Consider the following 115,343-nt stretch of genomic DNA (forward strand, 5'->3'; position numbering starts at 1 on the left):
TGGGGCGACGTTGCCGGGGATGTCGAGGGATTGGGTGTACATCGGCAGCGATCCAGGGAGGGTGGCAGGTTGACGCAGTATAAATTAACCGTCCGGTCGGTCAATCAAATTTGTCTTTTGTCAAAAAAAATGGATAGTGCAGTGAAAACCCTTGGGCGGCAGGCAGCGAGCAGCGGGACGATCCGTCACCCAACGCTGTGGATGCGACGCCTCTTACGCCTTCGGAGTGTCAGGGAGGCCTGAAAAAATCCCCCGGTTTGGCAAAATTTGCCAAGACTGATAGACTGATTTGCATGGGCACAATGAACATTTCCCTCCCCGATTCGCTGAAGGAATACGTCGACGAGCAGGTCGGCCAGGGCGGCTACGGCACGAGCAGCGAATACGTCCGCGAACTGATCCGTAAGGACCAGGATCGCAAGCGCCTGCGCGGACTTATCCTGCAGGGGGCGGCGTCGGGCCTCGCGGATCCAGTCGATTCCAAATACTTCGAATCGCTGCGCGTTCGCGTGCGCACCTCGCGCAAATGACGGCAAAGCCCGTCATACCGACGAGGCTGGCCACGCGGGACGTGGAAGACGAGCTGACCTACTACCTCGTGGACGAAGGCTCGGAACAGGCAGCGCTCGGATTCATCGCCGAAATCGAGCGGGCGTACGCCCATCTCTCTAGAAACCCGAACATTGGATCCTCTCGTTATGCGTACGAGTTGGACATACCAGGCTTGCGATCCTGGCCACTTGACCGCTATCCGCATGTGATCTTCTACGTCGAGCGCACGGATCACGTCGAAGTCTGGCGCGTGCTTGACGGTAAACGCGATATCCCGTCGTGGCTCTTGAACGACGACAGCGAGATTCAATGACGCGTTCTGACCGGTCATGCCGTGCGAAGACACGTCTTTCGGCCGGATCCTTTTCTCTATTGACGACGCACGCGATCGTCCTGCCGGGTGCCATAACCGTTCCTTGAGTCGCAGAAGCTCTCGCGTCGTCACTGTCACCCGTTTTTCTTTATCCAGGCTACAGCTTTTATTCAGTTAGGATCGCGAAAGACATACGCGCCGTGCACCGATGTTGGGCAAACATCGTTGCGGGTCTTCCGGGTTAGATGAACCGAACCGGGAAGACCCGTGCTTCGGGTGACCGATCTAGTGGCCGCTGTCAGGGTTGCACTTCGACTCATGGCCGCACGTAGCCCATCCTGAGCGGGCTATCCCGCTTGCACTGGCGCTTCCGGACACACCTCCATACCCGGATGTATCTGAAGGGTTTCCAATAGAGGCCGATTGGCTATTTTGTTGTCCTGAGGCGTCCTGGGCCTGCGCTCCGTCAACTAAAGCGAGAGCGCCAAAAAGCGCCACCGTGCATACGAGAAACGTCGTCTTCATGACATTACTCCTTCATCAATATGAAATCAGGTGCCATCTTGTAAAAACGCTTTGATGTGGGCATAAGCGAAGCGACCGGCACACGACGGTCAGTCGCTGCCGGCGATTTCGCCCGCTGCTGGAACCCGGTTGCGGGTCTGGCTTTCTACCGGGTGTAGAGAACAGCTAACGCGGCAAGTCCGCGGTTGGCGTTCGAGGTGACAGGGGCATCTGAAGAACGCCGATGGGCCGGATGAACCCGATGCGCAAGATAGAGTGCACGCTATAACGATAGACCGTTTTTCAAAAAAAGATACTGCGCATTTTTGAATGTAATGTTCAACGCTTCCGCTTTTCTGGATAACTAGTAGAACAGAATGATAGTGAATATCTTAGCGGAAACCATCTCAGAACTTTTGGCGATAAAGACCGATTTTTATACGTTCGTAGTTTTGCAACTTGTCTTCCCTACGTTGTTGCATTACCGCCAACAACCTTGCGTTGATTGCCTGCGCAAAGCGGATTCTCCGCTTGTCCAAATGCGTGCCCAGGCCGCAGCGTCGCGACCGTGGCCGACCCGAACTTATTGCCGAACACACGCCAACCGGCCACCTGCGATGCCCGAAGTAAGTATCCATGGCACTGGTCAACGATCAAAGGGGTCGTGCCACATCCGTTGCGAGGATAGTACGCAGCGGGCGCCGGTATATCGTTGATCACCTTGCGGTAGCCGTCCCACGACGCGAAGCCGACAGGGCGGCCCGCGCGGGGCAGCGCCATGAAGAAGGTGGCACAATTGATTCCGCCGGCACGGATCGCGCATGCGGGCGGCAACATTGAATGCGTCCCGCCGCAATCCTCTTCCGCCGTGGCAGCCATCCAGTCCCCGAGGAAATACCATGCCGCTCGCTACAGCCTCTGCCCGACTTGCCATTGATGCACCCAACTACCTAGTCGCCATCGACGCTGGCCGCCATGTGCTGGCTGGCGACGAAGGGCCGCGCGAAGGCGGTCAGGATCGCGGCCCTGCCCCATTCGAATTCGTGCTCGCGGGTCTCGCGGCGTGCACGTCCGCGACGCTGCGCATGTATATGCAGCGCAAGGGATGGCCCGACGGCGCCATCGATGTGACGGCCTCCCTGCACGCCGACCATGATGGCAACCAGTACATCCGCCGCACCGTAACTGTCGATGCGCCGCTCGAAAACATGCAACGGGCTCGACTCGCAGAGATCTGCGAGAAGACGCCAGTCACGCTCTTCATCAAGCGTGGCACGCGCATCGACACCACGATGGTGGAACGGTGAACGTACCCGCCCGGGCCGCGTGGGTGTTGCGTATTTTCGAGAAAGTGCAATTCGAATCACATAGCCTTGTCGCGTCGGCGTGTCTCCGATCAAAACAGCAGGAATGAAAATCAGAGCTTGATAGCCCGTGAGGAACACTGTTGGTCAAGCGGGAGGGAGAACGCGCAAGAAGCGAAGGATTGCCTCAAGTGGGCGACGTAGGGGGCCAGGATTTTCCCCTCCCTGAAAAGGTGCTGACATGCGCATGGTGCCGCGATTCCGACAATACCCGCTGCAGCGCCCCTTCCCCTCGTCGGCATTGATAACCTTTGAACATCAATGCTTCAGAAAATTGCACTTCTCGTTTTGCGCATCCTGCGCAAACATCGATCCTCAAGACGTTCATAACAGAGAACGCATCGGAGACAGGCGCGAAGCGCAGAACCGCGTTTCGCCTCATCCCAGTGCAAGCCCGGTCACGGGTGCCGCCTACGGTCGCCGACGCGCATCTCGCCTGCCCCACCTCGCTACGTGAATCCCCTGCCGCCGCTTTCGAGCGTCCACGGCAGCGGTGCTTCTCGCGCCTGCCGCAGCGAGCTGACTGAATACCCAGTACCCGCTTCATTCGTCATTACCTTCAAATTCAGGAGACACTTCACATGCAGATCACCGGAATGTTGCACGGCGCGCGCCTGTTGCAATTCGTCGGCTTTCCGTCCAGCGAAGTGCTGGGCCCGGGCGCCAGCGAAGAAGAGATCAAGTCGCTCATCGACCGACACGGTCAGATATTCATCAAACCGGTGTTCAAGGGCGGCGTGGGGAAGAAAGGCAAGGCCGGCCTGCTCGGCCGCGCGACTGATCTCAAGACGGCGCTCGCGGAAAAAGAACGGCTGTACTTTGCCGAGCACGTTGTAGGTCATATGAGGGCCAAGGCGAACGGCGTGACATTCGAAGCGGGTGTACCCGCCAAACACGAAGTCTACTTTTCGATCACCGATTCCACGCGTTTTCGCGCTCCCACCATGACGCTGTCGCACATGGGCGGAATGGACATCGAGGAGGTCGATCCAAAGCATGTCGCGATGGTGCCGTTCGATGCGCTGACAGGACTGAAGGCGTTCGTCGTCGCGAATGCGCTGAGCGAGATCGGCGCGCCGCGTGAAATCATCTCGCCACTCGTGCAGCAGTTGCCGAAGCTCTGGGAGTTATTCCACGATTTCGGCATGACGACGCTCGAACTCAACCCGATCCGCATGCGCGAAGACAAAAAGGGCCGCCTCACGCCCGTGGCGTGCGACTTCAAGTGCGGATTCGATCGCGACGATCCGCGTTTCTCGCGGCTCGGTCTCCCGCCCCATCTTTTCGCCGCCGACTACTCGGATTTCGAGCAGGAGATCAATCAGCTTCGCACGCACCAGGGACAAAGCGATGTCTACGTGATCAACGATAAAGGAACCATCCTTGCGCCCACCTTCGGCGGCGGCGCGAACTCGCTCGTCACGGAAATGCTGGGCGACGCGGCCATCATCTCGTCGGATTTCGGCGGCAATCCTCCGTACGAGAAGATGAAGGAAGTGGCGCGCATCTGCTTCCGACACTGGCTCAAGCAATCCAACGTGCTGTTCATCATCGGCGGCAAGTCGAACAACACCGACATCTACGAGACACTGCGCGCGATGGCCGATGCGCTACGCGAGCACTTCAGCGAGCACGGCCCGACGCCGCTCTACGTCGTCCTCGGCCGCGGCGGTCCGAACCTCGTGCGCGGCATGGCCGCACTGCGCGACACCTGCGATTCGCTAGGCCTGCCTTATCGCCTCTTTGGCTTCGACTCCGACATCAGCGAAGTGATCCAGTACGCGCGCAAGGCCGATACGTGGATGCAATCGGGCGGCCGTGCGCAGGTCGCGGCGCGCATCGGCGCGCGCGAGGCTCAAACGCAAACCGCATCGGTTTGAGGAGATCGGACATGTACAAGCAAGGCAACAGTCGTTTTAAATACTTCGTTGGAATTCAGTCGCTGGCAGATATCGCCACGCGCGAAGATCGCGTCTGCGTGCTCAATATTCTCGGCGGCGAGTCGTCGGACGTGACGCCAGTGAGTCACGCTTTCTCGGGTGCGAACGTCGTATTCGGCACCGCGCCCGGCAAAGGCGGACAGATGCTCGCGACGCCCGCAGGCGAGATTCCGGTCTTCAATAACGTGCGGGACGGTCTCGAAGCCGGCCATCGCTTCAACTGCGGCGTCGTGTACCTGCCGCCTTCGGCCGCGCGCGACGGCGTAGCCGAACTGATTCGCGTGAATCCGGATCTGCGCAAAATCTTCATCATCACGGAGAAGATCGCCGTGCACGACGCTCGCGAGATCCGGGCGATGGGGCAGCAGGCGGGCATCGACATCTTCGGCGCAAACGGGCTGGGCGTCGCGGACTCGTGGCAGCGCGTGCGAATCGGCGGCGCGCTCGGCGGTGACGATCCGGGCGCGACACTGCGTCAGGGATCGATCGCAATCTTCTCGAACTCCGGTGGTTTCAGCACCACGATCGCGCAGTACCTGCGCATGAGCGGCTGGGGCACATCCACGGTCATTTCCAGCGGCAAGGATGTCTACATCCACTATGCCGCCCCGGAATTCGCCTTCGCCCTCGCCAACGACGCCCGCAGCAAGGCGGCCGTGCTGTATTGCGAGCCCGGCGGATACTACGAGGCCGACGCGGACTTCAGGAAACCCGTGGTCGCGTGCGTCGTGGGCCGCTGGAAGAGCCGTCTCACGCGCGCAGTGGGACATGCGGGCGCGATGGCCGGCGGCGCCGACGATGCGCTCGCGAAGGAACGCTGGTTCATGGAGAAGTTCGGCGTCGAACGGCTCTTCACGCCCGAAGATCCATGCTGCTCGGCGAAGGGCGCGGTGGTGACGAATATCGCCCATATTCCCGCCGCGCTCACGGCGGTGATGCGCGCAAACGCAACGATGCCGGACTTCGAGCCCGAAGGCAGTCTCGCGCTCAAGCCGTGGTTCGGCTCCGATCAGGGACTCGCGTTGCCCGAGGAACTCGCACTTCCAGTCGTGAAAGCTGTTGCACCGTACGATGAGCAAGTCGCGCGGGTGAATGACCAGATCGGCGCGATCCCGCCGCGGCAGCCGTTGAAAGACGCCTCGGGCGCCTCGCAGATGGACGCGAAAACACAGGTCAGCAGTCTGCACGGCGTATCGATGCTTGAAGCAGCGAAGCATTCCTTCGAAGAGAACGTGTGCCTTGCGTTGTTGCACGAGTTCGGCGGCGCAAACGACGAGCAACTCGTTGACGTTGCAATCGGCGCGGCGGTGAACCTGTACGGCACACCTGAACTGGCGGCCGCGCAAGCGGCGCGCGAGGCGGGCAATGCGCCAAACACGGTGCTCGCCGCCGCAGCGGCGATCGTCGGGCCGAATCGCCAGCGCGCGGCGCGCGAGGCGGCCAGGCTGATGATCGACCGCTTCGCGGCAGCGAAACTTGTGGACGCGTTCGATCGCGAGTTCGACATCGACGCGATCGGCACCGAAGGGAGCGCGGCACTCTTTTCCGAGCAACCTGACCTGCAAGCGGAGGCCATTCTCGCCGGGCTCGCGACACGCGGCGTGAGTTCGGTATTCGTGCGGTGGCTCGCCAACGGCCCGGGCCATCCGCGCGCGGACGCCGTGCTCGCGGCGATCACGACGACACTTGCCTGGGGCCCGCTCATGCGCAAGCGCATCTCGCGTTTGACGGCGGAGGGCCTGCCCTGGTGGATGAAGCTCTTCGGTACGCTGATCGGCGCCTCGGCGGACGCGTCGCACCACCGTCCTGGCAGTTTCTGCGACTTTTCCACGGAGGAGTTACTCGGCGAGCGCTCGCTGACGGAAGTGGCATTCGCGGCGCTGCTCGGCCTGAAGCCGTCCGCCGACGACCTGTTCGCATTCAGGACACTGACCGGATTGCTGCTCACGAACGGACCGGGTGCGATCTCGGCGCAAGGCGCGAAGGGCGCGGTGTCCGCCGACGGTCCCGAGTCCCCCGAACGGGTCCAGTTGAACAAGGCGCTGACGGGCTTTCTCACGCACTCGGGCTATACGCATGGCGGCAACGGCTACGAAGGTATCGCGTTCCTCAACGAGGCATTTCGCGGCAGCGGCCTCAGCGATCCCGCCGACGCGCAACACGGCGTCGACCTCGAAGCACTCGCGCGCCGCGCCGTCGAGCACTATGCGCAGTACAAGGCGCGTCAAAAGCAGGCGGGAAGCCTCGACATCGCCAAGCTGCCGGGCGTAAATCATCCGGTCTTCAAGGACAAGCCCGTGAATCACGATCCGCGCGAAGTGTTCATCTCCGAGCTTTATGAGGCACGCGGCGAGTACAACGCGTTTCATGCGTACTACCGTGCGCTGGTGCAGGCATTGTTCGATGCGGGCGTGTCGCGTACCGTCTACTGCGTCAACGTCGATGCCGTGATCGCCGCGCTGCTGCTGAAGATGCTGTGGCAGCCGCTCCAGCGCGGGGAGTTCAGCGAGTCGGATCTCGAAACCGCCGCGTTCACGATCTTCCTTTACCCGCGCATGCTCGGGTGCGCGGCGGAAATCGACGATCATCTGAACCGCGGACGCAATATGGACACGCGCACGCCTGCCTCCCAGTGTCGTTTCGTTGCCTGATCGCTGAAATCCGAGGGCTCGGCCGGGCGCTACAGGCACAGGTAGCACCGGCGCAGCCGGGCGAAACGTCGACTGATTACTGGAGAACATCAATCGTTCAGGACACCTGTACGAGCGCCCTGCTGTCGAGCCGTGCGCATCGAACGCAGCACGATCCCGACCCCAACCACCCGGTCTTTAACGTCGAATTGGCGCATCAAGGCGATCGCCTGAAGTAATGCTGCGCCAACGCAACCCAATACCGGACGCCGGCCGAAATGATGTCGTCGTTGAAATCGTATTCTGGGTGATGCAGTGCCGGCGCGGTCGTGCCGTCCCGCGCATTGCCGATCAGCACGTAAGCGCCCGGCCGCTCCTCCAGCATGAAGCCGAAGTCTTCGGACGTCATGTTCGGCGGCACCTCGCGGTACAGGCGTTTATCTCCGAACGTGTCGCGAATCACCGCTTCGCACAGCGCCGTCTCGGCCGGCGTGTTGACCGTCGCCGGGTAGTACTGAAAAAACTCCACGTCGACCCGCGCGCCATGAGCCGTGGCCAGCCCCTCGCACGCAAGCTGGACGTCGTGCTGCAGCTTCTGCTGCAATCCGGACGACAGCGTGCGTATCGTGCCGCGCAGCTCGGCAGTGTCCGGAATGACGTTGTCCGTCGTACCCGCATGGAACATACAGACGGAAATGACGGCGGGATCGACGGGATCCTTGTGTCGCGCGGCGATGGTCTGACATTGCAGCACCATCGCGCACGCGAGCGGGACCGGATCGATGCCCAGATGCGGCTGCGCCGCATGCGCGCCCTTGCCCGTTACCGTAATCCTGAAGCGGCAGCCAGCGGCCATGATCGGGCCGGTACGCAGCCCGAAATGCCCGGCGGGCAAGCCGGGCCAGTTGTGCATGCCAAACACCGCTTCGGTGGGATATTGCTCGAACAGCCCGTCGTCGATCATCTTGCGCGCGCCCGCACCGCCCTCTTCTCCGGGCTGAAACACGAAATGCACGTTGCCTGGCAATTGCGGCAGTTCCTTCAGGATGCGCGCGGCGCCGAGCAACATCACGGTATGGCCGTCATGCCCGCACGCGTGCATGATCCCGTGCGTGCACGATGCGTGCGCGAAGTCGTTGGCTTCGTGGATGGGTAACGCGTCGAGATCGGCGCGCAGCACGATGCCGCGGCCCGGATCCGCACCGCGCAGGCTCGCGACGACACCCGTGCCGCCCAGCCCGCGCGACACCGAATAGCCGAGCGCTTCGAGCTCGCGAGCGACGACGCCGGCCGTTCTGTGCTCCTCGAAGCGCAGTTCGGGATGCGCATGCAGATCGCGGCGCAATCCGGCCCAGTGCGCTTGATGCGCGCTCAGCGACGTTTCGGAAACGACGGAGTGTTCCAATTTCGGCACCTTCGGAAAGTAGATGGCTTCTATTCTCTACTGCCGGCGCATTTGCGCGCAGCGGCCGCGTCAGCCGTAGTACCCGACGATCGACTTGACCTCCATGTAGTCCTCCATCCCTTCGATCCCGTACTCGCGGCCGTTGCCCGATTGCTTGTATCCGCCGAACGGTGCCTGCGGATCCCACGCCGGATAGTTCAGATGCACCTGCCCCGACCGGATGCGCGCGGCCACCGCGCGCGCGCGTTCCATGTCCGTGCCCTGCACATGCGCGCCGAGCCCGTAGACCGTGTCGTTCGCGATCGCGACCGCTTCGTCAACGGTGTCGTAAGGCAGGATCGCAAGGACCGGACCGAAGATCTCCTGCTGCGCGATCGCCATGTCGGTGCGCACGTCGGAGAAAATCGTCGGCCGCGCATAAAAACCCTTGTCGAAGCCCGCAGGCCGCCCCGGTCCACCGGCGATCAACCTGGCGCGTTCGTCGAGGCCGGCGTCGATCATCTGCGCGACCCGCCCGAACTGCGCGCGATTGGCGAGCGGCCCATGCGTCGTTGCTTCGGCGAAAGGGTCACCGACGATGAGCCGCTGCGCCGCCGCGATGGCCCGTTCCTCGACCGCGCCGAGCACGTTGCGCGGCACGATCATGCGGGTCGGCGCGCTGCACGACTGCCCCATGTTCCGGAACGCGGCGGCCACGCCCGGCGCAATAGCCCGCTCCAGGTCCGCATCCGGCAGGACGATGTTCGGCGACTTGCCGCCGAGCTCCTGCGCGACGCGCTTGACCGTCGGCGCAGCCGCCTGGGCAACCAGCACGCCCGCCCGCGTCGATCCGGTGATCGACACCATGTCGACCTCAGGGTGCGCCGAAAGCGCGGCACCTACCTCCGCACCGCTGCCGCTCACAAGGTTGAACACGCCGGCAGGCACACCCGCATCGGCGATCACTTCCGTGAACAGCAGCGCGCAGAGCGGCGCCAGCTCGCTCGGTTTGAGCACCACCGTACAGCCGGCGGCGAGCGCCGGCCCGACCTTCGCGGTGATTTGATAGATCGGCCAGTTCCATGGCGTGATCAGCGCGCACACGCCGATCGGCTCGCGCGCGATCGCGGTCGTCCCCCGCCGCGTGACGAACGAGTAGCTCGCGAGGTTGTCGCGCGCAACCCGGATATGTTCGGCTGCGAGCGGCACGTGCGCGGCACGCGCATAGCCGATGGGCGCGCCCATCTCCATGGCGAGCGCGGTGGCGAACAGTTCCGCACGCTCGAGGATCAACGCATGAACGCGGTCGAGCAGCGCGGCGCGCGCTTGCGGGGATGTAGCCGACCACCGCTCGAACGCCCGGCGCGCGGCACGTGCGGCGCGGTCGGCGTCGCGTGCGCTGCCGAGCGGGATTTCGCACAACGTGTCCTCGGTGGAAGGGCACACGACCGCGAACCGGTCGCCGCCGTCGGGCACGCTCCAATCGCCATCGATGAAGAACCGGTCCAGCCTTCCGGCTTGCTTCAGGTGAGTCACGGGAGAAATCATTGCAGGGTGTCCTTGAGTCGGTAGCACGCTCCGACGAACGAAAGAAACGGATTTCCGAAGTGACCGGGAATCGCCGGCCGGTCGAAGCCCCTCCACGAATTGAGATCGGCGCGCCCGTCCATGATTTCCGCCATCGGCGCGCCCATCAGCGCCGCCATGCGCGTGCCGTGGCTCACGAATGGCTCGGACGTATCAAGCGACCAGGAACCGGATTGCATGACCAACTCCAAAGCTGGCGGACCGGTGCGAGCGCACTCGATCCGCCTCGTCCCGAGGCCGACACCGTCTTCGCGCGACGGCCCCGCTCTAGAAATCGGCAACCTTTCCCCACGAGGAATCGTTGAACCGGGCCGGCTCATACGGCACTGGATCGACCAGCGGCTGCGCGCCGGTCGCGAGATCCGCGATGAGGTGCCCGGCGCCCGGTCCTATCCCGAAGCCGTGGCCCGAAAAGCCCGCAGCGAGGATCAGCCCCGGCACGCCTGGCACTTCGCCGATGCCCGGCACGCCGTCCGGCGTGCTGTCCACGAACCCGGCCCATGCGTGCGTGATCTTTGCGCCGCGAAGTTCGGGCAGGAGTTCGACGGCGCGCCGGTACGTTTCGTTGACCGTCCGCATGTCGGGCTTCGGATCCAGGATGCGTACCGCCTCCATCGGCGTGGGCGCATCGAGGCGCCAGCGCTTCAGCGATTCATGGCCGCCGCGCACCCCTTCGAGGCCGCCCGGCAGAAGATTGCGCCAGCGCTTTGCGAACATCGGCACGAATTGCGGCGCAAAGCGCAGGAACTGCTGCGTCGGGTCCACGCGCGCGCGGCCGCTGATCGCCAGGGCGTAGCGTCCGTCGCTGCGGCGCGTAACGGAAACGCCGGACGTGTACATCGCATCGGGCAGCGGATGCTCGACGGGCGAAACGCTCAGGATCGACTGACGGATCGAGGCCTGCGGAAAGCGGATGCCGAGCTGCCGGCAGAACGACGACGCCCATGCGCCGCCGGCGAGCACGACCGTCCTGGTCTTGATGACGCCGGCCTCCGTGACGACGCCGCTGACACGCCCGCCCTCGAGTTCGATGCCGCGCGCTGCGCAGTGCTGATGGACACTGCCGCCGAGCTTCATCAGTGCGGTGGCCACCGCGGGTGCGGCCTTCCCCGGGTCCGCCGTGCCGTCGCTCGGCGAGAATACGCCGCCCTTCCATTGCCGCCCGGTCGCGTGCCCACGCTCGGTGGCCTGCTTGCTGTCGAGCATGTACGTCGTCACGCCCGCGGTCTTCGCAAATTCCCCCCAGCTGGCCCAGCGGGACAGCTCGGCGTCGTCATTGCTCAGATACAACAGCCCGCAGCGATGAAAGCCCGTGTCTTCGCCGGATTCGGCCGCGAATCGCTCCCACAGATCGATGCTCTTGCTCGCCATCGGCAATTCGCGCTCGTCGCGGTTCTGCTGCCGGCACCAGCCCCAGTTGCGGCTAGACTGTTCGGCGCCGATTCGCCCCTTCTCGACGAGCGCGACCGACACGCCGCGCCGGGCGAGGTAATAGGCGGCAAAGACGCCGATGATGCCGCCGCCGATCACGACGACATCGGCCGAAGCGGGCGGCGTGGCCAGCGTTTCGATATGGTGCAGCGGAGGGGACATGTTCAGTCTCGCTCGGTGGAGGCATTGACGTTCTGCACGACGTAGAACTTCGCCACGCGTTCACTGCTTTCCCAACCGATCGATGCACCCCGCGGCACGAACAGCGCGTCACCGGCACCGAGCGACAGTACGCTGCCATCGGGCGCGGCGAATCGTACGGCGCCGTCCAGCAGGAGCATGAACTCGTTCACGCGATGCGGGCGGACGATCCGGTGATAGGGCGACGAATCCCACGTGCCCGCGCAGTACGCGGCGCCGTCGTCGACGAACACGTTGTCGCTGCGGCATTGCGGCGCCGGGCCGAGCAGCACCTCCGCCGGCAGCGTTGCGGACGGTTTGAAGTCAGCGTCGGCATGTAGCGCAAAGAGGCCGCGCTTCGTCGGTGTCGCGCACGCGGCCGCGCAGAACATCAGCAGCACCCGCGATTGCGCGGCGATACGAAGCGCGGTGCCGCCGCCGATGACGGCGCCTTGCCGCGGGCCGAGCACCAGCGGCGCGGCGCCGGCCGCCTCGAGCGTCAGCTCACCTTCGACGACGATGATCGTTTCAATGTGCGGAAAGCTCGGCACGTCGAGCTCGCCGACGAAGCCGATACGCCCCGCGGCCATCGCGTCGGGCCCTTCCCATGCAATCTCCCGGTGTTGCGCGAACGGATCGCCCTCGCCGAACGCATGCTTGCGGAAGGCGGTTGAAGAAGGTGCGCCGTCGGCACGGTGCAACACGAAAGCTGCCGTCATTTTTGCTCCTGTGCAGTGCGTGGCGGTTTGACTGAAACCGCCGCGCGATATCGGAAATCGTCGTTCGCCGGCTCTCCTGCCGGAAACCTTCAGGTCTACATAACATCCGTGCTTGTTGTTACGCCGCGTGACACGTCTCTTCGCGGCCTTCTGCGCACGTGCGCGTTTGCGACGTGCGCGTTTGCGACATGCGCGTTTGCGACATGCGCGTTTGCGACGTGCGCGTTTGCGACGTGCGCGTGGGCGACATTGCCGTCGGCGACATGCACGCCGTCGCGCGCCCTTCCCGCGCTACCACATAGTCGCGCGGCGTGATCCCGAGCACTCGCCGGAAATGTCGGCACAGATGGCTCTGATCGAAGAAGCCGACCTCGGTCGCGACGACCGACGGCGCGAGACCGGCGCACAACAGGTCCTGCGCACGCCGTACCCGCACGAGGCACAGATACCTGTGCGGCGACAACCCGGTTTCGCCGCGAAAGCGCGCAGTGAAACGCGACACGCTCAAGCCGGCTACCGAAGCGAGTGTGTCGAGGTTCAGCGGCTGCGCGAACGATGCGTCGATCGTGCGCAGCACATCGCCGATCGCCGGCGATACGGGCCGCGCGAGACCAGGCGAGCCAGCGAATTGCACTGTCATATCGAATCCTCCCCGGCGCTCGTTTCAGTGCAGGAAATCCTGCATCCGGTAGTAGGCGCCGACGAACGGCAGGAACCACGCGTGGCCGAAATGGCCGGGCATCGCGGGCCAGTCCAGCTCGCGCCACGGATTCGACGCGGCCGCGCCATACAGCACATCTGCCATCACGCGGCCCATGTGCACGGACATCTGCACGCCGTGGCCGCTGTAGCCCATCGAGTAGTAGAGCCCGTCGTGCTGGCCCGCGCGCGGAAGGCGGTCGGCGGTGATGTCGACCAGCCCACCCCAGCAGTAATCGAGCCGCACGTTGGCCAGTTCCGGAAAATAGCCGGCCATCCCGGCACGCAGGATCTCGCCGCTTCTCGCGTCGGAGCGCGGGCTCGACATCGCGAAGCGCGCGCGGCCGCCAAACAGCAGCCGGTTGTCGTGCGTCACCCGGAAGTAGTTGCCGATCTGGCGGGAGGTCACGTACGCGCGGCGGTTCGGGAACAGCCGGTTCAGCTGCGCATCGGGCAGCGGCTCGGTGACGACGATGAAACTGCCGACCGGCGCGATGCGTCGCCGGAACCACGCGAACGGTCCGTGCTGCGATGCGCCGGTCGCGACCAGCACGCGGTCGGCGACGATCGTGCCGCGCGTGCAGGCGACCGTATGGCGCTCGCCGTCGAGCCGTTCGAGCTTCGTGACGGCTGCGTGCTCGAAGATTCGTGCGCCCGAGCGCACGGCTGCCTGCGCCAGGCCAACGCCGAATTTGCCCATGTGCATCTGCGCGCCGTTGCTCTGCAACAGCCCGCCGTAGAAGCCGTCCGAATCGACTTCATCGCGGATCCGCGATGGCTCGATCAGTTCGATGTCCGAATCGACGTCCCGTCGCAACAGGTCGAACGTCTTCGCGAGTCCTGCGAAATGCTGCGGCTTCGCGGCGAGCTTCAGCTTGCCCGCACGCCGGAAGTCGCAATCGATCGCATGCTCCGCGACGATCGTCTCGACGCTCTTCACTGCGCTCTCGTACGCGCGATAGAACTGCTTCGCCGGCGCGGCGCCGATTCGGGCGACCAGCGACGCGTAGTCCTGCGCGACGCCGGTGTTGCACTGGCCGCCGTTGCGGCCCGACGCTTCGCCTGCGATCTGCGCGGCCTCGAGCAGGACCACCGATGCGCCGCGCTGTGCGAGCGCGAGCGCCGCCGACAATCCGGTGAAGCCGCCGCCGATCACGACCACGTCCGCACGCCCTTCGACGGGCCCTTCGCTGCCGGCGCGAAACGCCGGGCGGGTATCCAGCCAGTATGATTCCAGTTTCATCGAATCCTTTTCGAGCGTTCGTGCGACGACCATCGGCGACCGTCCATTGCAAACCATTTAATCACCATCAAAAAACGCAGTTGCCGCGCATTCGCGCGCGCAGCGCGCAGAAATCGCCGTTTTGCGCGATCGCCGCAGCAGACTATGCGGAACGCCGGCTGCCGCGGCACGCGCGATGAAAAGCGGCGTATCGCCCACTACGGATGCACCGGCTGCACCGGCGCGATGCCAACCTGAAGCGGCTCGGCCTGGAAGCGCGTGAGATCTTCCTCGCTTCGATGGCACAGCACCTTCGCACCGTTCTCGAGCGTGCGCAGCGCCGGTGCCGTCCGGTTGCAGACGCCGTCCACCCGCATCGCGCAGCGCGGCAAGAACGAACACAGCTCGGTGTCATCGGCGCTCGCGCCGATAGGCACCAGCGGCCGGTGGCAACGCTCGCCGGCATCATCGAGCCAGCCCGCGCGCAGCTCGGGCGCGGACGACACGAGCAGGTGCGAATACGGGTGGTAAGGCGGCGCGCACAGCGCGTCGCGGCTGCCGGTTTCGACGCGGCGGCCGGCGTACAGCACGACGATGTCGTCGCTGATCGCGCGCACCTTCGCAATGTCATGCGTGATGAACACGTACGACACGCCGAGCTTCGCCTGCAGCTCGCGCAGCAGATCCATGATCGCGGCTCCGACCACGGTGTCGAGCGCCGATGTGACCTCGTCGCACAGGATCAGGTCGGGCTCGGCCGCGAGCGCGCGCGCGAGGTTCACGCGCTGCTTCTGCCCGCCCGACAGCTCGCCGGTGCGCCGCGCGGCGACCGCCTGTGGCAGGCGCACGAGTTCGAGCAGCTGAGCGACGCGCTGCCGCGCACGCGCGCCCCTGATCCCGTGATAGAACGCGAGCGGCCGCGCCAGTGTGCGCTCGACCGTATGCACCGGATTGAGCGCGGTATCGGCATTCTGGAATACGATCTGCACGCGGCGGTGCTGCTCCTTCGTGCGCTTGCCGATGTCGAGCGCGAGCGGTTCGCCGTCGAGCAGGATCCGCCCGCCCGTCGCCGGCACGAGCCCCGCGATCACCTTCGCGAGCGTCGTCTTGCCGGAGCCCGACTCGCCGATCACGCCGACCGTCTGTCCGCGCCCGATGCGCAGGTCCACTTCGTGCAGGATCACCTTCGCGGGCCAGCCGTTCGCGGCGCGGCTGCCATAGCCGGCGATCACGCCGCGCACATCGAGCAGCGGGCCCGGTGCCGCGGGCGCAGGTTTCTCGTCGCGTTGCGCATCGCCCGGCGTGACCGCCGCGATCAGGCTCTGCGTGTAGGGGTGCGTCGGCGCATGCAGGATCTGTTCCGTAGCGCCGGTCTCGCGGATCACGCCGTCGCTCAGCACCACGATCCGGTCGGCCATTTGCGCGACCACGGCCAGGTCATGCGACACGTACACCGCGCTCATCCCGCAGCGCCGGATCACGTTCTTGAACGCCTGCAGCACGTCGATCTGCGTGGTCACATCGAGCGCGGTGGTCGGTTCGTCGAGGATCACGAGCTCCGGGTCGGTGATCAGCGCCATCGCGGCCATTAGCCGCTGCAGTTGTCCGCCCGACACCTGGTGCGGATAACGCTTGCCGATCGTCTCCGGCTCGGGCAGCGCGAGCGCGCGAAACAGCTCGACCGCCTTCGCCTGCGCATCGCGCTTCGTCAGGGTCCGGTGGATCAACGCGCTCTCGATCACCTGGTCGAGGATCGTGCGCGACGGGTTGAACGCGGCGGCCGCGCTCTGCGCGATGTACGCAACCTTGCGGCCGCGCAGCGCGGCCAGCGCCTGTGCCGGCAGCCTGCAGACGTCGATGCCGCCGAGCTTCACCGAGCCGCCGGCGATCCGGCAGCCGGCACGCGCATGGCCCATCAGCGACAGCGCGATCGTTGTCTTGCCGGAGCCCGACTCGCCGATCAGCGCTAGCACCTCGCCGCATCCGACGTCGAAGTCGACGTCGTGGACGATCGTCGTTTCCGCGCCGCCCGGACGGCCGCCGACCACGCGCAGTCCGCGCACTTCGACGAGCGGAGTCGATTGATCTCGCATCAGTGTTCTCCCGCGGCCACGGCCGCGCCCTTGCGGCGGCCGCGATGCGGCAGGCCGTCGATCAGGAGGTTGACCCCCACCGTCAGGATCGCGATCGCGACCGCTGGCATGATCGCGACGGCCGAACCGCCGCCGAGGCTGGCGATGTTCTCGCGCACGAGAGAGCCGAGGTCCGCATACGGCGGCTGTACGCCGAGCCCGAGAAAGCTCAGGCCGCTCAGCAGCAGCACGACGAACGTGAAGCGTAGCCCGGTATCGGCGAGCATCGGGTGGATCATGTTCGGCAGCATCTCGACGCACGCGATGTACAGCGCGCTCTCGCCGCGAGCCCGCGCGACCTGTACGAATTCGAGCGTGCTGATGTTGACCGCCAGCGCGCGCGCGATCCGGTACGAGCCCGGCATGTAGCTGACCGCGGCAGTGAGGACCAGGAGCGGCAGCGACGAGCCGAACGCGGCGACGAACATCAGCGCGAACATCTTCGACGGAATTGACGTGAGCGCGTCGAGCAGTCGGCTCATCGTCTCGTCGACCGCGCGGCCCGACACGGTCGCGAGCAACCCGAGCGTCGTGCCGGTCAGCGCGGCGAGCAGCACCGCCGCGAGCGCGAGCAGCACGGTGAGCCGCGTGCCGTACAGGATCCGGCTCAGCATGTCGCGGCCGAGGAAGTCGGAGCCGAACGGCAGCTTCGCGCTGAACGGCGCGAACACGTCCGACGTGACGATCTCGCCGACGTCGTGCGGCGCGAGCAGCGGCGAGAACGCCGCGATGAACAGCATCAGGCCGACCATCGACAGCCCGACGCGGCCGCCGGCCGTCAGTTTCATGCGCGGCGCGCGGCGCCTGGGCGGCTGGTCGGGGGAAGGTGCGGCAGGCGGCAAGCCGCCCCGCGGCGGGCGGGGCTCGCTTGGCGGCTGCAGCGTGCTGCTGCGTTGAACGGATTCGCTCGGGTGCATGGTCGGCATCTCGGTAGGAGGACGAAACACTCAGCTGCGCAGTCGCGGGTTCGACACGATCGAGCACAGATCGGCGAACAGCACGAGCGTCAGGTAAGCGACACAGAAGATCAGCGTGCAGGCCTGAACCAGCGGGAAGTCACGGTTGCCAACGGCATCGACCATCAGGCTGGCGAGGCCGGGATAATTGAAGATCGTCTCGACGACGATCACGCCGCCGAGCAGATACGACAGGCTCAATGCGATCGCATTCGCGATCGGACCGATCGCGTTAGGCAGCGCATGACGCAGCACGACTCGCGCGGGGCTCGCCCCCTTGAGCACGGCCATTTCGACATACGACGCGCTCAGCTGCTCGATCACTGCGGCGCGCGTCATCCGCGCCATTTGCGCGATCACGACCGCGCACAGCGTCAGCACAGGCATCGCATAGGCTCGCAGGAAATCGTGCACGCTGCCGATCGGGCCGCTGTACGACAGCGCGGACAACCACCGCAGCTTCACGGCGAACACGAGCACCGCGACCGTCGCGATCAGGAATTCCGGCGTCGCGACGAGAGACAGCGTGCCGAGGCTGATCACGCGATCGACCGCCGATTCGCGCTTGACTGCGGCGACGATGCCGAGCAGCAGCGCGATCGGCACCGACACGGCGGTCGTGATTGCCGCGAGCGTGAGCGACTTCGGCAGGCGTGTGCCGATCATCTCCGACACCGGCATATCGCCGGACAGCGAACGGCCGAAATCGCCGTGCAGCAGCCCCGCGAGCCAGTGCAGGTAGCGCACGTGCGCCGGCTGGTCGAGGCCGAACTGCTGGCGCAGCGCGGCGATCGTCTCCGGCGTCGCCGACTGGCCCAGCGCGGCCTGCGCGGCGTCCCCCGGCAGCAGGTTCGTGATCGTGAAGATGATGGCGGACACGATCAGCAGCGTCAGTACGGTCACCGCGATGCGCCGGCCGATCAGCGCGACGAGGATTCGGTTCATGAAGCAGGACTCCCGAAAAAGCCGCGCGCGGCGGCGGCAAGCGACGGCGTCAGGCGTTCCACCACACGTACTCGGCGAACATGCCGCCCATCATCGGACCGGTCGGAATCGAACCGAGGCCCCCGAGCCGCTTGTCGTACCCGTCGAGGAAACTGATGAACGCGGGGATCCCGACCCGGCCGTGCTGCGCCACGATCGTCTGCATCTCGCCGTACATCTGCTTGCGTTTCGCATCGTCGGTCTCGGAGCGCGCGGCGAGCAGCAACTGGTCGAAGTTCGCGTTGTTCCAGCCCGACTCGTTCCACGGCGCGTCCGACTTGAAGAACTGCGTGAACAGCACGTCGGCACTCGAGCGCGGATTGATGTTGCCGAAGCCGAGCGGATGCTTCATCCAGTGGTTCGACCAGTAGCCGTCGGCCGACACGCGGTTCACCTGCAGGTTCAGGCCGATTTTCTGGCCGGCCTGCTGCAGCAGCACGGCCATCTCGATCGATCCGTTCGCGTCGGACGTCGCATAGATCGGCGGCAGCGTGGAACCCAGCGCGCCGGCCTTCTGGAACAGGAACTTCGCCTTGTCCGGGTCGTGCGGCCGCTGCGGCAGCGACGCGTTGAAGTAGCGATGCCCCGGCGGAATCGGCTGGTCATTGCCGATCACCGCATAGCCGCGGAACACCGCCGAGCGGATCTGTTCGCGATCGAACAGGTACTTCATCCCTTCGACGAAATCGGGGTTCGCGGTAATCGGGTTTTCGCTACGCACGATCAGATCGGTATACAGGCCCGACTTGGTTTCCTTCAGCGCATAGCCCGGCGCGGATCCGACCTGCTGAGTCGAGCGCGGATCGATCGCGTTGATCAGGTGCACGTCGCCCGAAAGCAGCGCGTTGAGCCGCGCTGCGCTGTCGCTGATGCCGATCAGCTCGATCTCGTCGAGATACGGCATGCCCGGCTTGAAGTAGCTGTCGTTGCGCACGCCGGCCGTCGACACGCCCGGCTTGAACGTCTTCAGCTTGTACGGGCCGCAGCCGATGCCGGTCGAGAAGTCGGTCGTGCCGTCCTTGACGATCACGAACTGCGGCGTCGCGAGGATCACCGGCAGGTCCGCGTTCGCGCTGGCGAGCGTGAGCGTGACTTCGTCAGGGCCGCTCGCCTTCGCGTCCACGAACTGGTCGGCGAGCGTCTTGACCTTGGACGCGGTGGTCGGGTTCTTGTGGCGCATCAGTGAAAACACCACGTCGGCCGGTCCGACGGGTTTCCCGTCGTGGAACGTGACGCCCTTGCGCAGCTTGATGACCCACGTCTTCGCGTCTGTCGTGTGCAGCGACTCGGCAAGATTCATCTGCGGCGTCAGGCTCTGATCGAGCTGCGTGAGGCCGCTATAGAACATGAAGAAGCGGATGTAGTCCGCGCCCGTCGAGCCCTTGGCCGGGTCCAGCGTATCGGCCGTCGAACTGGTATCGTTCGCGACCCGGATCTTGCCGCCGCGCTGCGGCGCGGGCGCGGCGAAGGCAGTCCGGGGGTTCACCAGCAGTCCGCCGGCGCCGGCGGCCATCATGCCGCTCGCCGCCATGACCCGCATCATGTCGCGGCGCGTGAAGCCACCGTTGCCGCCGCCGTTGTCGATATCGTCGCTCATCCGAACTGCTCCTGACTGTGGTAAGTGGATCGTGGAGTCCAGCGTAGTTCTTCAACCCCGCCGCGCCCGCTTGCTGGTGGCGGGTGCGACGTCGTGCGCATGCAACTCATTTAAGCACCGCCAAAATGCGGTTTGTCGCGATTCGGGCCGCCCTCACGATACGAATCGACCGTTTTGAGCCACCCGCGCAGCATTGTTTGCTGCGTGCGCGCCCGTATCGCCGTTTGCCGGACGCAGAATGACGGCCGCCGCCTGTTAACCGTTCGGTACAGAATTAAGCGCGGGCGCCGCTTACAGCCCGAGCTGCGTTGCGAGATGGCCGATGTCCGACACTTCGTAATAGTTGTAGAAAGGCGTGCCCGGCTCGTGGCCGCGATTGACGAACGCCTTGTGCTTGATGCCGAGATCCTCGGCCGTCATCAGGTCGTAGCGCAGGCTCGACGACACGTGCAGCACGTCCTCGGGCTTGCAGCCGAGCTTGTCGAACATGTACTCGAAGCCTTGCATGCGCGGCTTGTACGACTGCGCCTGCTGAGCGGTGAACACCGCATGGAACGGCGCGCCGAGCTTGTCGACGTTGCTCATGATCTGGTCGTCCATTGCGTTCGACAGGATCACGAGCTTGTACTTGCTGGCGAGCCGCGACAGGCCGGCCGGCACGTCCGGATGCGGACCCCAGGTCGGCACTGCCAGATAGAAGCGCTCGGCTTCGGCTTCGTCGAACTTCACGCCTACCCTCGCGCAGGTGCGCCGGATCGCATTGACGACGACGTCGCGAAACGGCTTCCACGCGCCGAGCACCTCGTCGAGCCGATAGGCGGCGAACGCTCGCACGAACTGTTCGAGCGCGACCGGCGACAGCCTGTCCGCGTAGACCTCGCGCGCCATCTCGCCCATTCGGAAGTGGATCAGCGTGCCGTAGCAGTCGAACGTGATGTACTTCGGTTCAAATTGAATCATGGTGAGGTCCTGTCGGTGTGAAGCCCCGGCAGGGCCGGGGACGGGCTGGGTTCAACGAAATTGAATCAGGGCAAAAAGTCGTTCGCGCATCGTTCGGCGCGGTTCCAAACGCATAATCGTCGCGTATTGCACGCAGCGAGCAGCACGATCTGCGGCGCGTCCGGGCGAAGCGCCGCCGTGGCCTTCGCGGGCGTGGCGTGCGGCATCCAGCGGTGCGACATGGCGACGAACGACGACGCCACCGTGCTTCCATCGTAGTGGCATGCGCGCAGCAGAAGCTGCGGGATCGATGCGCCGCAATGGCACGAAACACGCGTTCGTTGGCACCGGGCGCGCCGGATTGCGTTGATTTCGCACGCGCCGCCACTGCCGCGGTGAAACAGGCGAATCGTCCTATCCGGGCCGCACCGGCGCTGGCAGAGTGAGGACGTCAAATCTACCGCTTTGGAGTCCGGCGTGGCCGACCTCAATCCTTCCCGCACGCTTATCTATCGCCCGTTCGCCGAAACCGACCTGCCCGCCGCGCATCGACTCTCGCAAGCGGTCAAGTGGCCGCACCGGCTCGACGACTGGCGCTTTGTGTTGCAGCTCGGCAGCGGCTTCGTCGCCGAGGACGAATCCGGCGTCGTCGGCACCGCGCTCGGCTGGCCCTTCGGCGACGCGCACGCGGCGCTCGGCATGGTGATCGTGTCGCCCGAGCATCAGGGCCGCGGCATCGGCCGCGAACTGTTCTCGCGCGTTCTCGACAGCCTCGGCACGCGCACGATATTCCTGCATGCGACGCCGTCCGGAGAACCGCTCTACGCGAAGTTCGGCTTCAAAGCGACCGGCACGATCGATCAGCACCAGGGCGCGGCGTTCCAGCCGCCGCTGATCTCGCTGCCGCCGGGCGAGCGCCTGCGCCCGCTCGGGATCAACGACGGCCCGCGCCTGGCCGAACTCGCATCGCGCGCGGCCGGCTACGAGCGCGGCGCGGTGATCGACGCGCTGCTCGACTTCGCGAACGGGATCGCGCTCGATCGCGATGGCGAACTGCTCGGCTTCGCGCTCTTTCGCCGTTTCGGCCGCGGACATGTGATCGGCCCGGTGATCGCGCCGGACGCGCTGCGCGCGCAGGCGCTCATCAGCCACTGGCTCGCGCTGCACGAGGGCATGTTCCTCCGTCTCGACGTGCCGGGCGACAGCGGGCTGTCGGACTGGCTGCAGGGGCTCGGCCTGCCGCGCGTCGATACCGTCGTCGCAATGGCACGCGGCGCGGTGCCCGCACGCGAACCGGCGCTGCGCGCGTTCGGGATCGTCAACCAGGCGCTCGGCTGAGCAGTACGGGATGAGTTTCCTGTACAAATCCGATCCGGTACGCGGCGCCCAATGGGCTCAGCGCTTCGCGCAAAAGGCGCCCGACCTCGCATTCCGCATCTGGCCCGACATCGGCGATCCCAAGGCCGTCCGCTATCTCGCCGCATGGCAGCCGCCGGACGACCCGGTCGCACTGCTGCCGAACCTCGAGGTCGTGTTCTCGGTGGGCGCCGGCATCGACCAGTTCGACCTGTCGAGCGTGCCCGCACATATCCCCGTCGTGCGGATGATCGAGCCGGGCATCGTCGAAGGCATGGTCGAATACGTGACACAGGCGGTGCTGACGATCCACCGCGACCTGTTCGACTACGCGGCGCAACAGCGCGCGCAGGTGTGGCGCGAGAAGCCGGTGCGCGCGGCCGCGTCGCGCCGCGTCGGCGTGCTCGGCATCGGCACACTGGGGCAGGCCGTGCTCGACATGCTGCGCCGCTTCGGTTTTCCGTGCGCCGGCTGGAGCCGCACCCCGCGCACGCTCGACGGCGTCGACTGCTACGCGGGCGACGCCGCGCTCGATGCGTTCCTCGCCCGCACCGACATCCTGATCTGCCTGCTGCCGCTCACCGGGAGCACGCGCGGGCTGCTCGGCGCGCGCGTGTTCGACGCGCTGCCGGCCGGCGCATCGCTCGTGCAGGTCGGGCGCGGCCCGCAGCTCGACGCGGCCGCGCTGCTCGCGGCGCTCGACAGCGGCCGGCTAGACAGTGCGATCCTCGACGTGACCGAACCGGAGCCGCTTCCGGCAGGCCACCCGTTCTGGACGCATCCGCGCATCCGGATCACGCCGCACATTGCCAGCGCAACGCGGCCCGGCACCGCGGTGGACGCCGTGCTCGCAAACATCGCGCGCCATCGCGCAGGACAGCCGATGATCGGCGTGGTCGACCGCGCCCGCGGCTACTGACTCGCGCCCCGCCCAGCGAAACGCGCAGCAGAAAATGCGGAAGCGTCCCGTGCAAACGCCGTGTTCATACGTTTCAGGCCGCAAATTGAAGGCGCATGCGGATTTCTCGCCCGGTAGCATGAACTCACCGCTGACAACCGACCAGAGTCCCGCCCCGCCATGAACCAAGCTGAGCTGATCGAAGCCGATCGTCAACACCTGATCCACCCCGTCGTCAACTATCGCGCGCACGAGTCGCGCGGCGTCACCGTCCTCGATTCCGCGGAAGGCGTGTTCTTGCGCGACGCCGACGGCCATACGCTGCTCGACGCATTCTCGGGCCTGTGGTGCGTCAACGTCGGCTACGGCCGCGACAGCATCGTCAAGGCCGCCGCCGACCAGATGGCGAAGCTGCCGTACGCGACCGGCTATTTTCATTTCGGCTCGCAACCCGCGATCGAGCTGGCCGACCGGCTCGCGTCGCTCGCGCCGCCGTCGCTGAACCGCGTGTACTTCACGCTCGGCGGCTCGGATGCGATCGACTCCGCCGTGCGTTTCATCACGCACTACTTCAACGCGACCGGCCGCCCGTCGAAGAAGCAGATGATCGCGCTCGAACGCGGGTATCACGGTTCATCGTCGATCGGTGCCGGCCTCACCGCGCTGCCGGCGTTTCACCGCCACTTCGACCTGCCGCGCGCGGACCAGCACCATATTGCGTCGCCCTACCCGTACCGCCACCCGCTCGGCGACGATCCGCAGGCGCTGATCGCCGCGTCGGTCGCCGCACTCGAGGCCAAGGTCTCGGAACTCGGCGCGGACAACGTCGCGGCATTCTTCTGCGAGCCCGTGCAGGGCTCCGGCGGCGTGATCGTGCCGCCGGCCGGCTGGCTGCGTGCGATGCGCGACGCGTGCCGGCGCCTCGGCATCCTGTTCGTCGCCGACGAGGTGATCACCGGCTTCGGCCGCACCGGGCCGGTGTTCGCGTGCGAGGCCGAACGGGTCGACCCGGACCTGATGACCGTCGCGAAGGGGCTGACCGCCGGCTACGCGCCGATGGGCGCAGTGCTGATGTCCGACGAAATCTACGAAGGCATTGCGGGCAGCCGGTCGGAGTCGGCCGTGGTCGGACACGGCTACACGTATTCCGCTCATCCGGTCAGCGCGGCGATCGGCCTCGAGGTGCTGAAGCTCTATCACGAAGGCGGCGTGCTCGCGAACGGCCAGGCGATGGCGCCGCGCTTTGCCGCGGGGCTCGACGCGCTGCGCGCCCATCCGCTCGTCGGCGATGCGCGTTCCATCGGCCTTCTCGGCGCGCTCGAACTGGTGGCCGACAAGGCGCGCAAGACGCGCTTCGACCCGGCGCTCGACTTGTCCGACAAGATTGCCGCAGCAGCGTACGCGAACGGCGTGGTGTTCCGCGCATTCAGCGACGGCGTGCTCGGTTTCGCGCCGGCACTGAGCTTCACCGCGGGCGAGTTCGACCTGCTGTTCGAACGCGTGCGCAAGACGCTCGACGACGTGCTGGCCGATGCGGCCGTGCAGCGCGCGCTGGACGTCGCGCAAACGCAGCCAGCATGAGCCCGGTAAGGGAAGCCCGGCTTGTGGCGGCCATCGTTCGACTCTAAAGTAACCAGACATTCCATTTTCGCCTTTTCACGTGAACATTACGGACAGCAAGCTGGATCGCATCGACCTGCGCATCCTCTCCCAGTTGCAAAAACGCGGCCGCATGACCAACGTCGAGCTGGCCGATGCGGTCGGGCTGTCGCCCAGTCCGTGCCTGATCCGGGTGAAGCGGCTCGAGAAGGCCGGCTACATCGGCGGCTACGGCGCGCACATCCAGCTCGAGAAACTCGGCGACGTGCAGGTCGTGTTCACCGAGGTCACGCTGGCCGACCACCGTCGCGAGGACTTCGACCGTTTCGTCGCGGCGATCCGCAACGTCGACGAGATTGTCGAGTGCCACCTCGCGAGCGGTGGCTACGACTATCTGCTGAAGTTCATCACACGCAGCGTGAGCCATTACCAGACGATCGTCGAAGGGCTGCTCGAGCAGAACATCGGCATCGAGAAGTATTTCAGTTACGTGATCATCAAGTCGCCGTTCGTCAAACGGCACTATCCACTCGAATCGCTGTTCGGCGAACGCCACTGACGGTCGGTGTGCGCCCCTGCAACGCGGCAGCCCGCTGTCCGCGCGCGGGGAGTCGCGCGCCCGCACCGCCGGGGGCGTCGCTGGATCGCTTCATCCAGGGACCTGCCATGCCGCTTACACTGACCCGAACCGAACTCCTGCGCTCCACCAACCTGATCGACGGCACGTGGCGCGACGCGCTCGACGGCGCTCGCTTCGACGTCACCGATCCGGCGACGCTCGAGACCGTCGCCCATGCCCCTGATAGCGGCGCGGCCGACGCGCGCGCCGCGACCGACGCGGCCGCACGTGCGCTGCCAGCATGGCGCGCGACGCCCGCTCGCGAACGGGCCGCGATCCTGCGTGCGTGGCACGCTTCGATCGTCGCGCACACCGACGATCTCGCGAAGCTGATGTCGCGCGAACAGGGCAAGCCGCTCGCCGAGGCGCGCGGCGAAGTCGCCTACGGTGCATCGTATGTGCTGTGGTTCGCGGAAGAAGCAACGCGCACGTACGGCGACATCATTGCGCAGCAGCAGCGGGGCAAGCGGCTGAGCGCGGTCAAGGAGCCGATCGGCATCGTCGCCGCGATCACGCCGTGGAATTTCCCGCTCGCGATGATCGCGCGCAAGATCGCGCCCGCGCTCGCGGTTGGCTGCACGGTGGTCGCGAAGCCTGCGGAGGACACGCCGCTGACCGCGCTCGCGCTCGCGTTCCTTGCGCAGGAAGCCGGCGTGCCGCCCGGTGTGCTGAACATGATCGCCGCGTCGCGCGAGCGCGGCATCGACGCGGTAGCCGACTGGCTCGCCGACGGCCGCGTGCGCAAGATCACGTTCACCGGATCGACGCCCGTCGGCAAGCTGCTCGCGCGTGAGTCGGCCGCGACGCTGAAGAAGCTCTCGCTCGAGCTCGGCGGCAATGCGCCGTTCATCGTGTTCGACGACGCCGAGCTCGATGCCGCGGTCGACGGATTGATGGCGGCCAAGTTCCGCAACGGCGGCCAGACCTGCGTGTCGCCCAATCGCGTGTACGTGCAGGCCGGCATCTACGATGCGTTCGCCGAGAAGCTCGCCGCGCGTGTGGCAGAGCTGAAGGTTGCGCCCGCGACCGATCCGGCCGCGCAGATCGGCCCGATGATCAACGCACGCGCGGTCGACAAGATCGCGCGCCATGTCAGCGACGCCATCGAGCGCGGCGCACGCGTGCTCACGGGCGGCAAGCGTCTGCCCGAACTCGGGCCGAACTACTACGCGCCGACGGTGCTCGCCGACGCCACCGCCGACATGCAGCTCACCTGTGAGGAAACTTTCGGTCCGGTCGCCGCGCTGTTTCCGTTCGACACCGAGGACCAGGCCGTCAACGCCGCGAACGACACGCCGTTCGGGCTCGCTGCGTATTTCTACACGCAGGACTTAAGGCGGATCGCACGCGTGTCGGCGCGGCTCGAAACGGGCATCGTCGGGATCAACGAGGGTGCGCTCGCGAGCGAGGCCGCGCCGTTTGGCGGCGTGAAGGAATCGGGCTACGGCCGCGAAGGCTCGCGCTACGGCCTCGACGATTACTTGTCGATCAAGTACCTGTGCCAGGGCGGACTCGACTGAGTCGCGCCGCCGCGAACGGGGCGCCGCCGTCGGGCACGCTCCATTCACCATCGATGACGAACCGGTCCGGAGTTCCTGCTTGCATCCGGTGAGTAATGGGAGAAGTCATTGCAGGGTGTCCTTGAGCCGGTACCACGCTCCGACGAACGGCAGAAACCACGGCTTTCCGAAGTGACCGGGAATCGCCGGCCAGTCGAAGCCTTTCCACGGATTGAGATCGGCGCGTCCGTCCATGATCTCCGCCATCAGCGTGCCCATCAGCGTCGCCATGTGCGTGCCGGGGCCGCTGTAGCCCATCGAGTAATACACGCCGTCGCGCTCGCCCGCGCGCGGCAGCCGGTTGGCCGTCATGTCGACCATCCCGCCCCAGCAATAGTCGATGCGCACCCCGGCCAGTTCGGGAAACACGGCGGCCATCTGCTGCCGGAGGATCAACCCGCTCTTTTCATCCGAACGCGGATTCGACGTCGCGAATCGCGCCCGCCCGCCGAACAGCATCCGGTTGTCGGGCGTCACGCGAAAGAAATTGACGAAGTTCTTCGTGTCAGTGACCATCCGGCGAGTCGGCAGCAACCGGTCGAGCAGCTCGCGTGGCAACGGCTCGGTGACAATGATGAACGCGCCAACCGGCACGATCCTGCGGCGAATCCAGCCGAACGGCCCCACCTGCGAGATGCCGCTTGCGAGCAGCACCTGACGCGCACGGATCTCGCCGAGCGGCGTTTGCGCCGCGTATGTGCCGCCCGCTTGCCGCTTCAAGCCGAGAACCGGCGCATGCTCGATAAAGTGCGCGCCGCGCGCTTGGGCAGCGTTCGCGAGTCCACGCACATAGCGGCCAACGTGCATCCCGGCACTCTTCCTGAAGATCAACCCGCCTTGACAGCGGTCCGAGCCGATCTCGTCACGAAGCTCTGCCGCTGTCACGAGGCACGTATCAGGGTCCACGCTCGCGGCAAGCAACGCGTGACTGCGCGCGAGCTTATCGAAATGCTCGGGCTTCGCCGCGAGCTTGAGCTTTCCGCTGCGAACGAAATCACAATCGATCGACTCCTCCCTGACCAGCCGCTCGACCGTGTCGACACCCGCGTCGAACGCGAGATACAGCCGGTTGGCCAGTTCCGTGCCGATGCGCTGCGACAGCGACGCGTAATCCTGCGCGAAGCCGTTGTTGCACATGCCGCCATTGCGGCCCGACGCCGCCTGCCCCACGGTCCCTGCTTCGCAGACGATCACGCGCGCGCCTTTCCTGGCCAGCGCCAATGCGGCCGCCGAGCCCGTGATTCCGCCGCCCACTACCACCACGTCGCAACTTCCGCCAGGCAGCTCCGACGAGCGGCTCACGAATGGCGCGCACGTATCAAGCCAGTAGGAACCGAAATGCATGACAAACTCCAGAGCTGGCGGACTGGTGCCTGGCACAGCATGATCTGTTATCCGAAATGTTGGAGTAGCACCGCAAGCGCAACCGCTCGGGCTATACGACTGCAACCGCCTCGATCTCGATCTTCAGACCGAAGTGCAGTGCCGGAACCGGCACGACGGCGCGAGCAGGTTTCGCATCGCCGGCCCAGCGCGCGTAGATCTCGTTGAAACTCGCCCAATGCCCGACATCGACGATATAGACGCGGACCTGGGTCAGTTTCTTGATGTCGCTGCCTGCACCGACAAGCGCGGAAGACAGATTTGCCAATACCTGCCTGGCCTGCGCTTCAAAAGAGCTATCCGTGAGTTTTCGGCCGGTCGCGTCGATCGGGAGTTGACCCGATACAAAAACGAGGCCATTTGCAATTGAAACGTGACTGTAGTGGCCGCCCGGCGTTGCCAGCCCAGCGGGGTTCATCGTTCGAGGGTACTGCGTACCGTGTTGATACTTATCCATGAAGGCCACTTTAAAGAATGAACCGGCTGGCCGCTGCGCCAGTCCTCCTGCCGCGTGGATCGACCGACCGGGGTTGCCAGCTGATGCGACGTACTATAGAAATAAATATCTTCGTCGTGTTTAATATCTGATGAATCCGTCGTTAGCGAGTTCTTAATGCTTCAACTGGAAGACATGCAGCTGCTCCGTGCGCTTGGCGTATCAAAGTCGCTTGCGGCAGCCGCCAGGTTACTGGATCTTACGCCGCCCGCGGTTACGGTACGTCTTCAGCGCATTGAAGAACGCATCGGGGTGAGCCTTGCCACACGCGCAGCCCGAGGCATTTCTCTCACTGACGAAGGCCACCGCCTCGTTCAGGAAGCAATCGAAATCCTGGAGCGGATCGAGTCCATTGCGTCCCGCGTCTCGGGAGAGGCAAGCGGTGTGAGCGGCCATTTGCGCGTCGTAGCACCGTTCGGGTTCGGCAGGGAATATGTCGCGCCGCTCGTCCGGGACCTGCATCGCTCGCATCCCAATCTGGGGATTTCGCTCGTTTTGTTCGAAAGTCCGCTCGCTGCCGCGTCGGGCGCCGACGTGGTCATTTCAATCGGCCACATCAAAGGATCCTCCTGGGTAGGACATTACCTGGCCCCGAACGAGCGCTTCCTCTGCGCGAGCCCCGCCTTTGCGGATAGCCTGTCACAGCTCAAGCATCCGTCCGAACTCACCCGGCACGCGTACCTGACGCTACGAGAAAACGATGAAGACGTGACGCGTCTGCGTTTCAGTCAATACGACGCTAAGGGCAAACGCGTAAGCCAGGCCGTAACGGTTCGGCTAAACAGCACTTTGTCTTCGAACGACGGCACCGTGGTGAGGGACTGGGCGGTTGACGGCCTCGGAGTTGTCGCGCGATCCGAATGGGATTGTGCCCGGCTGATCACCGAGGGAAAGCTGAAGCGCGTGTTGCCGGCATGGCGCCTTGAACCCGCACCGGTAATAGCGCTGACGCCCACGCGTCAGGGCTTGACCATCCGTCAGCGCGTGTTTCTGGAAGCCGCGAAGCAAGCCTTCGACCCAGTGCCCTGGCGGAACTGACGCAGCATTGAACGTTGCTTAAAGGTGGATTTATCGGTCATTAAGCACAAGTTCGCAGCGAACTCCTATAGTGGCTTTTCTTCACGCGCGAGGTCGGCATCGAACACCGATCGCGCGAATAATCGTCAGGAGCCACAGATGAACCTGGAGTCATTGAACACCCCCGCGGCGTTGATCGATGTCGTGCGCATGCACCGCAACATCGAACGGATGCAGCGACGCATGAATGCGCTCGGCGTGAAATTCAGGCCGCACGTCAAGACAACAAAATGCGAGCAGGTGGTCAAGGCGCAAATGGATGCTGGCGCACAAGGTATCACCGTGTCCACGCTCAAGGAAGCCGAACAGTTCCTGGCACGCGGCATCCGCGACATCGTATACGCTGTGGGCATGGCCCCGACGAAACTCCCGCAGGCACTGGCGCTGCGCCGGCAAGGCTGCGACCTGAAGATCGTTGCCGATAGCGTCGTATGCGCCGAAGCCATCGTTGCATTCGGGCGGGAACACAATGAACGGTTCGACGTGTGGATCGAGATCGACGTGGATGGCCATCGCTCGGGCATTGCGCCCGAAGATGACACACTTCTCGCAGTCGCCGCCACGCTTTCCAACGGCGGGATGCATCTCGGCGGCGTCCTGGCCCATGCGGGTTCCAGCTATGACTACGACACGCACGAGGATCTCGTCCGCATCGCCGAACAGGAACGTGCGGGCTGTGTGCGCGCCGCCGAGCGCATTCGCGCGGCCGGCCTGCAGTGTGACGTCGTCAGCATCGGATCGACGCCGACAGCGCTAGCCGCCGAACACCTGGAAGGCGTGACGGAAGTTCGCGCAGGCGTCTACGTGATGTTCGATCTCGTCATGCATAACGTGGGCGTCAACAACACGTCCGAGATTGCATTGAGCGTATTGACTACGGTCATCGGCCACCAACGCGAGAAAGGCTGGGCCATCGTCGATGCGGGCTGGATGGCTATGAGCCGCGACCGGGGTACCCACCGCCAGAAGCGCGATTTTGGCTACGGCCTCGTCTGCCTCGAAAACGGGGAGGTGCGAGGCGACTATCTGATGAGCGGCGCGAACCAGGAGCACGGCATAGTGTCCCGGTCAGGAACGCCCGATCATGAGATCGAGCAGCGCTTCCCAATCGGGACACGCCTGCGCATCCTGCCCAACCACGCGTGTGCCACCGGCGCGCAGCATCCCGCCTATCACGCCGTCGGTCCCGACGGAAGAGTCGAAACCTGGCCACGCTTTTATGGCTGGTAAGACGAACGGTGGCGCGTGATTCAACGGCATGTTCACTGTCCTCGATGAGCCTGAATCATCCCTTCGCCGAGCCGCACTCGCCAGCGGTGCTATTGCTGTGCCAGGTCGAATATCCGGCTCATCGCTATCCACTTCTGTCCGGACGGCGTCCACGGTGTGGGCGCCTGAAACTGCCACATCAACGTTTCCCACCGCTGGACCACGGGGTTATTTTTAGCAGCGGTCGCCATCCTGCCAGCGTCATATATTCTGTCGTCTGTTTCCATCACCATGAGCAATCGGGTTCCCAGACGGTAAATCTCCATGTCCACAACGCCATGGCCTCGTATGTGCTGGATCACTTCAGGCCAAACCTGGCGGTGAAGTTCTTCATAACGGGCAATAAGCTCAGGATCTTCTTTCAGATCCAGCGCGAAGCAGTAACGCACGATCACTCCTGTTTAAAATGCCGCAGTCATCCAGCTGGGATCACGCCTTGCATGGCCTGTCTCGGCATGGCGTTCCCTGCATGCTGTCAAATGAATCTTCATCCCTCTCCATCGGCATCGCTAACTGTCAGCGCCCCGGGGCGTCGCGCGTTACATGATCGCCCCCCGCAGCCAGGGAACGAACTCGCGATCACCGATTCCGTTTTCCTCGCTGCACGTTCGCCTTCCCGATGCAACTTCCAGAATGAACCGGAACAATTGCATCCCTGCTTCCTCGACGCTCAGACGACCGTCGACGATGTCACCGCTGTTGAAGTCCATGTCCGAGCGCATTCGCTCGAACAGGTCCGTGGTGGTTGCAATCTTGATGGTGGGAGCCGGCCTGGAACCGAAGACTGAGCCGCGTCCAGTCGTAAAGCAGATCAGGTTGGCCCCTCCCGCGATCTGCCCCGTTGCGGACACCGGGTCGTAGCCCGGCGTGTCCATGAACACGAGGCCGCTTTCAGATACCGGCTCAGCGTAGTCGTAGACCGCATTCAGTGCGGTGCCGCCTGCTTTCGAGACTGCTCCCAGTGACTTTTCAAGGATCGTTGTAATGCCACCTGCCTTGTTGCCGGGCGACGGATTGTTGTTCATTTCGCCGCCATTTTCCGCCGCGTAGCGTTCCCACCAGCGCAACTTCCCGAGCAGACGCTCGGCGACGTCATCCGACGCTGCCCGTGCCGTCAGCAGATGCTCTGCTCCGTAAATCTCCGGCGTCTCCGACAGGATTGCGGTGCCGCCATTACGTGCGATCAGGTCGACCGCCACACCGAGCGCGGGATTGGCGGTGATTCCCGAATACCCGTCCGAACCGCCGCACTGCAGCCCGATTTTCAGCCGCGCCACAGGTACTGTTGTGCGCACGGCCCGATCTGCCATTTCGAGCAGGTCGTGTACGACCTTTACTCCACGCGTCACCGCCTCGCGCACACCGCCTGCGTCCTGGATGACGAGCGTTCGGATCGACCCTTCGTGGCGCGCTCGCAACGATGCCGCGAGATCTTCGACCTGATTGACCTCGCAACCCAGTCCGACGAACAGCACGGCCGCAAAATTGGGATTGCGCGCATAACCGGCCAGTGTCCGACGCAATATCGCAATTCCGTCGCCGGAAGCGGACATCCCGCATCCGCTCTGGTGCGTAATCGCGACAACACCGTCCACGTTCTTGAAGGCCTCCATGGGTGCGCCCTTGAACGCATCCGCTATCGCATGGCAAACACTGGCCGAGCAGTTCACGCTCGCGATAACGCCGATGTAATTGCGCGTTCCGACCTGACCGTCCGGCCGCACGAATCCCTCAAACGTGTCGAAAGGGCCCATCTCCGCAGCACGAAGCGCCGTTTCGTGGCCCGACTGCCCGCTCTCGTGACGTTCAGGCATGCCGACGTTGTGTACGTGAACGTGCTCGCCCGCAGCGATGTCGCATAGCGCAACCCCGATCGTCTGCCGATACTTTGTCACCGACGCGCCGCAGGCGATGTTCCGTATGGCCACCTTGTGACCGGCAGGCACAGGCGTCAAGACGTGAACCTGTTGCCCATTCGCATCGATCTGCGTGCCTGCATCCAGCGCACGAAGCGCAACGGCAACGTTGTCTTCACGGTGAAGCACCAGAACTGTCTCCACGTTCATGATTCACGCCTCCCTTCTGCAGCGTCCAGGCGGTTCTGCGCGGCCAGCATGCTTCGCAGGCGCGGCTGTGTAGAAGTAAGCGATAACGAGTCCGCGAGTTCGATCAACGGCTTGACTCGCCGTCTGATCTTTTCTTCGTGATTGGTCGCAATGTCCGCGATACGATGCGCCAGCCAGGGATTGAGCAGACGGTCGCGCACACTTTCGATGTAGCGCTCCGCGGCAGTGCGCAGGCCCATTGCGTCGAACACCGGCAAGACCTCCTCGTGCCAGATTCCCTCGATACCGTCCCGAAGTCGGGGATCGCTCATCGCCACCAGCACCGTTTCGTTCGACGGGCGGCGCTCGTTGATCCACTGATCCGCGAGCCAGCTGTGGCCGAGATTGAGAAAGAAAAGCTTCAGACGCTCATGGGTACGCAGGTCGTCCGTCACCACAATCTGCTCGTGCACACACGGCAACTCCATGCCCGTACGCCGCTCGATGGCCCATAGCGCATACGGTTCCGCGATCGCGCCGACCGGCTCGATCGGCTCGGACACGATCCGGTCGACCAGTGAGTTCACCCACACGCAGCTATGCTCCAGATACCCGATAAACGTCGCCGGCATTGCCCATTGCCGTGCCACGCCGAGCACGATATCGCGAAGCGTGTTGCCATTGTTTTCGACAAGCTCGCACGGAAAGATCGACACACCCTCATCGGGACGCACCTGCCAACGTGCATGCAGGAGAACCAGCAGCTTCACCGGAAAGCTGTGCGGCACCTGTTCGTCGCCGACAAGCATGTCCGCCGAATCCCGGTCGTCAAGCCGGTAACCGGCATCGCCCGTGTTCGAGACAATGACCCGCACCTGCTCGATCATGACACGACGAATGTGTGCCCAGTCGAGATCGGCGATCCACCCCTTCTGGACGGCGTGGCAATCGACGACGCGATCGACCGCCACACTGCCTTCCCTGCCCCGAATGCGGACCGGATAACTGCGTGAATGCGCAAGCGCTGAAATACGCGCTCGACTCGACGGATTGCCCGTGGTCTGCACAACGCCGATTCCGCCAATCGCGTCGCCGCGCTCAAGGGCCTGCGATACGAAAAAGGCGACATGGGCCAGTAGAAACCGGCTGGTGCCGAACTGAAGAATGGGTGTGCTCATGCCGCCTGTCCTGATTGCTTCGCAGTGCAATTCAACATTCGACCAACGCCTTGACAACGGTCTGCCCCGGTTCCAGCAATCGAGGAAATGCGTCGGGCACTTCGTCAAGCCGCATGCGGTGCGTATTCAACGCCTGGTCAGGAATGCGGCCCGCGCGCATCGCCTCCAGCACGGTTTCGAAGTCGGCGGCGGTAGCGTTGCGGCTGGCAAGCAACGTGGTCTCGCGCTTATGAAATTCCGGATCGGAGAATGTCACCTGACCCGGCACGATCGAGATGAGGGTGTATTTGCCGCCATGCGCGACGAAGGCAAAGCCACGGTTCATCGCGTCGATGTTGCCGGTCGCGTCAAACACCGCATCGAAGAACTCGCCATCCGTGAGCGATGCGAGTTGCGCCACGTCGTCCGGGCCCACCGCGACCGCCGCATCGACGCCCAGCTGCGACTTGCAGAATTCGAGGCGGTCCGCGCGTGTGTCCAGACAAACGACCGTGGCACCGCGCAGCCTGGCAAAGATCATCGCAGCCATGCCAATCGGGCCAGCCCCGACCACGAGTACCCGTTGGCCGCGCGACACATCGGCACGCCGCACGGCATGTGCGCCGATGGCAAGAAATTCGAGCATGGCCGCCTGATCGAGCGACACGCCTTGCGCCTTGTGCACGAACTGCGCAGGCACGCTGAGATACTCGGTCAGTGCGCCATCGCGATGCACACCCAGCACCTGAATGTTGACGCAGCAGTTCGTCTTGCCTTGACGGCATGCGACGCAGTGTCCGCACGACAGATAGGGCATGACGTACACGCCGTCGCCCGCCACGAGCCCCGAGTCAGGGTCCGCCTCGACGACCACTGCGGACAGTTCATGACCCATCACGCGCGGGTATTGGAGGTACGGTTGATTGCCGGTAAAAATATGCAGATCGGTACCGCAAATCCCGACACGGCTGACCCGCATCAGTACTTCGCCATCACCCCGCGCGGGTAAATCGCGCTCCTCGGCGCGCAGCACCCCGGGCGATTCGCAAATCACGCTAAGCATGTTGATGTCCTCTCGATCAGGTCAGGTATGGTGGCTCGGTGTGCACGATAGATCGCATCCAGGTCGCGTGGAGGCCAGTGACAGTAGTCGTGCTGGTGTGCGTCGACGCGCGGCGTCATTGACGACTCCCGGGGACGGGCGCATCTGGGGCAATCAGTCCTTCCTGGCCAAGCGCGCCCCAGAAGTCCGCCGGCACGGGTTGTTCGAGCCACGTGATGTTCTGCTGCAACTGGGAAACGCTACGCGCCCCGATCACGCAGGAAACGACAGCGTCATGCGCGAATGGAAACTGCAGCGCCGCTGCAGGAAGTGGAACGTCGAAGCGCTCACATAGCGCGGAAAGGCGACGCACCTTTGCGACGACTTCGGCGGGCGCTTCCGAATAGTTGAACTTGCCGTTGCCAGCGAGTATGCCGGAATTGAATACCCCGCCCACGACGACACCTGTGCCAACGCGGGCGCAGCGATCGAGCAGCGGCTCCAGCGCACCCTGTTCGAGCAGGGTGTACCGGCCGGCCAGCAGAATGACGTCGAGCGGCGCTTCGTTCAATGCATCAACGGCGACTTCCCACTCGTTGACGCCAAGACCAACGGCGCGGACTTCGCCGCCTGCGCGTAGCGCTTCGAGCGCACGAAACCCACCGCCGGCCGTAAGCTGCCTCCAGTAGTGCGTATGTCGATCACCGTGAGTCAGGCTGCCGATGTCATGGACATACAGGATATCGATTTGCGCGAGGCCGAGCCGTTGCTGGCTGTCTTCGTACGAGCGCATGATGCCCTCGTAGCTGTAGTCAAACACGGGGCGAAACGGCAACGGTTCGGCCCAGCCATCCTCACCGGGCTGGACACCGACATCGGGGCGCATCAAACGCCCTACTTTCGTGCTCAACCTGAAAGCGTTGCGCTGACGCGCCGCGAGTGCCTGCCCGACGCGCCGCTCGGAGAGCGTATAGCCGTAATACGGCGCGGTATCGAAATAGCGCAGGCCTGCGGACCAGGCGGCGTCGACCAATGCGCACGCATCCGTGGCCGACATGGCACGGTAGAGCCCGCCAAGCTGGGAGCAGCCAAGGCCAAGCCGCGTCAGTTCGAGGCCACTGCGCGCCAAGGCGCGTTTGTCGGAAGCGTTCATAAACCGGGAGGCAGGTGTCAGTGAAATACCGTGGAAGCTCCCTGCGACGAGCCAAATGGCTTCGTCGCAGATCGGCCATCATCAGTAGAGGACGTTCTTCGCTTCCTGGGAGTCGAGGTTCGGTTTGTCGACCATGACGACACCGGTATCGACCAGCTTCGCAACGGGCTTGTGTTCGATGACGCCGACCACCGTCTGGATTCCCTTGTTGCCCATCTGCCACGAACCCTGAACGGCGATCGCCTGGATGGTGCCGTCGCGAACGAAGCCTTGCAGATCTTCATTGCCATCGAAGCCGACCGCCACCAGCTTGCCCGCCTTGCCTGCCTGCTTGAGCGCGCGTCCCATGCCGACCGCGGTCGGTTCGTTCGCGCCGAAGATGCCCTTCAGATCCGGATTCGCGGACAGCACATCGGTCGTCTGGTTCAGCGCAGTCGCCATCTGCGACTGCGAGTAGTAAGGTCCGACGATCTGCAGCTTCGAATGGGCCGCGATGTATTTGCGGAAGCCGCCTACCCGGCCAATTTCCGATCCCGCGCCGGGCACGTACGACATGACTGCAATTTTGCCCGTCTGTCCTACGCGATCGATCAATGCCTTGGCGCAGAGTTCGCCCGCCTTCTCGTTGTCGGTCGAGAGGAACGATTGATAGTACGGTTTGCCCGAGTCCGAAATGGCCGAGTCGATCAGCACCACCGGGATATGTGCTTCCCAGGCTTTCTTGATGGCAGGCACGAGAGCGTCGGGATCGGAAGGCGCCAGCACGATACCTGCCACGTGCCGGTTGACCGCGTTCTCGACCATGTTCACCTCGTCGGCGATGTCCGACTCGGCGGCCGGCCCCTGGAAGGTCATCGTATAGCCCTTCGTTTCCGCAACCGCCGCGTTCGCGCCCTTCTGCACGTTCTGCCAGTAGTTCGAGTTGACCGTCTTGACGATCACGGCGATCTCGCCGCCTGCAGCATAGGCGCCGGTACTGAACGCTGCACACAACATCGCCGATAACGTCAGTAAGGAAAGCTTTCGCATGTCTCGCTCCTCTCTTGTGGTTGAACTTCGTGTGGTGGTTGAACTACGAGTGATTACCGCTTGCGATTTCGCAACTGGTCGATCCAGACAGTGCCGAGAATGACGACGCCGATGATGATCTGCTGGATGAAACTCGATACGCCGTTCATGTTGAGTCCGTTGCGCAGGACACCGATGACGAACGACCCGATTGCCGTTCCCGAGATCGTCCCCACACCGCCCATCAGCGAAGTGCCGCCGATGACCGAACTGGCAATCGCGTCGAGCTCGTACATGACACCCTCGTTGGGTTGCCCGGTGACGAGTCGGGACATCAACACACAGCCCGTCACTCCGGCCATGGCACCGGAGAGGACGTACGTGAAAAGCGTCACGCCCTGAACGTTCACGCCGGAAAGCCGCGCCGCTTCCGCGTTCGAGCCCACCGCGTAGATGTGGCGGCCAAGCGAGGTCTTTGACAGCAACACGGAGACCGCGACGAACACGACGATCATGATGACGACCGGAAACGGAATACCTGGAAACGTCGTGTCCGGAAATCCGTCCGCGCCAATATGGGAGACGCGAAACAGCGCCCCGTTTCCGAGTGCTCCAAATGCGTCGCCGAGATCCGAAACCGGGCGGGCGCCGGTGATCTGCAGCGCCAGCCCCCGCGCAACGAGCATCATGCCCAATGTCGCAATGAACGGCGGCAGTCTCATACGCGTCACGCAGATTCCGTTTACCGTCCCGCACAGCGCGCCGACCAGCACGCCGCAGAGCATCGCGACCGGCACGGGCGCGCCACCCTTTGTCAGGAGTGCTGCGGAAACTCCCGCGAGTGCAAGAACGGAGCCGACCGAGAGGTCGATGCCGCCGGTTATGATGACGCACGTAGCCGCAACGCCCAGGTAGGCGATGGACGTCACCTGCAGGCAGACGGTCATCAGGTTGCCTACCGAGAAGAATGCCGAACTCGTCACAGAAAATGCCGCCAGGAGCACGACCAGGCTGCCCAATGCTGCAAACTTCTGGATAAGGTCGCGCCGCCGTTGCTGGGCGGTCTGCCTTGCGGCCTGAGTCGATTCGGATGTCATTTCAAGCATGGGCGCGCCCCGAAGCGTAGTGCATGATTTCCTCCTGACTGGTATGTGCGGTTTCGAGAACCGCAGTCATGCGACCCTCATGGAAGACGGCAATCCGATCCGTCATGCCGAGCAGTTCAGGCAACTCGGAACTGATCAGCACGACCCCGACGCCGTCTGCGGCAAGCCGGTCCATCAACCCGTAAATGGCGAACTTCGCGCCAACGTCGATACCGCGGGTCGGCTCGTCGAAAAACAGGATCTTTGAGCCACGATAGAGCCACTTGCCGATCACGACCTTTTGCTGGTTGCCGCCCGAAAGATTGCGCACGATCTGATTGACCGACGGCGTCCGGATCGCCAGCTCCTTGACGTATCGTTCGGCGATCTGGTGCTCCTCCCGAAAGCGCAGGAAGCCCGTGCGTGACGCAATGGCGCGCACGTTTGCCAGCGTGATGTTGGCGGCAACCGGCATCATCAGCGCCAGGCCCTCCTTCTTCCGGTCTTCGGACAGATAGGCGAGACCGTGCCGGATGGCCTCTCGCGGTGAGCGGATGCTCACCGGCCGACCATGAAGCGTGATCGTTCCGCTATCGAGCTTGTCAGCGCCGAAGATTGCGCGCGCAACCTCCGTGCGACCCGCGCCTATGAGGCCTGCAAATCCGAGAATCTCGCCTCTGCGCAGCTCGAAAGAGACCGGGCCGAACACACCGTTGCGGCGCAGATCCTTCACACTCAGGAGCACCTCTTCGGCAGGAGACGATTGCCTCGCCGGATAGGCGTCCTCGAGCGAGCGGCCGACCATGCGCGCAACGATATCGTTGACGCTCAGCGCAGAGAAGTCATCGGTCGAGATGTGGCGGCCATCGCGCAGAACCGTCACGCGGTCGACAATGTGCGCCATCTCGTCGAGCCGATGCGAAATGTAGAGAATCGCCACGCCCGCTGCTCGTAGTTCCTTGATGATCCTGAATAGCTGGACCGTTTCCGATTCAGTGAGGGACGACGTCGGCTCGTCCATGATCAGCACCTGAGCGTCGAGCGAAAGCGCCTTGGCGATTTCGACCATCTGCTGCTGCGCGATCGAGAGCGTCCCGACCAGCGTCGTGGGCGCCACATCCAGCCCGATGCGTGCCAGACAACGCGTTGCATCCGCGTTGAGCCTGCGTGTGTCGACGAAGGGTCCGCGCTTGGGCTCGCGCGCCAGATAGAGGTTTTCCGCCACGCTCAGATGCGGCACCAGGTTCAGTTCCTGATGAATGATCGCGATGCCTGCGCGCTGCGCTTCGGAAGTCGAGAGGAACTGCACGGCCTCGCCGCGATAGCGGATCACGCCGGCGTCCGGGCGGTATTGCCCGCTGATGATCTTCATCAGCGTGGACTTGCCCGCCCCGTTTTCGCCGCAAATGGCGTGGACTTCACCACAGCGCAGATCGAGGTTGATGCCGTCGAGCGCGATCACGCCCGGGAAGCGCTTTCCGATACCTTCGAGGCGAAGGATTTCCTCGTTCCGTAGCTTGCGGAGGTCTGCGTCCAGGCTGGACAGACCGGTGGGCACGCTCATCTCGTCTCCTTTAACGGCCAACCTGGCTTCGCGCTGGTCAGTCCAATTGGGACGAATTAGACGGCAAACTGTGGATTTGGTCAAGCCAATATGATTTATATCAACTGGCCTTACCCATAAGGAAAACCCCAGGACTGGCGCAATCGGTTGTCCCACGGCACCTCAGCCGAAATGCTAGACTCCATGGGCCGTTCGACTTGTCGGCAGCTGGCAGGCACAGAACCTCATCGTGAAATCAACAGAACCCAAGCGGCTTTACCAATCCATCGCTACGCAGATCCTCACGTTGATTCGTCAGGGCGAGTTCCCGGCGGGCGAGCGTCTGCCACCGGAGCGCGAACTCGCCATCAAGCTTGGCGTCTCCCGGCCCTCTTTACGTGAGGCGCTTATTGCACTGGAGATCGGTGGCAAGGTGGAGATCCGTGTCGGATCTGGCGTCTATGTGCGCGAAACAGGTACCGATGATGAGAGCGCGGTGGGGTCCCTTGGCGATAGCCCGTCCGAGCTGATGCAGGCGCGCGCCGCGATCGAAGGCAGCGTCTCGGTGCTCGCCGCAGCGCGCATGACCGCCGCCACGCTCGATCGCCTGCGCCGCTCAATCGAGCGGATGCGCAGACTGGCAGCAGCGGGCAAATCCCCCGTTGAAGCGGACCGGCAATTCCACATGCTGATCGCGGAGGCCGCTGGTAACTCCGTACTGAGTCGCTTCGTCGGCGAACTCTTCGATAGCCGACACGATCCGATCGCGGCCGCCATGCGCGGTCATTCGGAAAGTCCTCAAACCTGGACCGAGGCAGTACGCGAGCACGAAGAGGTCCTGAGAGCCCTGCAGGCCGGCGATCCTATCGCGGCGCAAACAGCGATGCGTGCTCACCTCAAAGCCTCCGAAGAGCGATGGATAGGCGGAGCATTGAAACAAGGTCCAGATAACCGGGTAAGCAAGTGATAAAGTACGCGCCTGTCGGCTCGACGCTACGCTGTGGAAGGAATCATGTGCCATGTCATCGGCATCTGAGCACCGACCCTTACAAGTGCCGCTCACACTTGTGTCGCTCTGCCACTGCCAGGTCGCTCCGTGCGGTTGCGCAGCTCGATCAATTCGATCTTTGACCATCATGACCGATACGCCGCACCTCATTCACATCACCCCGGAAACGCACGGCGTCGAACTCGATCTCGTGTATGCGACCGATCGCAATTTCACCGGCAAGCCGATCTACAAGGAAGCGCACGCCCTGCTGCTCGCGCCCGCTGAAGCCAGATTGCGCAAAGCCGTCGAACTTGCTGGAAGCGCCGGCATGAAGCTGCGCATTTTCGATGCGTACCGTCCGCCGCAAGCACAAAAAGTACTGTGGGATTTTCTGCCCGATCCCACCTATGTCGCAGAACTTGGCCAAGGCTCGAACCATAGCCGGGGTACGGCGCTCGATCTCACCCTGATCGACAGCAACGGTGAAGCGCTCGACATGGGCACGGGCTTCGATGCAATGATCAAGGAGTCCGAGCACTTCCATCACGGATTGCCTCAGCACGTGCAGCGCAATCGCCTGCTGCTGCTCGGCATCATGCATGCGGCAGGATTCATGCATATTTCAAGTGAATGGTGGCATTACGAAATCCCTGGTTCACGCTCGCTTCCCGTTATTGATAATAGCGAAAGCGGCCCCCTGAAATTGATGTAATCGCGTTCTGGTTCTTTGCTGTCCGTTTGTGGGTTTCTCACCGATTTCCCCTCTCGATACGGAGCGAGTATGAATCTGGTTTTGCGCAATGCGCTGGCGGCAGTCGCGGTCGTATCCGCACTGACGCTTACGATGACGGCAACAAGTACTGCATTTGCGGCGACGCCGAAAGACATGCTGGTGATCGCCACCACGCTCGACGAATTCTCGACGCTCGATCCGGGCGAAGTCTATGAGCTCGTGCCGGAAGAATATGTCGCGAATACCTATGATCGACTGGTGCGTGTCGATCTGAAAGACCCGGCAAAATTCAATGGCGATGTCGCGCAATCGTGGACGGTCAGCCCCGATGGACTCACGTTCACGTTCAAGATTCGCCCGGGTCTCAAGTTCCATTCGGGCAATCCGCTGACAGCCGATGATGTCGCGTGGTCGATCCAGCGCTGCGTGCTGCTCGACAAAGGCGCGGCGGCCGTATTGCAAGGCATTGGCCTGACCAAAGACAACGCGCTGCAAAACATCAAGAAAATCGACGACTCGACGGTCAGCATTACGACCGATCAGAAATACGCGCCCACATTCGTGCTCAACGTGCTGGGTGCGTGGCCCGCGTCGGTGGTCGACAAGCAGCTCCTGATGTCGCATCAGAAGGGCAACGATTTCGGCAACGAATGGCTGCGCACGAACGAAGCGGGCTCTGGCGCGTACAGGCTCGTCAAATGGACCGCGAACGACAGCATCATCCTGCAGAAATACGACGGCTACCGGCTGCCGCTCGCGATGAAGCGCATCGTGATGCGCCATGTGCCGGAAGCCGCGAGCCAACGCCTGCTGCTCGAAAACGGCGACGCGGATGTCGCGCGCACTCTGAGCCCCGACGATCTCGCCGCATTGACCAAGGCCAACAAGGTGCAGGTGATGTCCATGCCGCAAGCGACATTACTCTATCTCGGCCTGAACGTGAAGAACCCGAATCTCGCGAAGCCGGAAGTGCAGGAAGCCATGAAATGGCTGATCGACTATGACGGCATTCAGAAGAACGTGACGAAGAGCACGTTCAAGGTACATCAAACGTTCCTGCCCGAAGGTTTCCTCGGCGCGTTGAATACCAATCCGTATCACCAGGACGTTGCCAGGGCCAAGGCGCTGCTCGCCAAAGCGGGCTTGCCCAATGGCTTCAATGTGACGATGGAGTGCGCAGCGCTTACCCGTACAACGAAATCGCGCAAGCCGTACAAGCGAATCTCGCGCAAGGCGGCATCAAGGTCGAGATCATTCCGGGCGACAACAAGCAGACGCTCGCGAAGTATCGCGCGCGTCAGCACGATATCTACATTGGCGAATGGTCAGCGGATTACATCGACCCACACAGCAATGCGCAGGGCTACGCATGGAATCCGGACAACTCGGACAAATCCGCGTACAAGATGCTCGCATGGCGTAATTCCTGGGACATTCCCGACCTGACGAAAGAGACGAATGCGGCGCTCGCCGAATCGTCGACGACAAAGCGCGCGCAGCTCTATCAGACGATGCAGAGGGAAATGCTCGCAAAGTCGCCGTTCGTCATCATGTTCCAGCAGGTGTCGCAAGTGGCGATGCGTCCGGGCGTGTCGGGCCTCGAAGTCGGTCCGATCAACGATCTCGTGTCCTGGCTGCAGGTGAAGAAGCAGTAAGTGCGCGAGACATGTCGACAACGCTCACTCCCATTGACCGGATACGCGCTGCGTCCACGCGCAGCGCGACCGTGCGCTGGGCGTTGCGCGTGCTGCGCTGGGCGCTCACGCTCGCCGTCACGTTCACGGGTTTGCTGGCCGTGACCTTCGTGATCGGCCGCAAGGTGCCGATTGATCCCGTGCTCGCCATACTCGGCGATCGCGCGTCGGCGAGCGCTTATGCGGCCGCGCGCATTCAGCTTGGACTCGACAAGCCCCTTGCCGAGCAGTTTTTCATCTACGTGCGCGCGGTGCTGCACGGCGATCTGGGCGTATCGCTGCTGACGGCGAATCCCGTGCTCGACGACATCAAGCGCGTCTTCCCGGCCACATTGGAGCTCGCCACACTGTCCACGATCATCGGAGTGTTGGTCGGTGTGCCGCTCGGCGTGATTGCCGCGACACGGCACAACCGCTGGATCGATCACGTCGCGCGTTTCATCGGCCTGATCGGCAGCTCGGTGCCCGTGTTCTGGCTCGGCCTGATGGGACTGCTGTTGTTCTATGCGAAGCTACATTGGGTGTCGGGGCCCGGAAGAATCGACCCGGTGTTCGACGGCATGGTCGATACGCACACGGGCAGTCTGCTGATCGATTCGCTGATCGCGGGGGAATGGGATGTGTTTTTCAATGCACTGTCGCATATTGCGTTGCCTGCTGCGATATTGGGCTACTACTCGGTCGCCTATCTGAGCCGGATGACGCGCTCGTTCATGCTCGACCAGTTGAACCAGGAGTACATCACGACGGCACGCGCAAAAGGCTTGTCCGAGCGGCGAGTCGTGTGGGTGCACGCATTCGGCAATATCGCGGTGCCGCTGCTGACGGTGATCGCACTGTCGTACAGCTTTTTGCTCGAAGGCTCGGTGCTCACCGAAATCGTATTCGCGTGGCCGGGCATCGGTTCGTATCTGACGGGCGCCCTGCTCAACGCCGATATGAATGCCGTGCTCGGCAGCACGCTCGTGATCGGCGTGACTTTCATTGCGTTGAACCTGCTGACGGATGCGCTCTATCGCGTGTTCGATCCGCGCGCCCGCTGATGCAACGGAGATTTGCAACGTGCGTCCACCTGTTGAGACGTCAACGCAGGACATGCCGATGAACGCGCCAAGCCCAGCGTGGAGAGCCTGGCTGCTGACCGATACGCCCGCTTCGCGCAGGCAGGCGGCGCTCGGTCTTGCGTATCGTCGCTGGCGGCGTTTCTCGGGTAATCCGCTATCGGTGTTCGGTCTGTCGATTCTCGTCCTCCTCACGATCGTCGCCGTCGTCGGTCCCTGGATCGCGCCGCATGATCCGCTTCGGCAGGTGTTGTCCGACCGTCTGCTGCCGCCCGGTTCGGCCTCTCATTGGCTTGGCACCGATCAGCTCGGACGCGATATTCTTTCGCGCATCATTTACGGCTCGCGCCTGACGCTGTCGATTGCGATCCTCGTTGTCGTGGTCGTCGTGCCGATCGGCTTGCTGATCGGCACGACGGCGGGCTTCTTCGGAGGCTGGGTCGACAACGTGCTGATGCGCGTGACGGATATCGCGCTCGCGTTCCCGAAGATCGTGCTTGCGCTCGCATTCGCCGCGGCATTGGGGCCCGGTGTGTTCAATGCAGTGATCGCTATTTCGATCACCGCGTGGCCCGCGTATGCGCGCCTTGCACGCGCGGAAACGTTGAGGCTCGTGCAAGCCGATTTCATACACGTCGCGCGGCTGCAAGGCGCGTCGAACCTGCGCATCCTGTTGCGCTATATCGTGCCGCTGTGTTCGTCATCGGTGATCGTTCGCGCGACGCTTGATATGGCGGGCATCATTCTGACCGTCGCGGGCCTGGGTTTTCTGGGGCTCGGCGCCCAACCGCCCAGTCCCGAATGGGGCTTCATGGTCGCCTCGGGCCGCAACGTCCTGCTCGACGCGTGGTGGGTGGCGACGATACCGGGCTTCGCGATTCTGCTCGTGAGCCTCGCGTTCAACCTGCTCGGCGACGGCTTGCGCGACGTGTTCGATCCACGCCATGGAGACTGATATGGGCACGAACGAAACGCGCTCGCCTCTCTGTGAGATCGACGATCTGCGCATCGCATTTCGCACGCACGATGGCACACTGAATGAAGCCGTGCGCGGACTCTCGCTGACGTTGAATAAAGGCGAGCGGCTTGGCATCGTCGGCGAATCGGGTTCGGGAAAGTCGCTGACGGGCCGCGCGCTGCTCGGACTTCTGCCGCCAGCCGCGCATTACACCGCGAAAACGTTGTGCTTCGACGGAAATGATCTGCTGAACATGCGCGCCGACAGGCGCCGCCGTCTATGCGGTCGGCAAATGGGCATGATCCTGCAAGATCCGAAGTACTCGCTGAACCCGGTGATGACCGTCGCGCAGCAAATGCGCGAGGCGTTTGCACTGCATGATCCGAGACTCAACCGGCATGCGATGCGTGAAAAGATCATCGCGGCCCTCGAAGCGGTGCATATCCGTAACCCTGCACGCGTCGCCGATTCCTACCCGCATGAGCTTTCCGGCGGCATGGGACAGCGCGTGATGATCGCGATGATGGTATCGACGGGACCCCGCCTGCTGATCGCCGACGAGCCGACCAGTGCGCTCGACGTGCTCGTATCGATGCAGGTGCTCGCCGTACTCGACGAAATGATCGCCAAACACGATACCGGCCTCATTTTCATCAGCCATGACTTGCCGCTCGTCATGTCGTTCTGCGATCGGGTGGTGGTGATGTATGCGGGGCGTGTCGTCGAAACGTGCGCGGCGCGAGATCTCATGCATGCACAACACCCCTATACGCGCGGCTTGCTTGCCGCGAATCCGCCGCTTGCCAATCCGCCTGCCGAACTGCCCGTTCTGTCGCGCGATCCTGCATGGCGCAACGACACGCATGGAGCGTCCGCATGATCGACGTCGATGCGTTGACAGTGCGCTTCAAGACGAACGCGGGCGCGGTCGATGCCGTCCGCGATGTGAGCTTTCATGTAGCGCAAGGCGAAGCGTTCGGGCTCGTCGGTGAGTCGGGTTCCGGCAAGTCGACCATTCTTCGTGCGTTGAGCGGACTGACGCCTGGCGCGCAAGGCACGGTGCGCATTGCGCAGCAAGGCGGTGTCGCGCAAAAGCGCGCTGTGCAAATGGTGTTTCAGGACCCGTACGGCTCGCTGCATCCACGCTTCACTGTCGATCAGACATTGCGCGAACCGTTGCGTATCAACCGCATCGGTCAGCATGAAGAACGTATCGTCAATGCGCTGCGTGAAGTCGGGCTCAATGCGTCGTTTCGATTTCGCTATCCGCATCAGCTCTCGGGTGGGCAGCGGCAACGCGTGGCGATTGCGCGCGCGCTGATCGTCGAGCCGCGTGTGTTGCTGCTCGACGAGCCGACATCGGCGCTCGATGTTTCCGTGCAAGCCGAGATATTGAACTTGCTCAAGCGCCTGCATCGCGAGCGTAATCTGACGATGATTCTCGTCACACACAATCTCGCGGTCGTGAGCTTTCTGTGCTCGCGCGTTGCGATCATGCGCAATGGCGTGATCGTCGAGGAACTCGATGTGGGGAAAATCAGAGCACAGGAGGTCGATAACGAGTATTCACGCAGCCTGTTGCTCGCGACGAATGGCTATCAGCGCAAGGCTGTCGGCGCGTTGGGTATCGACGCTGCGCTATAAAGGCGCTCGTGTCTGCGACGGTCGTGAAGAATTCGTTCGACGACGTGCTCGAACGTGCCAGACTGGATACCGCCCAGAGCCGCGCGCGCGATTTTGGCATCGCGTCTTCCAGTCGCGCGCTCACCGTTCAGAAGGGTCGGAAGGCGACGGCTCTACTGCTTGCGATTCGGTCTTGCGGCGAACGTTGAACCACGCCGCGTACAGAGCCGGCATGAAGAAAATGGTCAGCAAGGTCGCAATGGTAAGGCCGCCCATGATGGCGATGGCCATAGGCGCCCAAAATATGCTTCGAGTGAGCGGAATCATGGCGAGCACCGTGGCAGCGGCGGTCAACGTGACCGGACGCGTGCGATGCACGGCCGCATCGACGACCGCCGTCCACGTGTCCCGCCCTTGCGCGATTTCCGTCTGCACCTGGTCCACAAGGATCACTGAGTTTCGCATGATCATCCCGCACAGCGCGGTGATGCCGAGAATGGCGACGAACCCGAGCGGCGCCTGGAAGATGAGCAGCGCCGCGACCACGCCGATGAGCCCCAGCGGGGCCGTGAGGAATACCATCGTCATGCGCGAGAAGCTCTGCAGCTGCAGCATGAGGATCGTCAGGATGGTGACCAGCATGACGGGAAAGACCGCCATCAGCGCGCGATTGGCCTTGTCGCTTTCCTCGACCGCGCCGCCCACGTCGATGCGGTAACCGAAGGGCAGCTGCGCCTCGATGTCCTTCAGGAGCGGCCGGATTTCCTGGGTCACGGACACGCCCTGCTCACCATCCTTGACGTCTGCCCGCACGGTGATCGCCATGTCGCGGTTGCGGCGCCAGAGCACCGGCTCTTCAAGTTCATAGCGCACGCGTGCGACCTGCGACAGCGGCACCACCGTTCCCTCGCGGGTATAGAGGTTCACGTCCTTCAGCACGCCTAGATCGAGCCGCTCGGAAGGCACCGCGCGAGCGACTATTTCAATCAGGTCCTCCCCCTCGCGCAAGTGGGACAGCGGTGCGCCGTTCGTGAATGTCTGGGTCACGAAGGTGACGTCGGCTGGAGCCAGCCCTAGCGCGCGCGCCTTGTCCTGGTCGAGGTCGATCTTCAACGTACGAACCGGGTCGTTCCAGTCGAGCTGCACGTCACGCACTTTGGGGCTCGACGCGACCACTCTTTCGACTTCGCGGGCGATTTCGCGGACCTTCTGTGTGTCCGAGCCGACGACGCGGAACTGGACCGGGAACCCAACTGGCGGACCAAGTTCGAGGCGGGTGACTCGAACCCAGGCTTGAGGGAATTGCTCGTTGACGGTTTGCATCAGGCGCGAGCGCACGCGCTCACGGGCCTTCGTGTCTTTCGTCATCACCACGAAGACGGCGTAGCCCGGGTTCGGCAGTTCGGGATTGAGCGCGAGATAGAAGCGTGGCTGCCCCGCTCCCGTGTAGGCCGTGAAGAAACGCACGTCCTGGTCCTTCTTGAGCAGCGCCTCCATTTTCTTCACCTGCTCGGTCGTCGCGGCGAACGACGCCCCTTCTTTCAGTCGCAGCTCGACGACCAGCTCCGGTCGCGCGCTGCTCGGGAAGAACTGCTGGGGTACGAGCCGGCTCGCGACAACCGCGGCGGCGAGCGCGATCAACGTCGCCCCGATGACCCACCAGCGTCGCACGAGCGCCAGGTCGATCCACGTTCGCAGCTTGCGATAGAAAGGCGTGTCGTATGGATCGCTGCCATGTTGCTGCTTTCCGATGTCCTTCGGCAGCAGGTTGACGGCCAGATATGGCGTGATGATCCCCGAGACGACCCACGAGAACAGCACTGCCGTGCCGACGATCCAGAAAATGCCGCCCGCGTATTCGCCGGTGGTCGACTGGGAAAAACCGATCGGCATGAAGGCGGCAGCCGTAATGAGCGCGCCGGTCAGCCGCGGCATGGCAGTCGCCGTGTATGAATAGGCGGCCGCCTTCACGCGGTCCCAACCTTCCTCCATTTTCACGACCATCATCTCGACCGCGATGATGCCGTCATCGACCAGCAGACCGAGGGCAATGATGAGGGATCCGAGCGAGACGCGCTCGAGATTCCAGCCCATCGCACGCATGACCAGGGCGACGACACCGAGCACGATCGGCACGGAAATACCGACCACGATTCCCGTGCGCCACCCGAGACTGATGAGACAGACCGCGAGCACGATGGTCAGCGCTTCCAGCAGCGAGCGCTCGAACTCCCAGATCGATTCGCTGACGACGGTCGGCTGATCGGCCACCCGCTCGAGTTCAACGCCGTAGGGCAGCTCGAGCTGCACTTTTGCGACTGCCTGCTCGATCGCCTTGCCCAGGTCGACAATGTTGCCGTCGTCGGTCATCGTGATGCCGAGCATCAGCACCTGCTGCCCGTTATGGCGTACCGTATAGATCGGCGGATCTTCGTATCCGCGTGTGATCGTCGTGAAGTCGCCGAGCTTGAGCAGTCGCCCGCCGGCAGCGATCGGAACGTTGCGGATATCGTCGAGGCTGTGGAACTGGCCGCTCACGCGCACGAGCACGCGGTCGCCGTGCGTGTCGACCTGGCCGCTGGCCAATACGCTGTTTTGGCTTCTGAGGCTTTCAGCGATCTGCAGCGGCGTAATCCCGAGCGCGGCGAGCCGCTCGTTCGAGAATTCGACGTAGACCTTCTTGGCCTGCTTGCCATAGATGTCGATCTTTTTCACCATCGGCACCTTGAGCAGCTGCCGCTTGATGGTTTCCGATACGTCGGACAGCTCCCACTGACTGACGCCGTCTCCTTTGACGGCATAGAGCAACCCGGTCACGTCGCCGTATTCGTCGTTGAAGATCGGGCCGATTACACCATCAGGAAGCTCGAGCTTGATGTCGGTGAACTTCTTGCGCGCCTGGTACCAGGCCTCGCGCTGGTCCTCATGGGACGTGCCGCCCTTCACGGTGATCGTCATGCCGCCATAGCCCTGGCGCGCATAGGTCACGACCTTCTCGAAATGATCGAGTTGCTCGAACTTCTTTTCCATGCGGTTGAGCAGCTCGTCCTGGATCTGTTGCGCGGTGGCGCCGGGCCAGATCACGAGCGCCGTCATCGACGGCACCGAGAAGTTCGGGTCCTCGAGCTGGCCGAGCCTGGCGAAGCTGAGCGTACCGCCAATGCCGATCACGAGGATCAGGAACAGCACGATGGCGCGGTGGTTCAGCGCCCATTCGGTGAGATTGAACGGCTTCATTGCACAGCTTGCCCGGTTTGCGGAACACCCGGTGCGCCTGCAAGCGCGACCTTCAGGCCCGGGGCCATCTTCTGTACCCCCGCGGTCACGACGAGTTCGCCAGCAGGCGGACCGGAAACGAGCACGTCGTCATTGCGATAGCCGTGCACCGAAACGCGGACGAGGTCGACCGTACCCACCGACCGGGAACCCTCGCGACGAACCACCCAGACGGCGGGCTGCCCCTTGTTCTGCGTGAGTGCCGAGGCGGGAATCACGGCCGCCGGCGCTTCGCCGGCCGGACGTTCGACCAGCAGCGTAGCGGTCGCGCCGAGCGGCAGCGGCCTCGGTACCGCGGGCTTCAGGCGGGCGCGGTAGGTCCGGGTTTGCGCCGCGGCCTGCGGCGAGAGCTCGCGCAACTGGACCTCGAAGCTTTGCTCCGGCGCGCTGGCGAGCCACGCCTTATATCGCGCCGCGCTGAACGTTGCAAGACGATCTTCCGGAAGATCGGCGACGATTTCGGGCTCGCCCTCGTTCGCGATCGATACCATCGGCTGTCCTTCGGCGACAACCTCGCCCACCTCGAACCGCACGGCCGTGACGACGCCACTCTGCGACGCGCGCAGCACCGTGTATTTCAGCCGGTTGCGTGCGAGTTCGAGCTTCTTGCGCTCGGCCTCTGCCGTCGCCGAAGTTGTCTGCGCGCCGGTCTGTGCCTTCTCGTCGTCGGAGACGCTTACGGAGCCGTCGGTCTTGAGCGAGGTGAGCCGCTGCCGATCGGACTCGGCGAACCTCGCCTGTGACACGGCCGCGGTGAGCTGCTGTCGCGCCGCTTCCTCGGCAAGCTGATAGTCGGTGTCGTCGAGCACTGCGAGTACATCGCCTTCGCGAACCTTCTGACCGACGTCGACCTTGCGCTTGACGACCTTGCCGCCGACACGGAACGCCTCGTTGACTTCATGGCGCGACTGCACGGTGCCGACATACCGATCCGTCACGGCGCTATCGTCATAGCGGATCTCGACAGTGCGGACCGCTCGAAGCGCCTCGGGGGCGGGCTTCGATCCGCATGCGACCAGCATCGCGGCACTCGGCAACACCGCGAACAGCGTGCGTAGAGAGTTTTTCACGATGGTTCCTTGTCTCGGTCCACACTCGATGAATTGCCGGAAACCGGCGTGCCGTCAGGCGCGGCCACGGGCTCGAAGACCTCCCAGCCGCCACCGAGCGCCTTGTAGAGCTGGACGCTGGCGAGCAGCAATTGCGTGCGGCTGTCGTTGTCGATCGCACGGACGGCCAACCGCGTCCGCTGAGCATCGAGCAGCGGCAGCAGATCGATCTGGCCGCGGTTGTAGAGCGATTGCGCGCGGCCCAGCGCCGCTTCGGCACTCGACGCGGCGTCGTGCAGCAGCTGCGCCCGCTGGCGCTCATCGTCGAGCGCGACCAGCGCGTTCTCGACGTCTTCGAGCGCTCGCACGATCGCGTCCTCATAGTGAAGCACCGCTTCCTTCTGACCGCTTTCGGCGATGTCGTTGATCGCGCGAGTCCGCCCCGCATTGAAGATCGGCATGGCGATGAGGCCCGCTACGTTGCTGAAGCGCGCGGGACCGAGCGCAACGCCGTTGAGGTCGATCGACTCACGGCCGAACACTGCGCCGAGAATGAGCCGCGGAAACCATTCCGCCATCGCTTGTTGCCTGCGCGCGTTGGCAGCATCGAGCTGCGCGCTTGCGACGAGCAGGTCCGGTCTGCGCTGCAGCAGGGCGGCCGGTTGCCCCGGATGCGCGGGCGGAACGATGGCTTCGACGCCCGATGGCGCGATGCTCTCGGCGTTGAAAGCCTGGTCTCCCACGAGCACCGCAATGCGATGGCGCGAGATCGCAGCAAGCGTCTCGAGCGGCGGTATCGCCGCGTGCGTTTTGGATGCTTCCGTCTGCACGCGCTCGACATCGAACGGCGTCGCGAGCCCGGCGCGTTCACGGGCGATCACGAGGCGCAGCGTCTCGTCCTGCGCAGCCGAGATCGCGCGCACGGTCTCCAGCTGGCGCAACGCCCCGACGAGCGTAAAGTAGTTCGTCGCAACATCGGTCATCACGAGAAGGCGCACGCCGCGCGCGGTATTCTCGACTGCGGCCGCATCGGCTGCAGCCGCCTTCGCACCTGCCCGCAGGCGGCCGAACAGGTCGACTTCCCACGAGGCGGCGATACCGACCTGTCCCGCTCGCGTATTCGCCGCTTCGGGCACGAAGTTCTTCAGGGCGGTATCGTAGGTCGTCGTGTGATTGAAGCCGTTGGCGCCAACGATCACGGTCGGCCAGAGCCACGACCGGCTGATTGTTTCTCCGGCTCGCGCGGCGCGCACGCGTTCCGCCGCGATCCGGACGTCCCGGTTTTCGTGCGCCGCGCGACGGACCAGATCGGACAGCACCGGATCGCCATAGCTATCCCACCAGGCGGCCTCGGGCTCCTCCGTCGATGCTGAGGTGGCCGCAAACCTGTCTGGCACCTCGACCGCGGGTTGCATCACCGGTGTTGCGCAACCGGCCAGAACGACCGCGAGCGACACCGCGAACGCAACCGCCCTGCCGCGACCCGCCACTCCAGCGGGCCGCGATGGGCGCCTCGTTGTGCGAAAAATGGTCGATATGGGCAGCATGGTGCGGGGGTCCAGCAGCGTTGGTCTACGACTGGCGTAATGGAAGGCCGGCGCGACTTCGGGTTCGCGGCGCCGACCCACGCCAGCCGTTCCACCCCACCAGTTTTATACGCAGACGATTGCGGCCGGCACTGCCGCCGCGGTTACCTGTCAGCCTGGAATCACGCTACTCGCCCTCCAGGCCAAAAGCTTGACCCAGATCATGAGATTGACACCGTGAAGCTTGGGCGGCGCGTAGGCCATGCCGCGGCCCCTTGCTGGGGGAAGACGCATATCGCTGATCGACCACTGCGGCTCAGTCTTCCCTCTCCGGCTCTGCGCGCCGAATGAGATTGACACCGTGAAGCTTGGGCAGCGCGTAGGCCATGCCGCGGCCCCTCGCTTGGGGAAGACGCATATCGCTGATCGACCACTGCGGCTCAGTCTTCCCTCTCCGGCTCTGCGCGCCGATCGCGTGGTTCTTCCAGAACAGGTTGTGAATCCTCGATCTGAGGACGTTCAGCGCGTCTGGAGTAAGGTCGCTGTAGCTGAGCAGTGCCATTGGGCTTCCGCTTCCTGCAGGCACTCGCTCTATGGAATCGAAAGTTGGGAATCCGTGCCTCTGCAAAAACTCAATCGCTTCTCCTGCGCCAGTTCAGGCCTTTCCGCTGCTAGCAAAATAGCGGTCATGGCTAGCAGAAACTACGAGCGCCAATAGCTGCAGACCCGCGTCGAACTGCTCGATGGAAAAGCGGAAAGCTGCTTTCGAAACCGGTACCCGCATTTCAGGTCACCTGAGGCCGTTCGGGGTTGAACGAATACTCCCCCGCTTTTCGTCCACTCCCAAAAACTGCGAGCACCAACAGCATTGCCCATACTCACAAACTGGTCGCGCTGTGCTGGAAGATCGATCGCAACATCGTATTGACCGCGCGAATGATCCCGCATCAGCATGAGCATTGCAATCGCGGCTCTATGTCCTTCAACAACGTGCTTGCTCCACGGTGATGTCGACGCAGAATTTCAAGGTAAACATGGACACATCCAGGATATTCGCCAGTTCCTTCATCGATTCATTTGGCTCCACCTATCGGCCGAGCTTCCTCAATTTTCAACAGAGTCAGGAAAACGAAACTTTGAGGCGGCTGGTTCGGCCCATCTCGCCCCCGGCCCGACTCCGCATCAGTTGTCGTCAGCCGGAATGACGGTATACTCACGTTATCCAACACTCGGACTGAATCCGAGCCGCAAGACCATACGTGGGATTCCGATGTCCGTTAGCGCTCGCACTTTCTTCTATATCCAGCAGGTCGAACAATTGATTCGCCGTAGACTGGACGAATGTCTGCTGGCGATCGACATTACGGCTGGCCAATACATGGTCCTGAACCTGATCGCCCACCATGAGCCCGTATCGTCGGCCGATCTGGCTCGCAAGACCATGATGACGGCGCAGTCGATGGGAGAATTCATTCGGGCGCTCGAGGCCAAAAAGCTCATCGAACGGCAGTCCACGGAGCTCAACAAGCGCACCATGCTGATTTCGTCGACTGCCGCTGGGCGTAAGGTCCTTATCCGGTGTGAATCGAAAATCGACGAAGCCGAGCGTGACTTCTTCAGTTGCCTCAACGGCGAGGACGTCGCCAGCCTGCGCATCCTGATGAGCCGGGTGCGCAGCGCACAACTCGGGAAGCACGCCAAGGAAGGCGATTCAGCCACGCCTTCCAGCTAACAACGCGCGGATTCCACCCTCCGCGCGTAGGCCCTCTGCGATCCCGTCTTTGGACTTTCTGGTGGACGTGACGATTACGCGTCCAGGGTCAACACGGGCGTCCTGCTGCGCGAGCAGCAGATGAGCATGTTTTGTCCGGTGGCACGAGCCTCGGCGGATAACAGGCTGTCTCGATGATCCGGCGTCCCGTCGAGGACGCGCGTCTCGCACAACCCGCAAGCTCCCTGCATGCAGCCGAATGGGACATCTATGCCATTTTCGAGCAGAACGTCGAGAATTGACTGATCTGGAGCAACTTCAAATGACTGACCGGATTTCGCCAGGACGACCGTGAACTCCTGACTGTCACCCTGATGCTGCGTGGACGCGAACCGCTCCAGATGCACGGTTCCCGCGGGCCGAGCCGCAGTTGCCGCCTCGAATGTGTCAAGCATCGATTGGGGACCGCAACAGTAGACGTGTGCGTCGGTTGGGACGTCACGAAGAACCGCGCCGATGTCCAATGCTTGCCCGCCATGCTCGTTGTCAAAATGGACGTGGAGCTTGCCGTTGGTCGAACCTTCTGAAAAAGCTTTGATATCCGAAATGTATGCCACACGACTGCGGTCGCGCGCCGCGTAGTGCAGCACCCACGAACGCCCCAGTGTCTCGAGCCGTTGCACCATGGACCAAAGCGGCGTAATACCAATGCCGCCCGCGATCAACACGCTCAGGCTCGCGTCCTCTACCAGAGGGAACAGATTGCGGGGCGCGCCGATCTGCAAAATGTCGCCGACGCGCAGCGTTTCGTGAATGTGCCGCGACCCGCCACGGCTGCGGGCGTCTTTTGCGACTGCGATTTCATAGCGTTTTGGCGCGCCATCCCTGCGTACGACAGAGTAGCAGCGTGAGAGCTTCCCGCCGAGGTTGACATCGATATGGGATCCAGCGCTTGCAGCGGGCAAATCGCTTCCGTCCAGCGCTTCGAGCAAGAGGCTAACTATGCTGTCCGCCAGCAAGGTCATCGATTTGACGCGGACGTTGGTAAGCGGTAATTCGCTCATAGAATATCTGGTTCGTTCATAGGGTAGACAAAATCAACCCGGCGATGAGTGCGCACCGCGCGCGCCGATTGAAGCCCGGTGTTCGCCGATTGGACCGCTCTGCGATCGCAAGGCTCGCGCAGTGCCCCGGGCGCGAACCCGGCATATTCGGCACGCAACATGCCGGGATTCGCGAGCGCATATGGACCGAGTTATCAGATCCAGTCATCGGGCACGGAAAGAAGGCTGTCGTTGCCGCATTCGATGCGACGACAAATCGCTTCCAGCAGTGGCATTTGTCTTTCCATCCAGGTCTTTGCCAATGCCAGCTTGGTGGCGCGCGTCATCTCATCGACGTACCGGCATTTCGAGTTCTCGAGTACGGTCGCGGCGATTTCGCACCAGGTCCAGCCGACGTACAAGATACCCATTGCGGTTAGAACGTCGTATGAAGCGGCGTCGGCATGGCCATAGTTCGCGGAGCCCTCTGTTTTCACCCATGCGATGGATTTGCTAAGGCGTTTCAGTCCATCTTCAAGCGGCACCGTATACGTCTTGAGCTCCACATCATAGGTGTGACGCTCGATGAAACCGGAAATCGCTTGCGCGAAGTGTTTCCATCGGCGACCTTCCTGCGAGAAGAGTTTTCGGTGCACCAGATCAGTCGCCTGAATTCCGTTTGCGCCTTCGTAAAGCTGACCGACTCTGGCATTACGTACGAACTGTTCGATGCCGTAGTCCTTGATATAGCCGTGTCCGCCGAGCACCTGCTGGCACGCGACTGCGGCTTCGAAGCCTCGGTCGGTAAAGAATGCTTTCATCACGGGAGTCAGGATGTCGAGCATGTCGGCGGCGGCCTGCCGCTCCTGCGGGTCAGGGCCTGACTGAGCAATCGACTGCCACATCGCCGCTCGCATCGCGCCGGCGCGCGCCCCTTCGGCGAAAGAGCGCGCTTCGAGCAGCAGGCGTCGCACGTCTGCATGCGCGATGATCGGGTCTGCCACTTTCGCCGGATCGCGCAGCTTCGGGCCCGCCCGCCCCGAGTGCCGTTCCCGCGCATAGTCCGCCGCGTTCTGCCGCGCAATTTCTGCGTAACCGACCCCGGACACGGCTGTGCCCACACGGGCGTAGTTCATCAAGTGAAACATCGGCGCCATGTTGGCCGCCGTGCCGTGGCCGTCCGTCTCGCCGATGCGCCACCCAACAGCCTCTTCGAAATCGAGTGCACAGGTGGCGCTGCCCTCGATCCCCATCTTGTGTTCGATGGACCGCGCATGGACATTGTTGAGTTCGCCCGGCTCGCCGGTCTGCGCGTCGATCGTCCGCTTGGAAACCATGAAGACGTGCACCAAAGAAAGGTCAGCCGTCACGCGTCCTTGTTCGTCGGGCACCTTGGCGAGCACGATGTGCACGATGTTGTCAGTCAGATCATGATCGCCACCGGAGATGAAAATCTTGCGTCCGGTGATCCGCCACGTCCCGTCAGGCTGGCGTATCGCGCGGGTCGAAATCTGGCGCAGATCGGTGCCCGCCTGCGGCTCAGTCATGCACATTGTGGCGGTCCAGTCGCCGTCCGAGAGACGCGGCACGACATGCCGTTTGATCCATTCAGGCGCAAGCGCGGCCAGCATGCTGGCCGCCGGTGCGCAAAAACTGCTGTACATCGAGAATGATTGGCCGGTGGATGCGCGCATCTCCGACATGGGGACCGACATGACCGGCGGCAGTCCGGCCCCGCCCAGCGTTTCTGCGAGGCTCAGGCGGTGCCACCCCGCTTCACGATAGGCATCCCAGGCTTCCTTGAAGCCAGCAGGCGTGCGAACCTGTCCATCGTGAATCCGGGCGCCCTCGGTATCGCCGGGTTGATTGAGTGGGTGCAGCACCTCCTCGTGAAACTGACCGGCGGCTTCGAGGACGGCCGACGTCAGGTCGGGCGTCAGCTCGGCGAAGCCAGGCACGTCGTTGCGTTCATCTACTCGCAGGAAGTCATGAATAATGAAGAGCCAGTCTTTGACTGGGGCGCGATAAGTCGGCATGGTTAGCGTAATGTTCTGACGTTGGAGATTCGTTCCGATGCCTCGGCGAGCTGCACGAGCAGTTCCGCGGGCCGGAATAGATCGCCATGGTGGGCGCGAAGCGCGGTGAGTTTCGTGACGATGGACTGGAGCCCGAGCATGTCGGCGTAATACATGGGGCCACCTTTCCAGTCCGGCCACCCATAGCCGAGCTGCCAGACCAGATCGATGTCGCTGGCACGCCCGACGATCCCTTCGGCGAGCAGTTTTGCGCCCTCGTTGATCATCAGCAGAACCAGGCGGTCGTGAACTTCTTCGTCCGAAATCGCGCGCCGCTCGATGCCTTCGACGCGCGAAGCTTCCTCGATCAACGCCGTCACCTCCGGGTCCACGAGCGGGCGCCGCTTGCCTGGCTCATAGCGGTAATAGCCGCGCCCGGCGCGCTGCCCGGTACGGCCGCGCGCATGCAACTGCTCGATGAGCCAGTCTTTCTTCCCTGCCTTCTGGCGAGCACGGAAAGTCAGTTCTATACCGCCGGCCATATCCTGCAGTTCGAACGTTCCCATTGGCAGACCGAGGTTGCGCTGCACACGGTCGATCTGGTCGGGCAGCGCGCCTTCGAGCAGCAGACGAGCGGCCTGGCGCTCGCGGGCGATCATCATGCGATTGCCCACGAACCCATCGCACACACCAACGACGATCGCAAACTTGCCGATCGATGCGGCAAGGCTGCGCGCAGCGTCCAGTGCCTCAATCGATGTCGACGAGGTACGAATCACCTCGATGAGCCGCATCACGTTGGCCGGGTTAAAGAAATGAAGCCCGACCACGGAATCAGGACGTTGCGTCGCGGCCGCGATCAGATTGATGTCGAGGGTTGAGGTGTTGGTCGCAAGCAGCGCTCCGGGCGGCGCGTACCGGTCGATTTGAGCGAACAACTGCTGCTTGAGCGCCAGGTCTTCCCACACCGCTTCGATGACCACGTCGGCGTTTGCGATCTCGGCCATCTCCTGACCCGACGTCAAGCGAGCGAGCCGCGCGTCACGCTCGGCGGGTGCAAGACGCTGGCGCTCCACATCGCGCCCGAGCGACTCGCCAATCCGCCCGATCGCAGCGGCATGCGATGCTTCCGCCTGGTCGATCAGGTGCACCGAAAGGCCGCCCGCCAGCAACGCCATGGCAATGCCCGCACCCATGTTGCCCGCACCGATGACCACGGCACGACGGAACACACGCTGGCTGCGCAGCGCCTGTGCCTCCACCTCTGCCCGCGCCGCTTGCGTGTAGGCCCTCGCGGCCTCGGCGCAAGTCGTGGTGAAGGCGGGCACGGGCGGCCCATCTTGCGCTGGCACGAAACGCAGCGTCACCGGGTCGCCAATGTTCAGCGCGCGCACGTCTGAGTCGAGGATCACGGAATGCACACGCAATCCTTCTTCCAGTTCGATAATGACCGGCGCCACCGGGCGAGGACTGCGCTCGACAATCGAATAAGAATAGATCGTGCCGCGCCCCGACAACTTCCGCCATGACATTTCCCGGCTGCCGCAGAACGGGCAGTGCATTCGTGGATAGTAGTGCGGCGTATCGCAGGCGCTGCAATGCCGGGCTTGCAGTTCTCCCGAACGAGCCGCTTCCCAGAACGGTTCGTCGCCGGGAAACACTACCGGTGCGGGTGGAAATCCCCGATCCTGTTTCATGTTAATCACTCCGCTTGCAGAATTAAGGTGCCCGCCGCGTGGGTGCCAGCCAGATTGCCGCCCGTGCCGTGCGCGAGCACGAACTCGCGGCGCGCCACCTGGACCGCCGGATGTGCCTCGCCTCGGCATTGCCGCACGGCTTCAAGGATTTTCGTCATTCCGCCTTTGTTACCGGGGTGGTTGTTGCACAGGCCGCCGCCGTCCGTGTTGAACGGCAAGCGGCCATGGCCTGCGATCAGGTTGCCGTCCGCGACGAACCACCCGCCCCTTCCCTTGGCGCAAAAGCCCAGGTCTTCGAGCTGCACGATGACGGTGATGGTGAAGCTGTCGTACAACGACGCGTAGCCGATGTCAGCCGGGCTGATTCCGGCCTCGGCAAACGCGACCACCCCCGAGCGTGCGCCAGCCGAGGTCAATAGCTCGATACGTCCGGCGTCGGGGTGCTTGACCGCGGCCCCTGTCCCGATGACCTTGACCTTCGGGCGCGCCAACCGCTTCGCTATTTCCGGGCGCGTGACGACCACGGCGCCACCGCCGTCCGTCACGACGCAACAGTCGAGACGGTGCAGCGGATCGGCGACGAGCGGCGAATCGAGCACATCCCGCACCGAAACGACTTCGCGGTGCACGGCGTTCGGGTTGTGCTGCGCATGATGCGAGGCGGCGACGCGGACCCAGGCGAGCTGCTCGGGCGTCGTGCCGAATTCGTGCATATGTCGGCGCGCCACCATCGCGTAGCCGTACATCGGATGGGGCGGAACTGCGGCCTGGAACGGCAGGTTCGGCATCGTGTCCCGATCGACACCGGCGAGTCGGGTGCCTGCGCCCACCGCGAGGGGTCGATCAGCCATCGTGATCAGGGCCACATTGCAGTGCCCTGCCGCGATGGCCTCCACCGCGTGCGCCACGTGCAACAGATAAGCTGAGCCGCCCGATTCCGTCGTATCGACATGACGCAAGTTGCGCAGGCCGATGTACTCGGCCATCGTGAGCGCTCCGAGTCCAGGGGCGTCGGCGCCGCAAAAAAAGCCGTCGACGTCATCGAGCGAGAGTCCTGCGTCCTCCAGTGCGCCGAGCGCGACATCCGCATGCATCTGGGCAGTCGACAATCCGTCGGCCCGGCGAACAGGATGTTCGTAGATACCCGCGATATAGGCGGCGCCTTTGGTATTCATGGTGAGGAGTGCCTCCTTCGTTAGTGCGCGACGTCGAGGCAGCGGGGAACCACCGTCTCACACCTTGCCGAGCAATCTGTCCGATATAGTAAGGCTACCTTATATCATGCCAACGAGGATAAGTTCGGAATTTGTCCCTAGGGTTTGCTCTATGTGGATGAAGGTCAATAACTTATGTAAGGTAGCCTTACTTTGTGACGCGACCATACCGTTGCGCGATCAACGAGATGCTTTTCCTGAACATGACTGCCCAGTTCCCTTTCATCAATCTCCCCTTCCTCGAGCGCGATCTCGAGGTCGCCGAGCAAGACGACGGCACCGTGCTGATGCGTAGCAGGGTGCCGCTTGGTCCTGTCGAAGCTCATCTTCCGGCCGTCCTGAAGCGTCGGGCGCTCGAACGCCCCGAGCGGCCATGGCTCAACCAGCGCTGCCAGCAGACGGGCGACTGGCGCACGCTGACTTACGGGGAAGCTGCCCGCCAGGCGGACGCTGCGACCCAATGGTTGCTGACACAACGTCTCGACGGGCGCAGCGTGATGGTGCTGAGCGGCAACACGCTGGAACATGCAGTTGTCGAACTGGCCGCCATGCAGGCGCGCATGCCCTATGTGCCGGTGACGCCCGCCTATTCGCTGCTGAGTACCGATCACGCGAAGCTCAAAGCGATGGTCGCCTTGATCAAGCCGGCAGTGATCTTCGTGCAGAGCGCGAGCCAGTTCCAGGCGGCGCTGCGTGCCGTCGCGTCGTGTGACGCGTGGGTGATCTACGTCGACGAGCCAGTAAATGACTTCGACGCCACGGCCTGGAGCGCAGTCGTCACCACGCCAGTGAGCCTCGCGGTGCAGCGGTCGATCGACACCATCACACACGATACCGTTGCGAAGTACCTCTTTACGTCGGGCTCGACCGGCGAACCCAAGGCGGTGCCGGTCACGCAGCGCATGATTTGCGTCTCGATGGCCATGCATGCAAAGACTGTGGGGTACGATCCCATAGCGCCTGAATCGGTGCTGCTCGAATGGTTGCCGTGGAGCCATGTGGCCGGCGGCACGGCGATCTTCAACAGCATCGTGAACGATGGCGGGACGATGTACATCGACGACGGACGCCCGGTGCCCGGCGAGTTCGCGAAGACGCTGCGCAACCTCGACGAGGTTTCGCCGACACGCTTCAGCAGCGTGCCTGCAGGCTACGCCATGCTCGCGGACGCGCTGGAAGCGGACGAGACGCTCGGCCAGCGTTTTTTCCGCCGCCTGCGCCGCCTGACCTCCTCCGGCGCCAAACTGCCTGACAGCCTCTACGAACGCCTGCAGACACAGGCCGTCCGCCACCTCGGGCACCGCATTCCGTTCGTCGCAAGCTATGGCTCGACCGAGACATGCGCGGCGACCACGGTCGTGCACTGGCCAACGGGACAGGCCGGGCTGGTCGGCCTGCCCCAACCTGGCGTCGAACTCAAGCTGGTGCCGCTCGATGAAGAGCGTTATGAAATCCGCGCGCGTGGCGCCTCTGTCATGGAGGGCTATTTCCGGCAGCCAGAACTGACACGCCTCGCCTTCGACGACGAAGGTTATTACCGCCTGGGCGATGCGGTGACCTTCGTGGATCGGACGCGACCTGAGGAAGGGCTGGCGTTTGCCGGTCGCGTCGCCGAAGAATTCAAACTGCAGTCTGGCATCTTCGTGCGCGTGGGCACGCTGCGCGTCGAGGTGGTTAGCAGCGCCGCGCCACTGCTGCGCGATGTGGTCGTCGTGGGCGCCGATCTACCTTATGTGGCACTGCTCGCGTGGCCAAACCCGGACGCATGTCAGGAACGTTTCGGCATGCGCGACGCTCACGCGCTCTCCAGCCATGCGCCATTGCATGACGCGCTGCGCGAATCGCTTTTGCGTCACAACGAACGTCACACCGGCAGCAGCATGCGCATACGCCGCGTGATGGTGTTGAACGAACCGCCATCGAGCGATGCCGGGGAGATCACCGACAAGGGCTATATCAATCAGCGCGCCGTGCTCGCCCGGCGGGCAAGCGCAGTCGCAGCGCTATACGCGGACAACCCCGGCGCGAACGTCGTGACAATCGAAGCGTAGCCTCCCCAAAGAGTCTTTTCCAACAAAGAATCATGACCAACAATACTTCCACCGCAGCCGAGTCGCTGATCGAGATTCAACGCGAAGGTGAGATCGCGCTCGTCAAACTGAATCGCGCTGACAAGCGCAACGCGATCAACGACGCATTGCTTGCCGAGCTTGCATCCGTATTCACCGACGGACTGGAAGGCGCGCGCGCCGTCATTCTCCATGGCGAGGGCGAGCACTTTTGCGCAGGCCTGGACCTTTTCGAGCTCATGAGCAAGCGCAGCCCCGATGTGCTCGCAGGCATGCGTCGCACCCGGGCATGGCACCGTACCTTCGACCAGATCCAGTATGGCGAACTACCGGTCATCAGCGTTCTGAAGGGTGGCGTTATCGGCGGCGGCTTCGAGCTTGCCGCAGCGACACACGTTCGCGTCGTCGAACGATCGGCGTTCTTTCAGCTCCCCGAAGGCCAGCGCGGCATTTTCCTCGGCGGCAGCGGCTCAGTGCGGATTCCGCGGCTCATCGGCGCCTCGCGCGTAACCGAAATGATGCTGACGGGCAGCGTGCTCAATGTGGACGATGCACACCGGATTGGTCTTGCGCATTATGTCGTCGACGATGGCGCAGGCGTTGAAAAGGCTCGCGAGCTGGCCAGGCGCATTGCCAGCAACGCGCCTGCGACCAACTACGCGATCATCAACGGCATCAGCCGGATCTCGGAGATGCCGGTTGGCGAGGGACTGTTCGCCGAAACCATGATCACGTCGATGACCCGGTCCGCCAACACGGACGCAGCAAAACGGATTGCCGAATTCTTCGATGGCCGCCGCAACCAGACTTCCTCCGAAGCAACCTGACGAATCTACGCTTCTGAATAACTGGTTAAGCGAACTGCGTGATAAGGATACCGAAATGCTATCTAAGGAAGACAACGCGCTGCTGACCCGCGTCAGCAATGGCGCGCCGATGGGGCAGATGCTCAAGCAAAACTGGTGGATTCCAGCGGCATTGTCGGACAAGCTGCAAGCCGACGGAAAACCGCTGCGCGTCAAACTATTCGGAGCGCAATACGTTGCGTTTCGCGCAACCCATGGCAAGGTGGGTTTCTTCGATGAGGCGTGCCCGCATCGGGGCGCTTCACTCGCGATCGGGCGCAACGAAGACAACGCATTGCGCTGCATCTATCACGGCTGGAAATTCAATGTAGACGGCGTGACGGTGGCCGTGCCGACGCAGCCAACGAATGAAGCGGAGTACTGCAAGCACGTCCCCCTCAAGCACTATCCGGTACGTGAGGAAGGCGGCATTGTCTGGGTGTGGCTGGGCGTTGGCGAGACGCCCCCGGCATTCCCTGAATTGCCGTTCGTCGGTCTGCCGCGCGAAAACTTCGTTGTATTCCGGCAGAAGGTCAACGCCAACTGGCTGCAAGGCGTGGAGACCACCATGGACTCCGCCCATCTCGGCGTGCTCCACCAGAGCTGGCTCGTCGGCTTCGGCGACATCGAGTTTTCTTCAGAAAACATGGCGCCCGTGTATCACATTGCGCAAAAGCCGTTCGGCTTTCGTTATGCGGCAGTGCGCGCACTCAAGGAAGGTCGCTCGTACGTTCGCACGAACTCGTTCGTCATGCCGTGGTTCGGCATTGTTTCGCCCAACAGCTCCGACACGAAAGGCGGCAGCATTTTCTTCTCCGTACCGATCGACGACGAGAACATCTACTACTGGCAGATGACCTATCGCGTCAACGAAAAGCTGGTGCCCAACAAGACGCATTTGTACGAGGACCCGGATTCGTGGCCGCCTTTGCCGCCGGGTCCGCCCGAGGACAACTGGGGGCAGGACCGCGAAGCCATGAAGCAAGGTCACTTCACTGGCTTTACGCAGATGCTGGGCACCGAGGACTTCGCCGTCATGATGAGCATGGGGCCGATCGTCGATCGTTCGAAGGAGTACCTCGGCGCCGGCGATGGTGCGGTTCTGGCCGTGCGGCGCTGTCTTTTGAAGGCCGTGCGCGAATTCATGGGCAACTCGGTGCCTACGCTCGCACGCCATGAAGAGATCGACTATCTGAGCGCCGGCCCGATTTCGGGGATTTTCAAGGACGAAGCTGAGTGGCGCGCCCTGCTATGAAAAGCGAACTCGTACAACGCCTGAAGCGACTTGATACGTGCGCAGTCTCCGATGCGCTCGATCGACTCGGCATCACGGGACAGGTCACGACCAGGCTTGCGCGGCGGGCCTCGAATCACAAGATCGCCGGCGCTGCAGTGACTTGCCGGCTCGTGCCCGCCGGCGCAGCCGTGCGCCGCGACGCCCCGGTTCGCCACCTCGGCACCACGGCTATCGAACTCGCCAACGCTGGGGACGTGATCGTCGTCGAACAGCGCACCGGCATCGACGCGGGCTGCTGGGGCGGCATCCTTTCTCTCGCGGCGTCTCTCAAGGGTATCGCGGGCATCGTGGCGGATGGCCCTGTGCGTGACATCGAGGAAGCGCGCGAATACGACTTGCCCGTGTTCTCCAGCGCCCTCACGGCGCGCACGGCACGCGGACGCGTCGAGGAGGACTCGGTGAACGCGCCAGTGTGCGTGGACGGCGTGGTCGTGCATGCCGGCGATCTGGTCATCGCCGACGCCAGCGCCGTCGTGGTCTTGCCTGCGGCGAAAGCAGCCGGGATCGTTGCCGTCGCGGAGCACATCGCCGCGCGTGAAGCGGCCATGGCGAAGGATCTGCTGGCGGGACGTCCCGTCACCGAGGTGATGGGCAAAGACTACGAGCACATGCTCGTTAGCGACGCAATACAAGGATGAATCATGAGTGACACTAACGTACAGCGCGCCGGCAAGCTGGATACGGCGACACTAAGCGATGCACTCGATCGATGCGGGATCAACGGCCAGTGCCATCGCATCAAGCCGAATTCTCCCGACTTCCGCATGGCCGGCCGCGCATGGACGCTACGCTACGGCCCCGCAGGCAAACCGGCGGGGACGGTTGGCGACTATATCGATACCGTGCCGGACAACTGCGTCATCGTGCTCGACAACGGTGGCCGTGACGACGCGACGGTGTGGGGCGACATCCTGACCGAAGTCGCGCACCGGCGCGGACTTGCGGGCACGCTCATCGACGGCGTCAATCGTGACGTCGCGCTGTGCCGCGAACTCGGTTATCCCGTGTACAGCCGCGGCAATTCCATGCGTACCGGCAAGGACCGCGTTCAGGTAGAGGCGACTCAGGAGCCCGTCAATATCGGCGGCGCGCGCGTCTCGCCCGGCGATCTCGTGCGCGGCGACGCGGATGGTGTCGTCGTGATTCCCCAAGAGCACGAGGCGCGCGTGCTCGACCTAGCCGAGTCCATCGAATCAGCGGAAAACGCCATCCGTGACGCCGTGCGTTCGGGCATGAGCCTGCGCGAGGCAAGAGAGCTGCATCGCTACCACCAACTGCAGACGCGCGAGGAATCATGAGCGTCCCCTTCATGTGCACGCGGGAACAGTTCCCGACGGTCCGCACGTCGATCGAGCGTCCGCAAGCGCACCTCGTCGCGCAGGCGTCGGGGACGCCATCGTCGACGCTACACGAAGCGCTCGGTCGCATCGGTGCGCTCCCCTCTGCGATCAAACCGATTGCGCCTGCCATGCGACTCTGCGGACCCGCGATCGTCGTGCACTCGCCGGGTGGTGACAATCTGTGGCTGCATCGCGCGCTCTACGTTGCCATGCCGGGCGACGTCCTCGTCGTTCATGTGAGCGGCAAGCCTGATTTCGGGTACTGGGGAGAAATCATGGCCACCGCTGCCATCGAACGCGGACTCGCCGGACTCGTCATCGACGGCTGCGTGCGCGACGCGGATCAGCTCGAGGCGCTCGGCTTCCCGGTGTTTTCGACCGGCCTCAGCATTCGTGGCACTGGAAAGGATCAGGGGGCGCGCGGCTGGATCAATCACCCGGTGCGGCTTGGCGATGTCGTCGTCAATCCGGGCGATTTGATCGTTGGCGATCGTGATGGCGTCGTAGCCGTACCGCGCGAGCGCGTTCAGGAAGCGGTAACCCGTTCCGCCGCGCGCGAAGCCAAAGAGGCCACGGTGATGCAGCGCCTGCGCTCAGGTGAACGCACGCTGGAGCTCTACAACTTCTGAAAAGCGGACCGCGCGGTCTGCTCTACGTGGAAAATCTGATATGGCCCGCATCACACTTGGCATCGGCACTTCGCACAGTCCGATTCTGAATTTATCTGGCGACAATTGGCAACGACGTGCCGAAGACGATCTTCGCAGCCGGGCGCTCTACACGCTGGACGGCCGCAAGCTCACGTATGACGAACTCATCACGGAGCGCGGTACGCCGTACACCGAACAGAGCGATCCAGGCGACTTTCCCCGCCTCGCGCGCGAAGCGGAAGCCGCACTCGACCACATCGAAGCCTGTTTGCACGCCGCGCGTCCCGACGTCGTCCTCGTTATCGGCGACGATCAGGATGAACTGTTCGGCTATGACAACCTGCCCGCCATCTCCGTCTATCGCGGCGAGGAGATTGTCATGAAGGAAACGGAGTTGCCTCACCCGAAGCTGACCTGGAGCGACAAGCCGTTCTGGGCAGGCTATGCAATGGATCTGCCTCGCCGCTTCCCCGGTGCGCCGAAGCTCGCCGACGATCTGATTCGTGGGCTCATCGCTCGCGGTGTCGACGTCGCGACCAGTAACCATGTAGCGGACCCGACACGCCGCGCGTTCGGACACGCCTATGGTTTCGTCTATCAGCGGCTCATGAAGAACCTTCAGGTTCCGATGTTGCCCGTGCTGCTGAACACGTACTTCCCGCCGAACAACCCGACCGCGTCCCGATGCCACTACATCGGCGGTTGTATCGCGGAAGCCCTGGCCGCGTCGCCGGTCGACGCAAACGTGGCGATCGTTGCGTCGGGTGGCTTGAGTCACTTCCTTTGCGAGGCGGCGTTCGACAGAAAAATCATCGACGCCATCAAGAATCGAGACAAAGCAACGCTCACCAGCATTCCGCAGGAAGCGCTCTGCTCGGGATCGTCGGAGATTCGCAACTGGATCACGATGGCCGGCGCCCTCGGTGAGCTCGATTGCGTCTATGACCACTACATTCCGGTCTATCGCACGCCTGCTGGCACGGGTATCGGCCTCGGTTTCGCGGTCTGGCAGTGACTGCCGAACCGAACGAACTGCCGCCCACCTGACAACATTTCTTCTATACGACACAGTCATGATTATCGATTGCCACGGTCACGTCAGCGCTCCCCCCGCACTTTGGGTCTATAAAGCCAACCTGCTTTCGCATCTGGGCGCGCACGGACGCCGCATGCCCGAAGTCACCGATGAGCAAATCATCCACGCAATGCACTGTCGGGAAATGGGCCCGTGCGGTCATGTGGAAGCCCTCGACCGCGTCGGCACGGACATGCAGATGCTCTCGCCCCGCCCTTTCCAGATGATGCACAGTACGAAGCCTGGCAAGCTGGTGCACTGGTTTACGGAAGAGACGAACAACATCATCGCGCGAACGATCGCGCTGATTCCTGATCGATTCGTGCCTGTGGCCGGGTTGCCGCAAGTGGCGGGCGACCCCATTACGGGCGTGCTGCCGGAACTCGAGCGCTGCGTAAAGATGGGCTTTCGCGGCGTGCTCGTCAACCCGGACCCGTACGAAAATACCGGCACCGAAGCGCCGCCGCTTGGCGATCGATATTGGTATCCGCTTTACGAAAAGCTCTGCGAGCACGACATTCCAATGCATATTCACGCCACGGGCTCACACTCGGAACGTTCTCCCTACACCCTGCACTTCGTCAATGAGGAATCGATTGCCGTCTACGGACTCGTGCATTCGAGCGTCTTCAACGACTTCCCGTCGCTGAAGGTCATCTGCTCGCATGGCGGCGGCTCCATTCCCTATCAGATCGGGCGTTTCCAGTCGAGCGCGGGCCGTCGCGGCGTCGATTTCCTTGATGGCATGCGCAATCTCTACTACGACACGGTGCTCTATTCCGAAGACTCGCTACGCCTGCTCATTAAAACCGTGGGCGCGGACCGCTGTCTTTTCGGCTCGGAGTGCCCCGGCGTTGGCTCCACGGTCGATCCGGCCACCGGGCGGGCACGCGATGACATCGCGCCGACCATCGCAGGATTCGACTGGCTCAGCCAGAGCGACAAAAAACTCATCTTCGAGGGCAACGCACGCAAGGTATTCAATCTCACGTGCTGATGTTCCATCGAAGTCCGGGCGCCCCGCGACACGGCGCCCATCCAGAGGCCAGTTCAGTCACCTGACTCCGGCCCGGATGATGGCGATCGTCGCTCGCCAAAAAATCAAAGTACCCAACAGCACCTTGTTGAGCAGGCCCGCCAAGTCATGGCACAGAGCGCCACTGCTGCAGGCCAGGTCGTCTTTCGTTTTGCATTCCACACTTATAACTACCTTATGGAGACGCGTATGAAGACCAAGTCACCCAACACCGTGCTGCGTCGTAGCGCAGCATTGGCGTCCCTCGCCGCCATGATCTTTGGCGCCTCGACCGCGCACGCGCAGAGTTCGGTCACCCTCTACGGCATTCTTTCCACTGGGGTGGGCTGGGTCAGTAACGTCGGTGGCCACTCGGCCGTCCAGATGATTTCAGGCACCATGCAGAATAACCGTTGGGGCTTGCGCGGCGTGGAAGATCTGGGAGGCGGTCTCAGCGCTCTCTTCGTGCTCGAAAACGGCTTTGACATCACCAACGGCAAGATCCAGCAGGGTGGACGCATGTTCGGGCGCCAGGCCTACGTCGGCCTTGGCGGCAGGTCGTGGGGTACGATAACCATGGGTCGCCAGTACGACATTCCTTTCGATTATCTCGACCGCTTCGAAGCGCCGGTTGCTTCGCTGGGCCTTGCCGCACATATCGGCGACAACGACAACGTATTCGGTTCTTACCGCTACAACAACTCGATCAAGTATCAATCGCCGACGATCAACGGGCTGCGTGGCTCGGTAATGTACGCAATGAGCAACGCTGCCGGCCAGTGGGCTGTGAATCGCTCGGTGAGCGCCGGCGTTGCCTACGATAACGGGCCGCTCAAGCTGGCGTTAGTCGGATTGAATACCAATTATCCGGGCCCGACGCCGAACCCGAACGGCGCAGTCACCGACGATTACATCGGGCCGCCGTTCCTCTTGTTCCATACCAGCCCGATCCATCCAAACGTGGGCGTGAGCCGTCAGCGCGAATTCGGCGGCGCCGCGCAGTACTCCTTCAGCAAGGTGCGACTGACCGGCATGGTAACCGACGTTCGGTACGATTATCTCGACCACACGTCATTGCATCTGGACAACTATGACGTGAATGCGACATACGATCTCACGCCGTTCATCGTCCTGGGCGCTGCCTATGTCTACACGAACGGGCAATATGGCGGTGGAATCGATGCAGCTCCGCACTGGAACATGGGGCAGGTCAGCATAGATTATCTGCTGTCGAAACGCACCAACGTGTACGTTTTTGCCAACTATCAGCGTGCCACCGGCGCGAAAGCCGTTACCTATCTGCTGGCGCCGTCGAGCAATGGGAACCAGACGGTGGTCGTGGCGGGCATTCGCCACCTCTTTTAGAGCGCCCTCGAAATTCTGTCGCGCCTGACTTCAACCACTAAAGGACAACGCCTCCGCACTGCGCCGATGAACGGCCGAACGGAGGCGTCGAAGTGGCGAAGCATGGCCAACCTCCAAATGAATTGCCGATGCTCTGGAGCACACCATGTTGCCCCGTAATCTCGCTGAAACCACTGCCGATCCGCACATGAACCCTCGTGCCGCCGTTTCCAGAAAATACGCAATCTGGGTGCTGTCGCTCACGACACTGATCTACGCATTCAGCTTCATGGATCGCGTATTGATGTCGATCGCCGCACCTGCGTTGAAAGCAGAAATGCACCTGAGCGACGGCCAGCTTGGCTTGTTGATCGGCCTGGCGTTCGCGCTGTTCTACACCTTCCTTGGCATTCCCATTGCGCGTCTCGCCGAGCGTTTCAGTCGGGTGATGATCATATCCATCACGATCGTCCTCTGGTCGCTGATGACGATTGGATGCGGAACCGCGACCAACTATGAGCAGTTGTTCGCCTTCCGCGCCGGCGTGGGAATCGGCGAGGCCGGCTCTGCACCGGCCGCCTACTCGCTTCTTGCGGACTATTTTTCCGGCAAGCGGCGCTCATTGATATTCGCACTTTATGCCGGTGGCATTCCAATCGGCGTGTTGATGGCATCGTTCATTGGCGCCCCGCTCATCAAGAACTACGGGTGGCAACACGCCTTTTTCTATGTCGGCATCCCGGGAATCGTGCTTGGCCTGCTTGCATTTCTGACGATCAGGGAGCCGGAACGCGGCGCTGTGGCCGCTACCCCGAGCGGCGACAACGTGCCACGACTCACCGAAGTAATCCGCAGAATGCTGAGCAACGAGGCCTCGCGAAACATGATTTTCGCCGTCATCCTCGGCATGTTCGCCATGTCCGCGATCTTCCTCTTCCTGCCGGTCTATTTCGTCCGCGTCTACGGAATGAACTTTGCGCAGGCAGGTCTCGCCTTTGGGATCATCGGCGGAGTGGGCGGTCTCATCGGTAACGTCATGAGCGGTTTTCTCGCCGACAGGCTCGGAAAGCGCAACGCTGCCTGGCATGGTTACGTTCCCGCGCTTGGGTGTATCGCAGCGGCACTGTTGTCGGGCATCGCATTCCTGCAGCCCGTCGCCGTTGTGGGCGTGGCGCTTCTCGTCGGCTTCGCGGTCGGCATGAACTTCTGGAATGGACCGGCCTTTGCGGTGATCCTTTCGCTGCTCGAGCCCCGTATGCGCGCCACGGCGTCCGCGTTGACGCTTTCCGCCATGGCACTGGTCGGACAAGGCCTCGGACCGGGCTATCTCGGCTTCCTCAGCGACTTCTTCGCGAAACGCATCTTCGGGCGCCCCGATTTTTCGCAGCTCTGCGTGGTTGCGAAGCACGGTGCGGCGGCAGCCGCTGCGCATGCGCCGGCCGACGTCCATCCGGACCTCACGGCGCTGTGCGCTTCCGCGAGTGCAGCGGGCCTCAAATATGCCCTGCTGAGCGCTGTTCCGGTCCTGCTCTGGGCCGCCGTTCACTACTGGTTGGCGGGCGCCAGATACGCCAGGCTCAAGGCCGCTGAACGGCAATACAGTCAGCCGGCCAGCCAGGGCGCATGATCTTCAGCCGCCTGACATGACCGCGGGCAGTTGCGGTCGTGTCAGGCGGCACCAGGCAAGCACCAGCACGGTGCCTCCACTACATTCCACAGCCATGAAAATATCGCGATTTAATGAAGGACAACTAGGTATCGTCGTCGATGATCGCTACGTCGTCGACGTCACCAGTATCGTCGGTGAGGATGCGGGCATGTGGCCGCCCATTGGTGCCACGCGGCTCATCGCGAACTTCGCGCAACTGAAGCCGGTTATCGAGGCCGCACTGACGCAATTTCCACGCGTTCCGATCGAAGATGTGAGGCTGCTCACGCCGGTGCCATGGCCGAACAAGGTCATCGCCTACCCGGTGAACTACCACGATCACGGTCGGGAAATGCAGGCCGGCTATCGGGCCACGCATCAGGGCTTTTTTGTGAAACCGAACTCGTCGCTGTCCGGCGCCGGCGAACCCGTCGTCCTGCCGAACGTTCCGACGCGTGAGGTCCACCACGAGTCGGAACTTGCGATTGTCATCGGCAAGCAGGGTCGTGACATTGCGCGTGCTGACTGGCATCAGTACGTATTCGGCTACGCCTGTCTGCTCGACATGGTCGTGCGTGGACGAGAAGAACGCGTATTCCGCAAGGCTTACGACACCTTCTGCCCCGTCGGTCCATGGATCGTCACCGCCGATGAAGTCGGCGACCCGGCCAATCTCGAGATGAAGCTGTGGGTGAATGGCGAACTCAAGCAGCACGCCAACACGCGTGACCTTGTCCTCGACATTCCCGGCATGATTGAAATGGCATCCGCGGTAATGACGTTGTATCCCGGCGACATCATCGCCACCGGCACCCCTGCGGGCGTCGGCAAAGTCAGCGACGGCGACAAGGTGCGAATCCGGATCGAGCGGGTCGGCGAGATGACCGTCGGCATCGTGGCCGGCACGGGTGGCGCAACCGAAGTGTTCGCTCAGCCCTACACTCCCGACATCATCAAGCAAAAATGAGCGACTTCACAGATCTTGACTCACTTTACGCGGCAATCGACAGTCTCGACATGGAAGGCGGCTGGCATCGCAAGGCGCCTGCCCTGTGGAGCGAACCGCGCGAGAACTTCGTGCCCAGGCTCTGGCGATACGCTGACGTAAAGCCGATTCTCGAACGTGCCGGCGACCTGGTCGATCACCGGATGGCGGATCGTCGCAACCTGACGCTAAGGAACCCCGTCGAAGGGAACCTGTATGCGACGGTGCGCACGCTCGTCGGCGCGTATCAGTCGATCAAGCCGGGCGAAGTCGCGGACGCGCACCGGCATACGCCCAACGCGCTGCGGATCATTCTCGAAGGGCACGGCACCTATACCGTGGTCGATGGCGTACGGGTCGAAATGCGACCGGGGGACGTTCTCCTGACGCCGGGCTGGTGCTGGCACTCGCATGCGAATGTCGGTCCGGATGACTGCTTCTGGGTGGACGTCCTGGACGTGCCGCTCATCCATCTGCTCGAGCCGATGTTCTTCGAGCGTCACCCTGACAAAGTCGAGCGTGACGTAGTGACCGTCGCAGAGTCGCCGATCGCGTTCAGGTGGGAGGCGTCGCTCGAGGCGCTCGACAAGGCTACGGCGCCCGCGAACGACATGGCGCAGCGCGAGATCGAACTGGGCGCACCCGCGATGAAGAGCACAGCGATCCACGTTCAACGCATGGGTGCGGGATTCGTGTCGCAACGATACCGCACCACGGCCAATGCAATCTTCACCGTGGTCGAGGGCCGCGGTACGACACGCTGCGGCGACATGGAAATGCGCTGGGAAAAAGGCGACATGATCGCGATGCCGGCATGGCGCACGTATCAGCACAAGATAGACGACGATGCGCACATCGTGCGTGTCAGCGATGAGCCCGTCATGCGCGCACTTGGCGTTTTGCGTGACGAAGTCGCGCCCACCGTCTAGCCACGTAACACGAAGGAGATTTCATGCATATCTTGATAGCAGGCGGTGGCATTGGGGGCCTTGCAGCGGCAGTCGCGTTGCTGCAGCGGGGGATCGACGTCGACGTCTACGAACGCGCACCAGAGTTGCGGGAAGTCGGCGCGGGAATCCAGATCAGTCCGAATGGCAATGCCGTGCTCGACTCGCTCGGCGTCTTCGAGCAGTTGAGGTCCCTCTCCTGCGATCCCGCGCGTAAAGAGTTTCGCCTCTGGAACACGGGAAAACCGTGGCCTATGTTCAGCCTCGGGAAGTCAGCGATCGAGCGCTATGGCTACCCTTACCTCACCGTTTACCGGCCGGATCTGCATCAGACGCTGGCGGATCGCGTGCGCGCGCTGAAGGCCGGCGCGATTCATCTCGACAGTTCGGTGACGGGCTGCGAGCAGGACGACAGCAGCGCGACCTTGATCCTGCAAAACGGAAAGCACATCACGGGGGACGCATTGATCGGGGCCGACGGTGTGCGTTCGGTCGTCCGCAACGCATTGTGGCCCGACACTGACGCGGCGTTCTCCGGCATGGTGACGTGGCGGGCGTTGATCCCGATGACGAGCTTGCCCGAGCATATGCGCGCATCGGTCGGATCGACCTGGATCGGACCGGGCGGCCACGCGGTCAACTATCCTCTGCATCGTGGCGAAATCATGAATTTCGCGGCCACGATCGAAGGCAAAAGCTGGACCGCTCAAGCCAGCTTCGAGCAAGGCACCGTCGAAGAGTGCCTCGATGATTTCAAGGGTTGGCACGAGGACGTGCAGACCTTGATCAAACTGGCGCCGAATCTGTTGAAGTGGGGGTTGATGAAGCGCGAACCGATCCCGCAGTGGACGCAGGCGCGCATTTCGCTGCTTGGCGATGCTGCACACGTTACGTTGCCGTTCCTCGCGCAGGGTGCCGTCCACGCTATCGAGGACGGCATGGTACTGGCGCGTTGCCTCGCGGATGCGGAGCCATCGAACGTCTCCGCTGCGCTATTGCGTTACGAGCATGCACGAATCGGACGTACCAGCCGGATGGTGCGAGGCGCGACGGACAACACCGAACGCTTCCACAGCCATGAGCTCGCGACAGAAACGTCGGCGGCCCGATATCTCGAGCGCGAATGGAGTGCCGCGCCGATCGCCGAGCGCTACGACTGGCTCTATTCGTACAACGCGAATACAGCCGAAATTTAGTCAAGGATAGAGTCCGGCGCCTCGCGACCAGCAAGGACGTGTGCGATACGATCGGCAGCATGACCGCCGCGTTCGCCATCGCGAGTGCGCTCGTGCGACGCCCGCACGACGGCATGGGGGGGCTTTATCGACGTATCGATGCTGGATTCGGTAATCGTCACGATGGGGTGGACGGTGTCGAACCAGCTGATCGCCGGGCAAAGCCCTACCCCGATGAGCAATGACACGCGAACTGCAACAGCGGCTGATTGCAATCAGGCCATTTGAAGGCCTCCGCCGCTTTCCACGGCCTTTCGAGGGGATACGAACGACATCGCGTATAGCTTCCAGTCGAATGTGACGCCTACGCTTTTCAGGATGCCGTACGCCCAAGTTATGCAATTCGTTCCAAAATTTACTTGCCCCCCAATCAACGAGAACGTGCCGACCGATTTGCTGACATCTGCCGTATCACAAAGCGCCATGCATTTTTCAATGATTTTTCCAGCAGTCTCGCTTGATATCTGGAATCTTGGTGTTTCTCTAATGTTGAGCCTTTTGTTAGTGGGTGTTTCGTACCACCTGGTGTAGTCGTATCCCTTTATCACTTCAGGAAACGAAGATTCTGCGGAGCTGGATCTACCGGATCGACCGCCACACGATTTTGCAGCTCCGTCGTCCTGGCATCTGTAGCGTTCGATCGACGTATACGAGTTGTAAAAGGCGTGGCCACTTCCGCCAGAGGACGATCCTCTTGCACCGACGAGGTGAAAAACCTCGTAAATGCCATCGTCCCCATCGCCCTGATAGACGGCAATCAGCGCATGCCCCCCGAAGCCTGACCAGGTCGTGCTACCACTGTCCGAAGAGGCGCTCTGAACCATTAACGAGACCCATGACATGACGATATCCCTCGTAAATCGCGCGCTCTCTCGGGAGAGCGGAATCGAATGGAACCGCAGCTGGCGAAGAATAGATTGGGCGACGATGCACCGTCTCATCGTCGGATAGAGTATAGGCAATTTCGCGAAAAAAACGCGTTTTCCGAAGGCAGACGGCCGAAATCGGTGATTGCACTGAACTCCTGAGCAAACAACGCTGGCGAGCTGCAGCGCATCGTGACAAGACCGTGATAACGCTCGTCAGCGAGGCTTGATCGAGTTCTATGCGAATTGGATGGCGATCCACGTGAGCGCAACTCCAGACATCGTTTGCGCGAGCACTGCTTATCACGCTGCTATCCGCTCACGCTCGTTCCTGGTAAACAACGAGCGAGACCCCGCGCGCGGTTCCGCTGCCGCCGCGTGCGCGACTCTGACGGCTAGGTGGCGACGGGCTACATTCCCCATCTGAGCGATGGCGTGTGCACCGGGCTATCCCAATGCCGCTTCATTTCGTCATCCAGCACGCACAAGGTGATCGACGCGCCGGCCATCTCCAGCGACGTCGTAAGCGATCCGACCTGCACGCGCGCGACCGCGAGACCGCGCTGGTGCAGCCACGCGCGTGTGGAGTTGAACAACAGATACAGTTCCCCGAGCGGCGTTCCGCCCAGTCCATTGATCAAGACCAGCAACTCGGAGCCGTTCCCCGGCTTCAAATCGGCGATGATCGCCGTCAGCAGCTCTGCCGCGATCGCATCGGCTGCGGCGAAGCGCGCGCGACGCCGCCCCGGCTCGCCATGAATGCCGACGCCGACCTCGATTTCATCGTCGCCGATCTTGAACGTGAGCGTGCCCGCTGCGGGCACCGTGCAACTCGAAAACGCGACGCCCATCGACGCCGTACGCTTGTTGATCCGGTCGCCGAACGCCTTGCATTGTTCGAGATCGGCGCCGCTCTCGGCCAGACTGCCCACCAGCTTCTCGACGATCACGGCACCCGCGACGCCGCGCCGCCCCGTTGTATAACTGGAGTTCTCGACGGCGACATCGTCGTTGATCAACACCATCGCATTCGGCAACTCCGACATCTCGGACGCCATTTCGAAGTTCATCAGATCGCCGGAATAATTCTTCACGATGAAGAGCGTCCCCGCGCCCGTATCGACGGCCTTGGCGGCTGCCATCATCTGATCGGGCGTCGGCGAAGTGAATACCTGGCCGGGGCACGCGGCATCCAGCATCCCGTACCCGACGAAGCCGATATGCAAAGGCTCGTGTCCCGAGCCGCCGCCCGAGACGAGCGCAACCTTGCCAGGCTTGAGCGTCTTGCGCCGCACGAACACAGGTTCGTTGTCGAGCACGACGAGATCACCGTGCGCAGCGGCGAATCCAGTAAGGCTCTCAGTTAAAAAGTCGTCGACATGGTTGATAAATTTTTTCATGGCCTGCGCTCCTTTCACTCTCTGTCTTGCGCGAGCCGCGCGCAAATCGCACTGATCATCAACTGGCTCGACCGTGCGCCGGGATCGATGTGTCCGCGTGCACGCTCGCCGAGAAACGACGCGCGCCCCTTGGTCGCGAGCATGTCACGCGTCGCGCGCATGCCCTCTTCGGCCGTCAGCGGCAGCGCGTCGAGCACGGCCTCGGGCGCCGCACTCCCGTCGGCTAGTTCCACGAAGCGTGACGCGACAGGGATGAGCACGTCCATCATCGTCTTGCTGCCGATGCCGGCCTTGCCGCGCTGGGCTACGGCGTCGACACCCGCAGCGAAGATCCGCGCCGCGTCCTCCACACGCATGGTATCCGCGTTCTGCGCGGCCTTTGCCATGCCATGCAGCAACGAAAAAAACAGCGGCCCCGACGAACCGCCCACCGTCGACAGCAATTTGGAGGCGGCCTGCTCCAGCGCTGGCGAAAACGCCTCGGCCTCGATATTGGCGCGCATCGCAAGCAGCGCATCGACGCCCCGCAACAGGTTGAAGATATGATCGCCATCGCCGATCTGCTGATCGAGCGCGGCGATCTCGTCCGTGTGTATCTTTAGCGTCGCATGCGCAGCCTCGATGCACGCCATGACCGTTTTTCCGTTCATGCCGGAATCCTCCTGCCGTCGGAGCGGAAATAGAGAAGGCTGCGCGGGGGCAGCGACACGCCGACTGTTTGCCCAGGCGTGAAATTGCGCTCGGTCATCGTCGTCGCGACGATGGCGGTGCCTTCGCGCTCCATGATCAGCAGATGTCGCAGCGGTGAATATTCGAGCACGCGAAGATTGAGCACGTCGCGCGTATCAGGTGCGTGCAGCACGATGTCTTCAGGCCGGATCGCGACCGTCGACGTGCCCGCCGGCATCGTCGAAGGCTCGAATAATACGGGCGGCAGCAGGTTGATGGGCGGCGAGCCGAGACGTTGCGCAGCGCCTAGCGAAGCGGGATTGCCATACACATCACGCGGCGCCCCCATCTGTACGATGCGTCCTTGTTCGAGTATGCCGATGCGATCCGCAAGCGTGGTCGCTTCGACCTGGTCGTGCGTCACGTAGATGATCGTCGCGCCGATCGTGCGATGCAGGCGCTTCAGTTCGATCCGCATCTCCTCGCGCAACTTCGCATCGAGCGACGACAGCGGCTCATCCATCAGAAACACCTTGGGCTGACGCACTAGCGCGCGTCCGATGGCGACGCGCTGCATCTCGCCGCCCGACAGATGCGTCGCCAGATTGCCAAGTTTCGACTCGATATGCAGCATCTGCGCGACCATCTGCACGCGCGCGGTGACTTCCGCCTCGCTCACGCGCCGCCGCGGGGAGCGCAGTGGAAACGCCAGGTTGCCAAACACCGTCAGATGCGGGTACAGCGAATACTGCTGAAAGACGAAGGCGACGTCCCGGTCCGCCGGATGCATGTCCGTCGCGGCGGCACCGTCGATGAATATCTCGCCTTCGTCGGGGCGTTCGAGACCAGCGATGAGACGCAACGTCGTGGTCTTGCCCGCGCCGCTCGGCCCGAGCAATACGACAAACTCGCCCTCTTTCACGTCGATCGACACATCATCCACCGCGACGATATCGCCGAATCGCTTCGTCACCCCATGCAGGCGAATCTCAGACATAAGCACCTCCGTTGCCGCGTCCGTTGACGGCCATCTGCCGCGCAGCGCCGGGCAGCAGCACGCCGCTCGATGCGTCGTAGATCAGCGTGCGCTCTTTGTGAAACGACAACCCGACCTGCGCGCCCGCCGCTCGTCCTTCTTCCTTGCCAACCCGCACGCGCACCACGCCGAGCGCCGTTTCGACGACCAGAATCTGATGCGAGCCCAGATACTCGTCGGCGATCACGCGTCCACGCAACGCACTGCGCTCGTCGATCACGACGTGCTCGGGCCGCACGCCAAGCAGCGCTTTCGCGGCGGATGCAGCTGTGCGCGGCACGGACACGGCGACACCGCCGAGCGAGACCGATTCCACGCCCGCTTCGACGCCGCCGTCCACGGCCAGAAAATTCATCGGCGGGCTGCCGATAAAGCTCCCAACGAACACGGTCGCTGGAAAGTGATAGACCTCATGCGGGGACGCGGATTGGAGCACCTCGCCGCCGCTCATCACAACGATGTCGTCGGCCATCGCCATCGCTTCGCGTTGGTCGTGCGTCACGTAGACCGTCGTTGCGTTGAGCGCATTGTGCAGCTTGCGCAACTCAAGGCACATCAGTTCGCGGAAATCCGCGTCGAGCGTGCCCAGCGGCTCGTCCATCAGAAAAGCCTTCGGATGCCGGACAATGGCGCGGCCCAAGGCGACGCGTTGGCGATCGCCGCCCGACAGTCCCCCCGTCTTTCGGTCCAGCAGACTTTCGATGCGCAGCATATGCGCGGCCGCATCGACGCGCGCCGCAATCTCGCGGCGCGAAATGCCTTCGTTCTTCAGCGGAAAGGCGATGTTGTTGCGCACAGTCATATGCGGATAGAGCGCGAACATCTGGAACACAAACGCAATGTCGCGTTGACGCGCGCGCAATCCCGTCACATCTTCGCCGTCGATCAGAATCTGGCCCGAGGTCGGCAGTTCGAGCCCGGCAATCATGCGCAACGTCGTCGTTTTGCCGCAGCCGGACGGTCCGAGCAGCACGACGAAGCGGCCGTTGCTCACGGTGAGATTCGTATCATGCACCGCAGTGAAGGCGCCGAAGCGTTTATGAAGGTTGGAGAGAACGATCGTCGACATGGCTCACTCCGGGAAGTGACTGGTCACGACGAAAGCCAGCGCACCCACCAGAATCACGGGAAACGACCAGGTGTAGAGACCGACCGTGAATGGCTGGACGAGCATCGCAATGCCGAGGCCGATAAGCACGGTCGATGCCCCCTCACAGTAACGCCGTCGGAACAGGCGGCGGCGCGGCATGGCGGGTTGAGCTTTCATTTGCGCACTGCTCCGAAGGTGATCCCGCGCAACAGATGCTTGCGCAGTACAACGGTAAAGATCAGGATGGGCAGAACGAACAGCGTCGTGGCGGCCGCGACGGCCGGCCAGTCCTGTCCGCCCTCGCCAATGATGAACGGAATGAACGGCGGCATCGTCTGTGCATCGCCGCTCGTCAGCAGCAATGCGAACGCGTACTCGTTCCATGCAAAGATCAGACAGAAAATGGCCGTCGCGGCAATACCCGTGATCGCCTGAGGCAGCACGACCTTGACGAAGGCCTGCAACCGCGTATATCCGTCGACGAGGGCGGCTTCCTCATATTCGCGCGGGATTTCGTCCATGAATCCTTTGAGCAGCCACACCGCGAGCGACACGTTCACAGCCGTATAGAGCACGATCATGCCGAGGTAGCTATCGGAGAGGCCGATGGCGCGATACATCAGATAGATGGGAATCGCGACCGCGATTGGCGGCATCATCCGCGTGGACAGGATGAAAAACAGCAAGTCGTCGGCAAGCGGGATCCTGAAGCGCGAGAACGCATAGGCTGCCAACGTGCCGAGAAAAACCGCAAGGAAGGTCGAGCCGAAGCCGATCACGAGCGAATTGACGAAGCGCGGCAAGACCTTCGACGGCCCCGCAATCACCATATTGCGCTTGCGCACATCGCGGTCATACCACGTCTGAGCGGGCGGCAAGCTTGCGATGAACTCGGGCGTCTGCCGCGAGCGGATCGTGAACAGATTCACATAGCCCTCCATCGACGGGTGGAAAACCACGACGGGCGGATAGGCAACCGCGTCTTCCTGCGTCTTGAAGCTCGTGAGGATGATCCATACGATCGGCAGCGCCGCAATCAGTGCGTAGGCGATTACGATGAAGGCGGCGAACGTCTTGCTGCGCGGCGATGCCGCCACCACCGACTGTTGAAGTGCAAGGTCTGTCATCGCTGTTTCACCCGGTTGAGCGCCTTCACATAGATATTCGCCGCGCCGAAGACCACCACGAACAGGATGATCGCCAGTGCGGACGAGTACCCCGTCTGCCACTTCTCGAATGCAGCGCGCTTGAGCGTGATCGACACAGTTTCCGTTACCGAGCCCGGGCCGCCTGATGTCAGCAGGTTCACCATGTCGAACATCTTGAAGTTCTCGATACCGCGAAAGAGGATCGCAAGCATCAGGAACGGCAGGGTCATCGGCAATGTGATCGACCAGAATTGCCGCCACGGCGAAGCACGGTCCACTTCGGCCGCTTCGTAGATGTAGTCCGGAATCGAACGCAATCCCGCGAGACAGATCAGCATCACGTACGGCGTCCACATCCACGTATCGACCATCACGATGGTCCACGGCGCGAGAGGCACGTCGCCGATCATCTGAAACGAGTTCGGCGCAATGCCCGTGAAAAAGCTCACGATGTGGTTGAAAAGTCCTGTTTGCGGCTGAAGCAGGAAGGTCCAGAAGTTGCCGACCACAGCGGGCGAAAGCATCATCGGCAGCAGAATCAGCGTGGTCCAGAAGCTATGGCCGCGGAACTGCCGGTTGATCAGCAGCGCGAGCCCGAAACCGAGCAGCACTTCGAGCCCGACCGACCAGAATACGAAGCGCGCCGTCACCTGCATGGCGTACCAGATGTCTTCGTCGGTGAGTATGTCTGTGTAATTGTCGATGCCGACATTGCGCGCGGGCACGCTCGGCATGTTCGACTTGAAGTTCGTGAACGACAGCCGCAATGCCCAGATCAACGGAAAGATGTTGATGGCGAGCAGCAGCACGATAGTCGGAAGAATGAACAGCCACGCGATCGTCCGGTCCGACAGCCCGCGCAGGCGCGCGGCAGCGCGCGTCTGCGCTTGCGTCTGCAACCCTTCCGGAGGAAAAGGCTTGTTTGCCAACATGCCTGACTCCTTGTTGTCGCGGACCGGCAAGATTGATCGGCTTGCCGCTCCGCGCGTTCATGTGCGGGGACGCTAGTTCTTCCCTTCAGCCTTGAAGACCTTGTTCCAGTCCTTGACGAGCAGATCGAGCGCTTCTTTCGAGGAGCCTTTATCGGCAACCACATAGTCGTGCACGCGCTTTTGCATGTCGAGCAGCAACTCGGCATACGCAGGCTCGGCCCAGAAGTCTTTGACGATCGCCATCGACTTCAGGAATGCAGGCGCAAATGGCGCGCTCTTCGGAAAGTCCGGCGCATCGACCACTGACTTCGCCGCCGAGTAGCCGCCGAGTTGCCACCACTTCTTCTGCACATCGGGCTGCGCAAACCACTTGATGTATTCGAGCGCGTCAGCCTTGTGGTCCGAGTACGACACGACGGAAATGCCTTGCCCGCCGAGCTGGGTGAACTGTTTCGTTTCCTTTGGATTGACGAAGAAGCCAATCTTGTCGCCGCCGACATTCGGGTCCTTGTACAGTCCGGGGAAGAAGGCAAACCAGTTCATCTGCATCGCGACCTGGCCAGACTTGAACGCATCGAGTCCTTCCTGCATGTAGGCGTTCGTCATGCCGGGCGCCGTGCAACACTTGTAAAGCGCCTTGTAGAATTCGAGCCCCTTGATGGCGCCTGGCGAATTCACAAAGCCGTCCAGGCGATACGGCTTCTTCGGGTCCTCGTATTCAAAGCCGAAGTTATAGAGCATGTTGGTCACGCCCATCGTGATCCCTTCCGAACCGCGCTCCGTGAAGATATACACGCCATACACGGTTTTTCCGTCGATCTTTCGGCCCTGGAAGAACTCGGCTGTCTGCTTGAGCTCGTCCATCGTAGTGGGCGGTTCGAGTTCGCGCTTGTACTTCTGTTTGAACTCCGCGCGCAGTTCGGGCCTTGCAAACCAGTCCTTGCGATACGTCCAGCCGACGGCGTCCGCCATTGCGGGCAGCGCCCAATAATTCGGCGTGTTCTTTGGCCATTCCGAGTAGCCGACGACGGTCGCCGGCACGAAATCGTTCATCGATATCTTGTTCTTGTCGAAGAAGTCATTGAGCTTCACGTAGTGCCCATTGACCGCGGCACCACCAATCCACTGACTGTCTCCGATGATGAGGTCGCAAAGTTTCCCGTGCGAATTGAGTTCATTGATAAAGCGGTCTGCGTAGCTCGTCCACGGCACGAACTCGAATTTCATCGCAATGCCGGTTTTCGCCGTAAAGTCTTTCGACAATTCGACGAGCGCATTGGCGGGGTCCCAAGCAGCCCAACATAACGTCAACTGCTTGCCCTGCGCGTGCGCCGCCGATCCGAAGCTCAGCCCCAGCGACGCCAGCAGCGCCGCGATTACCCTTGCTGTCGTAAGACGTACCATGTCTCTTCTCCTTGTCTCCGTCGGGTCTCGAACCTGATGACAGACAGCGCCCATGCGCCGGACGCTGTATTTAGCGCTCTGGCAGACTCAGCGAGCTGTCCGCGTGTCGCGAGCTTCAGGCATGCGCATTCTCACGAAGATAAATACGGGTTTCGGGCGTCGGAATGGCGAGCACGCCGCGCACGTCGTTCAGTAAATTGATAGCGGCGAGCCCCGCGCAGTGGACGATGCCGCGCACGTCCTGATCGAGGATGACGTCGATCGCCCGCTCCGACAGTTGCGCCCGCGTGTCGGCCGTGCACTCGTGGCCGATCAGCACGACGCGCGTCTTGTCGCCCGATTCCTGCAACGTCGAGGCGATGCCGGAAATGCCACCACCCGTCACATACACGCCGACCAGATCGGGGTGCCCCGCCATCAGCCCTTGCACAGCGAGACCGGCGCTGTCGTCGTCCTCGGCGAAGTCGGGCTCGGTCAGCCAGCGCAGGTTGCGAAAGTCTTCCTCGAGAACCTGGGAGAAGCCCGTACGACGCTCGAGCTGATCGTGCAAACGCGACGACGCCGACAGCACCGCGACCGTGCCGATGCGCGCGCCCACGAAGCGTCCCATCAGCAGACCCGCGGTTCTTCCTGCCATCCGGTTATCGACGCCGACATACGCAGCCCGCGCACTCGACGGTAAATCGGAAAAGACCGTCACGACGGGCACATTCGCATCGGTCACGTCCTGGATCATTCGCTCGACCCAGGGGTAGTCGAGCGGCACGAGCACGAGCGCGTCATAGTCGATCAATTGCTGTGCGAGCGATGTTGCGTCGCGCTGGCTGGAGAGGTCGCAACGATAGAACGACGGGACGAGACGATGCTCCCGAAAGAAGCTGGCGGACAGCGCAATATCGCGCTCGACCTGATCGAGAAAGCGGGAGTTGATTTGCGGTAAGACGAAAGCGACCCGGAATGACGTGGTTTTCGCCGGCCGGCCGCGGCTTGCGCGTTCGTCACGCAACGCGGCCAGCGCGAGATGGACGCGGTCGGCTGTCTCCGGACGAACCCCCTGATCGTCGCGCAGCACACGATCGACCGTGGCCACGCTCACGCCAGCTCGACGCGCAATCATCATACGTGTAGCCGGCATGAGTCTCCTCCGGTGCCAGGCGAAGAATCGTTTTGTTAACCCAAGATAGTTTTTTGCACGCGAAATGCAAGCTTTTTTGACGCGTTAAATGCGTCAATTTTGAAGACGAAATCGCCGCAAAGCACTTTATGGAAGCGATCAAGTTCGCGCGGCAGCGGGGCCGACCAGCCGCACCCCGGGAACCGGCGCGAGAACCTGCGTGGCATAGCCGAGGGGCGCGGCTCACCGCTCACGCCACGTTCGAAGATCCCACCTGTTCCCTGGAAGCGGCGGCGCGACACCGTATCGAATTGCGGGCGCTGCTATTCAGGCCTGCGCGAGAGGCATGGATGACATGCTCCCGCTGAACCCCGAAAGCATGCCTCGCATCACAAGTTTTGCCTAAGCTTTAGCTTGCGAAGCTTGAACGTGAGTTTCCAGCCCCTCGAGCAAGATCCTGCGCCATGCCGAGCGGGCCGTGTCCTCACGCTGGCGCGGACGCGCGCCGCCGACTTCGATAATGCGGCTGGCAGGTCTTGCCCGCGCTCCGCCGGCAGGCTCCAGCAACACGATCCGGTCGGCCAGATGCAGCGCCTCGTCGATATCGTGCGTGACGACGAGCGCGGCCGTTCGATGGGCGTCCACGATGGCGAGCAGCAAGTCCTGAAGGCGCATGCGCGTCATCGCGTCGACGGCGCTGAACGGCTCGTCGAGCAACAGCAGTTGCGGCTGCGTGAACAACCCGCGCGCAATCGCCACGCGCTGAGCCATGCCGCCCGACAGATGCTTGGGCCATAGCGCGCCGTCTTCTGCACGCAACCCGACCTCATCGAGCAGAGACCTCGCGCGTGCTAGCGCGTCGCCGCGTGCGCGTTGCGGAAAGCACACGTTCTCTGCCACCCGCAGCCATGGCAACAGGCGCGGCTCCTGAAAGATCACCCCTGCCAGCGGTGACGGCCCGCGCTGCACTTCGCCGTTGTAGGCAACCGTGCCCGCGTAATCGCGATCCAGCCCCGCTGCAATGCGCAGCAGTGTGCTTTTCCCGCAGCCGCTCGGGCCGAGCAGCGCCACGATCTCTCCGGGCGCGAGCGTGAGCCGCAGGCTGTCGAGAATCGGCCGGACGCCGTAGCGCTTGTAGCGGATGTCGATATCGACGAGGGGCGGGCGCGGAGGTTGCGGATCGCGCGCCGCGCTGATCGACGAAGCCGCGATCATGTGCGCGCCCCCTCGACACTCGTATCGCGCCAGGCCAGCACGTGCGCCTCGAGTGCCTTCATTGCGCTGTCCGTCAACTTGCCGAGCAATCCGAGCAGGATGATGGCGCCAAAGACGATATCGGGTCGGCCCGTCTCGCGGCCATCGCTCAGGAGATAGCCAAGGCCACGCGTGGCGGCGATCAGCTCGGCCGCGACGACGAACATCCACGAGACTGCCAGCCCCGTGCGCAGCCCCGTGAAAACATGCGGCAACGCAGCGGGCAACAGGATCCGCACGAATAACCGCCACGAAGACAATCGATAGACCGCGCCTAGCTCCACGAGCTTCCGGTCGACGTTTCGGACTCCAGAGAGTACGCTCAAATGCACGGGAAAGAATGCGCCAATCGCGACGAGCGTGATTTTTGGCGCTTCGTCGATCCCCATCCACAGCAGCAACACGGGCACCCACGCGAGCGAAGGAATTGCGCGCAGCGCCTGAAAACTCGGATCGAGCAGTGCGTCGAGCCGGCGGCTCAAGCCCATCCCCGCGCCGACGACCACCGCGAGCAGCGCGCCGCAGGCGAACCCGGCCGCCACGCGCGCCGTGCTCTGGACGATGTGCTTGAGCAAGGTTTCGCCGCCGAGCTGCCAGAGCGCCTGCGCAATTTCCGAAGGCGCGGGCACGAGATTGTCCGGCAAGACCCGGGCACGCACGAGAACTTCCACGACGCACAGGAATACGACCGGCAGCAGCGCGCCCGCCATGCGCCAGGCGCGCGGCGCGCGCTCTGCCTGGGCGCCCGCTTCCTGCGCCGGCACATTGGTGCGTGGTGTGTCGCCTTGCGCGAAAGCCCCTGTCCTTCGCCTTGCCCCGATCGCGTCGGATTCCGCCAGCGAGCGCGCGGCCGCTTCTTCGACTGCCATGTCAGCCCGCGTGGTTACTGACGTTGAGCCGACGCGAGCGCCGGCTGCGACGCCTGCGCATCGATCAGCGATTCGATCACCTGGTTCAGATCGGTGCCCGGCTTGACCAGTTGCTCCTGAACCAGGATAGGCGCGGCAGCTTCCAGCGCCTTGATCTGTTCCGCGCCCGGTCGAGGGTGACTGAAGTCGTTGCGGCTCAGTTGCAGCCTGGCAACGGCGAGCGACACCTTCGAGTCTTCGGAGACGATTTGCGCCGCCTCTTCGGGGTGCGCGCCGATCCACTCTCTTGCATGCTCATACACCTTGAGCACGCGCGTTACGGTGTCCGGGTACTGCTTCAGGAACGCGTCGCGCACGTTCAGGAAACCCCATGTGTTGAAATTGACGTTGCGGTACAGCAGCCGCGCGCCGTTGTCGACTTCCGCGGCAGCCATGTGGGGATCGAGCCCGGCCCACGCATCGACCTGACCGTTGACCAGTGCGGTGCGGCCATCCGGATGCTGGAGATTGACGATCTCGACGTCATCCTTCGTCAGGCCCACCGTATGCAGCGCACGCAGCGTGAAGAGGTAGGGATCGGTGCCCTTCGTGGCGGCAATCTTCTTGCCCTTCAGGTCGGCGAGCGACTTCAGCGGCGAATCCTTGCGCACCACCAGCGCCGTCCACTCCGGGCGCGAAAAGATATACACGGTCTTGATCGGATTGCCGTTCGCCTTGCCGAGCACGGCCGCGAGGCCGGCGGTCGAGCCGATATCGATCGCGCCGCTATTCAGATACTCCAGTGCGCGATTGCTGCCGAGGCTCAACACCCAGCGCACCTGCGTGTGATCCGGCGCGAACTCCTGCTCGAGCCAGCCATTGCGTTTGATCACCAGGCTTTCCGGCGAGTAGTACGCGTAGTCGATCTTGAGTTCCGCAGGCGCGGCGGCGGCGGCCCCTGTCGGCGCTGCAACCGCCGCGAGCAGCCACAGTGCAGCCAGCTTGGGCCAGGCGCGCAGCGACTGGCCGATATGCCGCCGCAGCGGCGTCTTCGTCGATTGGTTCTGCATGTGCTTTCCTCTTTTTTTGGCTTGTAGCGTGAGGAGCCGCGTGCGCCACGCGGCATACCCGTCGAGCCTGCCAGCATAGAAAGCCCTGCCGCAAAGCGGAACCAAGAATCAGTCAGATCGAAAGATGCGCAAAGAATATCCTCGCGCGAAGACACGGCCGCCGCGTCAACACGCAGCCGGTTTGCCGCGCTGGTCGATCCATAGCCGAGCCCAGCGGGAGGCATACGCAATGGCGTGATCGGCCTCGAAAAAATAATCGATCGCTTCGAAAGAAAACGACGATCCAGTCGCCGACGACCCGTTCCCGATCGTCAGGTTCGCCGCATACAGTCCGCTCGGTAACGCATGGGCGGACGGTTCGACGTTGTATCCCTTGTATCGCATGAAGGTTCCCATAAAGACACTCGCGGACACGAGCGTCCGCAGCACTTCATCCTGGTGCAAGAAGCGCGCGGCGCCAAAGAATGCTTTGGCGTTAGCAAATCAGCATGAGCATCACTTCGTCATTACGATGCGCATCGCCGCTGAGCGCGCGCTATCGTACGGCTATTTCGCTGCCAGATGTTTCCGCCAAAAAACTGACACGCAATACAGCTGTCGCCTGATGCTCCCCACCCCGACCTCGTGACGGCGCGAACACCAATGCCAGAGAGGTCTCGATTCCAAATTAGCGATCCGAAATAATTCTGTGTCGCTTCGTTCCACGGCACCAAAGGACAAGGTCAGAGTTGGCGTCAACTCAGGGCGCTCAGCTGCGCCGCTTCCGATACAACACCAATGTCGCCACCAGCCCGCATGCAGCGGCGAACCCCATCCAGAAGCCGGGTGCTGCCTTGTCGCCGGTGGCCTCTATCAGGTACGTCGAGATCGCCGGCGTGAAGCCACCGAACAGGGCGGTGGCCAGGCTGTACGCAAGCGAGAAGCCCGCCACCCGCACTTCCACTGGCATCACCTCAGTGAGTGCCACCACCATCGCGCCGTTGTACATGCCGAAGAAGAATGAGAGCAACTGCAGCACCAGCAACATGCGCCCGAAGCTGGGCGCGGCCGCCAGCCAGGACAGCGCCGGCCAGGACGAGAACAGTGCCAGCACGGTGATCGTCAGCAGGATCGGGCGGCGGCCGATTCGGTCAGACAGCGCGCCGCCGATCGGCAGCCAGATGAAGTTGGAGATGCCGACGCACAACGTGACGATCAGTGCATCGGCAGTGCTTAGCTTGAGCACGGTCTTGCCAAACGTAGGCGTGTAGACCGTGATCAGGTAAAAGGTGGTCGTGGTCATTGCCACCAGCATCATGCCGGCGATCACGGTTCGCCAGTTGACCAACATCGACTGGAAGACCTCGCTGGTGGCCGGATGATGACGGCGCTGGCTGAATTCCGCGGTCTCCTGCAGCGAGCGGCGCAGCACAAACAGAAAGGGCACAATAATGCAGCCGATCAGGAAGGGGATGCGCCAGCCCCAGGCGCCCACCTGCTGCGCCGTCAGATAAGCGTTGAGTGCGTAGCCCAGCGCAGCGGCCACTACGATGGCCACCTGCTGGCTCGCCGACTGCCAGGCCGTATAGAAGCCCTTGTGTCCCGGCGTAGCCATCTCGGCGAGGTAGACCGATACGCCACCCAGTTCGGCGCCGGCGGAAAAACCCTGCAACAGGCGGCCCATCAGGACCAGGAGCGGGGCCAGCAGGCCGATGGCGGCATAGCCGGGTACCAGCGCGATCAGGATGGTGCCGCTGGCCATGATCGACAGCGTGACGATCAGGCCTTTGCGGCGCCCGACCCTATCTATATAGGCGCCCAGCATGATGGCGCCGAGCGGACGCATCAGGAAACCGGCGCCGAACGCGGCGAAGGTCAGCATCAGCGAGGCGAACTCGCTGTTGGCCGGAAAAAAAGTGTGGGCGATGTAGGTGGCATAGAATCCGAACAGGAAGAAGTCGAACTGCTCAAGGAAATTTCCGCTGGTGACCCGCAGCACCATACCCAGCCTGGATGACCGCTGAGTTGGTGCTGTGCCTGTTAATTTTGCCTCCATTGCCGGCCTCCTTCAGGTTTGCCGTCCCGCTGAGGTCGCTAACTGTTTGAGCGCCGCGCGACTCCTGCTGCACAATTCAAATATATGCCCTGGCCGCCTCTCCCGCCAGGCAGACGCCGGCCAACAGGCTTTTTCAGCGTGCCCGATGCAAATCGACAATCTAATGGCGTTCTCGAATGGCCACATAGGGGCGGTGTCATTGCTCCCGATCCGCTTTCCAGGAAATTGAAGGGCCGCTCGGAGCTGCCACATAAACCACACCTAAACCTGGCCCTCGCCACTTGCCGCCGTCGCCCGTGTCGAGCCTTCCATGCTCTGCCAGCGAACCATCAAGGAAAGGCGTATCTTGTTTCATACTTTGAACTTGCGTATCTCCAATGAATCCAGTCTGCCGCCACCGGGCACTGGCGAAGTATTCGCTACCGCGCGCCATCACCATCGCCATGACATTGATCGCGATGGGCATCAGCGGATGCGTTGCCCCGTCACCGCCCTCTTCTAACGCCTCGCAATCACCTGTTCCCGGTCCGACGTCCCTCGATGCTGCGATCGGCAGTTCGCAGCGTGCCGAGCGCGCCAGGGCGCGCGACGTCTATCGTCATCCGAAGGAGACCCTGCAGTTCTTCGACCTCGGTCCCGCACAAACGGTACTCGAGATCGCACCGGGTAGCGGTTGGTACACGGATATTCTTGCGCCTTTTCTGCATGACACCGGTCATCTGTATGAGGCTCAATATGTCAGCACCTCAGCGGAACTGAGATCCGAAGACCGTCAAACCGATGCAGCGTATCTGCGCAAGCTCGCGAGCGCCCCGGCGATCTATGGAAATGTCGTGGTCGGTACTTTGCACGCGGGCGAGTTCACCGGCTTTGACGCGCATGAGCGATTCGACCGGGTACTCACGTTTCGCAACATCCATAACTGGATCAAGGATGGCCAGCTCGATGCGAACCTGCGCGCGTTCTATGGCGCGCTGAAATCCGGTGGCGAACTCGGCGTCGAAGAGCATCGCGCCCGGCCGGGCACGAGCGTGCAGCAGATGATCGATACTGGCTACGTGACCGAGGCCTTCGTCATCGCGCACGCGCAGGCGGCCGGCTTCGTACTCGCCGCGCGCAGCGAGATCAACGAAAACGCGTCGGACACGAAGGATTATCCGCATGGCGTGTGGTCGCTGCCACCGACCTACGAGGGTGGCGACGCGGACCGCGCACGTTATGCCGCGATCGGAGAATCGGATCGAATGACGCTCAAGTTCGTCAAGCCTTAGCAGGGCACGCCCGCTGTTCACTAATTTCGCAACAACCTCTTGATCTATTGACAAGTAGGTAGCTGGTGCGCAGGGTGCCAGCCCGGTGTGGCAAGCTGGTTCACGTATCAGGAGGATTGCGCTAACTCGCGCACGTAGCACGGGTATTCCTGCTTCTGCACGCGCGTAGCCTCAGGATCCACCGTGGCGATGCGGAGCGTCGTCTCCTCACATGTTTCGCCGATTGGCTGGCCGTCAGCCGACACGGCGAAGCCGACGCCGCCGAATACCTGTCCTCGTGGCGCAGTGCCGTGGCGGTTCGAACTGACGAAGCAGGCCCCCGACACGATGGCGGCCAGCGAGCCGGCTGTTCTCCAGCGATACAGCGATGTGCCGCTTGCGCGAGGCGCGACGATTACGTCTGCACCTGCGTTGCCGTATGCGCGCGCATGCTCGTTGAAGAAAAGCTCGGTGCAGAGCAGCACACCGACCCTGACGGCGCCAATGTCGACGCAATGAAAACCCTCCATGCCGCGCACGAACCAGCTTTCCTCGAAGAAGCCGGGTTCCTGCGGGAAGAATTTTTTGTGATGTATAGGGCGGTAGCGATCGCCTTCGACCACGAACGCCTCGTTCGCGAGCCGGTCACCGAACGAGACAGGGCGCGACGAAATCACCGCGCCGACATCCAGTCGACTTAGTTCACCCAGGGCCTGCTCATGCAGTTCAACCCAGCGCTGCGCAGCGGCCGCATCGTATTGGGGCTGCTCTGGCAGCCATGTTCCGAATGGCATTTCGTTGGTGACGAGGAGATCCGCGTTCGCAGCAGAAACCGCACGGCGGATCTGCTCCCAAGCGTCACCCTGCGGCAGCAGGCCCTCGGGCCATTGTACGTACGCGATTCTTGCGCTTTTCATCTTTCCTCCTTGTCGTGTGTCTAGTTGGCTGATTGAATTCAGCGTCGTGCAGAAGGATGGCGGAAGCAGATTTTTGGAGCAGGACGTGTGTAATGCGAGCACTCGGCGTTTCGACGACAACGTGGCACCCTTCTTATCAGACATTGAATTTTGCCAGTGCGGCGAAAAAAAGTGGGTCGTTCCCACAGCAGTACCGTGGTCGTTGCAGTTGTGAATGGCCAGGCGCGTGCTGTTAACAGCACGCGCCTGCACGACGATCCGTAGGGCTGCTCCACGAAATGAGGCGAGTTGACAGTCAATCCTCTCGGACTGTGCGCAATACGGTCACGGCGACGCCATTTTCGCCGCGCCGTGCTCGAAGCGCGCGAAATGACGCTCGAGCGTGCCCTCTGCACGCATGTGTCGTCGGCGAATCTACGTGATAACGCCCGGAACGCTGGCGCGAGCGAATGGCGTTTCGTGGCACGCATTGGGTCCGACGGTCAAACGCCCGCACGTCTCCCCTGCATTCCAAGCTTGTCTTTCCCTTTCAGCGAGTCCACCAGATGCTGACGGAATCCTTCGGCTGCCGGGGAGACTGCGCGGATCGAAGAGTGGTAGAGGCACACCTCACGCATCACTTCCGGTTCTACGATGCGGCGCATGACAAGGCCAAGCGGCCTCGCCAGCAAGCCAACGTAGGCCGGAGCCAGCGTCAACGCCAGGCCGGCCGCTGCGATGCCGAGCGCGGTGGTGATGTTGTCGACCACGTCCCTGGGGGCAATGCGCTCGTCGTCTGCCGCGCCGGTGTGCATGAGCGACACATTACGTTCGTAGTCCCGGCCTGCGGCAACCAGCGGTTGCTTTCGCAAATCGCCCCATGTAATCCGGGCTCGCTTTGCGAAGTCGTGCTCCGGGGCGCACCAAAGCACCCACGGGCTCTTGAACAGACTCATACGTGTCACGTCATCGCCAACCACCTGGTCCGGCCCGATAGCGAGGTCGACGTCTGCATTGGCTACCATGTCGACGAGATCATCGACTGCCGTATCCCGAATCCGGATAACCACCTTGGGATGGCTCTGCCCATACGTCTTCATGGCGACAGGCAACATCGTCGTTGCAATCACAAGCGGGGCCGCAATCCGAACGATCCCCGCAGCGCGATTCCGGATATCGTCCGCCGCGGCCTGGGCCAGTTCGATATTCCTCAACACGGTCCTCGCGTGAACGACGAACTCCCGCCCCGCCGGTGCCAGCGCAACGCTGCGCGTGGTGCGATCAAACAAGCGAAAACCCACACCGGCTTCGAGTTCCGCAATCAGCAAACTCACGGCAGACGGGGACAGGTTCAGGCGCTCCCCGGCCCGCGCAAAATTGCGGACGTCCGCCACGGTAAGGAAAGCAGCAAGTTGCTTTGGCGTAAATCGGGCACCGGACACAACGACCTCTATTGAACAGGTTTTCTCAATAATAAGCGAGAAATCATCGTTTGTCTTATTGAATTGCCCGACGCAAACTTCCGTCACAAAAACCGACTATTCCGACTCAGGAGACACATCGTGGCGCACCCATTCACCGCGCACCTCGAGCAGGAGGAACAGCTCGAAGAACGCGCTTACTCGATCGTTACCTGGCGGCTGGTGCCGTTCCTCTGTCTGTGCTTCGTCATCGCATTCCTGGACCGCGTGAACATTGCCTTTGCGAAACTGCAGATGGTCTCGGAGCTGGGCTGGAGCGAGCAGGTCTACGGCTTCGGCGCCGGCATCTTCTTTCTCGCCTATTTCGTATGCGAGGTACCGAGCAATCTGATCATGCATCGGGTCGGCGCACGTCGATGGATCGCCCGGATCATGATTTCGTGGGCCGTGCTGACAGGCCTCATGGCATTCGTTCACACGACGACGGCCTTCTATGTGGTCCGCTTCCTGATCGGCGCTGCGGAAGCGGGCTTCTTTCCAGGAATCATCCTTTACCTGACCTACTGGTATCCGGCGAGGCGTCGGAGCCGCGTGATCGCGACGTTCATGACGGCGATTCCAATCGCCGGAGTAAGCGGCGGCATTCTCTCAGGATGGATTCTGTCAACGTTTCACGGGTTGGCCGGCCTCTCCGGATGGCAATGGCTGTTCGTGATGGAAAGCGTACCGTCGCTGATCGTCGGCATCGTTGCACTGTTCTATCTCGACGACAGTATCCGCAACGCGAAGTGGCTGGACGACGAAGCGCGTTCCCGGCTGATTGCGAACATCGAAGCCGAGTCACAGACCAAACAGACGGTATCGCTCCCCGCAGCGTTGCGCCGACCCGCAGTTTGGCTGCTGGCATTGGCATACTTCGGCTCCGCGATGGGACAGTACGGTTTCGGTTTCTGGTTGCCGTCGATCATCAAGCATATGGGCGTCGCTTCTACGCTGAATGTCGGCCTGTTGTCAGCGATTCCATACGCGTTCGGCATCGTCGCGATGCTGGCGGTCGGGCGCAGCGCAGATCGAAGCGGCGAGCATCGCTGGCATTACCTTGTACCTTGCGCTGCCGCTGCGCTTGGGCTGGCAGTGGCCGCGCTCTATAGCGGGCAGCAATTGGTCTCGCTTGCCGCGCTGACCGTTGCATGCATGGGATTGCAGTGCCTTGCGCCCGTGTTCTGGCGCATTCCAACCTCGTTGCTGGGTGGAGTTGCAGCGGCCGCTGGCATCGCACTGATCAACTCCATCGGCAACCTCGCCGGGTTCGTCAGCCCCTACATGATTGGCTGGATCGTGGACCACAGCGGTAGCGCGAACGTCGCGCTTTATGTCATCGCGGCGTTCCTGTTGTTGTCGGCAGGCATCGTTTTTGGGCTACCGCGCAATGCCGGCCGTGATCGGCTATCCAACATCGGACCAACGCAATGACCCCGAACATCAATCAGCCTGACCCATTCGTCGCGGCGCTCACCACGGTACTCGGCGACGCTTCGGTCGTCCGCGATGCGTCAGTCGCGTCGGCCCATGCCGGAGACTGGAGTGAAGCGGCACGCTGCACGCCCGGCATCGTTGTGTTTCCGCGCACACCGCAGCAGGTGGCCGTGACACTGGAGATATGTGGCCGTTTTCGTCGCCGCGTCGTCGTGCAAGGTGGCCTGACGGGACTCGCTGGAGGCGCGACGCCGCGCGAAGGCGAAGTTGCGCTTTCTTTATCGAAGCTCGATACGATCGAGGAAATCGACACGATAGGCGGCACTGCCACGGTGCAGGCAGGCGTCATTCTCGAAGAGTTGCAGCGACACGTCGAAGAAGAAGGCTGGTATTTCCCGCTCGATCTCGGCGCTCGCGGCTCGTGCCAGATCGGCGGCAACGCGGCCGTCAACGCCGGCGGCAACCGGGTGATCCGCTTCGGCACGATGCGCGACATGGTGCTCGGCCTCGAAGTCGCATTGCCCGACGGGCGTTTGCTCAGCATGCTCAATCGCGTCACGAAGAACACGACGGGCGTGGATCTGAAGCACCTGTTCATCGGCAGCGAGGGTACGCTGGGCGTGATCACGAGGCTCGTCATCAAGCTTTCCCCCCAGCCTGCGAACGCATGCACGGCGCTCTGTGCGCTTCCGTCGTTTGATGCCGCAACGCGGCTCGTTCGCGACGCGCGCGCGAGACTGCCGGGCCTCTCCGCATTCGAGGTCATGTGGGACGACTTCATGGTCGCCGCGCGCGAGATCCAGACATTGAGGCCCGCGTTCGACGCGCCTGCGCCGGTGTATGCATTGATGGAAACGCTCGGCACCGACGAAGCTGGCGAACGGCAGCAACTCGAGGCGTTTCTCGCGGATGCGTTCGACCGCGGGCTCGTCGCCGACGCCATAGTGGCCCAGTCGATGGACGACGCGCAGCGGCTTTGGGCCTATCGCGAGACCGTCGGCGAGTTGCTGTCTCATCTCAAGCCGCACGCCGCATTCGACGTTGGGGTTCCGATGGCAGCAATGGAGCGCTTCGTCGACTCGACACGCAAAGCACTCACGCAGCAGTTTCCGCACCAACGTCACCTGTTCTTTGGACATATCGGCGACGGAAACCTTCATGTGCTCTCGGGGCCCCACCACAGCCCGGAGGACCTGCATCGCGTTGAAGACCTGGTCTATCGAGCGGTCGCTGATGTCGGTGGCTCGATCTCTGCGGAGCATGGCATCGGGGTCGTGAAGCGAGACTTTCTGCACCATAGTCGCTCTGCTGACGAGATTGCGTTGATGCAGGAAATCAAGAACTTGCTGGACCCCGCAGGCGTGCTCAATGCTGGCCGGATTCTTTGAAAGACTGAATGGAAGCAACGTGAAGATAATCGTCGCAGCAAAGAGCGACGTTCGCGTCGAAGGTGACCGTCGCTGAGGAGGGTGGACAACCGCGGGCCGAAGTGGTGCGCGAAGTGGCCGGCGGTAGCGAAACGAGGAATTCCTGATGCAGTTCAACGGCGAAGGAATCCAGCACATCGCCCTCTCCACGGACAACCTCGTGGACACGATCGACGGGCTGCAATTGGCCGGAGTGCCGTTGATGACGGCGCCAATGATTTCTACTACGATGGGCTGGAAGCTCGGTTGCCCGGCCATGGCCAGCCGGTCGATCAGTTGAAGACGCGCGGCATCCTGCTCGACGACAGCACGGCAGACGAAAAGCCGCGATTGCTGTTGCAGATCTTTTCGCAACCGCTGCTCGGGCCCGTGTTCTTCGAGTTAATTCAGCGCACAGCATGACCGCACACAGTAAACAAAAGAATCGAGCGATCGGTCCAAGAGCCTGCCACTCGGGAGACACATCAATGAAGGTCATCAAAACGCTGTTTGTCGCGGTGCTATGGATTGCCGCTCAGTGTGCACACGCGCAGAGCGGCCTCGACATGGCCGCCCACGTCGAGATCCACCAGATTCCCTCGCTCACTCTGAGTGACAGTCAGATGCTGACTGGCGATCGTAACGGCAAACCTGTGACGATCGCCGGCATCCTGCGTCTTGCGAAGCACGCCGGAAAACAACCGGTAGTGGTGCTGATTCATGGTTCGAGCGGAATGGGCGCGAACATCGAAATGTGGGAGCGTACGTTCAACGAGAACGGTATCGGGACGTTCGCCATCGATGGCTTCACAGGCCGTGGCATCACGTCCACCAGCAAGGATCAGTCGCAGCTCGGCCGGCTGAACCTCATTCTCGACGCCTATCGGGCGTTGGACATACTCGCGCGTGATTCCCGCGTCGATCCGGACAGGATCGTGCTGATGGGTTTTTCGAGAGGCGGACAGGCGACCCTCTACGCGGCCATGACGCGGCTCAACCGCCTGTGGAACACGTCAGGCGCTCGCTTCCGCGCCTATTTGCCCTTTTATCCCGACTGCATGACCCGTTATCGCGACGACACCGTGGTTGATGGACCGATTCGCGAATTCCATGGGGCCGACGACGATTACGATCCTGCACCGGCCTGTGCGGCATACATCGAACGGCTGCAAAAGGCGGGTAGCGACGCCATCATGACAGTCTATCCGCACGCATCGCATGCCTTCGATATGCCATACGCGATGCCCACTGTCGTCGCAAAGGGCGCGCAGACGGTACGCGCATGCCGGATCTTCGAGAACGAAAGTGGCGAGCTGATCAACGAGGCGACCGGCACGCCCTTTTCCTTCCACGACGAGTGCGTTCAGACCGACCCACACGTTGGCGGCAACGCGCAAGCTCGCGACGCGGCGATCGCCGACGTACTGGCTTACCTGAGAACATTGCTGGGTAGTGGCGGCGCAATGCCGGGCGGCTAGCACTGGCATGCACTGCAAACACGTCTGCTGCAGCGTCAATCCGGGCCAGGCTAGCTTTGGTGGGAAGCCGGACGCATGGGGTTCCGTGCATCTGACCAGCGCCTGTAGTCGGCCGGCGTCATCCCGGTGAGTTGGCCGAAGGCACGCCGGAATGACGTTTCCTCGCTGTAGCCGCATTGCAGTGCGACCTGCTTGATGCTTGCCCCGGGCCGCTCGAGCAGCACGCACGCCATTTCGATTCGCACGCGCGTGATGAACCCCTTGGGCGACTCGTTGGTCAAGCTCTTCAGCCGCCGATGCAATGTCCGTTCGCTGAGACTCAGCGTACTTGCCAAAGCTTCAGCCGTGAATCCGGGGCTGGCATGGCGGACGATCTGCTCCGCTTGCAGCAGTAGCGGGTCGTTGGCGTTGACAAATCCGCGGGGCGCGTAGACCAGCTGTGGCAGCGGCAAGCTGTCTGCCACAGAGATATCCGCAGCCAGACGCGCGACTTCGGGCCCTGCTTCGCTCCTGATCACGTGCAAGGCCAGATCGACCCAGGAGAGCGGCCCGCCTGTCGTTACGACGCGATCCTGTTCTTCCACTGCAGTGCCCCACACCGGGCGTGCCTTGGGGAACCGCTGCCTTAACGCATGGTGGAGCCACCACGTGGTGGTGCAGCGCCTTCCGTTCAGCAAGCCGGCCTCCCCCAGCACAAAAGTCCCGGCACACGCAGCGCCGACCAACGCCCCCGTTCGATGGCGCTCCTGCAGCCACGCTGCTGCGTGCCTGACCGTCGCAGATACCGGCGGTAGCCGGTGCGGTCCGAGCGCCATCCCCGTGACGAGTGCCACGTCGCAGTGCGTCAATTCATGAAACGAGGTATCGACCGGAATCAACCGGCCCTGCGCGTCCCGCAGGGTTTTGCCGTCCGCGCTTGCGATGGTGGTCTCGAAGGTGGGAATGGCCTGATCGCGCACGCCATACGATGCGCCAGCCGGCGGGGCGCGCAAAGCTTGCTCCGTCATCCAGAACAGGTCGGCAAGGCCGCTAATGGCAGAGAGCAGGCTGCCCTCGACTGCCACGATTCCTATGCGCACGGCGCGCTCCACGCATCGGTTACGGTTGGCGAATTTTGCATGAACAATGGCGAGTTTGCCACCTGCAACTATTCGTTGAAGCCAGATAAATTTGGCTCGTCATTGTCAATGATTCGCCTCCACATGAAATTCCCAACTCTTCACAGGCATCCGGATTCGCTCCTTGCGACAAGGGCGCGCCGTCGGTCCGTATGGTTCAGCCGGCTGGCTGCTGCCGTGGCCGTCACGGCGACGCTGGCAACGGCTCATGTGGCAGCGTCTACGGCACCGGCTGTACACAACATCGTGCTCGTGCATGGTGCTTTTGCCGATGGGTCGAGCTGGAGCCCGGTCATCGTCAGGCTGCAGCGCATGGGTTACCACGTTACTGCCGTGCAGAACCCGCTCACTTCGCTCGCGGACGACGTTGCTGCCACCGAAAGCGTCCTGCGCCGGCAATCCGGCGACGTGCTGCTGGTGGGCCACTCCTGGGCCGGCGCAGTCATTACCCAGGCTGGCAACGCCGCCAACGTGAAGGGTCTTGTTTATCTGTCCGCGCTGGTACCGGATGATGGCGAGTCCGTCGCTGACCTGCTGCAACGGCTCGACGCGCCCATGACGGGACTCGCACCGGACGACCAGGGGCTGATCTGGCTCGACGACGCCCGACAGTTTCAGCACGTCATGGCGGCGGATATTCCGTTTCCGGAAGCTCGTAAGCTGGCATCGGTTCAGCAACCCGTCGCGGCGGCCTGCTTCACCGGGAAGGTCCAGCATGCGGCGTGGCACGACAAACCCGTCTGGTATGTGCGAACAACCAACGACAACGCGCTCAGGGCCGCCGTGCAGCAAGCCATTGCGCAGCACATCGGGGCAACGGTCACGTCCATTCGCTCCAGCCACATGTCAATGCTGTCTCACCCGGACGACATAGCGAAGCTGATCGATCAAGCCGCGCGAAAGGCATCGCAATGAATTCCCCCGCGTTTTAAAGCACTTCATATCTCCCCTGACAGCGAGGCTGAAATGAATATCCTCCATCTCGATGCAAGCGTTCTGGGCAACAACTCGTCACGCGCGAACGCTCCGCCGCCGTGATAGCCGAAATGCGGGCGCGATATCCATCGGCGCACGTGACGTACCGGGACTTGGTCCACGATGAAATCCGCCATCTGACGGGCCGATCGCGGGCGGATTCCGCCAGATGGACGTCAGCGGTTTCGACGACACCACCTGCCTGCAAAATTGAACACAATGCTGCACAAAGCGAATCCTCGGTTTCATCAATTTCGCATTAGTCGTCGCCGGGCTCAAATAGTATGAACGCGCCTACCAGGCCTGCATTGCAGGGTACTTCGCCTCGGGCGGGAACACACGCCAGGCGCCGTCACGGTGCAGGAAGAAAAGAATCGCCACTGCGCCTTCAGCCCTTTGCGCCTCAACTTTTACGCAGCGCATCCGACGCAGATGCGTCGAGGCAACGCGTGTGACCCGCACCGGCACTGCTGCGGCCGGAGCCAGCCATTTTTCGACCATCGCGCGCAATGATGTATCACTGGCGTACATTCGCTTCTCCTTCCCAGAACCACTAAATGAGATGCCCTGGTGCTCATTCGACTGGTCCATCACCATCGATCGCTCCGCGGTATCTGGCACGAACGGCGCGGCATTACATCAACGGCCGATACCGGACGTGCCGCCGCTCCCGGTTGCTCAAAGGGCCGCGACCATATCTGGCACGGCGGTAAACAAGTCTGCCTGCAGGCCGTAGTCAGCCACGCTGAAGATCGGTGCTTCTTCGTCCTTGTTGATCGCGACGATGACCTTGGAGTCCTTCATGCCGGCCAGGTGCTGGATCGCGCCCGAGATGCCCACGGCCACATACAGTTGCGGCGCGACGATCTTGCCGGTCTGGCCGACCTGGTAGTCGTTGGGCACGAAGCCCGCGTCCACTGCGGCGCGCGATGCGCCGAGTGCTGCATTGAGCTTGTCCGCGAGCGGCTCCAGCACCTTCGTGTAGTTCTCGCCGCTGCCCAGACCCCGGCCACCCGAGACGATGATCTTCGCGCTCGTGAGTTCCGGACGGTCGAGCTTCGTGACTTCACGGCCGACGAACTGCGAGAGGCCGCTGTCTGCTGCCGCTTCGAGCTTCTCGACTGCCGCACTGCCGCCTTCGGCCGCGACGGCATCGAACGCCGTCGTGCGCACAGTGATGACCTTGACCGGATCGGCCGATTGCACTGTCGCAATCGCGTTGCCCGCATAGATCGGACGCTCGAAGGTGTCCGGCGAATCGACTGCCGTGATGTCGCTGATCTGCGCGACGTCGAGCTTCGCGGCGATACGCGGCGTGACGTTCTTGCCCGCTGCCGTTGCCGGAGCCAGGATGTGCGAATAGTTCTTTGCGATGCTCAGGACCGTCGCTTCGACGTTCTCGGCGAGACCCTGTTCGAGTTGCGGCGCATCGGCGAGCAGCACCTTCGCAACGCCTGCGATCTTTGCTGCCGCGTCTGCTGCGGCCTGTGCGTTGTGGCCCGCGACCAGCACGTGCACGTCGCCGCCAATCTTCTGTGCTGCGGCAACCGTGTTCAGCGTTGCGGCCTTGATCGACTGACTGTCGTGTTCAGCTATTATGAGATTCACCAGATTCGTCATTTTCGTCTGCTCTCCTTACAGCACCTTGGCTTCGGTCTTCAGCTTCTCGACCAGCGTCTTCACGTCCGGCACCTTCACGCCAGCCGAACGCTTGGGCGGCTCGGCAACCTTCAGCGTCTTCAGGCGCGGCGTGACGTCGACGCCGAGGTCCTCGGGCTTGATCGTCTCGAGCGGCTTCTTCTTCGCCTTCATGATGTTCGGCAGCGTGACGTAGCGCGGCTCGTTCAGGCGCAGGTCGGTCGTGACGACTGCGGGGAGCTTCAAGGACAGCGTTTGAGCGCCGCCATCCACTTCGCGCGACACCGTTGCCTTGCCGTCGGCGACGACGACCTTCGATGCGAACGTCGCCTGCGGCAGGTTCGCCAGCGCGGCGAGCATCTGGCCAGTCTGGTTCGAATCGTCGTCGATGGCCTGCTTGCCGAGGATCACGAGCTGCGGCTGTTCCTTGTCGACCAGCGCCTTCAGGAGCTTGGCCACGGCCAGCGGCTGGAGGTCTTCGTTCGACTCGATCAGGATCGCGCGATCGGCGCCGATCGCCAGCGCCGTGCGCAGCGTTTCCTGCGCTTGCGCGACACCCGCGGACACGGCGATCACTTCCGTCGCCACGCCCGCTTCCTTCAGACGCACCGCCTCTTCCACGGCGATTTCGTCGAACGGGTTCATCGACATCTTCACGTTCGCGATGTCGACGCCCGTGCCATCCGACTTCACACGAACCTTCACGTTGTAATCGACTACGCGCTTAACCGCGACCAGCACCTTCATCTCGCCCCCTCACCACCAGAAATATCAGAGATTTATAAAACCGATAGCCGGGAGGCAGTGCCTCGGCCTGGTTCGCGCCCCGGCAATGTGAATCGGGCGATCGCATCGCGCAGTCCGCCTACCTGATCGCGCAGCGAATGCGCAGCCGCTGCTGCCTCTTCGACCAACGCAGCGTTCTGTTGCGTTACCTGATCCATTTCCCCGACGGCACAGTTCACTTGCTCGATACCCGCGCTCTGCTCCTGCGAAGCGTGACTGATCTCGTCGAGGATCGTGCAGACGCCGGTTATTGCCTGCACGACATCGGTCATGGTCGCACCCGCGTTCGATACCTGCTGCGCACCGGCTTCCACGACTCTGACCGACGTGCCAATCAGATCCCTGATCTCTTTCGCTGCCAACGCCGAGCGTTGCGCGAGGCTACGTACCTCGGACGCCACCACTGCGAAGCCGCGCCCGTGCTCGCCGGCGCGCGCAGCCTCGACCGCCGCATTGAGTGCGAGTATGTTCGTCTGGAAAGCAATGCTGTCGATCACACCGATGATGTTGCCGATCTCCAGCGAACTGGAGGTGATCTCGCTCATCGTCCGCACGACGCCGTCCACGGCCTGATTGCCCCTTCGCGCAACGGCGGCCGCTTCGCCCGCAAGCCGCGCCGCCCTTTCCGCGCTTTCCGCGTTGCGCCTTACATTGGCGGTGATTTCGTCCATGTTCGAGGCTGTCTGAACCAGCGCGGCCGCCTGCCTTTCAGTGCGCTGCGACAGATCGGAGTTGCCCGACGCGATCTCGTGTGCACCGACGTTGACGTTTTCCGCCCCCGCATAGACACGCGACACCGTTTCCACAATACCGTCCCGCATGGTGGCGAGCGCCAGCATCAGGTTCGGGCGCGCGCGATCACGCACGGGTACGTTCATCGCAAGGTCGCCCTGCGAGATTCGCCGCGCCACCTCCACTGCAACTTCCATTTCGCCGCCAAGTACACCTCGAACGCTCCTGACGACATAACCCATGACGAGCGTGCAGACGCCGCCAAGCATTGTTGTCGTCAACAGCCACCAGAGCAGGTCGTGGGTGAAGGCCGCCTCGACATCATCCATGTACATTCCGGTTGCGAGATACCAGTCCCATGGCGCGAAACGCATCACGTAGTTCACCTTGTGCGCCTGTACACCGCTGCCCGGTTTCCGGCCGACGTATTCCGCAAAGCCGCCGCCCGGCTCATTGCCGGCGGCTACGAGCTTCGGAAACAGCGGCTTTCCCTCACCGTCCATCATGCCGCTTGCGTCCTTGCCGTTCATTTGCGGCAGGAACGGATTCATTACGATAACGAGATGCGAGTTAATGACGGCGATATAGCCGTCCTTGCCATACCTCAAATCCGCCAATGCCGCGAGCGCCTGCTTGCGGGCGTCCGCTTCGCCGAACGTGCCCTGTTGCGCGAGCCGATAATAGTGGGTTGCAATACTGTCAGCCTGCTGCACCAGTGAACGCAGCTGCTCCTCGCGATCGGCCACCATGGTCGCGCGTGTCCGCCATGCACCCAGCGCGCCGATCAGCAGGAGGCCAATCCACAGCACCACGATCATCGAAATGAGCTTGCGGTTCAGCGTAAATTTCATACGTACAGTTAAGCAAACGGGTTAATCCGTGCCTTCGAGAAGCGGCAGAAACCAGCCGCAATACGAGCGAGTTTCAGACCCGGCTCCGACGTCCTCGGCTGTCAGCTCTTTCATTTGTGGTGGCTCAAAAGCTTAGGCAATAGGTATTCGCAGAACAGACACTTGTATGCCACAGACGATCGGTGGCATTTCCGTTGCATTCTGCAGCATAAGTTTTCCACGCGCAAGACTATCTCGCGCCACAGGCATACTTTTCACCAGGACATTCGTCTGATCAATGCATCCGCTAGATAAGGGGCAAGTCAGGGCGGGAGGGTGCCCGCTGGCCAAGGCGGACTGACGTGGGTGGGCCGAAGTCAGCCCAGCAGGCGTGCAGTCAAGTGCTCGCAAGATATGTCGCTCGCAGGCGATGCGATGCAGGAGCCGAGCGCCCAGACGCGAATTGTTTCGGTTCAGCAGCTGAACCGAAATATGCACAGGCGGCATGCCCCCGGGGGGGGGGCGCCGGACTCCGGCCGTCCTAAGAACACGTGACGGATTCTCACTTGCACAGCGAGCTGGTTGGCACTGCTTGAGGCAGCTTTGCCGACGATCCTGGCGGCGGTCTCCCTCATCGCGCTAGTGCTGTTCTCGCGAGGCATCCTCTCAATCGGGTGAGCGCAATCGGGACCTCGCATCATTTCAGCACCTTCCGCGGGTCGCGACATGCGACCCGCCATCGCCTGATTCAGCGCATGAAAAGATTCAGGTCGAACACGTAATCAGGTAGCGGCGCGATGTGTGGGTTGCTCAGGTTCAGATACGTGATATCGCTATTCATGAGCGTGCTGTGAAAGGTGATGCGTGAAATGAACGGGCGCGCCTTGCCATCGATTTTGACCCGGTTGTCGTAGTCCATCGTCGAAGACTTGAACTTTTTGCCCGAAACCGTGTAGTACTCGGCCATGACGCCTAGCAGTCGCTTCTTCGACACCCAGTACTTGATACGGTCGTAGGTCGTCTTGTCACTCTTCGCTTTCAGGTCGAAGACGTAGCAATCCTCGCCGTCGATGGTCTCGTCGGCCAGCTGATTTGCCTCGTAATCCTCAGCATAGTTTGTCGAGGCGATATCGCCGTATGCGGCGTCGCCGAGCAATTTCTGGCGCTGTGAAATGGGCACTGGCTTCGAGAGGCCCGGCTTATAGAACCACATGCTGGAACTCAGCATCAGCAACTTCTGCCCGCGATACTTCGGCGGTGCGAGCGAGAGCCCCGACACGTCGAAGCCGCGCGCCTTGATTTCGTATGACATGTTATCGATGACTTCATCGTTTTCCGTGGACTGGATGTTCACCTGCCAGGACACGCCGGCCACGTTCCCGCGCGCCTCGTCGGCGGCCTTGAGGATCTCGTGCGGCGTAAGCGAAGCGTCCGCCGCGGTCGCCATCACGAGACTGGCGAGCAGCGCGGCGGCACAGAAGATGCGCTTCATGATCCTTCTCCCCTTCAAAAAATCCGGCTGATCCCGCTGCGCTCACGCGTAGCCAAGCGCAGTCACGATCACCATGCGCGCCGCCTTGCGCGCCGGCAGTAACGAAGCCGCCAGTGACAGCAAGAGCAGCGTGACCACGCTATACAGCCAATAGTCCGGCACGAAGTAGATCTGCAGCGGCACCTCGCGGCTCACCTGCGGTGGTATCCAGACGGGCTGGATGCGGTCGACCGCCCAGAGCACCGCGAGATTGAACATGATGCCGAGCATCGCGCCGAATACGCCGAGCATCAGGCTTTCGATCGCGAACAATCCGACAATGCCCCTGCGCTTGACACCCAGGGCGCGCAAGGTGCCAATTTCGCGCGTGCGCTCCATGATCGCCATCGTCACGGTGTTGACGATGCTCATCACCACGATCGTGAACACGATCAGGAACGTGATGAAGAAGATCACGTTGAACATCTTCTTCACCTTCATGTAGAACGGTGACAGTTCGTTCCAGGTCTTCACGTCAACCGCAAGCCCAGCGGCGGCGAACTCGCGCGTGAGCGTAGCCCGCATCGGCAGGGTTTGCGCGTCGTCGCGCAACAGGATCGTAAGGCGGTCGACGCTCTTCGTGTCATAGAGATCCTGCGCGAACTTCAACGGCACGGTCGCAAAGGTGTCTTCGAGCGCCTCGTCTGGCGCGTCGACGAACTGCACGATCTGCGCGTCGAGCGCGTTGATCTGCCCCGAGACGGTCGGCGACATGGCCACGGCACCCGTTCCCAGCGCCACGTTCAGCTGCCGCGCGAGACCCTTGGTGATGCCAATGCCGTAGCCCAGCGTGTCCGAGAGCGGCTCGCCGTCGTACAGTTTCGCCCGCCCCATCACCCCCACCGCATGACTCGAGATGGCCGCGACATCAGACGGCACGCGTCCGGGCGCGAAAAAGATCGTCGATACCTTGCCGTTGCTGATGAGCCCGGAGATTCGCAGCTGTGGCGTGACGACGAGCACCTCGGGATGGCGCGCGAGGATCTCGCGCATCGCCTTCACTTCGGCTGTGTCGAGCAGGTATTTGGTCGGCTCGAGCTTGCCGTGGTCCAGGAAGCCCTGCTTGAAGACGGTGAGATTTCCGTTCGCCTCGGCGTAGATATAGCTGTCCTTGAGACTCTGGAAGATATAGCGCGTAAAGCCCCCGAGCGTGTTCACGGCGAGAAAGCCCACACCGATCGCAAGGATCGTGAACAGCGACCGACGCCCATTGCGCAGCAGATTCCTGAATGCGAGCTTGATCCACGTGCTCATCAGTAGCTCCCCTTCACGCAGTGCTTCGGCGCTTCGAGCCGCTGGTCTTCGATCAGCTCGCCATCGCGCATCATGATGCGGCGGTCGACACGTTCGAGCAGGCGTTCGTCATGCGTCGAGAATACGAAGGTCGTGCCCTCCTTGCGGCTGATTTCGCGCATCAGGTCGATGATTCGATGCGCGTTCTCCGAATCGAGGTTGGCGGTGGGCTCGTCGGCCACGACGAGCGACGGATTTGCGATCAGCGCGCGCGCGATAGCCACGCGCTGCTGCTGGCCGCCCGAAAGCTTCGCCGGACGGTGGCCGCCAAAACTCGCGAGGCCCACCTCCGCGAGACGCCGCTGCGCCAGCTCAATGCTCGCGCGCGAGCCTCGGCGGCCAATCTGCAACGGCAGCAGCACGTTCTCGAGCGCGGAGAGCACCGGCACGAGATTGAATCCCTGGAAAACGAAGCCGATGGCGCGGTTGCGCGCCACGCTGCGGGCATTGTCGCTCAGCAACGCCGCATCGCGCCCGTTGAAGAGCACGCTGCCCGAGGTGGGCGCGTCGAGCAGGCCAACAAGGTTGCAGAGCGTGGATTTGCCCGAACCCGACGGGCCCCAGACGGCCACGAACTCGCCCGCCTGGATCGAGAAGTCGACGCGCTTGAGCGCCGTGATCACCGATTCGCCTAGCCGATACTGCTTGACGACCTGGCGCAGCTCGACGAGCGGTTCGGCAAACGGCGTAAAGGGAAATACGGACATGCCCAGCTCCTCGATCAGTGTGTTTGGGCCTTGTGGCCTTTGGCGACGGCGACGACAAAGCCACCATCGCGCAGCGTCACGACCTGTGCTTCGCGGCCGCTGTCCCGGTGCCGCATGTGCAAATGGCCGCTCGCTTCAATGGCCGCAGCCTCGAAGCGGTGCGGCGTGCTGTCGACGCCCGTGCCGAACAGTTTGCCGAACGCTTCCTTCGCACACCACAGGCGCGTGACCCATTCGTCGCTCGGCTCTGCGGCGAGCGTCTCGAGCAGTGCGCGTTCGGAAGCGCTCGCGATCGCCTTGACGAAATCCGCGCCGCGCGGCGCAATCCGTTCCAGGTCGATGCCGACGGGCGCGCGCTGTGCGATTGCCACAGCCTCCTCGCCGCTATGGGCGAGGCTTACCTCCGGAATCGTGGCATACGGCCAATGCGTGACCCCGGGCTTGCCGCACGAATCGTTCGTAATCGCGAAGGCCGCCGGATGGAGCATCTCGCCACCACCTTCCTGCCGCAGCGCCCACGCGCGTAACGCATCCTTCGCTGCAATGCGCCCGAGCAGCCACTGCATCGGTTGCCCGCCGCCCGTCTTGCTTGCATAAGCCGGCATTTCCGCGACATGCAGATAATCGCGCGCGAGCAGATCCGCGTCGAAGCCGGCAAGTCGGGCCTTCGTCATGCGCTGGCACACGGTATCCGCCTGCGCGGCGCTCGTGGGCAGCGCCAGCGCGTCGCTCAACAGGTGGCGCGCAGGCCACTGCCGAAACGCCACGAGCCTGCGGTCCCACCGGAACCGCCACGAGCGCCAGTCCTGTATCCGCAGCCATACGCCGCCCTGACCGTCCTGTATCTCCACGTTGGCCGTAGGCGTTTTGCCAATCTCACCCGTCACTTCCAGGCGCATCGGCACGCGCGTTCCCGGAGCGGGTGTGGCCTGATAAAGTTCAAGCTTGCCGAGGCCGATCGGAAACGCAACGTCGCCTTGCTGCTGCGTCCAGATCGCCATGACCTGACCCACCGCGTCGAGCAGCGCGGGATCGCTGAGCAGTTGCGGCTGAGCCGTCGAACGAAACAGATCGACCGGCGCGCGCACGAGTAATTCCGCCTGCGCGCCACGCTCTCCAACGAGCAAATCGCCCACGAGGCTTTGAAAGCGCGGGCCATGAAATAGCTCACGGGCTTCATAAAGGCACGCCGCGCTCAACGTGCGTGCCCGGCTCGAAGTGACTGCGCCAAAGCGCAAATCGAGGTCGAGCTGGTAGTGCGAACTGAACAGCACGGTCGCAGTAATTGAAGGGCGCGGTTCGCCCTGTGCCACAATTTCCACGTCGATGCGGCGAATCTCACGCACAGCGTCGACATCGCGCAAGCGCCCCGTCACGCGCAGCGTGAGCGTGTCCGTATCAGCCATCGCGATCCAGCGCGCCGCAGAAACGCGTTCGAATCCAGTCAGTCCATAGCCCGGCGCCAGGCAAGCCGCCGCTTCGGCCATGATCTCGAGGCTCATCGTCATCGGCACGACGGGGAAGCAGGCCGAGAGCGGCTTCACGTCAAGCGCGTGGATGAAATGGTGATCGGCCAGATGCAGGTCTTCATCGAGCGACAGCCTGCACTCGATCGTCACTGCCACGCCCGGCTCGTGACTCACGACTTCGCCCACGAACGGCAGCGCGCAACGCGCCTCGGGCACGGCGCGAAAGCGCTCGGGTGCGTGCGCTTCGTGCTGCCTGGAAGGCGGGCGCGCCACCGGCGGCGCCGGCCCGCGCGCGCGCTCAAACCCCTCCGTTGCCGCGAGTTCCGCGGCGGACTGCACCTCGTGAAGCCGCGCAATGATGGGTAGCCCGGGTTCATGGTGGTTCACCATCACACCTTCTCCAACACGAGGCCCGTCACCGTCAGCCCGGGTCCGAAGCCGAGTGAGACGACACGCGTGCCTGGCGGGATCGCCTTCTCTTCGAGGATGCCTTTCAGAATATGCGGGATCGTCGCCGAGGACATGTTGCCGTTGTCGCGGAAGACCTGCTTGCTGATGGCGACGTTTTCGTCACGCAAACCCAATTCGTCCTGAATGTGCTCGACGATCCGCGGTCCTCCAGGATGGATCGCGAACATGAGCGAATGTTTCTCCCGTTCGAAATCGATATCCACCTTGCGCAGCAGCGATACGACAAATGCGCGCACGTATTGCTTGATGAGGATGGGGACTCTCACCGAGAGAGTCATCTGGAACTGATGCGACGCGGGCACCCAGGTCATGTCGTCGGCCGAATCGGGAAGCAGGTGCTCGTGGAGCGCGAGAATCCTGAGACCACGGAGTCCTTGCGCGCGCACATAGTCGTCCGAGCAAACCGAATACTTGATGAACCCATCCGCGAACAGGGTCGTCACGATGATGTTCTCCACGCTGAAATCCTCGAGGTTGGTGTGACCCGAGAGAAGCTCGGTGTGGACAATATCGACTCGTTGCTTGCGTGGCGTTACCCCAAAATGCGAGGAGGACAGAAAACCGTGCGCCATTCTGATGGCCGGAAAGGCCCCGTAACAGCCCATGTGATAGCTATGCGTGACCGTGGTATCGAACCATTCCCTGTGCGCGACCATGCGTTCCACCGGACTCGGCGCGAGATAGCCGGAGCAGGTCACGTGGATCAGGTCATTCGGTGCGGTGGTGATGCCATCGTACATTTCGGCCATGCAGCCACTGACAACCTTTTCGTAGTTTTCGTGGCGCTCCTTGAGATCCGCGCCTTTGAAGTCCGCCGGATCGGAGGAGTACATCCGCAGGTGCTTGTACTCCGGAGGCAGTTCGGCCAGAACCAGCTCGCCATCGGAAATACGAATATCCCTGAGGCGCGGGAAGAACACCAGCTGCCTTCTCCTGATCTGGTCCGGCGAAACGGCGTACCTGGCGAACTTTTCCTTCACCTCGTGAATCGCCTGACGAACGCCCTCCTTGCTCTTGATATCGTGGCTCTTGCAGTAACCTCTGGCGATTCCATACGCGCAAACCTCCAGCGCGACGCGTTGCGGCACGGGTTTCGCGATTTTTGCCGGCCAGAAGTCAACGAGCACCGGCTTGTCAAAAGTGTTCATTTGGATACGCTCCCCTTTTCGTTGCCAAGCCGCAGCATGGCGATCTGCTGGATGCTCGACGAAATGACCAGCTCAGGCTCGCCGCTCGCCCCACGTTCCAGTTCCTTGATGAAGTGGCGCCTGCCCTGCTCGACCGGAATCGGACGGATCGAGCGCGATGCATAGAGGCGGCGCAGCTCGTCGCTGACCATGCCGGCGTCCCAGGGCCCCCAGTTGATCGCGACGGCGTGGACGTGAGGCCAGTTGTGGCACATCCGGTCGGCGAGCTTGTTGAGGACCTCGTTCGCGGCGCTGTAGTCGCTCTGGCCCACGTTGCCGAAGCGCCCCGTCACCGACGAGAAGAACACGATGAACTTCAGCCCCTCGGGATGCAGCTTGCGTTCGAGCACGAGCGCGGGCGTCACCTTGGTGCCGAACACGGCGTCGAAAGACTCGAGCGGCTTGTCGGCAATCAGTTTGTCGCTGATGATGCCCGCTCCGTGAAGTACGCCGTCGATACGACCCCACCGCGCGTAAATATCATCGATCAGTGCTGCGAATCGTTCTTCGTCGCGCACGTCGAGGCTGTGATACTCCACCTCCGATCCGGCCGCACGCATCGCGGCCAGATTGGTGCGCATCTCCCTGTCGCGCAGGATGCGCCTGTGGACGCGGTCGATTTCCGCAGGGGTCACCTTCTCGTGGCTCGCACGCATATCGCGGATCAGGATCTGTTTGAGCTCGGCCGGGTCCTCGATGCCGGCGATCGCCCCGTGCTCTTCCTCGGGCAGTGCGCTGCGGCCCACGACGATGAGCCGCGGGTGATAGCGCTCGGCAAGCGCGCGCGTTACGTCGGCGGTGATGCCGCACGCGCCGCCGGTCACGAGCACGATCGCGTCGGGATCGAGCGTGAGCCGCGAGAGATCCTGCCCTACGACGTCGTAGTGCTTCAGGTCGAGTAGCCAGCGGCCTTCACCGGTGTAGCCCACCTCGATTCCGGACTGAGCGCTGCGCACTTCGGCGATCACATGCGCCGCCTGTGTTTCGGGCGGGAGCGCCGGGTCGAAGTCGACACATTTGACCTTGGCGCCAGCCCATTCACGCGCCACCGACTTCGCGACGCCAAGCACGCCCGCGCTCCGAGCCTCGAACGCACGCGAGCGGCTCAGTCCGAACTGCCCGTCGAATGCCGTCACATTGACGATCCAGGCACCACCATTCACGCCGGTCCTCAAATCTGCTTCGAACGCCTTGAGCAGCAGAAAGAGCGCGCGTGCGTCGTGCTCGTGCGCCGCACCCGATGCGCCCATCAGATTGATGAGCGCGCCGCAAGGCCCCGGCAAGGCGGCGGCGACCCGCTCGCGCAGCGCCTTCACGGGCTCGAGCGCGGAAAAGTCGCACTCGAATCGCGTCGCGTCGTCGAGCACGCGTGTAACCGCTCCCGGCACGATGCGTGTCACGAGGCCGCCCTTTGACTGCAACGCGTGCGCGAAAGCGTCTGCAAGCGGCCCGTCCCCGACGAGCAGGATCGTTTCCCCGGCGGGGAAACCGCCTGGCTCGCCCGGCGCGTCGAGGCCGGCGGCCACCGCGTGCACCGCATAGCACTGCACCGGGTCGGCGTGTGCATGGCCGTGTTCGGGCTCCACCCCCTCACTGCGTGAAGACGGTGGAGCCGGTGCTTTTTTTGACGAAGGCCCTCCCGCATCGGCAACGGGTGCTTCCGCTGCGTCGCTGGTCATGCGCGTGTACCACGCGACGATCTCGTTTAGCGACTTCAGACCCGACAGCTCTTCGATCACCGCTTCCTCGTCGCGCTCGCCGAGCAGGTTGTATTTCACCATCAGGCTGCTGAAGATTTCGATGCGCTTGATCGAGTCGATGCCGAGATCCGCTTCCATGTGCGCGTCGAGGTCGAGCATGTCGACGGGATAGCCCGTGCGTTCGGAGACGGCCTGCAGCAACTCGGCCCTGAACTCGTCCGGCGAACCAAGCTTCTCCGCGGACGTCTTCTCTGACACCGCCTGCACGGCTTGTGGCGCTTGCACGCCTTCGGGCACCACGATGGCGGGCTCGATCGATCCGGTCGACGGAGCAAAGGCGAGGACCTCTGCGGCGGGCACCACGGCCGCCGCAATCTGCCTCGGCAAGACCGGCGCGGGCGGTACGCCACCGAGTATTTGCGGTATGCCGGGCTGCGCTGCATGGGGTGCGACTTGAGGTGCCGCCTGGGGCAAGACTTGAGGCGCGAGCGCCGCGGGGGCCGGCATGCCAACATGCAGTGCAAACGGCGCGCTCGGCAAAACCGGCTCGGCCATCGGCACCCGCTGCGGCGATGCGCCGACAAGCTGCGTTTGAAAGTCAATGAAGTACCTCAGACTGCGCTGCTGTTCGAACTGCAGGTCGAGCAGACGCGCGACGCCATACTGGATTTGGGCGAATTCGGCTTCCGAACAGCGGGCGCCCCCGTTCATCGCGGCGACCGGCATCGCCGCCGGCCCTTCGCCGGGAGGGTGTTCTATTTTCATCGCGGCTCTCCTGTCGCTGGTGGTGGGTGTCGTTGGCGGCGGCGCCGGCACCACGGCCGGTGCGGCTGCGGTGGCGGCGGCCGCGGCCTTGGGGGCAGCGGGCGGGGCGCAGGCGGCAGCGGCCACGGTCGGTGCGCCCGATGCGATACCGGCCGCGCCGGCAGCGAAGGCCGTGCCGTCGCAGACCGCACTAGCCGGCTCAGCTGGGCTGCGGGCGGCCGGCTTCTCAGGTGCGTGCCATGGCACCGCGCGCGCGGCGCTGACACGCCAGACGAGCGGTCCTGGCGCGGCGCGCTTCGCTGCCTCCGCGAAGACCTCGGCGACGGTCCAGTCATGCAGGCCGCGATGCGCGAACCACGCGTCGAGCCGCACGAGGAGTCCGAGCGCCAGGGCCTGCGCGAGCAGTTGTGCCAGTTGCAGCCAGCCCGGACGGCCTGGCGCGTCGAGCCCGAGTATCGCGTGTGGACGCTCGCCCAGCACGCGCTCGACGAGGCCACCGAGCACGAGCCCCGGACCGCATTCGATGAACACGCGGGCGCCGGCCGCATAGAGCGCTTCGATTTCGTCCGTGAATCGCACGGGCTCCGCGATGTGGCGCGCAAGCAGTTCGCGCACCGCATCGCCGGATTCCGGATACGGCTGGGCTGTCGTATTGCTGTACACGGGCACACGCGGCGCCTGGAATTCGACGCCCGCGAGTTCCGCGGCCAACGCATCGCGTGGCGCGGCCATGATTGCGCAATGAAACGCCGCGCTCACTGGCAGCCGCTTCACGCGCATGCCCGTGGCCGCCAGGACGGGCAACGCTGCATCGACGGCTTCCACCGTGCCCGCCACAATGGTCTGATCCGGCGCGTTCAGGTTGGCGATGGTGACGTCCAGTCCGTGTGTTTCAATCAGCGCGGACACTCGCGGCCCCTGCGCTTCGAGCGCGGCCATCGCACCCTCGGGCGCGGCCGCCGACAATCGGCCCCGAACCTTCGAAATACGAATCAAGTCTTTCCGCGACATCGCCCCGGCTGCACAGAGCGCAACGTATTCGCCGTAACTGTGACCGGCCATGAAGTCAGCGCGCAGGCCGAAATGCGTCAGGACCTCGAATGCGGCCATGCCCACCATACCGAGCGCAGGCTGCGCGACGGCGGTGTTGTTGAGTGCCTGCTGCTGAAGCTCTCGATCCGCGTCGCTGAACACAGGCAGCGGATAAATATGCGGTGCCACCCGCGCTTCGAGGGCGCCGCCTTCACCCCCGGTCCCTTCGTCGAAGCACGAATGCAGATCAGGCATCGCCGTCACGAGATCGCGCAGCATGTTGACGCGCTGCGATCCCTGTCCCGGGAACAGGAAGCACACGCCATGCGGGCCTTCCACGTTCTCGCGATAGTAGAGCGCAGGCGGCATGGTGATCTCTGCGCAACCGGGCAATCTGTCCAGCGCGCGCGCAAGCTTGCTCTTCAGGTCGTCGACAGACGTCGCCAGCAGTACGAGCCGGCAAGAATGGGAGCCGTTCACGCGCTCGACCGCACTCTGCTCGCGGCAAAGCGACCACGCGAGCTGGGCCAGATCGATCTGCTCGGGGTAAGCGAGACCCTCGAGCAGGCGGCGGGCCGCCTTTTCGATCTCCCCCCTGTTCGGCCCGGCGAACGCGAATATTTCGACATCCCTGGGGTTCAGATCGATGGCATCGCTTTCGCGATACTGGCCAGCGTATTCAGCGAGGACCGTATGGAAATTCGTTCCTCCGAAGCCAAACGCACTCACGCCGCAGTAGCGCGGATGCGAGCGTCCTTCATGCAGCCACGGACGCGATTCCGTGTTCACGTAGAACGGCGAAGTGGCGAAGTCGATGGCGCTCGCGGGCCGCTCTACGCCGAGCGTGGGAGGC

General features: G+C 62.8%; 94 protein-coding genes and 5 pseudogenes (1 of these 99 running past the window's edge). 40 read left to right on the forward strand and 59 right to left on the reverse strand.

The features are described 5' to 3' along the window. Window positions 1-293 precede the first annotated feature (293 nt). The 5 genes from BMI01S_RS15930 to BMI01S_RS15950 all read left to right on the forward strand — a co-directional run bounded on the left by BMI01S_RS15930 (window position 294) and on the right by BMI01S_RS15950 (window position 7,324). The gene (locus tag BMI01S_RS15930; protein ID WP_028215555.1) at window positions 294-530 is read left to right on the forward strand and encodes a type II toxin-antitoxin system ParD family antitoxin; all 237 of its coding nucleotides are present in this window, start codon (window positions 294-296) and stop codon (window positions 528-530) included. Further along, window positions 527-865, forward strand: a complete 339-nt coding sequence (locus BMI01S_RS15935) for a type II toxin-antitoxin system RelE/ParE family toxin (protein WP_028231497.1) — start codon at window positions 527-529, stop codon at window positions 863-865. Before BMI01S_RS15930 ends, BMI01S_RS15935 begins: the two co-directional genes overlap by 4 nt. Before the next feature lie 1,403 nt (window positions 866-2,268). Next, window positions 2,269-2,676, forward strand: a complete 408-nt coding sequence (locus BMI01S_RS15940) for an OsmC family protein (protein ID WP_028215557.1) — start codon at window positions 2,269-2,271, stop codon at window positions 2,674-2,676. A 638-nt stretch (window positions 2,677-3,314) separates the two neighbouring features. Continuing rightward, window positions 3,315-4,613: an ATP-grasp domain-containing protein gene (locus BMI01S_RS15945; protein ID WP_028231498.1), complete on the forward strand. Its 1,299-nt coding sequence runs from the start codon at window positions 3,315-3,317 to the stop codon at window positions 4,611-4,613. 11 nt (window positions 4,614-4,624) lie between these two features. Further along, on the forward strand, window positions 4,625-7,324 hold the full coding sequence (locus BMI01S_RS15950) for a CoA-binding protein (protein WP_028231499.1): 2,700 nt from the start codon (window positions 4,625-4,627) through the stop codon (window positions 7,322-7,324). A 196-nt stretch (window positions 7,325-7,520) separates the two neighbouring features. Here the strand turns inward: BMI01S_RS15950 and BMI01S_RS15955 are convergent, their stop codons facing one another. The 5 genes and pseudogenes from BMI01S_RS15955 to BMI01S_RS15975 all read right to left on the reverse strand — a co-directional run bounded on the left by BMI01S_RS15955 (window position 7,521) and on the right by BMI01S_RS15975 (window position 12,604). Next, window positions 7,521-8,717, reverse strand: a complete 1,197-nt coding sequence (locus BMI01S_RS15955; protein ID WP_407669040.1) for a M20 aminoacylase family protein — start codon at window positions 8,715-8,717, stop codon at window positions 7,521-7,523. 60 nt (window positions 8,718-8,777) lie between these two features. Beyond that, window positions 8,778-10,235, reverse strand: coding sequence for an aldehyde dehydrogenase family protein (locus tag BMI01S_RS15960; RefSeq protein ID WP_028231501.1), 1,458 nt, complete (start codon window positions 10,233-10,235; stop codon window positions 8,778-8,780). Further along, a pseudogene (locus BMI01S_RS15965) lies at window positions 10,232-10,414 on the reverse strand (FAD-dependent oxidoreductase); the annotation flags it as partial. The gene BMI01S_RS15960 and the pseudogene BMI01S_RS15965, both read right to left, overlap by 4 nt. 127 nt (window positions 10,415-10,541) lie before the next feature. Beyond that, on the reverse strand, window positions 10,542-11,867 hold the full coding sequence (locus BMI01S_RS15970; RefSeq protein WP_028231502.1) for an NAD(P)/FAD-dependent oxidoreductase: 1,326 nt from the start codon (window positions 11,865-11,867) through the stop codon (window positions 10,542-10,544). A gap of 2 nt (window positions 11,868-11,869) precedes the next feature. Beyond that, on the reverse strand, window positions 11,870-12,604 hold the full coding sequence (locus BMI01S_RS15975; RefSeq protein WP_028231503.1) for a cupin domain-containing protein: 735 nt from the start codon (window positions 12,602-12,604) through the stop codon (window positions 11,870-11,872). A 127-nt stretch (window positions 12,605-12,731) separates the two neighbouring features. On the opposite strand from BMI01S_RS15975, the pseudogene BMI01S_RS44035 reads away from it, so the two are divergent. Next, window positions 12,732-12,806, forward strand: a pseudogene (locus BMI01S_RS44035) (hypothetical protein); the annotation flags it as partial. A 132-nt stretch (window positions 12,807-12,938) separates the two neighbouring features. Here the strand turns inward: BMI01S_RS44035 and BMI01S_RS15980 are convergent. The 7 genes and pseudogenes from BMI01S_RS15980 to BMI01S_RS16010 form a co-directional block, all read right to left on the reverse strand. Further along, window positions 12,939-13,244, reverse strand: a pseudogene (locus BMI01S_RS15980) (helix-turn-helix domain-containing protein); the annotation flags it as partial. 24 nt (window positions 13,245-13,268) lie between these two features. After that, a complete protein-coding gene (locus BMI01S_RS15985) occupies window positions 13,269-14,546 on the reverse strand; it encodes an NAD(P)/FAD-dependent oxidoreductase (RefSeq protein WP_036045492.1) in 1,278 nt (425 codons plus the stop codon). A 197-nt stretch (window positions 14,547-14,743) separates the two neighbouring features. Continuing rightward, the gene (locus BMI01S_RS15990) at window positions 14,744-16,618 is read right to left on the reverse strand and encodes an ABC transporter ATP-binding protein (protein WP_028231558.1); all 1,875 of its coding nucleotides are present in this window, start codon (window positions 16,616-16,618) and stop codon (window positions 14,744-14,746) included. After that, window positions 16,618-17,574: an ABC transporter permease gene (locus BMI01S_RS15995; protein WP_036045470.1), complete on the reverse strand. Its 957-nt coding sequence runs from the start codon at window positions 17,572-17,574 to the stop codon at window positions 16,618-16,620. Before BMI01S_RS15995 ends, BMI01S_RS15990 begins: the two co-directional genes overlap by 1 nt. 30 nt (window positions 17,575-17,604) lie before the next feature. After that, window positions 17,605-18,558: an ABC transporter permease gene (locus BMI01S_RS16000; protein ID WP_028231505.1), complete on the reverse strand. Its 954-nt coding sequence runs from the start codon at window positions 18,556-18,558 to the stop codon at window positions 17,605-17,607. A gap of 49 nt (window positions 18,559-18,607) precedes the next feature. Beyond that, window positions 18,608-20,194, reverse strand: coding sequence for an ABC transporter substrate-binding protein (locus BMI01S_RS16005; RefSeq protein ID WP_028231506.1), 1,587 nt, complete (start codon window positions 20,192-20,194; stop codon window positions 18,608-18,610). Between the two features lie 291 nt (window positions 20,195-20,485). Continuing rightward, a complete protein-coding gene (locus BMI01S_RS16010; RefSeq protein ID WP_028231507.1) occupies window positions 20,486-21,154 on the reverse strand; it encodes a haloacid dehalogenase type II in 669 nt (222 codons plus the stop codon). A 456-nt stretch (window positions 21,155-21,610) separates the two neighbouring features. On the opposite strand from BMI01S_RS16010, the gene BMI01S_RS16015 reads away from it, so the two are divergent. The 5 genes from BMI01S_RS16015 to BMI01S_RS16035 all read left to right on the forward strand — a co-directional run bounded on the left by BMI01S_RS16015 (window position 21,611) and on the right by BMI01S_RS16035 (window position 27,125). After that, window positions 21,611-22,471 (forward strand): GNAT family N-acetyltransferase, encoded by an 861-nt coding sequence (locus BMI01S_RS16015; protein WP_028231509.1) that lies wholly within the window; start codon window positions 21,611-21,613, stop codon window positions 22,469-22,471. Window positions 22,472-22,481: 10 nt separating this feature from the next. Next, window positions 22,482-23,408 carry a 2-hydroxyacid dehydrogenase gene (locus BMI01S_RS16020; protein WP_028231510.1) on the forward strand — a complete coding sequence of 309 codons (927 nt, stop codon included), beginning with the start codon at window positions 22,482-22,484 and terminating at the stop codon, window positions 23,406-23,408. A gap of 159 nt (window positions 23,409-23,567) precedes the next feature. Then, complete coding sequence (locus BMI01S_RS16025) at window positions 23,568-24,968, forward strand: aspartate aminotransferase family protein (protein ID WP_028231511.1); 1,401 nt, start codon at window positions 23,568-23,570, stop codon at window positions 24,966-24,968. Window positions 24,969-25,053: 85 nt separating this feature from the next. Further along, window positions 25,054-25,545 (forward strand): Lrp/AsnC family transcriptional regulator, encoded by a 492-nt coding sequence (locus BMI01S_RS16030; protein WP_006749694.1) that lies wholly within the window; start codon window positions 25,054-25,056, stop codon window positions 25,543-25,545. A gap of 107 nt (window positions 25,546-25,652) precedes the next feature. Continuing rightward, window positions 25,653-27,125, forward strand: a complete 1,473-nt coding sequence (locus tag BMI01S_RS16035) for an NAD-dependent succinate-semialdehyde dehydrogenase (protein ID WP_028231512.1) — start codon at window positions 25,653-25,655, stop codon at window positions 27,123-27,125. Window positions 27,126-27,230: 105 nt separating this feature from the next. Here the strand turns inward: BMI01S_RS16035 and BMI01S_RS16040 are convergent, their stop codons facing one another. Beyond that, window positions 27,231-28,508: an NAD(P)/FAD-dependent oxidoreductase gene (locus BMI01S_RS16040; RefSeq protein WP_028231513.1), complete on the reverse strand. Its 1,278-nt coding sequence runs from the start codon at window positions 28,506-28,508 to the stop codon at window positions 27,231-27,233. Window positions 28,509-28,599: 91 nt separating this feature from the next. Then, window positions 28,600-29,004: a RidA family protein gene (locus BMI01S_RS16045; RefSeq protein ID WP_028231514.1), complete on the reverse strand. Its 405-nt coding sequence runs from the start codon at window positions 29,002-29,004 to the stop codon at window positions 28,600-28,602. Between the two features lie 156 nt (window positions 29,005-29,160). On the opposite strand from BMI01S_RS16045, the gene BMI01S_RS16050 reads away from it, so the two are divergent. Then, window positions 29,161-30,081, forward strand: a complete 921-nt coding sequence (locus BMI01S_RS16050; RefSeq protein ID WP_028213808.1) for a LysR substrate-binding domain-containing protein — start codon at window positions 29,161-29,163, stop codon at window positions 30,079-30,081. A 138-nt stretch (window positions 30,082-30,219) separates the two neighbouring features. Further along, on the forward strand, window positions 30,220-31,350 hold the full coding sequence (locus tag BMI01S_RS16055) for a DSD1 family PLP-dependent enzyme (protein WP_028231515.1): 1,131 nt from the start codon (window positions 30,220-30,222) through the stop codon (window positions 31,348-31,350). Between the two features lie 89 nt (window positions 31,351-31,439). Here BMI01S_RS16055 and BMI01S_RS16060 read toward each other — a convergent pair whose 3' ends face one another. The 8 genes from BMI01S_RS16060 to BMI01S_RS16095 all read right to left on the reverse strand — a co-directional run bounded on the left by BMI01S_RS16060 (window position 31,440) and on the right by BMI01S_RS16095 (window position 40,443). Next, entirely contained in the window at window positions 31,440-31,778 is a 339-nt protein-coding gene (locus BMI01S_RS16060) for an L-rhamnose mutarotase (protein ID WP_028213810.1), read from the reverse strand. A gap of 150 nt (window positions 31,779-31,928) precedes the next feature. Continuing rightward, complete coding sequence (locus BMI01S_RS16065) at window positions 31,929-33,455, reverse strand: UxaA family hydrolase (protein ID WP_028231516.1); 1,527 nt, start codon at window positions 33,453-33,455, stop codon at window positions 31,929-31,931. Beyond that, window positions 33,452-34,612: a mannitol dehydrogenase family protein gene (locus tag BMI01S_RS16070; protein WP_042289818.1), complete on the reverse strand. Its 1,161-nt coding sequence runs from the start codon at window positions 34,610-34,612 to the stop codon at window positions 33,452-33,454. Before BMI01S_RS16070 ends, BMI01S_RS16065 begins: the two co-directional genes overlap by 4 nt. Before the next feature lie 31 nt (window positions 34,613-34,643). Then, complete coding sequence (locus BMI01S_RS16075) at window positions 34,644-35,654, reverse strand: zinc-binding alcohol dehydrogenase family protein (protein WP_028231517.1); 1,011 nt, start codon at window positions 35,652-35,654, stop codon at window positions 34,644-34,646. A 115-nt stretch (window positions 35,655-35,769) separates the two neighbouring features. Further along, window positions 35,770-36,786 (reverse strand): aldo/keto reductase, encoded by a 1,017-nt coding sequence (locus tag BMI01S_RS16080; protein WP_028213813.1) that lies wholly within the window; start codon window positions 36,784-36,786, stop codon window positions 35,770-35,772. A gap of 81 nt (window positions 36,787-36,867) precedes the next feature. Continuing rightward, entirely contained in the window at window positions 36,868-37,815 is a 948-nt protein-coding gene (locus BMI01S_RS16085) for an ABC transporter substrate-binding protein (RefSeq protein WP_028213814.1), read from the reverse strand. A gap of 53 nt (window positions 37,816-37,868) precedes the next feature. Then, window positions 37,869-38,900 carry an ABC transporter permease gene (locus BMI01S_RS16090; RefSeq protein WP_028213815.1) on the reverse strand — a complete coding sequence of 344 codons (1,032 nt, stop codon included), beginning with the start codon at window positions 38,898-38,900 and terminating at the stop codon, window positions 37,869-37,871. Next, window positions 38,893-40,443: a sugar ABC transporter ATP-binding protein gene (locus tag BMI01S_RS16095; RefSeq protein ID WP_028231518.1), complete on the reverse strand. Its 1,551-nt coding sequence runs from the start codon at window positions 40,441-40,443 to the stop codon at window positions 38,893-38,895. Before BMI01S_RS16095 ends, BMI01S_RS16090 begins: the two co-directional genes overlap by 8 nt. 229 nt (window positions 40,444-40,672) lie before the next feature. Between BMI01S_RS16095 and BMI01S_RS16100 the strand changes: the two genes are divergently transcribed. The 7 genes and pseudogenes from BMI01S_RS16100 to BMI01S_RS16130 all read left to right on the forward strand — a co-directional run bounded on the left by BMI01S_RS16100 (window position 40,673) and on the right by BMI01S_RS16130 (window position 47,503). Then, window positions 40,673-41,389, forward strand: a complete 717-nt coding sequence (locus BMI01S_RS16100; protein ID WP_028213817.1) for a FadR/GntR family transcriptional regulator — start codon at window positions 40,673-40,675, stop codon at window positions 41,387-41,389. 169 nt (window positions 41,390-41,558) lie between these two features. Beyond that, the gene (gene ddpX / locus BMI01S_RS16105; protein WP_028213818.1) at window positions 41,559-42,125 is read left to right on the forward strand and encodes a D-alanyl-D-alanine dipeptidase; all 567 of its coding nucleotides are present in this window, start codon (window positions 41,559-41,561) and stop codon (window positions 42,123-42,125) included. 69 nt (window positions 42,126-42,194) lie between these two features. Then, window positions 42,195-43,801 (forward strand): annotated as a pseudogene (locus BMI01S_RS16110) (ABC transporter substrate-binding protein). A gap of 11 nt (window positions 43,802-43,812) precedes the next feature. Next, entirely contained in the window at window positions 43,813-44,883 is a 1,071-nt protein-coding gene (locus BMI01S_RS16115; protein WP_028231519.1) for an ABC transporter permease, read from the forward strand. A 58-nt stretch (window positions 44,884-44,941) separates the two neighbouring features. Then, complete coding sequence (gene nikC / locus BMI01S_RS16120) at window positions 44,942-45,856, forward strand: nickel transporter permease (RefSeq protein ID WP_028231520.1); 915 nt, start codon at window positions 44,942-44,944, stop codon at window positions 45,854-45,856. A 1-nt stretch (window position 45,857) separates the two neighbouring features. Further along, window positions 45,858-46,739 (forward strand): ABC transporter ATP-binding protein, encoded by an 882-nt coding sequence (locus tag BMI01S_RS16125; protein WP_028231521.1) that lies wholly within the window; start codon window positions 45,858-45,860, stop codon window positions 46,737-46,739. Continuing rightward, on the forward strand, window positions 46,736-47,503 hold the full coding sequence (locus BMI01S_RS16130; protein ID WP_028231522.1) for an ABC transporter ATP-binding protein: 768 nt from the start codon (window positions 46,736-46,738) through the stop codon (window positions 47,501-47,503). Before BMI01S_RS16125 ends, BMI01S_RS16130 begins: the two co-directional genes overlap by 4 nt. A gap of 120 nt (window positions 47,504-47,623) precedes the next feature. On the opposite strand, the gene BMI01S_RS16135 is transcribed toward BMI01S_RS16130, so the two are convergent. The 4 genes from BMI01S_RS16135 to BMI01S_RS42400 form a co-directional block, all read right to left on the reverse strand. Continuing rightward, entirely contained in the window at window positions 47,624-50,719 is a 3,096-nt protein-coding gene (locus BMI01S_RS16135; protein ID WP_028231523.1) for an efflux RND transporter permease subunit, read from the reverse strand. Beyond that, window positions 50,716-51,828 (reverse strand): efflux RND transporter periplasmic adaptor subunit, encoded by a 1,113-nt coding sequence (locus tag BMI01S_RS16140; RefSeq protein WP_028231524.1) that lies wholly within the window; start codon window positions 51,826-51,828, stop codon window positions 50,716-50,718. Before BMI01S_RS16140 ends, BMI01S_RS16135 begins: the two co-directional genes overlap by 4 nt. Further along, complete coding sequence (locus BMI01S_RS16145; RefSeq protein WP_042289822.1) at window positions 51,825-53,354, reverse strand: efflux transporter outer membrane subunit; 1,530 nt, start codon at window positions 53,352-53,354, stop codon at window positions 51,825-51,827. The genes BMI01S_RS16140 and BMI01S_RS16145 overlap by 4 nt, the downstream gene beginning before the upstream one ends. A 295-nt stretch (window positions 53,355-53,649) precedes the next feature. Beyond that, window positions 53,650-53,895 carry a hypothetical protein gene (locus BMI01S_RS42400; protein WP_063619605.1) on the reverse strand — a complete coding sequence of 82 codons (246 nt, stop codon included), beginning with the start codon at window positions 53,893-53,895 and terminating at the stop codon, window positions 53,650-53,652. A 390-nt stretch (window positions 53,896-54,285) separates the two neighbouring features. Between BMI01S_RS42400 and BMI01S_RS39035 the strand changes: the two genes are divergently transcribed. Further along, window positions 54,286-55,065, forward strand: coding sequence for a MarR family winged helix-turn-helix transcriptional regulator (locus BMI01S_RS39035; protein WP_081723466.1), 780 nt, complete (start codon window positions 54,286-54,288; stop codon window positions 55,063-55,065). A 74-nt stretch (window positions 55,066-55,139) separates the two neighbouring features. Here BMI01S_RS39035 and BMI01S_RS16160 read toward each other — a convergent pair whose 3' ends face one another. The 4 genes from BMI01S_RS16160 to BMI01S_RS16175 all read right to left on the reverse strand — a co-directional run bounded on the left by BMI01S_RS16160 (window position 55,140) and on the right by BMI01S_RS16175 (window position 60,974). Next, window positions 55,140-56,108: a PDR/VanB family oxidoreductase gene (locus tag BMI01S_RS16160; protein WP_028231526.1), complete on the reverse strand. Its 969-nt coding sequence runs from the start codon at window positions 56,106-56,108 to the stop codon at window positions 55,140-55,142. A gap of 194 nt (window positions 56,109-56,302) precedes the next feature. Continuing rightward, window positions 56,303-58,123, reverse strand: coding sequence for an acyl-CoA dehydrogenase family protein (locus tag BMI01S_RS16165; protein ID WP_028231527.1), 1,821 nt, complete (start codon window positions 58,121-58,123; stop codon window positions 56,303-56,305). Window positions 58,124-58,125: 2 nt separating this feature from the next. Beyond that, window positions 58,126-59,799: a 3-hydroxyacyl-CoA dehydrogenase NAD-binding domain-containing protein gene (locus tag BMI01S_RS16170; protein WP_028231528.1), complete on the reverse strand. Its 1,674-nt coding sequence runs from the start codon at window positions 59,797-59,799 to the stop codon at window positions 58,126-58,128. A gap of 5 nt (window positions 59,800-59,804) precedes the next feature. Then, window positions 59,805-60,974: a thiolase domain-containing protein gene (locus BMI01S_RS16175; protein ID WP_028231529.1), complete on the reverse strand. Its 1,170-nt coding sequence runs from the start codon at window positions 60,972-60,974 to the stop codon at window positions 59,805-59,807. Window positions 60,975-61,216: 242 nt separating this feature from the next. Between BMI01S_RS16175 and BMI01S_RS16180 the strand changes: the two genes are divergently transcribed. The 13 genes from BMI01S_RS16180 to BMI01S_RS16240 all read left to right on the forward strand — a co-directional run bounded on the left by BMI01S_RS16180 (window position 61,217) and on the right by BMI01S_RS16240 (window position 75,424). Beyond that, on the forward strand, window positions 61,217-63,064 hold the full coding sequence (locus BMI01S_RS16180; protein WP_028231530.1) for an AMP-binding protein: 1,848 nt from the start codon (window positions 61,217-61,219) through the stop codon (window positions 63,062-63,064). A gap of 32 nt (window positions 63,065-63,096) precedes the next feature. Continuing rightward, the gene (locus tag BMI01S_RS16185) at window positions 63,097-63,909 is read left to right on the forward strand and encodes a crotonase/enoyl-CoA hydratase family protein (RefSeq protein WP_028231531.1); all 813 of its coding nucleotides are present in this window, start codon (window positions 63,097-63,099) and stop codon (window positions 63,907-63,909) included. Between the two features lie 55 nt (window positions 63,910-63,964). After that, the gene (locus BMI01S_RS16190) at window positions 63,965-65,182 is read left to right on the forward strand and encodes a Rieske 2Fe-2S domain-containing protein (RefSeq protein ID WP_028231532.1); all 1,218 of its coding nucleotides are present in this window, start codon (window positions 63,965-63,967) and stop codon (window positions 65,180-65,182) included. Continuing rightward, window positions 65,179-65,862 carry an RraA family protein gene (locus tag BMI01S_RS16195; protein ID WP_028231533.1) on the forward strand — a complete coding sequence of 228 codons (684 nt, stop codon included), beginning with the start codon at window positions 65,179-65,181 and terminating at the stop codon, window positions 65,860-65,862. Before BMI01S_RS16190 ends, BMI01S_RS16195 begins: the two co-directional genes overlap by 4 nt. Before the next feature lie 3 nt (window positions 65,863-65,865). Further along, window positions 65,866-66,522 carry an RraA family protein gene (locus BMI01S_RS16200; RefSeq protein ID WP_028231534.1) on the forward strand — a complete coding sequence of 219 codons (657 nt, stop codon included), beginning with the start codon at window positions 65,866-65,868 and terminating at the stop codon, window positions 66,520-66,522. Then, window positions 66,519-67,193 (forward strand): 4-carboxy-4-hydroxy-2-oxoadipate aldolase/oxaloacetate decarboxylase, encoded by a 675-nt coding sequence (locus tag BMI01S_RS16205; protein WP_028231535.1) that lies wholly within the window; start codon window positions 66,519-66,521, stop codon window positions 67,191-67,193. Before BMI01S_RS16200 ends, BMI01S_RS16205 begins: the two co-directional genes overlap by 4 nt. Before the next feature lie 40 nt (window positions 67,194-67,233). Beyond that, window positions 67,234-68,229 carry a DODA-type extradiol aromatic ring-opening family dioxygenase gene (locus BMI01S_RS16210; RefSeq protein ID WP_028231536.1) on the forward strand — a complete coding sequence of 332 codons (996 nt, stop codon included), beginning with the start codon at window positions 67,234-67,236 and terminating at the stop codon, window positions 68,227-68,229. Window positions 68,230-68,287: 58 nt separating this feature from the next. After that, window positions 68,288-69,286: an amidohydrolase family protein gene (locus tag BMI01S_RS16215; protein WP_028231537.1), complete on the forward strand. Its 999-nt coding sequence runs from the start codon at window positions 68,288-68,290 to the stop codon at window positions 69,284-69,286. 228 nt (window positions 69,287-69,514) lie between these two features. Next, a complete protein-coding gene (locus BMI01S_RS16220; RefSeq protein ID WP_028231538.1) occupies window positions 69,515-70,669 on the forward strand; it encodes a porin in 1,155 nt (384 codons plus the stop codon). Window positions 70,670-70,898: 229 nt separating this feature from the next. Beyond that, a complete protein-coding gene (locus tag BMI01S_RS16225; protein WP_028231539.1) occupies window positions 70,899-72,275 on the forward strand; it encodes a spinster family MFS transporter in 1,377 nt (458 codons plus the stop codon). A gap of 94 nt (window positions 72,276-72,369) precedes the next feature. Further along, a complete protein-coding gene (locus BMI01S_RS16230; RefSeq protein WP_028231540.1) occupies window positions 72,370-73,263 on the forward strand; it encodes a fumarylacetoacetate hydrolase family protein in 894 nt (297 codons plus the stop codon). Then, the gene (locus tag BMI01S_RS16235) at window positions 73,260-74,210 is read left to right on the forward strand and encodes a cupin domain-containing protein (protein WP_028231541.1); all 951 of its coding nucleotides are present in this window, start codon (window positions 73,260-73,262) and stop codon (window positions 74,208-74,210) included. The genes BMI01S_RS16230 and BMI01S_RS16235 overlap by 4 nt, the downstream gene beginning before the upstream one ends. 23 nt (window positions 74,211-74,233) lie before the next feature. Then, window positions 74,234-75,424, forward strand: coding sequence for an FAD-dependent monooxygenase (locus tag BMI01S_RS16240; protein ID WP_028231542.1), 1,191 nt, complete (start codon window positions 74,234-74,236; stop codon window positions 75,422-75,424). Here the strand turns inward: BMI01S_RS16240 and BMI01S_RS40835 are convergent. From BMI01S_RS40835 to BMI01S_RS41930, 16 genes are all read right to left on the reverse strand, one after another. Next, window positions 75,421-75,651, reverse strand: coding sequence for a hypothetical protein (locus BMI01S_RS40835; protein ID WP_154671309.1), 231 nt, complete (start codon window positions 75,649-75,651; stop codon window positions 75,421-75,423). The genes BMI01S_RS16240 and BMI01S_RS40835 overlap by 4 nt on opposite strands. 27 nt (window positions 75,652-75,678) lie before the next feature. Then, window positions 75,679-76,305: a hypothetical protein gene (locus BMI01S_RS40840; RefSeq protein WP_154671310.1), complete on the reverse strand. Its 627-nt coding sequence runs from the start codon at window positions 76,303-76,305 to the stop codon at window positions 75,679-75,681. 434 nt (window positions 76,306-76,739) lie between these two features. Continuing rightward, the gene (gene dhaK / locus BMI01S_RS16255) at window positions 76,740-77,729 is read right to left on the reverse strand and encodes a dihydroxyacetone kinase subunit DhaK (protein ID WP_028231545.1); all 990 of its coding nucleotides are present in this window, start codon (window positions 77,727-77,729) and stop codon (window positions 76,740-76,742) included. A gap of 14 nt (window positions 77,730-77,743) precedes the next feature. Further along, the gene (dhaL, locus tag BMI01S_RS16260) at window positions 77,744-78,379 is read right to left on the reverse strand and encodes a dihydroxyacetone kinase subunit DhaL (protein WP_028213830.1); all 636 of its coding nucleotides are present in this window, start codon (window positions 78,377-78,379) and stop codon (window positions 77,744-77,746) included. Further along, window positions 78,376-79,395: an ABC transporter ATP-binding protein gene (locus tag BMI01S_RS16265; RefSeq protein ID WP_028213831.1), complete on the reverse strand. Its 1,020-nt coding sequence runs from the start codon at window positions 79,393-79,395 to the stop codon at window positions 78,376-78,378. Before BMI01S_RS16265 ends, dhaL begins: the two co-directional genes overlap by 4 nt. Further along, entirely contained in the window at window positions 79,388-80,503 is a 1,116-nt protein-coding gene (locus BMI01S_RS16270) for an ABC transporter ATP-binding protein (RefSeq protein WP_028231546.1), read from the reverse strand. The genes BMI01S_RS16265 and BMI01S_RS16270 overlap by 8 nt, the downstream gene beginning before the upstream one ends. Before the next feature lie 3 nt (window positions 80,504-80,506). Next, on the reverse strand, window positions 80,507-80,701 hold the full coding sequence (locus BMI01S_RS16275; RefSeq protein ID WP_028213833.1) for a hypothetical protein: 195 nt from the start codon (window positions 80,699-80,701) through the stop codon (window positions 80,507-80,509). Beyond that, window positions 80,698-81,651, reverse strand: a complete 954-nt coding sequence (locus tag BMI01S_RS16280) for a carbohydrate ABC transporter permease (RefSeq protein WP_028213834.1) — start codon at window positions 81,649-81,651, stop codon at window positions 80,698-80,700. Before BMI01S_RS16280 ends, BMI01S_RS16275 begins: the two co-directional genes overlap by 4 nt. Further along, window positions 81,648-82,604, reverse strand: a complete 957-nt coding sequence (locus BMI01S_RS16285; RefSeq protein ID WP_028231547.1) for a carbohydrate ABC transporter permease — start codon at window positions 82,602-82,604, stop codon at window positions 81,648-81,650. The genes BMI01S_RS16280 and BMI01S_RS16285 overlap by 4 nt, the downstream gene beginning before the upstream one ends. 72 nt (window positions 82,605-82,676) lie before the next feature. Next, complete coding sequence (locus tag BMI01S_RS16290) at window positions 82,677-84,008, reverse strand: ABC transporter substrate-binding protein (protein ID WP_028213836.1); 1,332 nt, start codon at window positions 84,006-84,008, stop codon at window positions 82,677-82,679. 115 nt (window positions 84,009-84,123) lie between these two features. Further along, complete coding sequence (locus tag BMI01S_RS16295; RefSeq protein WP_028213837.1) at window positions 84,124-85,143, reverse strand: LacI family DNA-binding transcriptional regulator; 1,020 nt, start codon at window positions 85,141-85,143, stop codon at window positions 84,124-84,126. Window positions 85,144-85,524: 381 nt separating this feature from the next. Further along, window positions 85,525-86,319: an ABC transporter ATP-binding protein gene (locus BMI01S_RS16300; RefSeq protein WP_028231548.1), complete on the reverse strand. Its 795-nt coding sequence runs from the start codon at window positions 86,317-86,319 to the stop codon at window positions 85,525-85,527. A gap of 14 nt (window positions 86,320-86,333) precedes the next feature. Then, window positions 86,334-87,245 carry an ABC transporter permease gene (locus BMI01S_RS16305; RefSeq protein WP_081723467.1) on the reverse strand — a complete coding sequence of 304 codons (912 nt, stop codon included), beginning with the start codon at window positions 87,243-87,245 and terminating at the stop codon, window positions 86,334-86,336. Between the two features lie 14 nt (window positions 87,246-87,259). Continuing rightward, complete coding sequence (locus BMI01S_RS16310; RefSeq protein ID WP_036045482.1) at window positions 87,260-88,294, reverse strand: aliphatic sulfonate ABC transporter substrate-binding protein; 1,035 nt, start codon at window positions 88,292-88,294, stop codon at window positions 87,260-87,262. Between the two features lie 748 nt (window positions 88,295-89,042). Then, entirely contained in the window at window positions 89,043-90,329 is a 1,287-nt protein-coding gene (gene tcuC, locus BMI01S_RS16320; protein ID WP_028213841.1) for an MFS transporter, read from the reverse strand. A 196-nt stretch (window positions 90,330-90,525) separates the two neighbouring features. Then, window positions 90,526-90,795 carry a hypothetical protein gene (locus BMI01S_RS41930; protein WP_167334427.1) on the reverse strand — a complete coding sequence of 90 codons (270 nt, stop codon included), beginning with the start codon at window positions 90,793-90,795 and terminating at the stop codon, window positions 90,526-90,528. On the opposite strand from BMI01S_RS41930, the gene BMI01S_RS16325 reads away from it, so the two are divergent. Continuing rightward, a complete protein-coding gene (locus BMI01S_RS16325) occupies window positions 90,788-91,600 on the forward strand; it encodes a class I SAM-dependent methyltransferase (RefSeq protein WP_255217803.1) in 813 nt (270 codons plus the stop codon). The genes BMI01S_RS41930 and BMI01S_RS16325 overlap by 8 nt on opposite strands. Window positions 91,601-91,707: 107 nt before the next feature. On the opposite strand, the gene BMI01S_RS16330 is transcribed toward BMI01S_RS16325, so the two are convergent. Both BMI01S_RS16330 and BMI01S_RS16335 read right to left on the reverse strand, forming a co-directional pair. Further along, the gene (locus BMI01S_RS16330; protein ID WP_244145362.1) at window positions 91,708-92,640 is read right to left on the reverse strand and encodes a carbon-nitrogen hydrolase family protein; all 933 of its coding nucleotides are present in this window, start codon (window positions 92,638-92,640) and stop codon (window positions 91,708-91,710) included. A gap of 338 nt (window positions 92,641-92,978) precedes the next feature. Then, the gene (locus BMI01S_RS16335) at window positions 92,979-93,917 is read right to left on the reverse strand and encodes a LysR family transcriptional regulator (protein ID WP_028231551.1); all 939 of its coding nucleotides are present in this window, start codon (window positions 93,915-93,917) and stop codon (window positions 92,979-92,981) included. 120 nt (window positions 93,918-94,037) lie between these two features. Between BMI01S_RS16335 and BMI01S_RS16340 the strand changes: the two genes are divergently transcribed. The 4 genes and pseudogenes from BMI01S_RS16340 (at window position 94,038) to BMI01S_RS16350 (ending at window position 98,256) form a co-directional block, all read left to right on the forward strand. After that, complete coding sequence (locus BMI01S_RS16340; RefSeq protein WP_028231552.1) at window positions 94,038-95,369, forward strand: MFS transporter; 1,332 nt, start codon at window positions 94,038-94,040, stop codon at window positions 95,367-95,369. Further along, window positions 95,366-96,760, forward strand: coding sequence for an FAD-binding oxidoreductase (locus BMI01S_RS16345; protein ID WP_028231553.1), 1,395 nt, complete (start codon window positions 95,366-95,368; stop codon window positions 96,758-96,760). The genes BMI01S_RS16340 and BMI01S_RS16345 overlap by 4 nt, the downstream gene beginning before the upstream one ends. A gap of 133 nt (window positions 96,761-96,893) precedes the next feature. After that, window positions 96,894-97,192: pseudogene (locus BMI01S_RS39045) on the forward strand (4-hydroxyphenylpyruvate dioxygenase); the annotation flags it as partial. Between the two features lie 5 nt (window positions 97,193-97,197). Next, window positions 97,198-98,256 (forward strand): dienelactone hydrolase family protein, encoded by a 1,059-nt coding sequence (locus BMI01S_RS16350; protein ID WP_244145361.1) that lies wholly within the window; start codon window positions 97,198-97,200, stop codon window positions 98,254-98,256. 50 nt (window positions 98,257-98,306) lie between these two features. Here BMI01S_RS16350 and BMI01S_RS16355 read toward each other — a convergent pair whose 3' ends face one another. After that, entirely contained in the window at window positions 98,307-99,320 is a 1,014-nt protein-coding gene (locus BMI01S_RS16355) for a GlxA family transcriptional regulator (protein ID WP_244145360.1), read from the reverse strand. Between the two features lie 138 nt (window positions 99,321-99,458). On the opposite strand from BMI01S_RS16355, the gene BMI01S_RS16360 reads away from it, so the two are divergent. Further along, complete coding sequence (locus BMI01S_RS16360; protein WP_028231555.1) at window positions 99,459-100,289, forward strand: alpha/beta fold hydrolase; 831 nt, start codon at window positions 99,459-99,461, stop codon at window positions 100,287-100,289. A gap of 354 nt (window positions 100,290-100,643) precedes the next feature. Here BMI01S_RS16360 and BMI01S_RS16365 read toward each other — a convergent pair whose 3' ends face one another. The 10 genes from BMI01S_RS16365 to BMI01S_RS16410 all read right to left on the reverse strand — a co-directional run. Next, a complete protein-coding gene (locus BMI01S_RS16365; RefSeq protein WP_244145359.1) occupies window positions 100,644-100,946 on the reverse strand; it encodes a hypothetical protein in 303 nt (100 codons plus the stop codon). Between the two features lie 81 nt (window positions 100,947-101,027). Continuing rightward, window positions 101,028-101,960 carry an electron transfer flavoprotein subunit alpha/FixB family protein gene (locus tag BMI01S_RS16370; protein ID WP_042289884.1) on the reverse strand — a complete coding sequence of 311 codons (933 nt, stop codon included), beginning with the start codon at window positions 101,958-101,960 and terminating at the stop codon, window positions 101,028-101,030. Window positions 101,961-101,984: 24 nt separating this feature from the next. Then, on the reverse strand, window positions 101,985-102,734 hold the full coding sequence (locus BMI01S_RS16375) for an electron transfer flavoprotein subunit beta/FixA family protein (protein WP_028232121.1): 750 nt from the start codon (window positions 102,732-102,734) through the stop codon (window positions 101,985-101,987). A 32-nt stretch (window positions 102,735-102,766) separates the two neighbouring features. After that, the gene (locus BMI01S_RS16380; protein WP_042289843.1) at window positions 102,767-104,356 is read right to left on the reverse strand and encodes a methyl-accepting chemotaxis protein; all 1,590 of its coding nucleotides are present in this window, start codon (window positions 104,354-104,356) and stop codon (window positions 102,767-102,769) included. A 727-nt stretch (window positions 104,357-105,083) separates the two neighbouring features. Then, window positions 105,084-105,827 carry an outer membrane lipoprotein-sorting protein gene (locus tag BMI01S_RS16385; RefSeq protein ID WP_036046157.1) on the reverse strand — a complete coding sequence of 248 codons (744 nt, stop codon included), beginning with the start codon at window positions 105,825-105,827 and terminating at the stop codon, window positions 105,084-105,086. 42 nt (window positions 105,828-105,869) lie between these two features. Beyond that, a complete protein-coding gene (locus tag BMI01S_RS16390) occupies window positions 105,870-107,120 on the reverse strand; it encodes an ABC transporter permease (RefSeq protein WP_028214702.1) in 1,251 nt (416 codons plus the stop codon). After that, a complete protein-coding gene (locus BMI01S_RS16395) occupies window positions 107,120-107,866 on the reverse strand; it encodes an ABC transporter ATP-binding protein (protein WP_028214703.1) in 747 nt (248 codons plus the stop codon). The genes BMI01S_RS16390 and BMI01S_RS16395 overlap by 1 nt, the downstream gene beginning before the upstream one ends. Window positions 107,867-107,880: 14 nt before the next feature. Beyond that, entirely contained in the window at window positions 107,881-109,725 is a 1,845-nt protein-coding gene (locus tag BMI01S_RS16400; protein WP_036046154.1) for a 4'-phosphopantetheinyl transferase superfamily protein, read from the reverse strand. Continuing rightward, window positions 109,725-110,933, reverse strand: a complete 1,209-nt coding sequence (locus tag BMI01S_RS16405) for a 3-oxoacyl-[acyl-carrier-protein] synthase III C-terminal domain-containing protein (protein ID WP_244145358.1) — start codon at window positions 110,931-110,933, stop codon at window positions 109,725-109,727. Before BMI01S_RS16405 ends, BMI01S_RS16400 begins: the two co-directional genes overlap by 1 nt. A 17-nt stretch (window positions 110,934-110,950) precedes the next feature. Next, window positions 110,951-115,343: the 3' portion of a type I polyketide synthase gene (locus tag BMI01S_RS16410; RefSeq protein ID WP_174480104.1), read on the reverse strand. It continues 3,257 nt past the right edge of the window; only the last 4,393 of its 7,650 coding nucleotides appear in the window; the start codon falls outside the window, past its right edge; its stop codon occupies window positions 110,951-110,953.

This window comes from Paraburkholderia mimosarum LMG 23256 = NBRC 106338 (assembly GCF_000739815.1).
GTDB classification, from domain to species: domain Bacteria; phylum Pseudomonadota; class Gammaproteobacteria; order Burkholderiales; family Burkholderiaceae; genus Paraburkholderia; species Paraburkholderia mimosarum.

What these genes read in the sequence shown, in the direction of transcription:
- ddpX (WP_028213818.1), top strand. Translation starts at nt 41,559, where the DNA reads ATGACCGATACGCCGCACCTCATTCACATCACCCCGGAAACGCACGGC.
- BMI01S_RS15970 (WP_028231502.1), bottom strand. Translation starts at nt 11,867, where the DNA reads ATGTCCCCTCCGCTGCACCATATCGAAACGCTGGCCACGCCGCCCGCT.
- BMI01S_RS16070 (WP_042289818.1), bottom strand. Translation starts at nt 34,612, where the DNA reads ATGAGCACACCCATTCTTCAGTTCGGCACCAGCCGGTTTCTACTGGCC.
- BMI01S_RS16050 (WP_028213808.1), top strand. Translation starts at nt 29,161, where the DNA reads ATGCTTCAACTGGAAGACATGCAGCTGCTCCGTGCGCTTGGCGTATCA.
- BMI01S_RS16095 (WP_028231518.1), bottom strand. Translation starts at nt 40,443, where the DNA reads ATGAGCGTGCCCACCGGTCTGTCCAGCCTGGACGCAGACCTCCGCAAG.
- BMI01S_RS16005 (WP_028231506.1), bottom strand. Translation starts at nt 20,194, where the DNA reads ATGAGCGACGATATCGACAACGGCGGCGGCAACGGTGGCTTCACGCGC.
- BMI01S_RS15940 (WP_028215557.1), top strand. Translation starts at nt 2,269, where the DNA reads ATGCCGCTCGCTACAGCCTCTGCCCGACTTGCCATTGATGCACCCAAC.
- tcuC (WP_028213841.1), bottom strand. Translation starts at nt 90,329, where the DNA reads ATGGAGGCAAAATTAACAGGCACAGCACCAACTCAGCGGTCATCCAGG.
- BMI01S_RS16215 (WP_028231537.1), top strand. Translation starts at nt 68,288, where the DNA reads ATGATTATCGATTGCCACGGTCACGTCAGCGCTCCCCCCGCACTTTGG.
- BMI01S_RS16085 (WP_028213814.1), bottom strand. Translation starts at nt 37,815, where the DNA reads ATGCGAAAGCTTTCCTTACTGACGTTATCGGCGATGTTGTGTGCAGCG.
- BMI01S_RS16090 (WP_028213815.1), bottom strand. Translation starts at nt 38,900, where the DNA reads ATGCTTGAAATGACATCCGAATCGACTCAGGCCGCAAGGCAGACCGCC.
- BMI01S_RS16160 (WP_028231526.1), bottom strand. Translation starts at nt 56,108, where the DNA reads ATGAGCGAATTACCGCTTACCAACGTCCGCGTCAAATCGATGACCTTG.
- BMI01S_RS16400 (WP_036046154.1), bottom strand. Translation starts at nt 109,725, where the DNA reads ATGGTGAACCACCATGAACCCGGGCTACCCATCATTGCGCGGCTTCAC.
- BMI01S_RS16380 (WP_042289843.1), bottom strand. Translation starts at nt 104,356, where the DNA reads ATGAAATTTACGCTGAACCGCAAGCTCATTTCGATGATCGTGGTGCTG.
- BMI01S_RS16080 (WP_028213813.1), bottom strand. Translation starts at nt 36,786, where the DNA reads ATGAACGCTTCCGACAAACGCGCCTTGGCGCGCAGTGGCCTCGAACTG.
- BMI01S_RS15935 (WP_028231497.1), top strand. Translation starts at nt 527, where the DNA reads ATGACGGCAAAGCCCGTCATACCGACGAGGCTGGCCACGCGGGACGTG.
- dhaL (WP_028213830.1), bottom strand. Translation starts at nt 78,379, where the DNA reads ATGAACGGAAAAACGGTCATGGCGTGCATCGAGGCTGCGCATGCGACG.
- BMI01S_RS16345 (WP_028231553.1), top strand. Translation starts at nt 95,366, where the DNA reads ATGACCCCGAACATCAATCAGCCTGACCCATTCGTCGCGGCGCTCACC.
- BMI01S_RS15985 (WP_036045492.1), bottom strand. Translation starts at nt 14,546, where the DNA reads ATGAAACTGGAATCATACTGGCTGGATACCCGCCCGGCGTTTCGCGCC.
- BMI01S_RS16045 (WP_028231514.1), bottom strand. Translation starts at nt 29,004, where the DNA reads ATGGATAAGTATCAACACGGTACGCAGTACCCTCGAACGATGAACCCC.
- BMI01S_RS16180 (WP_028231530.1), top strand. Translation starts at nt 61,217, where the DNA reads ATGACTGCCCAGTTCCCTTTCATCAATCTCCCCTTCCTCGAGCGCGAT.
- BMI01S_RS42400 (WP_063619605.1), bottom strand. Translation starts at nt 53,895, where the DNA reads ATGGCACTGCTCAGCTACAGCGACCTTACTCCAGACGCGCTGAACGTC.
- BMI01S_RS39035 (WP_081723466.1), top strand. Translation starts at nt 54,286, where the DNA reads ATGAGCATTGCAATCGCGGCTCTATGTCCTTCAACAACGTGCTTGCTC.
- BMI01S_RS16395 (WP_028214703.1), bottom strand. Translation starts at nt 107,866, where the DNA reads ATGTCCGTATTTCCCTTTACGCCGTTTGCCGAACCGCTCGTCGAGCTG.
- BMI01S_RS16235 (WP_028231541.1), top strand. Translation starts at nt 73,260, where the DNA reads ATGAGCGACTTCACAGATCTTGACTCACTTTACGCGGCAATCGACAGT.
- BMI01S_RS16195 (WP_028231533.1), top strand. Translation starts at nt 65,179, where the DNA reads ATGAAAAGCGAACTCGTACAACGCCTGAAGCGACTTGATACGTGCGCA.
- BMI01S_RS16350 (WP_244145361.1), top strand. Translation starts at nt 97,198, where the DNA reads ATGACCGCACACAGTAAACAAAAGAATCGAGCGATCGGTCCAAGAGCC.
- BMI01S_RS16385 (WP_036046157.1), bottom strand. Translation starts at nt 105,827, where the DNA reads ATGAAGCGCATCTTCTGTGCCGCCGCGCTGCTCGCCAGTCTCGTGATG.
- BMI01S_RS40840 (WP_154671310.1), bottom strand. Translation starts at nt 76,305, where the DNA reads ATGTCATGGGTCTCGTTAATGGTTCAGAGCGCCTCTTCGGACAGTGGT.
- BMI01S_RS16175 (WP_028231529.1), bottom strand. Translation starts at nt 60,974, where the DNA reads ATGAATACCAAAGGCGCCGCCTATATCGCGGGTATCTACGAACATCCT.
- BMI01S_RS16040 (WP_028231513.1), bottom strand. Translation starts at nt 28,508, where the DNA reads ATGCATTTCGGTTCCTACTGGCTTGATACGTGCGCGCCATTCGTGAGC.
- BMI01S_RS16275 (WP_028213833.1), bottom strand. Translation starts at nt 80,701, where the DNA reads ATGAAAGCTCAACCCGCCATGCCGCGCCGCCGCCTGTTCCGACGGCGT.
- BMI01S_RS16115 (WP_028231519.1), top strand. Translation starts at nt 43,813, where the DNA reads ATGTCGACAACGCTCACTCCCATTGACCGGATACGCGCTGCGTCCACG.
- BMI01S_RS16330 (WP_244145362.1), bottom strand. Translation starts at nt 92,640, where the DNA reads ATGTCTGATAAGAAGGGTGCCACGTTGTCGTCGAAACGCCGAGTGCTC.
- BMI01S_RS16205 (WP_028231535.1), top strand. Translation starts at nt 66,519, where the DNA reads ATGAGCGTCCCCTTCATGTGCACGCGGGAACAGTTCCCGACGGTCCGC.
- BMI01S_RS16390 (WP_028214702.1), bottom strand. Translation starts at nt 107,120, where the DNA reads ATGAGCACGTGGATCAAGCTCGCATTCAGGAATCTGCTGCGCAATGGG.
- BMI01S_RS16265 (WP_028213831.1), bottom strand. Translation starts at nt 79,395, where the DNA reads ATGTCTGAGATTCGCCTGCATGGGGTGACGAAGCGATTCGGCGATATC.
- BMI01S_RS16310 (WP_036045482.1), bottom strand. Translation starts at nt 88,294, where the DNA reads ATGCAGAACCAATCGACGAAGACGCCGCTGCGGCGGCATATCGGCCAG.
- BMI01S_RS16220 (WP_028231538.1), top strand. Translation starts at nt 69,515, where the DNA reads ATGAAGACCAAGTCACCCAACACCGTGCTGCGTCGTAGCGCAGCATTG.
- BMI01S_RS16280 (WP_028213834.1), bottom strand. Translation starts at nt 81,651, where the DNA reads ATGACAGACCTTGCACTTCAACAGTCGGTGGTGGCGGCATCGCCGCGC.
- BMI01S_RS16025 (WP_028231511.1), top strand. Translation starts at nt 23,568, where the DNA reads ATGAACCAAGCTGAGCTGATCGAAGCCGATCGTCAACACCTGATCCAC.
- BMI01S_RS15930 (WP_028215555.1), top strand. Translation starts at nt 294, where the DNA reads ATGGGCACAATGAACATTTCCCTCCCCGATTCGCTGAAGGAATACGTC.
- BMI01S_RS16285 (WP_028231547.1), bottom strand. Translation starts at nt 82,604, where the DNA reads ATGTTGGCAAACAAGCCTTTTCCTCCGGAAGGGTTGCAGACGCAAGCG.
- BMI01S_RS16075 (WP_028231517.1), bottom strand. Translation starts at nt 35,654, where the DNA reads ATGCTTAGCGTGATTTGCGAATCGCCCGGGGTGCTGCGCGCCGAGGAG.
- BMI01S_RS16185 (WP_028231531.1), top strand. Translation starts at nt 63,097, where the DNA reads ATGACCAACAATACTTCCACCGCAGCCGAGTCGCTGATCGAGATTCAA.
- BMI01S_RS15950 (WP_028231499.1), top strand. Translation starts at nt 4,625, where the DNA reads ATGTACAAGCAAGGCAACAGTCGTTTTAAATACTTCGTTGGAATTCAG.
- BMI01S_RS16055 (WP_028231515.1), top strand. Translation starts at nt 30,220, where the DNA reads ATGAACCTGGAGTCATTGAACACCCCCGCGGCGTTGATCGATGTCGTG.
- BMI01S_RS16145 (WP_042289822.1), bottom strand. Translation starts at nt 53,354, where the DNA reads ATGCTGCCCATATCGACCATTTTTCGCACAACGAGGCGCCCATCGCGG.
- BMI01S_RS16130 (WP_028231522.1), top strand. Translation starts at nt 46,736, where the DNA reads ATGATCGACGTCGATGCGTTGACAGTGCGCTTCAAGACGAACGCGGGC.
- BMI01S_RS16065 (WP_028231516.1), bottom strand. Translation starts at nt 33,455, where the DNA reads ATGAACGTGGAGACAGTTCTGGTGCTTCACCGTGAAGACAACGTTGCC.
- BMI01S_RS16125 (WP_028231521.1), top strand. Translation starts at nt 45,858, where the DNA reads ATGGGCACGAACGAAACGCGCTCGCCTCTCTGTGAGATCGACGATCTG.
- BMI01S_RS16190 (WP_028231532.1), top strand. Translation starts at nt 63,965, where the DNA reads ATGCTATCTAAGGAAGACAACGCGCTGCTGACCCGCGTCAGCAATGGC.
- BMI01S_RS16035 (WP_028231512.1), top strand. Translation starts at nt 25,653, where the DNA reads ATGCCGCTTACACTGACCCGAACCGAACTCCTGCGCTCCACCAACCTG.
- BMI01S_RS16135 (WP_028231523.1), bottom strand. Translation starts at nt 50,719, where the DNA reads ATGAAGCCGTTCAATCTCACCGAATGGGCGCTGAACCACCGCGCCATC.
- BMI01S_RS16295 (WP_028213837.1), bottom strand. Translation starts at nt 85,143, where the DNA reads ATGCCGGCTACACGTATGATGATTGCGCGTCGAGCTGGCGTGAGCGTG.
- BMI01S_RS16375 (WP_028232121.1), bottom strand. Translation starts at nt 102,734, where the DNA reads ATGAAGGTGCTGGTCGCGGTTAAGCGCGTAGTCGATTACAACGTGAAG.
- BMI01S_RS16165 (WP_028231527.1), bottom strand. Translation starts at nt 58,123, where the DNA reads ATGCCGACTTATCGCGCCCCAGTCAAAGACTGGCTCTTCATTATTCAT.
- BMI01S_RS15945 (WP_028231498.1), top strand. Translation starts at nt 3,315, where the DNA reads ATGCAGATCACCGGAATGTTGCACGGCGCGCGCCTGTTGCAATTCGTC.
- BMI01S_RS16230 (WP_028231540.1), top strand. Translation starts at nt 72,370, where the DNA reads ATGAAAATATCGCGATTTAATGAAGGACAACTAGGTATCGTCGTCGAT.
- BMI01S_RS16270 (WP_028231546.1), bottom strand. Translation starts at nt 80,503, where the DNA reads ATGTCGACGATCGTTCTCTCCAACCTTCATAAACGCTTCGGCGCCTTC.
- BMI01S_RS16365 (WP_244145359.1), bottom strand. Translation starts at nt 100,946, where the DNA reads ATGGTGATGGACCAGTCGAATGAGCACCAGGGCATCTCATTTAGTGGT.
- BMI01S_RS41930 (WP_167334427.1), bottom strand. Translation starts at nt 90,795, where the DNA reads ATGCCCATCGCGATCAATGTCATGGCGATGGTGATGGCGCGCGGTAGC.
- BMI01S_RS15995 (WP_036045470.1), bottom strand. Translation starts at nt 17,574, where the DNA reads ATGCACCCGAGCGAATCCGTTCAACGCAGCAGCACGCTGCAGCCGCCA.
- BMI01S_RS15975 (WP_028231503.1), bottom strand. Translation starts at nt 12,604, where the DNA reads ATGACGGCAGCTTTCGTGTTGCACCGTGCCGACGGCGCACCTTCTTCA.
- BMI01S_RS16305 (WP_081723467.1), bottom strand. Translation starts at nt 87,245, where the DNA reads ATGGCAGTCGAAGAAGCGGCCGCGCGCTCGCTGGCGGAATCCGACGCG.
- BMI01S_RS16010 (WP_028231507.1), bottom strand. Translation starts at nt 21,154, where the DNA reads ATGATTCAATTTGAACCGAAGTACATCACGTTCGACTGCTACGGCACG.
- BMI01S_RS16210 (WP_028231536.1), top strand. Translation starts at nt 67,234, where the DNA reads ATGGCCCGCATCACACTTGGCATCGGCACTTCGCACAGTCCGATTCTG.
- BMI01S_RS16360 (WP_028231555.1), top strand. Translation starts at nt 99,459, where the DNA reads ATGAAATTCCCAACTCTTCACAGGCATCCGGATTCGCTCCTTGCGACA.
- BMI01S_RS16290 (WP_028213836.1), bottom strand. Translation starts at nt 84,008, where the DNA reads ATGGTACGTCTTACGACAGCAAGGGTAATCGCGGCGCTGCTGGCGTCG.
- BMI01S_RS16170 (WP_028231528.1), bottom strand. Translation starts at nt 59,799, where the DNA reads ATGAAACAGGATCGGGGATTTCCACCCGCACCGGTAGTGTTTCCCGGC.
- BMI01S_RS16020 (WP_028231510.1), top strand. Translation starts at nt 22,482, where the DNA reads ATGAGTTTCCTGTACAAATCCGATCCGGTACGCGGCGCCCAATGGGCT.
- nikC (WP_028231520.1), top strand. Translation starts at nt 44,942, where the DNA reads ATGAACGCGCCAAGCCCAGCGTGGAGAGCCTGGCTGCTGACCGATACG.
- BMI01S_RS16200 (WP_028231534.1), top strand. Translation starts at nt 65,866, where the DNA reads ATGAGTGACACTAACGTACAGCGCGCCGGCAAGCTGGATACGGCGACA.
- BMI01S_RS16240 (WP_028231542.1), top strand. Translation starts at nt 74,234, where the DNA reads ATGCATATCTTGATAGCAGGCGGTGGCATTGGGGGCCTTGCAGCGGCA.
- BMI01S_RS16325 (WP_255217803.1), top strand. Translation starts at nt 90,788, where the DNA reads ATGGGCATCAGCGGATGCGTTGCCCCGTCACCGCCCTCTTCTAACGCC.
- BMI01S_RS15960 (WP_028231501.1), bottom strand. Translation starts at nt 10,235, where the DNA reads ATGATTTCTCCCGTGACTCACCTGAAGCAAGCCGGAAGGCTGGACCGG.
- BMI01S_RS16000 (WP_028231505.1), bottom strand. Translation starts at nt 18,558, where the DNA reads ATGAACCGAATCCTCGTCGCGCTGATCGGCCGGCGCATCGCGGTGACC.
- dhaK (WP_028231545.1), bottom strand. Translation starts at nt 77,729, where the DNA reads ATGAAAAAATTTATCAACCATGTCGACGACTTTTTAACTGAGAGCCTT.
- BMI01S_RS15990 (WP_028231558.1), bottom strand. Translation starts at nt 16,618, where the DNA reads ATGCGAGATCAATCGACTCCGCTCGTCGAAGTGCGCGGACTGCGCGTG.